The sequence below is a fragment of the Vibrio aquaticus genome, from assembly GCF_003970385.1.
GTDB classification, from domain to species: Bacteria; Pseudomonadota; Gammaproteobacteria; order Enterobacterales; family Vibrionaceae; genus Vibrio; species Vibrio aquaticus.
This window is the reverse complement of the sequence record NZ_RXZH01000006.1, coordinates 57,672-173,014: the sequence shown is the minus strand read 5'-3', so window position 1 is coordinate 173,014 and position 115,343 is coordinate 57,672. Positions and strand designations below refer to the sequence as shown.

Sequence of the window (115,343 nt, the reverse complement as noted above, 5' to 3'; positions counted from 1 at the left end):
GCTATTTACCAGGCAAAGAAATAGTCACTTTAGCCACTTCCCACGGCAGATTGACCAATCTCTAAGCGCAATTAAATAAAATTGCGCTTTTCTCCACGCTTTCCCTTCGACTTACTTGTCAAAGTAAAAAAACTCGTTAATTTTGTCATCTTAGGATAATAACGTTTTTGCCTCACTTGCCGTCACGCACTGTGGACTGCAAGCTGAATTTTCACGGAAAGTCTAATTCGATCATGTTTAAGCTGTATAGAAAGCAAAAATTCAAACGCTTACAGAGTACCCTGATGCTCGCATTCCTTGCCTTGAGCATTACTCCTCTTACTGTTATTGCGATCTTTTTCTTACAATCTCACACCCAAGATCTACAAGAACAGAGCACCTCTCACCTTGTTTCTGTTCGAGACAGTAAACAGCAGCAAGTCATTGATTACTTATATGCTAAAGAGTCAGAAGTGATGGGCTTTGTTCGTTCTGAGCTTGCGTATGCCAGTGGCGGGCGCTTCTACGGACTCGTCAACGCATTCCAAAATTTGGGCGTCGATCTAGAGCAAGCTCGTCAATATGCTCAAAAGCGCTACATTGAAGGCTCGGGCAATCAAATTAAGACTTCAATCTTGCCGCAGTCATCGAATTATAACGGGACTGAGCGCTACCGCTTACTCCACAAACGTTACCACTGGGCATACCAAGAGCTACTAAAGCGTTCCGATTTTGATGATATTTTACTGGTTGATAGAGATGGTAATGTCACCTACTCCATCTACAAACATGATAACTACGGCACTAATCTACTGAGCGGGAAATATAAAGACGCTAACTTAGGCCAAACCTTCACTAAACTGCGCAATTTAGTCACCGAAAAACGTAAAACGAATGAAGACTTTACCCCTGTCATCATCTCTGATTTTTCTCAAGAACAGGGCAAGAGTGTGGCGTGGCTAGGCGCGCCTATTATTCAGCAGGGGTATTTACACAGCTACGCCATGTTTAGACTGCCAAACAACGGCATCACTAAGCTGATTGCAGACACCAATAACATTGCTTCGATGAAGACGCTGCTCGTGGGCAGTGATCATCAATCTCGAACCCTTGCTTACGAACAAGAGGACATCGATAAAAGTCGTCAAGTCGTGGAACTCGCTCTATCCGGTTTAACCAGCGTTGGTACCTACTCGAACACCGAAGACGAGGCGATCATTGCCGCTTACAGCCCGATTTCGGTAAAAGGGATAGATTGGGCCATCGTCGTCGAAGTCCCAGAAAGTGTCGCTTTTGCACGAGTTCACCAACTGGAAACCCTCTTCATTTTTGCCATGCTCACTGCCATTCTATTAGTGGTGATGGCTTCACATTACTTATCGAACTTCATTACCGCCCCACTGCTCAAACTCACATGGGTTGCAGAAAAAGTATCCGCCGGCGATCTTGATACCGACATCAATAACACTCAGCGAAAAGATGAAATCGGGCGATTAGCGGTCAGTTTCGAACGCATGCAGCGATCAATTCGCGAGAAAATCCTACTGATAAAACAGCAAAACGAAGAACTGGAGAGCAACCTAAAGCTCATTCAGAAACAAAATGAAGAGTTACAACTGGCAAACAAACTCAAAGATGAGTTCTTAGCGACAACCTCTCATGAACTGAGAACGCCTTTACATGGCATGGTCGGTATCGCTGAGGCCTTAGCGTCTGGTTCCAACGGCCCAATTACCGCAGAACATAAATACCAACTCGATATCATCATCAGTAGCGGCCAGCGTTTGGCAACCTTGGTGGATGATTTGTTGGATTACCACAAAATGCGTTACGGCAACCTAGATATTGAAACCTCCGCTGTGGATCTCTCTGGTGCAACCCGACTGGTTCTTGAGCTTTCGTCACACCTGCTCGGCAATAAACCCATTCGTATTATTAACCAAGTCCCTAATGAGCCGGTTTGGGTAAGTGCCGATCCACAACGATTGGAGCAAGTGCTATATAACTTGGTTGGTAATGCGATCAAATATACCAGTGAAGGAAAAATCGTTATCTCCGCTAGTGTGGTTGATGACAATATCCGCGTTCAAGTGGTCGACACCGGTCAAGGTATTCCAGCAGAGCAGCTTGAGCATATTTTCGAACCACTCATTCAAGCAGGTAGCGACTCTAGCCGTTATCGCCAAGGGGCGGGCTTAGGCTTATCCATTAGTCGTCAATTAATCGAATTGATGCAAGGCTCGCTCTATGTAAGTAGCCAACCAATGGTCGGCACGACCTTTAGCTTCACACTGCCTATTGCTTCTTTAGAGCAGATCGAAGTCGCTAGCCAGTATGAGATGCCACACTTTAAAGCACCTGAGACGGGTAATATCGAGCTAGCAGAACCTGCAAGCCTGCCAGAGAACCCAGACGGCCCGCTTCTTTTGGTCGTAGATGATGAACCCGTCAACCTAAGAGTATTGGACAGTTTCTTACGCTTAGAAGGATACCGGGTACGCACCGCAAAAGACGGCATTGAAGCACTAGCCGCAATAGAAAGTGAAAAGCCAGAATTACTTCTGCTAGATATCATGATGCCTGGCATGAGTGGCTATCAAGTATGTGAAACTCTACGCGAAACATACGATCACGCCGCATTACCCATCATTATGCTCACGGCTCTAAACCAAACCGATGATCGAGTACGTGGTTTTAGCGTTGGCGCTAATGACTACTTATCGAAACCATTTAATAAGCAAGAATTGGCCGCCCGTATTGTTGCTCACTTAACGGCGAGCAAAGCTGAGCAAAGACGTCTTGAGAACCAAGCGTTGCAGCTAGAGTTAAAACATCGCGCCATGGTTGAAGCAAGCTTACTTGAGACTCAAGGACGACTACTCGAACAACTAGAGACCGCACCTGAAGCCATTATCTGTGTCCGTGAAGACAATAAGGTACGTTTTGCCAACGAAGCTGCCTCACGCTTGTTCAAGCGCTCTACTGAACAATTAAAGCGCTCTAATGCTGATGAGCTGATTGCGCCAAAGTTCCTAAGTGTTGTCCAAGAGCACTACTGTGGTGTGATTGATATCTACGTCGAAGATGTTCGTCAGCACCTATCTGCCGACATCCTGAAACTTCCAGATGGCGCTGGCTTGAAGTCGATGTACATATTTAACGTAGGCGGTAGCATCAATGCGACGAGAATTAATAACTTAGAGACAGCGATTGAAGCGCTCTCAAGCTTTGCTTTTGAAGGAGATAAAGCCAAACTACAGGAGCTGAAAGAACTGGGTGGAGAATTCACTCGATTAGCAGATCGCGTTGGTAGCGACAGCAAATCAAAACAAGAGGTCATGCGTGAAGTCTTAGTGGATGCCATGACAAGTGCCTTGTTCTATTGGGAGTCAGTGACTGGACAGACTAAGTTTGCTTTCGCGGAACAAAGTGGCTTGTGGCGAGTTTACTTAGACCGAAGTACATTGCAGACACGAACTCTCGACAAGTACCTAAGGCCAGAGACTCTGCCTAAGACACCACGCTGGAGAACCGTTCTCAGCTCTCTTGACTACATCCTTGAGCACTGCAATGAGAAGAGCCCTGAGCGCACCCACATAGAAGCGCTGAGAGATAAGCTACAACACCTTCTCACCAGCTAATCCCCTTTCAATACCTCTTAATAAAGCCTGCATAGCGCAGGCTTTTTTGATCTATCAGCCACGTATTCTGGATAGCATTGGAGTTATTACGTAGAGTAAAACAACCCCAATACACGACAAAATCGCCACCTCCACACAGAGCTAAAATGGCAATCGCAAACGTTTTTAGCCAGGTAGTCAGACAAAAAGAACTCATATTGCGAAGGCAATCACAACAAGACGGCAGTTTTTAATTAAGTACGTAAATTAACAAGAAAGCAGGCTAGTGACACAAGTCTCACGAATCAGATACGAGCAACAACCCCAAAAACAACAAAAAAGGAGAGGTAAGTAAACACTAACAAACTACGAGCAAGGTAGAGCATAATGCGACAGACTTCAAACCAACAAAGCTGTTCAAAAAGCCATCGAAAAATTACTTTTTAACGTTATTGACGGCGTTTTGTGGTCTTTTGACGATTTTAACGGGAATAGCAATTGCGAAAATTAACGTTAAGGTGTTTTCTTACTGTGCCTAAGGCCTACAGGCCACTCTCGAACTTTCACCTCCTCCGGAAAAAGTTCACCTGAAGAGGTAGGCCTTAGTGAGTGTTTATCAATTGATGACATTCCATCCATATAAGTGAAATGAAAGCAAATAGTAAGGAACAGCTATGCTTGCCAACATTAAAAAAACAGCACTAGCAACAGCGATTATTGCAACAGCAACAACAGGATTCACGTCTGTTGCAGCAGCAGCTGAGCGCAGTGAACTAACAGTACACCCTAAAGAGTTTACAACTTTCGTTCGTAACTTTAACCCGTATCTAGGTGCAACTAACCTTCATACAACAACGGACTTCATCTACGAGCCACTTGTTGTTTTCAACGAAATGCACGGCAACACACCTGTATTCCGTTTGGCTGAAAACTACAAGATGTCTGATGACCTAATGAGCGTGACTTTCGATATTCGTAAAGGCGTGAAATGGTCTGACGGCGAAACGTTCGATGCAAATGACGTTATTTTCTCTTTCAACCTAGTTAAAGAAAAGCCAGAGCTTGACCAAAGCGGTATCAACTCTTGGGTAACTTCTGTTGAGAAACTAAACGATTACCAAGTTAAGTTCCGTCTAACAGAAGCGAACTCTAACGTTCCTTACGAAATTGCACGAGTACCAGTTGTACCTGAGCACGTATGGAAAGATGTAAAAGATCCTGCAACTTTCACTAACGAAAACCCTGTAGGTTCAGGTCCATTTACTGAGATCGATACGTTTACAGCTCAGCTTTACATCCAGTGTGCTAACCCTAACTACTGGGATGCAGACAACCTAGACGTTGACTGTCTACGTGTTCCTCAGATTGCGAACAACGACCAATTCCTAGGTAAAGTTGTAAATGGCGAGATGGACTGGACTTCTTCATTCATTCCAGACATCGACCGTACATACGCTGCAGCAAGCCCTAATCACCAGTACTGGTACCCGCCAGCAGGTACTCAAGCGTTTGTTGTTAACTTCAAGCACCCAGAAGCAGTGAAGAACGAAGCGCTAACTAACGTAGACTTCCGTCGCGCATTCTCTATGGCGCTTGATCGTCAAACGATTATCGACATCGCATTCTACGGTGGCGGGACAGTGAACGACTTCGCATCTGGTCTAGGCTACGCATTTGAAGCTTGGTCTGATGAAAAGACTCACGACAAGTACAAAGGCTACAACACGTACAACGTTGAAGGTGCAAAAGCGCTACTTGAGAAAGCTGGCTTTAAAGATGTAAACAAAGATGGTTTCGTTGACACACCATCTGGTAAGTCATTCGAGCTTCTAATCCAATCTCCAAACGGTTGGACTGACTTCAACAACACAGTTCAACTAGCCGTTGAGCAACTTGCAGAAGTAGGCATCAAAGCGAAAGCTCGTACTCCAGATTTCTCTGTGTACAACCAAGCAATGCTTGAAGGTACGTACGACGTAGCTTACACAAACTACTTCCACGGTGCGGATCCATACACTTACTGGAACAGTGCTTATAACTCAGCACTACAGTCTGGTGAAGGTATGCCTCGCTTCGCAATGCACTACTACAAGAACGACAAGCTAGATGGTCTTCTAAACAGCTTCTACAAGACTGCTGATAAGAACGAGCAACTAGAAATCGCTCACGGCATCCAGCAAATCATCGCTGCTGACCAGGTAACTGTTCCTGTGATGTCTGGTGCTTACATGTTCCAATACAACACAACTCGCTTTACTGGTTGGTGGAACGAAGAAAATCCAAAAGGCCGTCCAAACATTTGGGCTGGTATCCCAGAGCGTCTACTACACGTACTGGACCTAAAACCAGTTAAATAAGTAGTTGTTCTATCTTGTGGCGCACTTCCTGTGCGCCACTCAATCCCCCACTCTATGAGTTATTTAAAATATGGCGCCAGTCGTCAGGGGATTATTCGCTCTAATTTTAAGTTTTCGCTAGGAGCGACCTGAAACCAGAAACAGGGAAAATCTGGGTGAGTAAGGTGTGAGTTATGGGTTATTTTTTAAGACGTTTGTCGTTCTATTTTGTCGCTTTGTTAGTTGCTGCGACACTAAACTTTATTATTCCTCGTGCAATGCCGGGTGATCCGGTGACCATGATGTTTGCGAACGCTTCGGTTCAGGTAACACCGGAACGTATTGCTGCTATGAAAGAGCTACTTGGCTTCGTTGATGGCGGTCTATTTACACAATATGTTGCCTACATGAAAAACATTCTTAGCTGGGAGCTAGGTACGTCAATCCAATTCTACCCATTGTCAGTGAATAAACTACTCGGTGGCGCATTTGGTTGGTCTCTATTCCTAGCAGGTTCTGCGGTTATCCTTTCTTTCTCTCTAGGTTCAATTTTAGGTATCTTCGCAGCATGGAAACGCGGCAGTAAGTACGATGCATTCGTGACGCCGGGCATGCTGATTATCCAAGCAGTACCTCAGGTTGTAATCGCAATGATGGCACTCTTTATCTTCGCTATCGGCTTAAAATGGTTCCCAACAGGCTACGCATACACTGCGGGCGTGACACCTGATTGGTTAAGCTGGGAATTCTACAAAGATGTGGCCTACCACGCTGTACTTCCTCTTTTCTGTGCCTCTATCATCCAAATCGGTGGCTTCTTGGTAAACATGCGTAACAACATGATCAACCTGCTAGCAGAAGATTACATCACGATGGCAAAAGGTAAGGGCCTAAGCGAAAACCGAGTGGTATTCAACTATGCGGCTCGTAACGCACTACTTCCAAGTGTGACTGCACTGTCAATGTCATTAGGTATGGCGATTGGTGGTCAGCTTATTATCGAAATCATCTTCAACTACCCAGGTCTTGGTACTGTACTACTGAATGCTATTCACGCTCGCGACTACCAGGTTCTTCAGGGCCAATTGATCATCATGACGCTATTCATGCTGTCGTTTAACCTTATTGCCGACATGCTTTACGTTGTTCTCGATCCTCGCCTTCGTAAGGGAGGGAAATAATTATGAAAGACCTATTTAAACTTATTCTTGGCAACGCTTACGCGTGTGTAGGATTAGTGATTGTTTCAATGTTCATTTTCATGGCAATTGCAGCTCCGCTTCTAACGAAACACGCACCAGACAAACGCACGGGTAACCCACATGAGTACCCAAGCTACATTGTTAAATCAGCACAAGCTAACCCTGATGGCTGGGTCGCAGAAAACTTAGCGACTGACCGCCGTACCATGATCATGTCTAAGAAAGCCGATCACGTACTAGGTACAAGTCGCATGGGGCGTGATATCTGGTCTCAGCTACTACATGGCGCACGTATTTCTCTAGGTGTGGGCTTTGGTGCAGGTTTGACAGTATGTTTCTTAGCAACCGTTATTGGTATCTCAGCAGGTTACTTCGGAGGCAGAGTTGATGACGTACTCACTGCTGCGATGAACATCATGCTGGTTATTCCTCAATATCCACTGCTTTTCGTACTAGCAGCCTTCATCGGTGAGGCAGGGCCACTCACCATTGCCATCATCATCGGCTGTACATCCTGGGCTTGGGGCGCAAGGGTAATACGCTCTCAAACACTTGCTCTACGTGAGAAAGAGTTTGTGAAAGCGGCAGAAGTTCTAGGCGAATCTTCATTCCGTATCATCTTTGTTGAGATTCTACCAAACCTAATCCCTATCGTTGGTGCGAGCTTCATCGGTTCGGTTATGTACGCAATTGGTATGGAATCTATCATCTCGTTCTTAGGTCTAGGCGACCCAAGCACAATCAGTTGGGGCATCATGCTTTACAACGTTCAAACTTCATCTGCGATGCTTATCGGCGCATGGTGGGAAGTGGTTGCACCTTGTTTAGCGTTAACCATCCTCGTTACTGGTCTTGCTCTACTTAACTTTGCTGTTGATGAAATTGCTAACCCGCAACTTCGTTCACACAAAGGTATGAAACGCTGGAAGAAACTGGCTGAAGAAGACAAGAAAGAACGTACCCCAGAAATGCCACCACAAAATGCACTTTGGAGCGGAGATAAATAATCATGACAGCACCACTCATTTCTATCCGCAACTTATGCGTTGACTATATTACAGAAGCGGGCGATGTCCGCGCCTGTAACAATGTAAGCTTTGATATTGCACCAGGTGAGGTCTTTGGCCTTGCCGGTGAGTCAGGGTGTGGTAAATCAACCGTCGCCTTCTCACTAATGCGCCTTCATAAGCCGCCAGCGTTTATCACCGGTGGTGAAGTAATCTTCAACGGTGAAGACATTCTAAAATACAGCGATGATCGCATGCAGGCGTTCCGCTGGAGCGAAATGTCGATGGTTTTCCAGAGTGCGATGAACGCCCTCAACCCAGTATTAACGATGGAAGATCAGTTCTGTGACGTAATCATGCGTCACACCAACATGACACGTGAACAGGCACGAAAGCGTGCTGAAGGTCTATTGGAAATCGTTGATATTCACCCAAGCCGTTTGCACGATTACCCTCACCAATTCTCTGGTGGTATGCGTCAGCGTCTGGTTATTGCTATTGCGTTAGCGCTTAACCCTAAAATGATCATCATGGATGAGCCAACAACGGCACTAGATGTGGTCGTGCAGCGTGAAATCCTACAAAAGATTTATGCGCTAAAAGAAGAGTTTGGCTTTTCTATCCTATTCATTACTCACGACCTTTCATTGATGGTCGAGTTCTCAGACCGCATCGGCATCATGTACTCTGGTGAATTGATTGAAGTAGCTCCATCAAAAGAGATCTTGGAAAGTCCTTTCCACCCATACACGAAAGGTTTGGGTAGTTCTTTCCCTCCATTAACAGGCCCTAAAACTAAGCTAACGGGTATTCCTGGTAACCCTCTAAACCTGTTAGAGGTACCTCAAGGCTGTCGTTTCCAAGCTCGCTGTGACCGCGTTCATGAAGCTTGTACTCGTATCCCAACCCAGCTAAGACAGATTGAGCCAAATCGTTTCTCAAACTGCCACCTATATGGTGAGCCAATCGCTCAAGCGAAGCTCTAGAAAGCGATTGAGAAATAATAAAAAAGATTACTGGAGACAATTATGAGCAAAGAATTTGGTGAGCTACTAGTCGAGGGAAAGAACCTAATTAAGGATTTCCCGATCAATAGTAATTCCTTACAACAACCTATGATGCGTGCAATCAATGACGTGTCTTTCAAAATGTATAAAAGTCGCGGCCTTGCTGTTGTGGGTGAGTCGGGTTCAGGCAAATCAACCACAGCAAAAATGATCGCAAAGATGTATGCACCTTCTGCAGGTACGATCGAGTATAAAGGTCGCGATATCCAAACGATCAACTCTCGTTCAGATCTAATGCACTACCGTGAAGGTGTTCAGATGGTATGGCAAGACCCATTCGGTTCGCTTAACCCAACTCATAACATCTTCCACCATATTTTGCGTCCGTTGCTGATCCACAAAAAAGTCGATCCTCGCAATAAGAAAGAGCAGGAAGAGCGCGTTTACGATCTACTAGAACAAGTAGGTTTGATCCCGCCAAAAGAGACAGCGCAGAAGTTCCCTCACCAACTTTCAGGTGGTCAACGTCAGCGTGTAAACCTTGCTCGTAACATCGCTGTTGGTGCTGAGGTTGTTCTAGCCGATGAGCCAACATCAATGCTAGACGTTTCAATCCGTGCAGGCGTATTAAACCTGATGGAAGAGATGAAGTTCGAGAAACAGATGTCTCTCCTTTACATCACGCACGATATCGCAACGGCTCGTTACATTGCTGAAGATCTTTCGGTTATGTATGTGGGGCATATGGTGGAATGGGGTGACACTGATGAGATTATTCATAACCCTCAGCACCCATATACACAATTGTTGGTATCTGCGGTACCGGATCCAAGTAAATCCATTCACGAGAAGCTAAAGGGTAACAAAGGGGAAATCCCTCTGTGGACTCCAGCCTCTGCGGGTTGTCCATTTGCAGGTCGCTGTCAGCATGCAACAGATAAGTGTCGTGAACAGTTGCCTGAAGTCACCCAGCTGTCTGACAACCACTTTGTTCGCTGTTACTTATACGAAAATTAATCTCGTCGCCAAGAGCTTCGGCTCTTGGCGATGTTACTAAAAACGATAATACCTAATTTTTCGGAGATTTTAATGCTGCTACTTACTAACCATATTGGTTATGAAGCCCTTGGGCCTAAGCAGGCTGTTTTGATGACTCGTAAGCCACGACTTTCGTCTACCACTGCGCTGTTAGTCTGTGCTGACAGTCATCAAACTGTAGCGTCTTTTGCTATCAATAAAGGTACAAAGGTCGCCAACTGGCACCAAGGGAATTTTTTTCGCATTGAATTCTCTCACTTTGAACAACTCGGTCGTTACTATCTAAAAGTTGATAACTTGCGCTCTGAAGTGTTCCAAATCGATCAAGGTTTACTGGTAAAACAGACCTTCTCTGATCTTCTTCACTACTTTAAATCTCAGCGTTGTGGTGGGAAATTTGATCAACAGGATCGTCAAGCTCCACTGTTGGGTTCAGAAAGAAAAGTGGATGTTCACGGCGGTTGGTACGATGCGTCCGGTGACGTCAGCAAATATTTAAGCCACCTCTCATACGGCAACTATCTTAACCCTCAGCAAATTCCAATGGTCGTTTGGAATATGCTTAAAGGCGCTGAGCTCATCGCTAATGATGAAAGTATTCCCCTCTTTTCAAAAGTCCGCTTAACAGAAGAAGCATTGTTTGGCGCTGATTTCTTAGTTCGCATGCAAGACGACGCTGGCTTTTTCTATATGACCGTTTTTGATAAATGGTCGAAAGACGTCAATCAGCGTGAGATTTGTGCTTACGCGACTCAAGAGGGATTAAAATCGGAAGACTACCAGGCTGGCTTTAGACAAGGCGGTGGTATTGCTATCGCCTCACTCGCGGCAGCGGCACGACAAGCAGAGCATGGCGAGTATCCGCAGTCCGACTACCTTGCAGCCGCAACCAAAGGTTACTGGCACCTTAAAGAGCACAATCATACTTATCTAAACGATGGTGAAGAGAACATTATTGATGAATATTGTGCTCTGCTCGCGGCCATCGAATTATACAAAAGCACCAACAACGAAGAATTCCTAACTGAGTGCCGCCTATGGAGTGACAAGCTCCAACAACGCCAGCGCTCGGACGACCACTTTAGTCATTTCTGGTCAGCAAACAGTGATGGTAGTCGTCCTTATTTTCACGCAGCTGAAGCGGGGCTTCCTGTGATTGCGTTGTGCGAATACCTTGCTATTGAGTCAGACAACACACTCTATGAACAAGCACGAACAACGGTTGCCCAAGCGGTTGAATTTGAGCTCAACATTACCGCAAAAGTCGCCAATCCATTTGGTTACCCTCGTCAATACGTAAAAGCGGTTGATAGCGATAAGCGAGATGCCTTCTTTGTCGCGCACAACAATGAGACAGGCTACTGGTGGCAGGGCGAAAATGCACGTCTAGGCTCTTTGAGCAGCATGGCTTTCTTTGCCCTACCATATCTTCAAGATACGCAATTAAAGCAACGTTTACTGAACTTCTCTCAAGACTGTCTCAACTGGGTCTTAGGTCTTAACCCTTATCATATGTGCATGCTTGATGGGCATGGTCACAATAACCCTGATTATCTTCCAGACCTTGGCTTCTTCAATGCTAAAGGCGGGATTTGTAACGGCATCACCGCGGGCTTTGAAGATGAAGATGACATTGCCTTTAATCCACCAGCACAAAAAGATGACATGTTGCAGAACTGGCGTTGGGGTGAGCAATGGATCCCACATGGCGCTTGGTACTTATTGGCCGTGCTCAATCACTCAACCCATTTTGCCTCACAAGGAGATAGATAATGTCTCACTATTTCGTTGGCATTGATGGCGGTGGTACTTCGTGTCGCGCACGCATCCGAACAGAAAACGGTCAATTGGTTGGGGAAGCGAAAAGTGGAAGTGCCAATATCTTACTCGGTATTGAAGTCGCGATGAGCTCTATCGTAGATGCTATTACGCAAGCCGCAAAACAAGGCAACTTAAGTGACGCCGACTTTTCAACCATGCATGTCGGCTTAGCGCTTGCAGGTGCAGAGCAGAAATCTGCATGGCAACAGTTTATGGCCCTCCCTCACCCTTTTGCTTCACTAGTGCTTAATACTGACGCGTACGGTGCGTGTGTAGGCGCTCACAATGGCGATGATGGCGCAATCATGATCGCAGGCACCGGGTCTTGTGGCATTTACTTAGCCAGCGGTACTCAACATGTAGTTGGAGGACGAGAGTTCCCGATTTCAGATCAAGGTGGTGGCGCAGTGATGGGGCTTAACCTCATTCAACAAGTTCTGCTCGCTCAAGATGAGATCATCGAAAAAACGCCTCTTTCAGAGCATGTGATGAGCCACTTTAACAACGATATCGACCGAATAGTTGAATGGTCTAAAACAGCCTTGCCTCGTGACTATGGTCAGTTCTCTCCCGCTATTTTCCAACATGCCGCTCAAGGAGATGCATTAGCGATCAAAATGCTGAAACAAACCGCTGCTGATATAGAGATGTTCTTAGTTGCATTAAACCGCAAAGGCGCATCACGAATCTGTCTCATGGGTAGCATTGCCGAACGCATCAAAGCTTGGCTATCACCACCGGTACAAACGTGGATCGTCGAACCACAATTTGATGCCATTGAAGGCGCTCTGATGTTTGCAGGCAAACCTGAGCACAATTTGTATTAAGGATAAAGCTATGAGCTACCGTGTTGAACTTGCTGTACTTTCTGAGCAAAAACAGTTTTGTCGTTTTGGTTTAACTCTGCATAACCTAAGTGATAAAGATCTCACCGACTGGCGTCTGCAGTTCATTGTTGACCGCTTTATTCAACCTGACAGCTTTACTCATGGTGACATCAAGCAAGTTGGTAGCTTTTGTACCCTATCTCCAGATATCGACTCTTTGCCAGCAAACCAGCACTATTACTGCGAATTTAGTATCAATACCGCCCCGCTTCGTTTCTATACCGATGGGCTAAAAGACGCGTTGCTAATAAGCAATAATGGCGCAGAACAACATCCTGTGACGCTGACTCCAATTGTGCTCGCTTCACCTTACCGAGAGCACAGTCAACTGCCAGAGGTAGAAGCTAACTCACTCGCATTGATTCCAAAACCGAATCGCATTGAACAATTTGAAGGGCACTTCAAACTGACGGCTTCCAGTCAAATCACGTTACAAGCCTCTCTTGCTGAAAAAGCAGCGACTTGGCTGCAGTTAGAGCTCCACCACCTCTATGACTTTACTGCTCAAACGATTGGTCAAAGCGACATTATTTACCGCAATAACCCGACATTAGATGAAGGTGAGTACCAACTGACAATCGGCGCTTCCGGTATTCGTCTTGAAGCTGGTTCTCGATCAGGTTTTGTTCACGCGACCGCAAGTCTCATTCAACTGATTCAATCAGACGATGAGAACAACCTGACCGCTCCTTATGTGAAGATTGTTGACCAGCCACGCTTTAAGTATCGAGGCATGATGCTCGATTGTGCTCGTCACTTTCATTCGGTTGATATGGTTAAGCGCCTCATCAATCAACTCGCTTATTACAAGTTCAACACGTTCCATTGGCACCTAACCGATGATGAAGGGTGGCGACTTGAGATCAAAGCGTTCCCAGAGCTCACCGCTATTGGCGGTTACCGTGGTACAGGCCATGCGATTGAACCCCAGTACAGTCATCTGGCGGCGACTTATGGTGGCTATTACAGCCAGGATGAAATCAAAGAAGTCATCGCATACGCTCAAGACCGTGGTATCAACGTCATTCCTGAAATTGATATTCCCGGTCATTGCCGCGCTGCTATCAAATCTTTGCCTGAGCTGCTTTGCGAGCCAGAGGATAAATCTCAATACCGCAGTATTCAGCACTACAACGACAACGTTCTTTCTCCTGCACTGCCTGGCACCTACCACTTCTTAGACAAAGTTTTAGAAGAAGTCGCAGAGCTATTCCCATCAGATTGGGTCCATATTGGCGCCGATGAAGTGCCTGATGGTGTCTGGCTAGAAAGCCCGGCCTGCCAAGCATTGATGAAAAAAGAGGGCTACCAAAGCACGAAAGAACTGCAAGGTCATCTACTGCGCTATGCAGAAAAGAAACTGCGTTCCTTGGGTAAGCGCATGGTCGGTTGGGAAGAAGCTCAACACGGTAATAAAGTCAGTAAGGACACCATTATCTATTCCTGGTTAAGCGAAGAAGCGGCTTTAAACTGTGCGAAGCAAGGGTTTGATGTGATTCTCCAACCCGGTCAATCAACCTATCTCGATATGACTCAAGATTACGCCCCAGAAGAGCCGGGCGTGGATTGGGCAGCCGTTATCCCTCTGGAAAGTGCTTACCGTTATGAGCCTTTGGCCGAAGTGCCAGATGCAGACCCTATTCGTAAACGAATTTTAGGCATTCAGTGTGCCTTATGGAGTGAGATTATCACGCACCAATCTCGCATGGATTACATGGTTTTCCCAAGATTAACCGCCATGGCAGAAGCCTGTTGGACAGAGAAATCTGAACGAGATTGGGAAGACTACCTCTCACGGTTAAAAAGTCATTTAGATCTACTCGACAGACAGCAGATTGAATATCGACAACCGTGGAAATAACAACAGCGCGAATGATGGTCATTCGCAGTTTTCACTAGCTTAAAGTTTTGGCTACCCCGCTGGTAGCTTGGTAAAAAGGAAATTAACATGAAATACGGCTATTTCGATAACGACAATCGCGAATACGTCATCACTCGCCCAGACGTACCTGCGCCATGGACTAACTACTTAGGCACAGAGAAATTCTGTACTGTTATCTCTCACAATGCTGGGGGCTACTCTTTCTATAATTCGCCAGAATATAACCGTGTTACTAAATTCCGTCCGAATGCGACATTCGACCGCCCTGGACATTACGTCTACCTGCGTGATGATGAAACGGGTGACTACTGGTCAATCTCATGGCAGCCAGTGGCAAAAAGCCTAGATGAAGCGAACTACGAAGTTCGTCATGGTCTTTCTTACTCGAAGTTCAAATGTGAATACAGCGGTATCACAGCAACCAAGACGCTATTCGTGCCAAAAGGCGAAGACGCAGAAGTGTGGGATGTTGTGATTAAGAATACGTCCGACAAACCACGTACTATTAGTGCATTCTCGTTTGTGGAGTTCTCATTCAGCCACATTCAATCAGATAACCAAAACCATCAGATGTCTCTTTACTCAGCAGGCACTGAGTACCGTGAAGGTGTGATCGAATACGATCTTTACTACAACACCAACGACTTCGAAGGCTTCTACTACCTTGCCTCGACATTCAGCCCAGATTCTTATGACGGTCAGCGCGACAGCTTCTTAGGCCTATACCGTGATGAAGCGAACCCAATCGCTGTAGAGCAAGGTAAGTGTTCAAACACTGCGCAAACTTGTTATAACCATTGTGGTTCACTACACAAGCAATTCACTATCCAGCCAGGTGAAGAAGTTCGCTTTGCTTACATTCTAGGTATCGGTAAAGGCAATGGTGAACGCCTGCGTGAGAAGTACCAAGATCTTGCTAATGTAGACGCAGCTTTTGCTGGTATCAAAGAACACTGGAACGAGCGCTGTGAAAAATTCCAAGTGAAGTCTCCAAATGAAGGTCTAGACACAATGATCAACGCTTGGACACTTTACCAAGCAGAAACCTGTGTCGTTTGGTCTCGTTTTGCATCGTTCATCGAAGTAGGCGGTCGTACTGGTCTTGGCTATCGTGATACGGCGCAAGATGCCATCTCAGTACCTCATGCGAACCCAGCAATGACTCGTAAGCGTATCGTTGACCTACTCCGTGGTCAGGTGAAAGCGGGTTACGGTCTTCACCTATTTGATCCAGATTGGTTCGATCCAGAGAAAGCGGATGTCGAGCCATCAAAATCTCCAACCGTTGTTCCTACACCATCAGACGATGACAAGATCCACGGCATTGAAGACACCTGTTCTGATGACCACCTATGGCTAGTACCGACTATCTGTAAGTACGTTATGGAAACAGGCGAGCACAGCTTCTTTGATGAAGTCATTCCATACGCAGACGGTGGTGATGCCTCTGTTTATGAACATATGAAAGCAGCGCTAGATTTCTCAGCTGAGTACGTAGGCCAAACAGGTATCTGTAAAGGCCTTCGCGCAGACTGGAACGACTGTCTAAATCTAGGTGGTGGTGAATCATCAATGGTTTCATTCCTCCATTTCTGGGCTCTACAAGAATTTATCGACCTCGCTAAGTTCCTTGGTAAAGACCAAGATGTCGCTAAGTACACTGAAATGGCAGCGAACGTTCGTGAAGCGTGTGAAAGTCACCTTTGGGATGATGAAGGTGGCTGGTACATCCGTGGTCTAACTAAAGATGGCGATAAAATCGGTACGGCGCAGCAAGCTGAAGGTCGAGTACACCTAGAGTCAAACACTCTAGCCGTTCTTTCTGGTGCGGTTTCTCAAGAGCGTGGCGAGAAAGCGATGGATGCAGTAGATGAGAACCTATTCTCTGAATACGGCCTGCACCTAAACTCTCCATCATTCGCAACGCCAAACGATGATATCGGTTTCGTGACTCGCGTATATCAAGGCGTGAAAGAGAACGGCGCTATCTTCTCACACCCTAATCCGTGGGCATGGGTAGCGGAAGCGAAGCTTGGCCGTGGTGATCGTGCAATGAAGTTCTACGATGCACTTAACCCATATAATCAAAATGACATCATCGAAAAACGTATTGCAGAACCATACTCATACGTTCAGTTCATCATGGGGCGCGATCACCAAGATCACGGCCGTGCAAATCACCCTTGGCTAACGGGAACATCTGGCTGGGCATACTTTGCGGTAACGAACTTTATCCTTGGTGTACGTACAGGTTTTGATGGTCTAACGATTGATCCATGTATCCCAACGGATTGGCCTAGTTTCGAAGTAACTCGTCAATGGCTAGGCGCGACTTACAACATCAAAGTTGAAAACCCAAGCTCAGTGAGCAAAGGCGTTAAATCAATCACTGTTAACGGTGAGCTAATCACTGGTAACGCAGTTCCAGTTCAAGCTGATGGCAGCGTCAACGACGTAGTTGTTGTACTCGGTTAATGGTCAGCAGAGCCTCTTCACGGAGGCTCTTTGTTTAATTAAAGGATTAAACCATGATTAAGTTCGGAACAGGCGGCTGGCGCGCATTCATCGGCGAAGAGTTCACTAAAGACAATGTCCAACTCGTCGCCCAAGCACTGGCCAACATTATTAGCAACGAAAACGTGGCAGATAAAGGCTTCGTTGTCGGCTACGACCGTCGTTTTTTATCCGATAAAGCGGGCCGTTGGTTTACAGAAGTTCTCGCGGCAAATGCCATCAAAGTCAGCTTTATTGATAAGTTTGTCCCAACCCCTATCGTAATGTTCAAAGCCAAAGAGATGGGCTGCGCCTACTCAGCCTGTATCACCGCTTCGCACAACCCTGCCGACTACAATGGCATCAAGGTGTTTATTGAGGGTGGCCGTGACGCAGATGAGATCATCACTGAAAAAATTGAAACCCAAATCGCCCAACTCACACTTGAGAAAGTGCAAGCCGTAGACTTTGATCAAGCAGTTGAAGATAAGTTAGTCGATGTCATTAACCCAATGAACGAGTTTGTTGATTCGATCATTGACTTCATTGATATCGAGTCGATTAAAAAAGCTAACCTTCGTGTGCTTATCGACCCAATGTTTGGTGTGGCAAAAAATGCGCTACAAACCGTGTTGATCAATGGACGCTGTGATGTTGACGTGATCAATGATGGTAAGAACCCTGACTTTGGTGGTTTGATGCCATCACCAAGTGCCGCAACATTATATCGCCTGAAGCATCTTGTGGCAGCAGAAGGCTACGACATTGGTATTGGTACTGATGGCGACGCTGACCGTCTAGGGATCATCGATGAAAAAGGTAACTTCATTCACCCTAATGAAGTGCTAATGCTACTTTACTACTACCTACTTGAGTACAAAGGCTGGCAAGGTTCTGTGGTACGTAATATTGCCACTACACATATTCTCGACAAGATCGCTGAAGATCATGGCGAGAAATCTTTCGAGGTGCCGGTTGGCTTTAAGCACATCAGCTCGCAAATGGAAGCCGATGATTCACTGATTGGTGGTGAGAGTTCGGGTGGTTTAACCATTCGTGGTCACATCAAAGGTAAAGATGGCGTATTTGCCTCAAGCCTATTAATCGAGATGTTGTCTGTAACAGGTAAAAAACTGTCTGAACTGCTTGATGAAATCTACGGAAAGTACGGATACGCTTACACGGCAGAGGGCGATTGCACCTTCAAACCTGCGCAAAAGGAAGTGTTATACAATCGTATCTACGTTGAAAAACAGCTACCCGAATTTGCGTATGACATCGATAAAGTCAGCTATGAAGATGGAGCGAAAGTCTACTTCAAGAATGGCGGTTGGGTGATTGCTCGCTTCTCAGGCACGGAGCCACTGTTACGTATCTTTGCGGAAATGGCAGACAAAGAAACCGCAGAAACCGTGGTTCAGCAAGTCAAAGATTTTCTGCAGCTTTAACCACGTTCTATCACATAAAACAAAGCCCGACATCTCTGTCGGGCTTTTTGTTCGATTAGAAGGCGAGTACACCTTGGGTCTCAACCTTGACTGACACTTGCTGGCCAATCGAGAGAGGCTCAGAGGAGCTGGCTAATAGCTTACTGCCACTTGCTTCTATCACGTAACGGCAGTGATCACCCATGAACTGTTGCTCAAGCACCGTCACCGCACTCTCTTCCGCCGCCGCAATCTGAACATGCTGTGGACGCAGTAGTAACTCACATTGCTCACCAATCTGAATGTGCTGCTGAGCGGTCGCTTCGACTAAACCAAGCTCCGTTGCAAACTCAGATTCTGATGAGCGAGTCGCAGTGATGTAACTGCCTCCACCAAGGAAATCAGCCACGAACTTGCTGGATGGTTGATAATAGAGTTCACTTGCCGTGCCATATTGCTCAATAACACCATGATTCATCACCGCCATCTTATCAGCGAACGCAAATGCTTCTTCACGGCTGTGAGTCACGAAAATTGCCGTCACCCCTTGCTTCTTAAAGATCTTACGAATCTCGCCAATCAGCTCGTGGCGCACTTGAGTATCAATATTTGAGAACGGCTCATCAAGTAGCAATAAGTCCGGCTTATAAGCTAATGATCGAGCAATCGCAACACGTTGCTGCTGGCCGCCTGAAAGTTGATGAGGATAACGCTGCTCGTAACCCGATAGGTGAACAAGCTCGAGCATCTCGGCGACTTTCGCCTTCTTGTCTGAATCAGATAAATCACGCAGGCCAAAAGCGACGTTCTCTGCAACCGTCAAATGAGGGAATAGTGCATAATCCTGAAAGATCATTCCGATGTTACGCTGCTCTGGCGGTAACCAATTTGCCCCATCATCGATCAACATGCAGTTAAGGCTCATCGTGCCTGAACTTAGCGGTAATAGACCAGCTATCGCTTTCAATAATGTTGTCTTACCACAGCCACTCGCACCTAAAAGACAGACAATTTCACCTTGATCAACTTCAAGCGATAATGACTCTAGAACGGTCGTTTGTTCATCGTATTTACAAGTCAGGTTTTTAATCGATAATGCGCAACTCATTAGTGGGAATGCTCCAGTGAACGGTTAACGATAACTAATGGGACTAAGCCGACAAGAACCAATAATACCGCTGGCATAGCGGCCAGTTCTAAATGCTCGTCAGAGGCAAAGTTATAGACATACGTTGCTAAGGTTTCAAAGTTAAACGGGCGCAATAGCAGCGCCGCGTTCAGCTCTTTCATTGACTCAATAAAGACCAACAGACCCGCAATTAAGGCACCACGGCGAACGAGAGGAAAGTGCACACGCCAAAGCATGGTGTTTGCGTTACAACCCATAGTGCGAGAAGCCATATCAAGCGATGGGGAAACTTTACTCAAGCTGCTTTCAATGCTGCCAATGGCAACAGCTGAGAATCGCACAACCATCGCAAAAATAAGGGCAAACATAGAACCAGAGAAGATTAGACCCGGTCTGCCCCACTCCATGTACTTGGCGATGTCATTGACTAAATGATCCATAAACAACACAGGAACCATCACACCAATCGCTAACACGGTACCTGGAACTGCATACCCCATAGAGGATAAACGCATAAAGGCCAAGCTATTGCGCCCAGGGTTTACACGTTGGCAAAAGTTGACAATAAGCGCAACGCCGACACCAATCACTGCAGCGGTAAAGGAAACGTACAAGCTGTTTAAGGCGTACTCTCTAAACTCGGCCGTCCAACTTTGGGCAAAGTATTTGTATGCGTAAATAATGAGCTGGCCAAGCGGGAAGATAAAGGCAATACACACCAAGCCCCAACACCAAGTTAACGCTAGCCACTTCTTCCAACCTTTCAGCTGATAACGGAAATCTTCTCGGCTACTAAACTGGTTTTGAAATAACTTCTGTTTACGGCGACTGAATCGCTCAGCACTTAGTAGCAATATCACTACAACCAGCATAATCGCAGAAATTTTAGCGGCAGCGGTTAAGCTGGAATAACCTAGCCACGTATCGTAAACCGCAGTCGTGAGAGTATTCACCGCAAAGTAACTCACCGTACCAAAGTCCCCGATCGTTTCCATGGCAACCAGAGAGAGGCCAACAGCAATCGAAGGGCGCACCAAAGGCAGAGAAATTCGGCGGAAGCTCTCCCAAGGAGAACACTTTAACAGTCGGGCTGATTGCAGTAATGAAACGTTCTGTTCCATAAACGCCGCACGACATAAGAGATAAACGTAAGGATAGAGCACTAAGGAAAGAACGATGATCGCTCCTGACAGAGTACGAATATCGGGGAACCAATACTCTCCAGGGCCCCAACCGGTTAGATCACGTAATAGAATTTGAATTGGGCCTGCAAAATCAAACCAGTCCGTAAAAATGTAACCCACAATATAGCCTGGCATCGCGAGTGGTAACACTAAAGCCCACTGCAATATCCGTTCACTTGGCAGTCGGCACATCGCCATGAACCAAGCAGAAGGAATGCCTAATATAAGAGAGAGCACCATAGTACCTGCAACCAGCACCACGGTATTGAAGGCATAGGTAGGCATGACCGTAGACATCAAATGAGAAAAGAGCTCATTTGTTTCACCCACAGCCGTTGTGAATATTGCCAAGATCGGCAAAACCAGTAACAGAGCTAACGCTCCACTACTGGCCTTCCATACGTGATTTTTTTCTTTCATCGCCTAATTACAACGAGGCAGTATGAAACTTAAATGCGTTTGCAAATAAATATCATATCCCTTTAATAGTCTGAGGGTATTTATACCCATATACTCCTGCGACTGCAAGAAAGAGGCTTAATAAGCGTGCATCATGCGCACTAGAGTACAAATAACAAACAGCCCTGAGTAACGAAATGTTACTCAGGGCTGTTAATCTTAGGCTAACTAGCCACTACTAAACCATTATAGGTCGAATTTAACTTCATCTAGTAGTTTGATAGCTGCTTCGTGGTGGTCAGCGATCTCATCTAGAGAAATAGTGTCCGCTTTGAACTCACCCCAAGAAGCCACTAGCTCAGAAGGTTTAACGTCAGCTTTCACTGGGTATTCGTAGTTCACTTCAGCGTACATGCTTTGCGCTGTGCTGCCCGCTAGGAATTCCATTAGCTTAACCGCGTTCTCTTTGTTTGGAGAATGCTTAGCCATCGCCATACCAGAGATGTTTACGTGAGTACCCGTTGTCTCTTGGTTAGGGAAGTTGATGTAAACAGCGTCAGCCCAAGCTTTCTGCTCTTTATCGTTAACCATCTTACCTAGGTAGTAGCTGTTACCAAGAGAAACGTCACATAGACCTTCTTTGATCGCTTTAACTTGTGCACGGTCGTTACCTTGAGGCTTACGAGCCAAGTTAGCTTTAACGCCTTCTAGCCATTCTTTAGTCTCAGCTTCGCCTTTATGAGCGATCATAGAAGAGACTAGAGAAACGTTGTATGGGTGCTTACCGCTACGAGTACAAATTTTGCCTTTGAATTCTGGCTTAGCAAGATCTGCGTAAGTGAAGTCTTCACCTAGACGACCAACACGGTCACGTGAAGAGTAAACGCTACGAGTACGAGTTGTTAGAGCAAACCACTCATTGTCAGTGTCTTGGTACTGAGCAGGGATGTTCTTCTCAAGAACGTCACTTTCTACTGCTTGAACTAGATCTTGCTTAGTTAGTTCAGATAGACGGCTGATATCGACAGTTAGAATAACGTCTGCAGGGCTGTACTCACCTTCTTGAGCTAGCTTTTCTGCTAGACCTTTTTTTGCAAACTTAACGTTTACTTTAATGCCCGTTTCTTTAGTGAACTCGTTGAACATTGGCTCAACTAGGAAAGGTTGACGGTAAGAGTATACGTTCACTTCTTCTGCAGCGATTGCCGCTGTTGGTGCAATAGTTGCACACGCTAGTGCAGAAAGAGTTAGCAATTTTTTCATTGGTTCAGTCCTTTAACATCGTAATGATAACGTTTATCAGTTGCGTTATTATATTCATCATGATTTAGAAAACAATGACCAGAAACAAAAAAACCTGCTTCAATAAGCAGGTTTTTTCTTAATGATATGTAACTAGTTGTAACTTATTTTACCGTCACAAATTCAGGATAGGCACCAACACCACAGTCATGCATATCCATACCTTCTAGCTCTTCGTCTTCTGTTACTCGAATACCTACTGTTGCTTTTAAGATAGCCCAAACCACTAGACTTGCACCAAACACCCAACCAAAGATTACTGCTGCACCTAGAAGCTGTGCGCCAAATGTTGCGTCACCATTGCTTAGCGGCACAACCATCAGACCAAAGAAACCACACACACCGTGAACTGAGATAGCACCTACTGGATCGTCAATCTTAAGCTTGTCTAGACCGATGATGCTGAACACAACAATTGCACCAGACACGGCACCAATTGCTACTGCATAAAGCGGTGATGGTGATAGTGGATCCGCTGTAATAGCAACAAGACCAGCTAACGCACCATTTAGAATCATCGTTAGGTCAGCTTTGCCCCAAGTCGTCTTACAGACTAGAAGCGCTGCAATTGCGCCTGCTGCTGCGGCTGCATTTGTGTTTAAGAAGATTTGACCTACTGCTGTTGCATTCTCAAAGTCTGAAACCATCAGCTGAGAACCACCGTTGAAACCAAACCAACCAAACCAAAGGATAAATGTACCTAATGTTGCAAGTGGCATGTTTGAACCAGGAATTGGGTAAATTTCACCGTTCTTACCGTATTTACCTTTACGAGCACCCAGTAGAAGAACACCGGCTAACGCTGCTGCTGCACCCGCCATGTGAACGATACCTGAGCCAGCGAAATCACTGAAACCTGCTTGTGATAGGAAACCGCCGCCCCACGTCCAGTAACCTTCCATTGGGTAAATAAAGGCGGTTAGTACTACTGAGAAGATTAGGAATGACCAAAGTTTCATACGCTCAGCCACCGCACCAGATACAACAGACATTGCTGTTGCAACGAATACTACCTGGAAGAAGAAGTCTGATTCTAAAGAGTGATCCGCACCTTCACCTTGAGTACCAATCAAAGTACCGAATGATGGCAACCAACCGCCTTCGCCGTTGTCGACATACATAATGTTGTAACCAACCACTAAGAACGCTGTACAAGCAATCGCGTACAAGCAGATATTCTTAGTTAAAATTTCCGTTGTGTTCTTTGAACGAACAAGGCCGGCTTCTAACATGGCAAAGCCGGCTGCCATCCACATAACTAACGCACCTGAAATGAGAAAGAAAAAGGTGTCTAGGGCGTAGCGTAACTCGGTTACTGTTGTTGTTAATTCCATCTTATTGTCTCCAGTCCTTTGAATTCTTATAGCGCTTCAGCGTCCATTTCGTTAGTACGAATACGAACTGCTTGGGTCAGGTCATAAACGAAGATTTTTCCATCACCAATTTTTCCGGTGTGGGCTGCTTTCGTCACTGCCTCAATCACTCGGTCCACGTTGTCTTCTTGTGTTGCTATTTCTAGTTTTACTTTTGGCAAGAAATCAACTTGGTACTCTGCACCACGGTATAGCTCTGTGTGGCCCTTTTGGCGCCCAAAGCCTTTCACCTCTGATACCGTCATCCCTTCGATACCTACATCCGCTAAAGCTTCTCTTACATCATCCAATTTAAATGGTTTGATAATCGCATTAATCAGTTTCATCGCATCCTCTCTATAAACTGTCGTCCTTTTGTTTTCTATAATCCAAGGTGCGTGCCAACTTATTAAGTCACTGTTTTTATTGTAACTTTTTATCATTCACCCACTAAAACGCAAAAAGGGCGCACCATTTCGGTGCGCCCTTTTCCCAATCATAAAGCAAGGCACTAAAACCTCACCAATGCCGTGCATCTATCTAGTCGTTAGAAACTCTTTCCATTGTTCTAACATAATTTCGAAGTCTTCAAGACCACAACTTGCGGTACTTTCGCTGTCATAAAAATCGAATTCACTGTCCGCATCCATCTCATCACCATGGGCCAGAACGTTCTCTTGGACAATCACTTCATCGCCCTGAATATTTACGCTGATCTCTGTACCAAGCAGCAGATGTTCTTTTTGCGGTTCCAGTCGGGCTTGATCCGTTAACTGTTCAACTTGAGCAATCTTGTCCCAATCTTTGCCGATCTCTTCTTGCAGCCAGCGACCGACAATCTCATGGCCCATGCTCGATTTAACATAGTATTCGCCCATTAAAGTGTTTCTAATAAATTCGAATTCCATAAGACACCTCTAAACTTTATGGGCGGGAGTATACAAGGACTATAAGTGTGAGGCGAGGTATAGACGACAAAGTCCATTCTTATGATTGATAGCAACTCACTCTTGTAATCCTCAAGAATGAGAAACGAATGAGTTGGGGATCTTTTAAAACAACGACATACTTGAGGAGATTCCCTACACCTTCCTTCGTCAGTCTATGGAATGACAGGTTCAATCAATTTGGAAATTGGTAGCTTTATAAACAAAAAAAGCGCCTACCGAAGTAGACGCTCTATATCTCAATCAAATTTGACGAGGATTTATGCTGGCTCTTGGAAAATAACCGTATCTGCCTTCTCCGTGTACTGACCCATCTTATGGAAGTTCAGGTAACGGTAAGTATCAGCAGCTGTTGCATCAATCTTCTGAGCGTACTCTAGGTACTCTTCTTTCGTCGGAATACGACCTAGAATCGCACCTACTGCAGAAAGTTCTGCAGATGCTAAATAAACGTTGGCACCTGTACCTAAACGGTTCGGGAAGTTACGCGTTGATGTAGACATTACGGTTGCTTTGTCTGCTACGCGAGCCTGGTTACCCATACATAGAGAACAACCCGGTGTTTCAATACGAACCCCTGCACGGCCGAAGATACCGTAGTAACCTTCTTCCGTTAGCTGGTCTTTATCCATCTTCGTTGGTGGTGCTACCCATAGGCGAGTGCTTAGTGAGCCATTAAACTCTTCTAACATCTTACCAGCCGCACGGAAGTGACCAATGTTCGTCATACAAGAACCGATGAACACTTCTTGAATCTCTGTACCTTGAACTTCAGACAGTAGACGCGCATCATCTGGATCGTTTGGTGCACATAGAACTGGCTCTGTAATATCCGCTAGATCGATTTCAATGACATGTGCGTATTCTGCATCTGAGTCAGCAGAAAGCAGTTCAGGGTTAGCTAACCACTCTTCCATTGCCGTGATGCGACGCTCGATAGTACGAACATCACCGTAACCTTCTGCGATCATCCACTTAAGCATAGTGATGTTCGAGTTTAGGTACTCTTCGATCGACTCTTGAGAAAGTTTCACAGTACAACCTGCCGCTGAACGCTCAGCAGACGCATCAGAAAGCTCAAATGCTTGCTCTACAGATAGGTGCTCAACACCTTCAATTTCTAGTACGCGACCAGAGAATTCGTTGATCTTACCCGCTTTTTCAACAGTCAGCAGACCTTGCTTGATACCGTATAATGGAATCGCATGCACTAAGTCACGTAGCGTGATGCCTGGCTGCATTTCGCCTTTGAAGCGCACTAAGATCGACTCAGGCATATCAAGTGGCATAACACCTGTCGCTGCCGCGAATGCGACAAGACCAGAGCCCGCTGGGAACGAAATACCGAGAGGGAAACGAGTATGCGAGTCACCACCTGTACCGACAGTATCAGGAAGAAGCATACGGTTTAACCATGAGTGGATAACACCATCGCCTGGGCGTAGTGAAACGCCAGCACGGTTCATGATGAAATCAGGTAGCGTGTGGTGTGTGTTTACGTCAACTGGTTTCGGGTAAGCCGATGTGTGACAGAAAGACTGCATCACTAAGTCTGCTGAGAAGCCAAGACAGGCAAGGTCTTTTAGCTCATCACGCGTCATAGGGCCAGTAGTATCTTGAGAGCCTACTGTTGTCATCTTAGGCTCACAGTATTGACCAGCGCGAACGCCTTCTACGCCACATGCTTTACCAACCATCTTCTGAGCCAATGTGTAGCCTTTATCAGAAGCCGATGGATCAACCGGTTTCGCGAACAGGTCTGTTTCTTCAAGACCAAGAGCAGCACGAGCACGGCCTGTTAGACCACGACCGATGATCAGTGGAATACGACCACCAGCACGAACTTCATCCAGTAGAACTTTACTTAGCTCGAAGCTTGAGATATCTGCGCCATCTTTACGCACAACACCTTCATACGGGAAGATATCAATCACATCACCCATGTTCATGTCTTGAACGTTTAGCTCGATAGGTAGTGCACCTGAATCTTCCATTGTGTTGTAGAAGATTGGCGCAATTTTACCACCGAGACAGATACCGCCTGTGCGCTTGTTTGGTACGTATGGGATGTCTTCACCCATAAACCAAAGCACAGAGTTGGTTGCAGATTTACGAGAAGAACCAGTACCTACAACATCACCTACGTAAGCCAGTGGGATGCCGTCTTTTTGCAGTTCTTCAATTTGCTTGATAGGACCAACGTTACCTTGATCGTCTGGATTAATACCATCACGTTCCATTTTCAGCATTGCTTTTGCGTGTACTGGAATATCTGGACGAGACCAAGCGTCAGGTGCTGGTGATAAGTCATCGGTGTTGGTTTCACCGGTCACTTTGAATACTTTAACCGTGATTTTTTCGGCAACTTTGTCTTTCGAGGTAAACCACTCTGCATCAGCCCAAGATTGTAGAACTTGCTGCGCGTATGAGTTACCTGCTTTGGCTTTCTCTTCTACATCGTAGAAAGCGTCAAACATCAGTAGCGTATGAGACAGGGCTTTAACAGCGATCGGGGCTAGTGATGCGTCATCAAGTAGAGATATTAGCGATTCAATGTTGTAACCACCCTGCATAGTGCCAAGCAGCTCTGCCGCTTTCTCTTTGCTTACTAGCGGAGACTCTACTTCACCTTTAGTAATAGCCGTTAGGAAGCCAGCCTTAACATAAGCCGCTTCATCTACACCTGGTGGGATTCGGTTCTCTAGCAGGTCAAGAATAAACGCTTCTTCACCTTGAGGGGGATTTTTAAGAAGTTCAACTAGGCCAGCAACTTGCTCAGCATCTAGTGGTTTAGGAACAACTCCTTCAGCAGCACGCTCTTCGACGTGTTTACGGTAGGCTTCAAGCACGACTTTTTTCCTCTCATTGCGGTTCCTCCCTCTTATTGCTATTTATTCAAAGAATAAGGGAGTGAACATCCTTGGAAACTTGGCTCTCCTTGCCATATTTTTCATTCAATGCTGACTGAGAAACAGTGCCAGAGAGGCCAAACTGTGGGCGGTAGAATAGCAAATTTAACCTTAAATTAAAATCTCATCATTTTGACCAACATAGCAACTTAAGACTAAAGTTTTATGATTTTCGTTACTAAGTCAGGTCAATATCCCATTCGATGAGAATAGGATATAGGCGCTTTGTATCGCTTACAGGCTATTTAAACGTGGTGCCTATGATCAGATAGATAGAGTCATAGTTCTGCTCCGTCCGGCCATAGCCCAACATAATTGGACCAATGGGTGAGTCAACACCAGCAAAGAGTGAACCTGCTGTATAAAGTGGTGCGCTGTTAATGTCTAGGTCTTGGTCAGACCAAACCCCACCATATTCTAATGATGCCCCTACATAGAATGGTGAAGTGAACAATCCGAAGTCATTATCAAACCAGCGATAGCGGTAAACCAAACTACCAAAGACCTTATTTTCCCCAATCAAACTGTTTCTAGGGATACCGGATAAGTTAAGGAAACCACCGATTTCTTTGGGATCAATTGGCACTGATGAATTTTTGCTGGTCACAAAACCGAGCTCAGCATTTGCGACCAAAGTATGGCGAGAAAATGTATGGGCAGCGATCAACTTGGCACCAAATTCATAAGATGTATCTTCATCTCTTTGATCGTCGACAAACTGAGTATCCCCGACACTCTCATCGTGAGAGATCATATAATCTAAGTCGAGATAAATGCCTTTGGTGGGCAAACTGTAGTTATCCAAGGTATCAATACGATAGCTAGCAAAGGCTCCTAAACGCGTAAACGCGACATCACCATAGATAGGTAATGTCGATAGCTCACCGTCGCCGTCCACATAACGGGCGCCAACCATAAAACGGCGCCACAACGTATCTTGATAACCAATCGCCCATTCTGCAGCCCACTCAGTATAAGAAACCGGCAAATAGTTTTCCGTTGCGGCTAAAGAGGTATCATCAAATCCGGTTGCTGGTGCATTTCGTTTCTCATTGCTGTATGAAATGCCAAACGTAGTAAAGGTTTTTTGGCTGGACAAGAATGGCGAGTAGAACTCAGCTTCAATCAGCTTATCGGTACCAATTTCAAAGTTCGTTCTAAGTTCAGCACCGTGAGAGTTCAAGTTGGTAAAGTTAGCCGATGTGCCAATCGAATACTGACTGTCTGTAGAGAAATCATCTTCCAAGAAGAAACGGAAGTTAACGTAGTTCGGCCCCCAAGATTTCTCGTTCACATCAACAATCAGCTGATCTTTCCCATCGACTTCATCATAACGATACGTCACTAATTCGAAGCGATCCAAAGCATATAAATTCTGGATGCTCTGTTCCACTTCGGCCAATTTGTACTGCTCACCTTCATGAAGATCAAGACGTCTTTCAAGTAACTTTTCAGAATAGTGGGTGTGGTTATTAATCACGATTTCATCGACCGTGATGTTATCGCCATAGTGGAGCTGTCTGCGAGCATTCTGCTTGTCTTCAACGTAACGTTGATAGTCTGCCGAAGAGAGTGCGATTTTTGACAGTGCCTCTTTTTCGGCCATGGCCGACTCATAACCTTTTTCAAATGCTTCAGGCATTTTGTCGAACTCAGTGGTTTCCATTTCCCCAACTTCAGGCTTTAGGAAATAGTCATGTTCTGTCAGCGTTTCAGCTTGGCGATTGGTAGTACTGCGGACTAAGTAGTTTGAGAGTTGATCAGCCACAGAAAAAAGGTTGGTGAAGTCTTCTTCATCCTTGTAATCAGTACTGATGTCTACAGCAATAACGATATCTGCACCTAACTCACGCGCCACATCGACTGGCATGTTATTGGTCACGCCGCCATCAACCAGTAACTGACCATTTAGCTTGTAGGGTGGTAACGCCCCAGGAACTGACATACTGGCCATCATGGCATCCACGAGATAGCCATCACCGATAATCACTGGTTCAAGGTTTACGATGTCTGTCGCTACCGAACGGTAAGGAATCGCGAGATGATCAAAAGACTCAAAAGGGGGTAAGTTACCGGCCGTTTCTCGCAGTAATTTGAGCATGCCCTGACCTTGAACGATCCCTTTCGTTCCGCGAATTTCGCCCCAGCGCAAACCAAGATCCGTGGTTAGCTGATAGCGATCCTCATACTCTTTGTCTTGCACTTTTCGCTGACTGCGATCAACACGATCTCGGTAACCGCTATTCCAATCTACCGTATCAATATAGGCTTCAATCTCATCAGCACTCATACCGGTCGCATATAAGCCGCCGACAAAAGAGCCCATACTTGTGCCCGTAACGTAATCAACTGGAACTCGCATCTCTTCTAACGCTTTCAACACACCAATGTGAGCTGCACCTTTCGCCCCACCACCTGCAAGTACCAGGGCAATTTTAGGGCGTGGAGGTTGCTCTTCATTCACTGTCGTTGCGTTCACAGCAAATGATGCCATGGTGAAGAGGCCTAAAATGAGATAAGTCAGCTTTCTCACGGTGCGAGTTCCTTTCTAAAGTGATGACTACGTTTATACTGGGTGGTGAAATAACCGTAAAGCGTTAATTTCTCTTACCATTCCTAGCTTGTCGCTTCTACCAACTGAATAATTTCTTAATCCATTGCTTTGGTTGATTGTCACAATGACTCTTAAAGGTGCCTTGTGCATCCCAGACGGGCAACTTAAACCCGTTCTGACAATCAAGCTCCAAGCTCCCCTGCGCCGTTTTACTGAAGCCATAAGTGCCAATTTCTTGTGGCCAGGGTAAGGTTAGCTTCTGTGGAATTCGGTGATTCAGGTATTCAGCATAAACACGCAGAGCGCCACTTGAACCAGTTAACTTAGTCGGTTTGTTGTCATCTCGACCTAACCAAATCGTCGTCACTTCTCGGCCATCAACGCCGACAAACCAACTGTCACGTGTATCGTTACTGGTTCCGGTTTTACCAGCCAATGCCGCCCATGAAAACTGACTATTTAAGTAACGACCCGTACCTTCCAAGACACCACGCTTCATAGCATAAGTCGTGAGCCAAGCCGCCTGTTGGTCAACCGTTTGAGACGCGCTTGGTAAAGACTGAAACAGAATATTCCCCTCTAAATCAATCACTGAACGCAGCGCTGAGAGCTTGGCTTGTCGGCCTGAGTTGGTCAGCGTTTGGTACATTTGCGCTACCTGAAATGGCGTTAAGGTAAACGAACCTAAGAACATCGACGGCACAGGACGAATCTCATTTTCATCCACCCCCAGCTTCTCAAGCGTCTCAACCACTCTAGGAATCCCAACTTGCATGCCCAGTTCGACGGTCGGCACATTTAACGACTTGGCTAAAGCTGTATACAGTGGCACATCACCGCGGAACTTACGATCGTAGTTACGAGGCGACCACACATTGCCTTTGCTGCCTTTTAAGCTGATTGGCTTATCGTGCAGTGTCGTTGCTAGGTTATACTTTTCAGGCTGCTCAAGCGCTGCCAAATACACCGCAGGTTTCGCCAATGAACCGATTTGTCGGCTGGCATTCAGAGCACGGTTAAAACCGTCATAACCCGTTCGCTTACCGCCCACCATGGCGCGTATCTCACCGGTGTGGCGATCCACCGCCACCGCAGCACCCTCTAATGATTTACCAGCCACACTGGCGAGTTGAGGGATCTTTTTCGCTATCGCTTGCTCTAGCTTTTGTTGAGAAACCGGGTCGAGAGAAGTAAACACTCGTAAACCCACATCAGATTGGAAAGCGTCGCCCACTTTCTCTTTCAGTTCGATTTTCAACTGCTGAAAATAAGCCGGCTGACGACTGGCAATTCTAGGATTATCTTGAATATCTAATGGTCTGCTAGCGGCCATATCAAACTGAGCAGCCGTCAGTATGTCTTGCTGCATCATCAATCGCAGCACTAAGTCTCGACGTTTTTTAGCACGTTCTGGAAAACGCACCGGGTTGTAATAGGACGGGCCTTTCACCATACCCACTAACAGTGCCAACTGATCAATTCGCAGCTCTTGGATTGGCTGGCCAAAATAAAGACGTGAAGCCAAACCAAAACCATGAATCGCCTCACCGCCACTTTGACCAAGGTAAACCTCATTCAAGTAAGCTTCTAAAATACGGTCTTTGCTGTAACGATAATCCAATATCAAGGCAATATACGCCTCTCGCACCTTTCGCCATAAGGTTCGGTCACTCGACAAGAAGATGTTTTTAGCCAACTGCTGCGTTAAGGTACTGCCCCCTTGAACGGTTCGACCTGCTTTGACGTTCGCCACCATAGCACGAGCGATCGCTAGCGGAGAAACGCCGTCATGTTGATAGAAGTTTCTATCTTCAGTCACCAACAAGGCATCCACCATCACTTCTGGGAACTGATCACGACGCAGGAACAAACGTTGCTCATCATGATTCTTTTCAAGCATGCCGAGCATCTTTGGCTCAATGCGCAAGTAACCCATATCGCCTTTTCTTTCTAAAGATTGAATACGCGTCAGGCTATTAGAGTCAAAGTGAAGCATCACATGACGATCCGGTTCAGGCCCATCACTGAATTCGAAAGGACGACGGATCACTTCGATCTTGGTTGAAGACGAGGAATACTCCCCTGGGTAGCGCGGCTGACGAACTTTGCGGTAGTTCAAGACATCTAATTCATTACGCACTTCTTGAATGGTAATGTTATCGCTCGGCGCTAAATTGAGGATGCGCGCATAAACCACGGTAGGTAAATCAAACAGCTGCCCTTCAAAGCGCTGCTTCACCACTGTATCTAAGTAGATTCCAACAAACAGCAGCACTGCAAATACAGCCACACCGAGCTTCCAGCCAATACCCCATAGCATTTTAAGCCAACTCTTCTGCCCATCTTTTTTGTTGGCCGGTTTTCTGGGTTTTGATGCACGTTTGCGAGCCGGCTTCTTGGTTGTTGTCGACTTTGGTTTTGTCGTGGTGGTTTTCTTGGTCATGAGTTTAACTGTCGTTTTGTTTTTGTCGTAGCTACGTGGTTTGCAGGGTCATCTGGCCATACATGCTTAGGGTAGCGCCCTTTCATCTCTTTCTGGACTTCTTTGTAAGAACCTGACCAAAAACTGGCGAGATCACGCGTCACTTGCAATGGGCGTTGAGCAGGAGAAAGCAGCTCTAAAACGAGCGTCTTTCGTCCTTGTGCAATTTGAGGAGAGGATTGCTCGCCAAACACCTCTTGCATACGTACTGAAAGCACAGGGTCTTGTCCTTGTTGATAACGTATCGCTTTCTTGCTGCCGGTCGGAACCTGATAATGGGTCGGTAACCACTGATCAATTTCTTGATTGAGTGGCCAGCCTAGGTAAGCTAATAGTGCCGCATGCAAATCGACTTTAGCCAACGCTTTGACTGAGTTAACACCATTTAAGTAAGGCTCTAACCACTTATCCAAATGTGCAACTAACCCCGCTTCGCTTAAATCTGGCCACGACTGATCTGGTAACCACTCTTGCCCGCAACGCAAACGCTCTAGCAGCGCCTTACTCGCCTCTGACCAATTTAATACTGAAAGCCCTTTTCGTTGGATGAAATTAAGTAAAGCTTGCGTCATTTTTTCGCTAGAAGGCTCGGGCAACGCAACACGCTCGATGATTAAGCGCCCTAGCTTGAGCTGTTTTTCAGCCACTAGCTTGCCTCGTTTTTCATCCCAATCGACGCTTTCGATGCTTTCGAATAAAGCTGAATTGGTCTGCTGAAGCGAATAAATATCAAGCTCTACTGCGGAGAAGATCCTTGAGGAATCAGAGTGACTACGCATGAGATCCAGCACCACAATATAATCACTGCTGGCGAGGCGTTCGGTTTCTTGAACATCAGCGCCATGTCCATTTGCTAACACAAAGCGGCCAAGTTGATTCAGACGAGATTGACCAATTCGATCAGGAAACGCGATCGCTAATAAAGTGGCGACCTGAGATTCCTCAATATCACCCAAATCAAATCGGATACCTAGTCGAGCAGCTAACGCTTTAGCACGCTGCATCACAATGCGCTGTTTGGAATGTTTGCCAGATTTAAACCGATGGACACTATGGAGAAAATCGAGTGTATTGCGTTCAGGATCTTCCAGTAATGCCACAATGGCAACGGCTGTTTTGGTGTGATGCTGCGCTCCCGCTAACATGGCACTTGAGCGGGGATCTAATCCTAACTCCCCGGCCTTTTTGCCAGACTCCGTCAGCTGCCCTTTGTCATCAATCAGTCCAAGCTGCTGTAATAAGCTTTTTGCTTGACTAATGGCCGCAGAAGGAGGCACATCTAGCCAACTTAACTCGTTCGGATCCTGTGCGCCCCATTGGGCCAGTTCTAACACTAGATTAGATAAATCAGTGTGCACAATTTCAGGCTGCGGCACATAAGGTTGCTGAGCTAACTGGCTTTCACTGTACAGCCTGACACAAATACCAGATTCAATGCGCCCTGCGCGCCCTGCTCGCTGCTCTGCAGAAGATTGAGCTATACGAGTTTGTTCCAGTTTGGTCACGCCACTTTTCAGATCGAATTTAGCAACACGCTCTAAACCTGAATCGACCACTAAACGAATACCTTCAATGGTTAAGGAAGTTTCGGCAATATTGGTCGCTAACACGATTTTGCGTTTGCCATCACTAGCTGGTTGGATCGCAGCTTGTTGCTGAGCGAACTCAAGCTGGCCATACAATGGACAAATTTGCACATCGGAAGGTAAGGTTTGTAATCGCTCTTCAACACGCTTAATCGCCGCCACACCGGGAAGAAAGGCCAATAGCGAGCCTGATTCACTGTTGATCAAACTGACGATCTGTTTTGCCATCACATCTTCTAAACGATCATTTGCCTTCATAGGCGCATAACGATACTCGACAGGGTGACTTCGACCTTGAGACTCCACAAACTGAGCCTCTGGCAGCAGTTTGCCCAACGCGTTGTGATCCAACGTTGCTGACATGACCACCAGCTTAAGATCATCTCGCAACGCTTCTTGAATTTCTAAACAAAAAGCGAGAGCGGTATCGGCATGAATACTGCGTTCATGAAACTCGTCAAAGATGATCAAATCCACTCCTGACAATTCAGGATCAGACTGAATCATTCGAGTCAGAACTCCTTCCGTGACCACTTCGAGTTGAGTCTGTGGGCTGGTTTTATTTTCCCCACGTACTCGATAGCCAACTCGCTCACCGACGCTTTCCCCCAATTGACTTGCGAGATAACGAGCGATATTCCTCGCCGCTAAACGCCTTGGTTCAAGCATAATGATTTTGCCACTAACGACCTCCTCCAACAGCAATTGCAACGGGAAATAGGTCGACTTACCCGCACCGGGTGCCGCTTTAAGAATGAGCTGAGAATTGTCGCGAACACCAGAGAGCAGCTCTGGCATCACGCCTTGAATAGGCAATTGTGACAATGGGGAAACCTTGTGGTGTAATGAGTGCAACTATTGTACATAAAAACAGTGCCAAATGAAGTTTGAACCGCCATTAGAATCGGCAACCTTAATTAAACGCTACAAACGCTTCCTGACCGACATTACGTTACCCGATGGCAGCGAACGCACAATTCACTGTGCCAATACGGGCGCAATGACGGGCTGTGCTACACCAGGCAATAAGGTGTGGTATTCAACCTCAGACAATCCGAAACGAAAATACCCGAACAGCTGGGAATTAACCGAAACCGCGCAAGGGCATCAGATCTGTATCAATACCGCACGAGCCAACCAATTGGCCGTTGAGGCTATCGAGTCTGGGGTTATTAAAGAGCTGCAAGATTACGATCAACTTCAAACCGAAGTGAAATATGGTAAAGAAAATAGTCGGATTGATATCTTGCTCAACTCAGAAACTGAACCAAAATGCTATATAGAGGTAAAAAGCGTCACCTTATTGGATGAGGATAATCAGGGGCAAGGTTACTTCCCTGATGCAGTGACTACCCGAGGTCAAAAGCACCTCAGAGAGCTGACTGAAATGGCGCAAAATGGAAGCAGAGCGGTACTTTTATTCACTGTTTTACATTCAGGGATTGAAAAAGTTTCTCCGGCACTCCATATAGACGCCAAATATTCACAATTACTTAAATACGCTCAAGAGCAAGGAGTGGAAGTTCTGTGCTACAAAGCCGAGCTTTCAAATAATGAGATAAAGTTAACGGAAGCGATAGGTTTCAGTCATTAACGACTAAAAATGATGGCACCTTCACATTGACAATAACTTTACTCATCAGTATTTGCCTCCGATGACTCTTTTTGCTATAGATACCCGCCTTAAATTGACTGCGAGCGCAGTTGACTAGGTGTTAGTAGGAGATGCTGCATGCCAGAATCAAAGAAAAAAGCGCTAGGCATCCTAGCCATTGCAGGGGTTGAGCCATACCAAGAGAAAGCAGGTGAAGAGTACATGTCACCTGAGCAAATGGCTCATTTTACAAAAATTTTATCAGCTTGGCGCAACCAGCTCATGGAAGAAGTTGATCGCACTGTACACCATATGCAGGACGAAGCAGCAAACTTTCCTGATCCCGTTGACCGCGCTTCTCAAGAAGAAGAGTTCAGCTTAGAGCTACGTAACCGTGATCGCGAACGTCGCCTAATCAAGAAGATCGAGAAGACACTAAACAAAATCGAAGAAGACGATTTTGGCTTCTGTGAATCTTGTGGCGTTGAGATCGGTATTCGTCGTCTTGAAGCTCGCCCAACAGCAGACCTTTGTATTGACTGTAAAACACTTGCAGAAATCAAAGAAAAGCAGATGCAAGGCTAATTGACGCTTTGACTGACTATTGAAGGGAGCCTTGGCTCCCTTTTTGGTTTATTAGATTCAGAGTTCCACTATGAGTTATATTGGTCGTTTTGCTCCCTCGCCTTCTGGCCCTTTGCATTTTGGCTCTTTAATCGCTGCGTTAGGCAGTTACTTTCAAGCCAAATCTCAACGAGGTCAGTGGCTCGTTCGCATTGAGGATCTCGATCCGCCAAGAGAGATGCCCGGCGCAAGTAAACTTATCTTAGAGACCTTAGAAGCTTATCAACTTCATTGGGACGGTGAGGTTGTTTACCAAAGCGAGCGTCACGATCTCTATCAAGACCAAATCAATACGTGGCTACAATCGGGGCAAGCGTATTACTGCCAGTGTACCCGTAAGCAAATTAAAGCTGCTGGTGGTTTTTATATGGCGACATGTCGGGATTTAGCCCTGACGAATCATGATCAATGCTCGATTCGCTTACGTATGAACCATCCGATCTACCAATTTGAAGACAAGCGCCACCACGTATTAACGATTCCGACTCAATTGGCCGATGAGGACTTCATCATTAAGCGCCGAGACGGACTTTTTGCCTATAACCTTGCTGTCGTGTTAGATGATATCGACCAAGGGATTACAGAAGTCGTTCGAGGGGCCGATTTGATTGAACCAACAGGCCGACAAATCAGCCTGTATAAAATGCTTAATCAATCACCGGTAAGCTATCTTCATTTACCGTTAGCTTTGGACAAGAATGGCCAAAAGCTCTCGAAACAGAATCACGCAAAAGCCATTGATAATCGCAACCCTAAGCCCGCGCTTCTTGATGCAATGTCTTTCTTAGGGTTTGATATTAATGAAGAAATTAGAGCAGCAGCGATCGGTGAAATCATTCAGTGGGGAGTAGAAAAATGGCACTTAAGTCAACTTCCAGAATCGACTGAGATCACACCCATGTTCTCAAACCGCTCGGTGTAGGCTATTATTAGCCGCAAATTCGCCCCTATTGGGCCTAAATCTTTAACTCAAGCAAGGTTGGCTTGACCAATTATTGCCAGATGCACATGAACAAAAACGACAATACACCAAGCAAAACAGAAACATTCTCTGATATTGCTTTAAATATTATTACTCGCCAAGAACATAACATCTCGCGCAAACAGATCAGTGATAATGCATTGAAGGTGCTTTATCGCCTAAATGGTGCAGGCTTTGATGCGTACCTAGTCGGTGGTGGAGTCCGTGATTTATTACTAGGACAGCAACCTAAAGATTTTGATATTGCGACTAACGCAACGCCAGAGCAGATTAAAAACCTGTTCAGAAACTGTCGCCTGATTGGCCGCCGTTTCCGCCTTGCCCATATTATGTTTGGCCGCGATATTATTGAAGTCGCCACCTTCCGTGGACACCATCAAGAACCGAGTAAGAACGTTTCACAGCAATCCAAAGAAGGGATGCTACTGCGTGACAACGTTTACGGCACCATTGATGAAGATGCCGAGCGTCGAGATTTCACCATTAACGCGATGTACTACAACATCAGCGACTATTCGATTCACGACTACGCTGGCGGTAACGAAGATTTAAATGACAAACTGGTTCGCCTATTGGGTGATCCAGAAACACGTTACCGTGAAGATCCAGTTCGTATGCTTCGTGCCATTCGATTTGCAGTTAAACTCGATTTTGATATTGAAGAAGAAACCGCTGCGCCTATCGAAGAGATGGCCACGTTACTTCAAGATATTCCTGCCGCTCGTCTATATGAAGAATCTCTTAAGATGCTTCAATCTGGGTATGGTCTAGAAACGTACCACTTAATGCGTGAGTACAACCTATTCCAGCAGTTATTCCCGACTATTGCGGAATTCTTTACCGAAGATTACTCTTCGCCAACCGAGCAGATGTTGGACTTGGTGCTTGATTCAACCGATCAACGCATCGAAGAAGGTAAGCGTATCAACCCAGCCTTTATGTTTGCAGCAATGCTTTGGTACCCGCTGCAAGAGAAAGCTAAGCAGCTGATGGAAACACGTAAGCTTTCCTCTTATGACGCGATCATGGAAGCGAGCAACTACATCCTTGATGACCAAGTTCGCACCATTGCGATTCCTCGCCGTCATACTGCGACGATCCGTGAAATTTGGCAGTTGCAAACACGCCTGCCTCGCCGTAACGGTAAACGCGCCTTCCGCTTAATGGAACTGAACAAATTCCGTGCGGGTTTTGATTTCCTCGAAATGCGTGGCGAGATTGAACAAGGTGATGTTCAGCACCTAGCAAAATGGTGGGACACCTTCCAAAACGCCGGCCGTAATATGCGTCAAGCCATGGTCGCAGACCTAGATGACGCAGGCGAAGGACATCCTAAACAGCGCCGCCGTAAAAACTACCGTAAGAAAAAAACCAAGGCTTCATCATGATCACGGTATTTATCGCGGTTGGAAGTAATCTTGGCGATCCCGTAGCACAAGCAAAAGTCGCGATTGAAGCGGTAAAGCAGCTACCAAAAAGTCACATGGTGAACTGCTCTTCCCTATACAGCAGCACACCAATGGGACCACAGGATCAACCGGACTACATCAACGCGGTTGTCGAAGTAAACACAGAATTAACGCCGCTTGAACTGCTTGATTGCACTCAAACTATCGAGCTAGAGCAAGGGCGCGTCCGTAAAGAAGAACGTTGGGGCCCTCGAACTCTTGACCTCGACATTCTCCTTTATGGCAATGAGGTGATGGATTCCGAGCGTTTGACGGTTCCTCATTATGGAATGAAAGAGCGCGAGTTTGTGCTCTATCCGCTTGCAGAAATCGCACCAAATTTAACCCTCCCGTGTGGGACCAGACTGAACGACCTACTGAGTGTTGTTGATAAAAACGGTCTGCGCATTTGGCAATCATAGCCAACTCCTGTAAGGAACAATCATGAAGAAAATTTCCATCAATGATCTGATGAAATGGAAGCAAGAAGGCCGTAAGTTTGCGACTTCAACTGCTTATGACGCAAGCTTTGCTCAGCTTTTTGAAAGCCAAGAGATCCCCGTGCTTCTTGTGGGTGACTCTTTAGGTATGGTGCTGCAGGGTGAATCTTCAACTTTACCTGTCTCTGTTGAAGATATTGCCTATCATACGCGCTGTGTGCGCGCTGGTAGCCCGAATTGCCTATTAATGGCGGATATGCCCTTTATGAGCTTTGCAACGCCAGAGCAGGCTTGTGAGAGCGCCGCAACGCTTATGCGTGCTGGTGCGAACATGGTTAAAATTGAAGGTGGCGACTGGTTAGTTGATACCGTTAAAGTTCTTACAGAACGTGCAGTGCCAGTTTGTGCTCACTTAGGCTTAACGCCTCAGTCAGTAAACATCTTTGGTGGCTTTAAAGTTCAAGGCCGTGAACAAGACAAAGCCGATCGCATGGTTCGTGATGCACTCGCTTTGCAAGAAGCGGGCGCACAAATCATTCTCCTTGAATGTGTTCCTAAGGAATTAGCGGCTCGTATTACTGAAGTGTGTGACGTGCCTGTGATTGGTATTGGTGCAGGCAATGTGACTGATGGCCAAATTCTTGTAATGCACGATATGTTTGGAATTGCGGCGAACTACATGCCAAAATTCTCGAAAAACTTCCTTGCTGAGACTGGCGATATGCGTAAAGCGGTTGCAAAATACAAGCAAGACGTAGAAAGTGCAGCCTTCCCAGGTGAAGCACATACCATCGCGTAAGGATTCAATTATGCAAACTTTTGCTGACATTGCCGCTCTAAGAGAGCAGATCAAGCAGTACAAACGTGATGGCCGCAAAGTCGCCTTTGTTCCAACAATGGGCAACCTACACGAAGGCCATTTGACGCTCGTTCGTAAAGCTCGTAAGCACGCTGATATTGTTGTCGTTAGCATCTTTGTTAACCCAATGCAGTTCGACCGTGCTGATGACTTAAACAACTACCCTCGAACGCTGGAAGATGATCTCGCAAAGCTGACGACTGAAAACGTAGAACTTGTATTTACTCCGACACCAGAAATCATCTACCCAGACGGTGTCGAAGCGCAAAGCTCTGTTGACGTTCCTGGCTTATCGACCATTTTAGAAGGCGCATCTCGTCCAGGTCACTTCCGTGGTGTATCGACGGTGGTCACTAAACTTTTCAATATAGTTCAGCCTGACGTGGCGTGCTTTGGCGAAAAAGACTTCCAGCAACTGGCTGTCATTCGTAAGATGAGTGAAGACTTGGCGATGGATATCGAAATCATCGGCGTAGCAACAGTACGTGAGATGGATGGCCTAGCAATGAGCTCTCGCAATGGCTTGCTGACGATTGATGAGCGTCAACGTGCACCAGTATTAGCTCGTACCATGCGTTGGATCAGCAGCGCAATGCGCGGTGGCCGTAATGATTATGACTCTGTGATTGAAGATGCAAGCGATCAACTTCGTGCCGCAGGCCTTCAGCCGGACGAAATTTTTATTCGTGATGCTCGAACGCTACAAACAATCACAGAAGAGACCACTCAAGCGGTGATCTTGATGTCTGCGTTCTTAGGCAAAGCGCGCCTCATCGATAACCAAGTGGTTGAGATGGTGGTTGAGTCTAAGGAAGAAGAAGCTTCTGAACCTACACCGGAAAGTGCAGAATAATCAAATGGTGTAAAAAAGGTCGACTTCTGTGTCGACCTTTTCTTTATCAATTAAGCGTATAGCTCTGGCATGCCCTCAGGCCTAGTTTTAAAACGTTTATGTAGCCACATCCAAGCAGGTACATCGCGTTGAATCATACCCTCTAACTCTCGATTTAAGATCGTTGCCGCGTTGACTGGGTTCCGCCTTTCGATTTGAGCACTAAGATCATTGCCTATATGTAAGGTGTAGTGACCATTTTCCACTACCGTCACTCCAGATATCACAGCACACTTAGTCGCATCAATTAATACACTTGAACCAGCGGTTGATGCTGTAAGATCAACATTAAAAAACGGTGCAAATACCGAGTTCTGCTCACCATAGTCATGGTCAGGTAAGTACCACAATCGCTCGCCTTTCTTTAATACCTTAAGCATCGACTTCACATCTTTTCGGTCAATCATTTGATGGCCAAATCGAGTGCGGCCGCGATGCTGAACAAACTCATACACTGGGTTCGAATGAGGGCGATAAACCCCATACCCTTTGGCAAACTGGCTAAAAATCCGGGCTGTCATTTCTAAGTTCAAATGGTGACTGCACAGTACCAACACACCACGTCCCTCTTGTTGTGCCTCCAGTAAGGTGTCTTTTCCAACGACAGAAGAAAGCTGATGTACGCGCCATTTGGGCCAAAACCAAGCCATTCCTGTCTCAATCAGTGCCATTCCTGTGTATTGGAAATTTTTTCGAACCAATTCATCATTTTGCTCAGAACTGTTGCCTGGAAAGCAAAGATCTAAATTGCGTTTCGCTATCTTGTGACGATTTTTTAACACCTTCATTGCCAATACTCCCACCCCATAGCCAAGACGACGCAAAATCGCATAGGGCAATATATTGACGATCAATGCGAGCAATCCGAAAGCAAACCAAAGCAGCCAATACTTAGGAGCAAGCAAGGCAAAAGAAAATCGAGGGGAAGGTATGGTGTTCACAAGCAGCCAGTTATCTGAAGTATTTCGGCTACTATAAACAGGCGGGTGTATAAAAGATGTCGATAGACATAAGGGGCCGTTGACCCCTTATGATGATATCGCTATTAGCTTCTTAGACCAATCCCTTTGGTCACTAGGTAGTGCGCGACGGCATAAAGCGCGACAACAAACACACTAAGCACACCAAAAGACGTGACAATATCAACATCCGACACACCTAAGAATCCGTAGCGGAAAGCATTGACCATGTAGACGATTGGGTTTATCTGCGACACGCCTTGCCAAAACTCAGGTAGCAGACTGATCGAATAAAACACCCCGCCAAGATACGTCAGCGGCGTCAAAACGAAAGTTGGGATAATTGAAATATCATCAAATGTTTTTGCGTACACGGCGTTAATCAAACCACCTAGCGCAAACACAACAGATGTCATAAACACCGTAGCGATGATAATGCCCCAATGTTCCACTTGCAGGTCAACAAACAGCAGTGACACAAAGGTCACGATCGTTCCGACTAACAAACCACGTGTGACGCCACCCATCACATAGCCGGCGATAATCACGTAGTTTGGTACCGGTGCGACAAGCAACTCTTCAATGTTCTTTTGTAACTTAGCACTAAAGAAAGATGACGCGACATTAGAATAAGAGTTAGTGATCACTGACATCATGATCAAGCCAGGCACAATGTATTCCATGTAGCTAAAGCCGTTCATTTCACCAATTCGAGAACCAATCAAGTTACCGAAAATAATAAAATACAGCGTCATCGTGATCGCTGGTGGCACTAAGGTTTGAACCCAAATACGAGTGAATCGCGTCACTTCTTTGGTCAGTAAGCTACAAAAAGCTGTCCAATATAAACGGAACATATTACTGCCCTCCTTGACGAACAATACTAACGAACAACTCTTCAAGGCGGTTGGCTTTATTACGCATAGACAGCACTTTCACACCTTGATCAGAAAGCTGGGCAAAAATGTCATTCAAGCCTTGGCTCTTATCAATCTCAATTTCCAGAGAGCCATTAACGAAGGTTTGATTGTTTACCCCTGCAAGCTTCGGCTCACTGCTTCCTTCCTCTAGATCCAGAATGAAAGTTTCAACGTGAAGTTTATTGAGCAGCGCCTTCATCGTCGTATTCTCAATCAGCTCACCTTTATTGATGATGCCGATATTACGACACAGCATTTCTGCCTCTTCTAGATAGTGTGTGGTCAAAATAATCGTAATACCTAACTCGGTATTGATCTCTTTAAGGAATTCCCACATAGAGCGGCGTAGCTCGATATCCACCCCTGCTGTTGGCTCGTCAAGAATCAGCAATTGAGGCTCATGCATCAAGGCTCGTGCAATCATCAGTCGGCGCTTCATACCGCCCGACAGATTACGAGCACGTTCGCTGCGTTTTTCCCACAAATCGAGCTTGGTTAAATACTTTTGAGCACGCTCTTTCGCCACAGCTTTAGGGACGCCGTAATAACCCGCTTGCTGCAATACGATCTGCTCGACCGTTTCAAACTGGTTAAAGTTAAATTCTTGTGGCACTAGTCCAAGGTTTTGCTTGGCGAGCTCCAGATCCGTATCAATATCAAAACCGAATACTTTAACGCTGCCGGAGGTTTTGTTGACTAAGGATGAAATGATACCGATGGTGGTCGACTTGCCCGCGCCATTTGGTCCTAACAGAGCGTAGAAGTCGCCCTTTTTTACATTTAGGCTGATGCCTTTTAGAGCCTCGAAACCACCTGCATAGGTTTTTCGAAGCTGCTCAATTTCGAGTGCATACATAGAATACGATTGCCATTGCTTATCTAAACGTAGATTAGTTTATCGTTGAAAAGCGATGATTACAATTAGACCATTCGAATAATTTGGAAATATAGATGCTCCCAATGTCTATAAACAGAAAAACGCCGCAGGTTTTACCTACGGCGCTTACACAATATAAAATTCATTCTAGCTACACGACAGCAGTCTGATGCTCGTCACTTTCCACATGCTTAATCGCCGCTTTCAATGCCTCGTAGCGGAACTTAAAGGTGTTGTCATCGGGAACCAAATCGATCACATGGAACTTTTCTAATTGCTGACGTGTCTTGTCATTCGGGCAAAGCAGATACACCTGACAGTTAGCATCCAAAGCATCTTTAATCGCATTCTCAAGAGCTAAGCCGACCGTTACGTCAATCATAGGCACATCGGTCAAATCTAGGATCATCACCTCATAGTCCGAGATACTGGTGTGCTGGCGAGAGATCGCTTTCGATACGCTAAAGATCATTGGCCCTGATAAGTAAAAGAACAGCACCTTACCATTGGCCATATCGAGCAAACCACGTTCACTGTCGGATAGTGGCACATCATCTTCGTCAGCATCACTGATTGCTTTAACTTGGCGTGCTTGCTCGCGACTCAAACGTTCAATGATGATCACATTTGAGATAAAGACGCCCAGACCAACCGCAACGATCAAATCAACAAACACAGTAAGCAGCATGACACCGTACATGATCGCCATACCGGCAAAGCTGACTTTGTGGGCACGTTGAATAAAACTCCAATCAAGGATATTGAAGCCAACATACACGGCAATACCCGCCAAAACAGCCATCGGGATTGGCTCTGTTAGGCCACCAGCAACCAAAACAACCAGTGCAAGCATCAAAGCACGAATCACCCCAGACAGTGGCGAGCGAGCGCCCACTTGGATGTTGGTTACCGTGCCCATAGTTGCACCTGCACCAGGCAGCGCTCCAAATAGACCAGAGATCATATTAGCCAAGCCTTGGCCTCGCAGCTCTTTATCTGAGTCATGCTCTTTACGCGTCAGCGAGTCACCAATAACTGCCGTTAACAGTGTATCGATACAGCCCAACGTGCCGAGCACCAACGCATCAATCACCATCTCAGTAAACATTGAAGCGTCAATATGCGGCACAACAAGGGAAGGTAGACCTGCTGGGATTTCACCAATTCGACGAATGGCTTCTGTATCAAACAGAATGACGGAAAGTAACGTAACAGCAACTAAAGCAACAAGCTGAGCGGGCACATACTTACGGTAACGCTTCGGGAAGAAGAACAGAATGCCCAATGTCAGTAGACCAAGGAATAGCTCACTGAACTTCATGTTCGCCAAGGTATCTGGCAAGGCGGATAAGGTCCCCATCACCCCACCAGCCGGAGCCGCATGACCAAGTAAAGGTGACAATTGCAGAATAATAAGGATCACGCCAATTCCCGACATAAAGCCGGAGATCACGCTATATGGCATCAAAGTAACGTATTTACCTAACTTTAATGTCCCGAGTAGAATCTGGAAAGCACCGGCCATCATGACGACCGTAAACGTCATTGCCATGCCGGTTTCTGGATACTTCGCCATCATACTGGTCAATACGGCGGTCATGATCACCGTCATTGGACCGGTTGGCTCTGAGATAAGGGTATTGGAACCGCCAAACAGTGAAGCAAATAACCCCACCATGATTGCGCCCCAAAGGCCGGCTTCCGCCCCTGCTCCTGATGCTACGCCAAACGCGAGGGCTAACGGTAGAGAAATGATAGCGGTGGTGACACCACCAAATAAATCTCCCTTGAGATTCATGTCTTCAAAACGACTAGCGAACACAACTTTGCTCCCTGCTAAAAATATAACACCCAATACGCTGAATTTTGCGTTGTGTTATCGAGTGACAACACTCAGTTGGGTGCAATAACGACATCTTATTTTTGGCTTACGTTGGTATACACTAAATAACAGCCAGAATAACCCTATAATTTGTAGCCAAATATCAGCCAATATGTAATCAAATTGCTGTGAAATGTGGCTAATTTCATCATATTACCAAATGTTACTTGTGAGAGATAAGTGTTAATCACATCTCATAACTCATACGTTATAACTGTTAGTTAGGATGAGAGCTAAGTTTATGATTTTTAGCGCTCAAACACGTCAGATGAGTGCCTGTTCTGACAATATTCGTAGGAACGAAATTGTAACATTGTGTATAGTGATGCAAGAATTTTTTAAGGATTGCGAACAAGATGCCGGAAATTAAACAGCTATTTGAAAACAATTCAAAATGGTCCGAAGAGATCAAAGCTGAGCGACCAGAATATTTTACAAAATTGGAAGATGGCCAAAGCCCCGGCTTTCTTTGGATCGGTTGTTCTGACAGCCGAGTACCTGCCGAACGACTCACTGGACTCTACTCCGGTGAGCTTTTTGTCCATCGAAATGTCGCAAACCAAGTCATTCATACCGACTTAAACTGCTTGTCCGTTGTGCAATATGCCGTTGATGTTCTCAAGGTTAAGCACATCATTGTTTGTGGTCACTATGGCTGTGGTGGCGTGAATGCTGCGATTGATAACCCGCAACTCGGCCTGATCAACAACTGGCTGTTACATATCCGCGATCTCTACTTCAAACATCGCAAGTACCTTGATGGCATGCCTGTCGCTGATAGAGCCGATAAGTTAGGGGAAATTAACGTTGCAGAACAAGTTTACAACTTAGGTAACTCGACCATTATGCAAAACGCTTGGGAGCGCGGCCAAGATGTCGAGATTCACGGCGTTGTCTACGGTATCGGAGATGGTAAATTAGAGTATTTAGGTGTGCGTTCTAGTTCTCGTGAATCTGTCGACACTTCCTACCAAAAAGCGATGGAGTCGATCCTCAATCCAACTCATAAGTTGCTGTGTCGCTAATGACACCATAAAAAAGTAAAACGCCCGCTAGAGATAGCGGGCGTTTGTTCATTTACACAGAGTAGGCATTATTCTTGAGGTACAACCTTACCGATGTATGGTAGGTGACGATATTTCTGAGCATAGTCGATGCCTACACCCACGACAAACTCGTCAGGGATTTCAAAACCAATCCACTTCACATCAACATCCACTTCACGGCGAGATGGCTTATCAAGTAGCGTACAGATCTCAATAGACTTTGGCTCACGCAGAGAAAGAATCTCTTTCACTTTGTTTAGTGTATTACCCGTATCGATAATGTCTTCTACTAGAAGAATATCTTTGCCTTTAATGTCATCGTCTAGGTCTTTTAGAATACGCACATCGCGCGAGCTTTCCATTGTATTGCCATAGCTCGATGCCGTCATGAAATCAACACAGTGAGTAATGTCGATTGCACGTGCTAAATCAGCCATAAATACAAATGAACCACGTAGCAAACCAACCATCACTAGATCTTCGCTGCCTTTGTAATGCTCAGTAATTTGTTTACCTAGCTCTTGTACTCGCTTGCTGACTTCTTGCTCAGAAATCATCACTTCTACTGTATGTTTCATACCAATCTCGTTTTTCACGTTAGTCATATTGAGCGTAATTATAGTCGCTCAAAATTCATCTGATTATGCTAGGCGTTAGTTTAACACCAGCCAAGTAAGAGGAAAAACGTTTGCCAGAAATATTGGCATTCATTTGTCGTACATCATATTGATCAGATGCACGATATTGACAAAAATGCTCATAAAGTAGCCTAAGATCGTTGACCTTGATTATATGCACCATTACACTCATAAAGCGTCATAGTTACACTAATAAAATACTAAATAGGGCAAAGCCCAACATTATAAACAACTCATTTGGCAAGGATTTTAATTATGGACTCTATAGAAAAAAGACCGCGCACGCGTTTGTCTCCTCAAAAGCGAAAGCAACAATTGATGGAAATCTCGCTTGAAGTGTTTGCTCGCCGAGGCATTGGCCGTGGAGGTCACGCTGACATTGCAGAGATCGCACAAGTCTCTGTAGCCACGGTGTTTAACTACTTCCCAACTCGTGAAGATTTAGTCGATGACGTTTTAAACTACGTTGTTCGTCAATTCTCAAACTTCCTTTCGGACAATATCGATCTAGACCTTCACGCAAAAGAAAACTTAACCAACCTGACCGCTGCAATGACTGAGCTTGTTATCTCAGACTGCCACTGGTTAAAAGTGTGGTTTGAGTGGAGTGCTTCAACGCGTGATGAAGTATGGCCTCTGTTCGTAACGACCAACCGCACTAACCAATTGCTTGTACAGAACATGTTTATCAAAGCGATTGAACGTGGTGAAGTGTGTGACCGTCATGATCCATCTGATCTAGCAACCTTGTTCCACGGCATTTGCTACTCACTGTTTATTCAAGCGAACCGTATTCAAGATGAAGGTGCGATTCGACGCCTGACTCTAAGTCACTTAGACATGCTTTGTATCTACAAAAATGAAAGCTAACCTCTAGGTTTCAGAAAACGAAAAGCCGATGTTCATGCATCGGCTTTTTTGTTCCTGTTTATCAGCACATTCATCACTAAATCACAGACATAAAAAAACCGCTGATTACTCAGCGGTTTTCAAATACATTAGCTAGTGGTTAAAAAAGAATTACTTCTTCTTTTTCACAGCTTTCTTGTTCGGAAGGTCAGTGATTGAACCTTCGAATACTTCCGCAGCTAGACCCACAGACTCGTGTAGAGTTGGGTGAGCGTGGATAGTAAGAGCGATGTCTTCTGCGTCACAACCCATTTCGATTGCTAGGCCGATTTCACCAAGAAGCTCACCACCGTTAGTACCAACGATAGCACCACCAATTACACGGTGAGTATCTTTGTCGAAGATCATCTTCGTCATACCGTCTGCACAGTCAGATGCGATTGCACGACCAGAAGCAGCCCAAGGGAAAGTCGCAACTTCGTAGTTGATGCCTTCTGCTTTAGCTTCTTTCTCAGTCTTACCAACCCATGCTACTTCTGGCTCAGTGTACGCGATTGATGGGATTACTTTAGGGTCGAAGTAGTGCTTCTTACCAGAGATAACTTCCGCCGCTACGTGACCTTCATGCACACCTTTGTGAGCCAGCATTGGTTGACCAACAACGTCACCGATCGCGTGAATGTGAGGAACGTTTGTACGCATTTGCTTATCAACGTTGATGAAACCACGCTCGTCAACTTCGATACCCGCTTTTTCAGCGTCGATAAGTGCACCGTTTGGTACACGACCGATAGCAACAAGAACGGCATCGTAACGCTCAGCTTCAGCTGGTGCTTTCTTGCCTTCCATTGAAACGTAGATACCATCTTCTTTCGCTTCAACTGCCGTCACTTTCGTCTCAAGCATTAGCTTGAACTTATCTTTAATGCGCTTAGTGAAGACTTTAACGATGTCTTTATCCGCCGCTGGGATAACTTGGTCAAACATCTCTACTACGTCTACTTTAGAACCTAGAGAGTGGTATACCGTACCCATTTCTAGACCGATGATACCACCACCCATGATAAGCAGTTTTTCTGGTACTTCTTTTAGCTCTAGCGCATCTGTTGAATCCCAAATGCGTGGGTCTTCATGTGGGATGAACGGCAGTTTGATTGGGCGTGAACCCGCAGCAATGATAGCGTTGTCGAAGTTAACTGTTGTTGACTCGCCTTCGCCTTCCACAAGGATAGAGTTAGGGCCAGTAAATTTACCGAAACCGTTAACAACAGTCACGTTACGCATCTTAGCCATACCGCCAAGACCGCCAGTCAGTTGGTTTACAACTTTTTCTTTCCAGATGCGGATCTTGCTGATGTCAGTTTGTGGTTCGCCAAACACAACGCCGTGCTCAGCCATTGCTTTCGCTTCTTCGATTACTTTAGAAACGTGAAGAAGTGCTTTAGATGGAATACAACCAACGTTTAGACATACACCACCAAGAGTGCTGTAACGTTCAACTAGTACTGTTTCTAGACCTAAGTCTGCACAACGGAATGCAGCTGAGTAACCAGCAGGACCAGAACCAAGTACAACAACTTGGGCTTTAATTTCTTTGCTCATTGTGACCTCTTGTAGTCATTATCCCTAACAGGCTGAGTAGATGTTCTTAAATGTGGGCTTTCAAACGGTCAACATTTTACAGAGTTGTTAACAGTGTGAAAGTAGCTTTAAGTTAGCCTGTGAGCTAGACAACAATTCACCTTTCAGTTTCTGAAAGAGGATTGAAAATGCTGTCTAAAATAATTCTTGTATAAAGAATTAAGGTGACTCGAAAGCCACCTTAATTATTACTTTCTAAATTACAGTACTAGGCGACGAATGTCTGATAGTGCGCCGTTTAGGAAAGTAATGAAACGTGCACCTTCTGCACCGTCAATCACACGGTGGTCGTATGATAGAGACAGTGGAAGCTGTAGGCGTGGTTCGAATTCTTTACCGTTCCACACTGGCTTCATTTCAGACTTAGATACACCTAGGATACCTACTTCTGGCGCATTTACGATTGGCGTAAATGCAGTACCACCGATGCCACCAAGGCTAGAGATTGTGAAACAACCGCCTTGCATGTCAGCTGCAGTTAGCTTGCCAGCACGTGCTTTCTTAGACACTGCCATTAGCTCTTCAGATAGCTCGTAAATACCTTTCTTGTTCACGTCTTTAAATACAGGAACAACTAGGCCGTTTGGCGTATCTACTGCGATACCTACGTTCACGTACTTCTTAAGAATGATGCTTTCGCCATCTTCAGATAGAGAAGAGTTGAACGCTGGGAACGCTTCTAGTGCTTTAGCAACAGCTTTCATGATGAACACAAGTGGAGTGATCTTCATGCCAGTGTCTTTCTTAGCTTCGATAGCGTTCTGCTCTTTACGGAATGCTTCTAGCTCAGTGATATCAGCGTTGTCCCACTGTGTAACGTGAGGGATCATTACCCAGTTACGGTGTAGGTTAGCACCAGAGATCTTCTTGATCTTAGAAAGCTTCTGAACTTCAGTTTCGCCGAACTTGCTGAAGTCAACTTTTGGCCATGGTAGTAGACCAAGAGCAGAGCCGTCACCGCCTTTGCCAGATGCAGCTGCACCAGACTCTAGACGCTTAAGTGCATCTTTAACGTAAGCTTGAACGTCTTCTTTCAATACGCGGCTCTTACGACCAGTACCTTTAACTTTCGCTAGGTTTACACCAAATTCGCGAGCTAGACGACGAACTACTGGAGACGCGTGTGCGTACTCGTTGTTTTCTTGGAAATCACCCGTCGCTGCTGGAGCTGCTGCCGCTGGAGCTTCAGCTTTAGGTGCAGGTGCCGCAGCTGGAGCTACTGCTTGTGCAGGAGCTGCAACAGGTGCTGGAGCTGCGCCTTCAACAACGAATACCATGATTAGAGAGCCAGTCGTTACTTTGTCGCCTTCAGCAATCTTGATCTCTTTCACTGTGCCAGCAAATGGAGCCGGTACTTCCATTGAAGCTTTGTCGCCTTCAACAGTAATTAGAGATTGCTCTTCTTCTACTGTGTCGCCAACTTTAACCATGATCTCAGTAACTTCTACTTCGTCACCGCCGATATCTGGAACGTTTACTTCTTTCTCAGCTGCGGCCGCTGGAGCCGCCGCAGGTGCTGCTGGAGCTTCTACTGCTGCAGGAGCCGCTGCTGCGCCTGAACCTGCTACTTCGAATACCATAACTAGAGAACCAGTTGTTACTGAATCGCCTTCTGCAATCTTGATCTCTTTAACTGTACCAGCGAATGGTGCAGGTACTTCCATCGAAGCTTTGTCGCCTTCTACCGTAAGAAGAGACTGTTCTTCTTCGATTGCATCACCAACTTTAACCATGATTTCAGTGACTTCAACTTCATCACCGCCGATATCTGGTACGTGAACTTCTTTAAGCTCAGCTGCCGCTGCAGGAGCTGCTACTGGTGCTGCTTCAACTGCTGGAGCTGCCGCAGGAGCCGCTTCTGCAGCGGCACCTTCAGCTTCGAAAATCATGATTAGAGAACCAGTAGAAACAGAATCACCTTCCGCTACTTTGATTTCTTTAACAATACCTGCTTGAGACGCTGGAACTTCCATAGAAGCTTTGTCGCCTTCAACAGTGATCAGAGACTGTTCTTCTTCAACCTTGTCGCCAACGCTTACAAGAATCTCAGTAACTTCAACCTCATCCGCACCGATATCAGGTACATTAATTTCGATTGCCATTGCTTATTTACCTTCTATTAAAGCGCTGTATTAAGCGTATTGTGGGTTTGTTTTTTCAGTATCGATATCGAATTTAGCAATTGCTTCAACAACTACAGACTTCTCAATATCGCCACGTTTAGCCAGTTCAGTTAGAGCGGCAACTACGATGTAGCCAGCGTTAACTTCGAAGTGACGACGTAGGTTTGCACGGCTGTCAGAACGGCCGAAACCATCTGTACCAAGTACTTTGTATGACTCTGAAGGCATGTAAGCACGTACTTGCTCAGCGTAGTTCTTCATGTAGTCAGTTACTGCGATTGCAGGTTCTTTACCAAGTACAGTTGTGATGTAAGGTACTTTCTCTTCCGCTTCTGGGTGAAGCATGTTGTCACGCTCTACCGCTTGGCCGTCACGAGTTAGCTCGTTGAACGATGTTACAGAGAACACGTCAGATGCTACGCCGTACTCTTCGCTTAGGATTACCGCTGCTTTACGCGCTTCATTCATGATAGTACCAGAGCTCATTAGTTGAACTTTGCCCTTAGCACCAGCGTGAGTTTCAAGCTTGTAGATACCCTTACGAATGCCTTCTTCAGCGCCTTCAGGCATTGCTGGCATTGCGTAGTTCTCGTTCATTACTGTTAGGTAGTAGTAAACGTTCTCTTGCTCAGGACCGTACATACGACGGATACCGTCTTGCATGATTACCGCTAGCTCGTAAGCAAACGTTGGGTCGTAAGAGATACAGTTAGGGATAGTGTTCGCTTGAATGTGCGAGTGACCATCTTCGTGCTGTAGACCTTCACCGTTCAGTGTTGTACGACCAGCAGTAGCACCTAGTAGGAAGCCACGAGCTTGTTGGTCACCTGCTAGCCATGCCATGTCACCAATACGTTGGAAACCGAACATAGAGTAGTAGATGTAGAACGGGATCATTGGCAGGTCGTTCGTGCTGTATGAAGTTGCCGCTGCAACCCATGAAGCCATAGAACCTAGTTCGTTGATACCTTCTTGAAGAACTTGGCCAGAGGTTGCTTCTTTGTAGTAAGAAACGATGCCTTTATCTTCAGGTGTGTATTCTTGACCGTGTGGGTTGTAGATACCAACCTGACGGAATAGACCTTCCATACCGAACGTACGAGCTTCATCACAGATGATAGGAACGATGTTCTTACCGATGTTCTTGTCTTTCAGTAGGATGTTCAGTGTACGAACGTAAGCCATAGTTGTAGAGATATCACGCTTCTGTTCACCTAGTAGAGGTGCAAATGCGTCTAGCTCAGGAACTTTGAATTCTTGAGTGAATTTAGGCAGACGAGCAGGCGTGTAACCGTGTAGAGCATTACGGCGTGCGTGCAGGTATTCGTACTCTGCAGAACCTTCTTCCAGTTTTAGGTACGGAAGCTCAGCCACTTTCTCATCAGAAAGAATGTCTTGTAGGCCTAGACGATCACGTAGGTATTGAACGTGAGTCATGTCCATCTTCTTAACACCGTGTGCGATGTTCTTACCTTCAGCTGCTTCACCCATGCCGTAACCTTTAACTGTCTTAGCTAGGATTACTGTTGGCTTACCGCCTGTCTCTTTTGCATTGTTAAATGCAGCGTACAGCTTAGAAGAATCGTGACCACCACGCTTCAGTTCGAAGATTTGGTCGTCAGTCATGTCTGCAACTAATGCAGCTGTTTCAGGGTACTTACCAAAGAAGTGCTCACGTACGTACGCGCCATCTTTAGATTTGAATGTTTGGTAGTCGCCATCGATCGTTTCGTTCATAAGCTGTAGTAGCTTACCAGTCGTATCTTTAGCTAGTAGTGCATCCCAGTTGTTACCCCAGATAACTTTAACAACGTTCCAACCTGCGCCTTTAAATAGACCTTCAAGTTCTTGGATGATGCTACCGTTACCCATTACAGGGCCGTCTAGACGCTGTAGGTTACAGTTGATTAGGAAACATAGGTTGTCTAGCTTCTCACGCGCAGCGAAAGAGATAGCACCACGTGATTCTGGCTCATCCATCTCGCCGTCACCTAGGAACGCGTATACACGTTGCGCTGAAGTATCTTTAAGACCGCGGCCTTCTAGGTACTTAAGGAAACGCGCTTGGTAGATTGCAGAGATTGGACCAAGACCCATAGAAACTGTCGGGAACTGCCAGAACTCAGGCATCAGTTTAGGGTGCGGGTATGATGGGATACCTTTACCGTCTACTTCTTGACGGAAGTTGTCTAGCTGTTCTTCAGTTAGACGACCTTCAACGAATGCGCGAGAGTAAATACCTGGTGAGATGTGACCTTGGTAGTAAACTAGATCGCCACCGTCCGTCTCATTTGGAGCACGGAAGAAGTGGTTGAAACATACTTCGTAGAATGCAGCCGCTGACTGGTAAGAAGCCATGTGACCACCTAGGTCTAGGTCTTTCTTAGATGCACGCAATACGATCATGATTGCGTTCCAGCGAATGATTGAGCGAATACGACGTTCAAGAGTTACATCACCAGGGTATGCTGGCTCTTGTGCTGCCGGAATCGTGTTGATGTAGTTAGTGTTGATACCAGTTGGCATATCAACGCCGTCTAGACGTGCTTTCTCTAGAACTGTTTCTAGTAGGTATTGTGCACGTTCTACACCTTCTTCACGTACTACTGACTCTAGGGCTTCTAGCCAATCTTGAGTTTCCAGTGCGTCTACGTCATGCTTCATGTCAGACATGGCGATCTATCCTTCTGTTGGTTGGATCTAGTTATTTACGCAACGACTTTAAGAGTCGTTACCTTGTTGAATTCGACGCAAAGAGCGCTCTCTGCGCGACTCTTCACGAGTCAAATCCAACAATGTTTCTTCGATATAAGCTAAGTGTGAATGACACATTTCACGCGCCTGTTCAGGCTGACCAGAAACGATCGCATCCACGATGTTAGCTCGGTGTTTACTTACTTTTTCGACCACTTCATCGCGGCGATGTAAGAGCTTTAAATTCTGTAAGACGTTTTGCTCTAACAAAGGAGCCAAGCTACGAACAATGTGAAGAAGCACAACATTGTGTGCCGCTTCAGTCAACGCAATCAAAAACTGCATAACTGCCGCAGCTTCCGCTTCTACGTTCTTGTTCGCTTGTTCTTCACTAATGCTAGTCAGGCAAGCCTGAATACGAGCAAAGTCTTCGTCAGTACCACGAACCGCTGCAAAGTACGCTGCAATACCTTCCATCGCATGACGCGTTTCCAGTAAGTCCAGCTGAGTCTCAGAGTGACTAGACAATAAATTTAGCAGAGGATCTGAAAAACTGGTCCAGATGTTCTCGCTAACAAATGTGCCACCACCCTGACGACGAGTAAGAAGACGCTTAGCTTCAAGGCGTTGAATTGCCTCACGGATTGACGGACGGGATACATCGAACTGCTTTGCCAGCTCACGCTCTGGTGGCAACTGCTGCCCCGGAGACAATGTTCCTTCCACTATCAGCCTTTCTAATTCTTGTTCAATGACATCAGAAAGTTTTGGCTGACGAATCCTTTGATAAGCCATAGTTGTTGTTCTTCTACTCTTTGCAGTCAATTGGTAATACCAATTTTAAGTTGGCGGGAAAATTAACATAATTAAAACGCAAGTTCCAGTCAAAAATTGACCTAAATCATAGAACAAGCAACGCATCAACACTTTGATAACAATAGTCGATTAAAACATCAATCAAATTGGTCTGACCAATTACAAAATATAAACAGATGGGAATAAAGCGTGCTAGCTCTCACAGTTTGATTGGTCAGTTTTAAAGGGATATGACAGTTTGTTAGGGAATGAGAAGAAAAGTGTAGTGTATGAGGAAAGTTTTCGGGAGTGAGAAACGAACTAACTGAGGAGTACTTAAAGCGAGTAAAAAATCTTTAGAGATTCCCTACTCACTCCTTCGTCGCTCTATGGAATGACTCGAGTTTAGTGACTATCTAGCCTCAAGGTGATCGATCATCAATTGCAGTGACTGATTGCCACGAAACTCATTGATATCAAGCTTATAAGCTAGACGAACGGTTTTCGCTGAGGCATCAGGCCAACGGCGCAAGTCCACATTAAAGGCAATCCCATCAATCATGATGTTAGTTGGATGACCTTTATACAGAGGTTCAAGCATGAGCTTAAGGTGCTTTTCTCCCACTAGCTTTTGGTGAAGTACTTTAAATTCACCGTCAAACATAGGTTCAGGGAAAGCTTGTCCCCACGGACCACCAGCACGAAGCATTTCTGCCGTATGCATTGAGAACTCTTCTGGCTTCAACTCACCATCGGATAAGAAAACCCCTTTCAGTGCCGCCTCATCGAGATCTTCTTTCACCGCGCTATCAAACAATGTCGCAAAGCGTTCGAAATCTTTTTCCATGATGGTCAAACCCGCCGCCATTGCGTGACCACCAAATTTGGCGATTAACCCTGGATTTTGAGTATCAATACGATCAAGAACATCACGCATGTGCAGGCCTGGAATCGAACGACAAGATCCTTTAATTGTCCCTTCCCCACCATCAGCAAACGCAATAACAGGGCGATGAAATTTCTCTTTAAGACGAGACGCGAGAATACCGATCACGCCTTGGTGCCAATCTCGTTGGAACAAGACTAAACCATGAGGCATATCGCTATCACCAAACTGCAGCCGTTCGCAGATGGCCATCGCTTCTTGCTTCATGCCCTCTTCAATTTCTTTACGAGTTTGGTTAAGGCCATCCAGCTCACTTGCCATACGTCGAGCGGCATGAATGTTATTGCTCAGCAGAAGCTCAACACCAAACGACATATCATCCAACCGACCTGCGGCATTAATACGAGGGCCAAGCGCAAAACCAAAATCAGAAGCGACCAGACGCTTTGCGTCACGTTTAGCGACCTCAATCAAAGCTTGGATACCCGGACGCGCTTTCCCCGCTCGAATACGCTGTAGCCCTTGATGCACCAAAATTCGGTTATTTTCATCAAGCGGTACCACATCGGCCACCGTACCTAGAGCCACCAAGTCAATCAGCTCCATCAGCTTCGGCTCAGCGACACCTTGCTGGGCAAACCAACCAGTTTTACGCATATGAACACACAGAGCCATCATCAAATAGAAAGCCACGCCAACGCCCGCTAGCGCTTTAGACGGAAAAGCACACTCTTGTAGGTTCGGGTTGACCATCGCATCAACATTAGGTAACTCATGCCCTGGTAAGTGGTGGTCGGTCACTAACACTTGGAGACCTTTCTCCTTAGCGTAACGAACCCCATCTATCGAAGAAACGCCATTATCGACGGTCATAATAACTTCAGCGCCGAGCTCTATCGCTTGGTCAACCACCTCTGGGCTAAGGCCATAGCCATCTTCAAAACGGTTTGGCACAAGGTAATCAACATTGCTTGAGCCGAGCATGCGCAGAGCCAATACCGACAGCGCCGAACTGGTAGCGCCATCAGCATCAAAATCACCGACGATAATAATGCGTTTATTGCCCTTAATCGCTGCAAACAGAAGATCAACCGCTAGTTCAATACCATGCAGTTTTTGATAAGAGTGCAACGCTCTGGCTGTGGTTTCTAATTGTTCGGTACTGGTGATTCCACGAGCAATATAGATTCGTTTGAGCAGCTCTGGCATGCTGTCTGGTAGCTGACTTAGGTCAACTTCGGGTCTACGTTGGATTTCTATCATAAAAATATTGAGAGCCTCACTGGGAGGCTCTTTTCATTACTTTTGAGTTTGTTGGAGGCGTTGAAGTAGCTGTTCAGGAGGGAGGTACCCGCCAACCATTTCACCATTTGGCAAGAAAATAGCTGGCGTACCGCTGATGCCTAGCTCACGACCGAGTGCAAAGTGCTCTTTAATGATTTGCTGATACTTAGCAAACTCTTTGCTCTTCTCAGGGAATTCACGCTTTACTTTACCGTTGTGCATCGCCGTATTCGGGTCTTCCGCTCCCCAAATCGTTGCCATTTGGTCGGCAACACTGCCAGTCGCACCTTGACGAGGGTAGGCCAAGTAACGAATCGTAATGCCTAGGTCATTGTAATCTTTCATCTGACTATGAAGACGAACACAGTAGCCACAAGTGATGTCAGTAAAGACGGAAATCACGTACTTTTCATCTTTAGCCTTAAACTCAATCATGCTGTCTTTGAACGCTTCAATTTTTGCCGCATTGATCGGCGCTTGACGCTTAGCAAGCACATCTTCGTACTGGCCATTTTCGTCCAACTTGTAGAGTGTACCTGCCAAGAAGTAATCACCATTTGGCGAAGCAAACAGGATCCCACCACTGGTTTGAACCTCAACAAGGCCATCGATATCTGACGGCACCACTTTGCTCACTTGCAAACCAAGTTTCGCAAAGCGCTCTTCAAGCTGAGCTTTATCAAATTGCACGTCATTTGCCGCTAGTGTTTGAGTCGCAAATAGCAACGGCAGTGTCAGTAGAGTCATTCGGCGTAATACGCTCATTCATTTCACCTTAATGTAAGTTCTCACCTAAGCCATTAGGCTCTTGGGTGATGTTCACTGTGTAGCTGCTTCAATCGTTCAGTCGCTACATGTGTGTAGATTTGTGTGGTCGACAAGTCACTGTGCCCAAGCAGCATCTGTACCACTCGTAGGTCCGCACCATAGTTAAGCAAGTGTGTCGCAAAAGCATGTCTCAATACATGGGGAGACAACAACTCAGTATCAATCCCTGCGATCACCGCATAATGCTTTATACGATGCCAAAATGTCTGTCGGGTCATCTGACGCGCCCGTTTACTCGGAAACACCACATCAGAGGTATTTTCCCCAAGTAACTCAGACCGTCCTTGTTCAATAAAAGTTTCAATCCAATCGACCGCATTTTCGCCCATAGGCACCAGACGCTCTTTACCGCCTTTACCCGTCACGCGCACCACGCCCTGACGAAGGCTGATATTTTCCATGGTCAAGCTGACAAGTTCAGTCACACGTAATCCAGTCGCGTAGAGTAACTCTAACATCGCTTTATCACGCAATTCCATTGCATCATTGGGATCGGGGGCATCGAGTAATGCGTCCACTTGTTCTTCGGTCAAATCTTTCGGTAAGCGTTTAGGTAACTTAGGACTCACCAAGAGCGCACTGGGATCATCTGCTCGAACTTTTTCACGATGCAGATATTGAAACAATCGACGTATAGCCGAGAGCATTCTCGCCCTGGATGTTTGCTTATAGCCTTCATCAACCAACCAAGACTGATATTCTTGCAAGCCCGTTAAGCTAATGAAATCGAGCCTATAATTATTAGACGCCATCCATTTAAGCAGCTTCACCAAATCGGTTCGATACGATGCCAAGGTATTTTCTGAGAGCCCTCTCTCCATCCACATTGCATCGAGAAACTGCTCAACAACGCCTTGATCCGGTGACATTTGTTCTGACACATCACACCCCATAATTTTTGTTATGCGCTCAAATGTAAGTGCCAACCAACAATAAAGCTATAAAAATTCCCTGCCCATATAGATATTCGCTGCAAAGCTCGCCATTTTGTGGTTAGAATTCACCATCTATTTTCAACGATGCAGAAGAATACTATGAAAATCGGTCTATTTTACGGCTCAACAACTTGCTACACCGAAATGGCAGCAGAAAAGATGCGTGCCATTATCGGCGAAGAGCTGGTTGATATTCACAATGTTAAAGAGTCGCCTCTTTCTTTGATGGAAGATTACGATTTTCTCATTCTTGGCATTTCGACCTGGGACTTTGGTGAAATCCAAGAAGATTGGAATGAACTTTGGGATCAGGTGAGCACCATCAAGCTCGAAGGAAAAACAGTGGCACTGTTTGGCCTCGGTGATCAAGAAGGCTATGGCGAATGGTATTTAGATGCTATGGGGCTACTTCATGACGAGCTGAAAAAGACGGGTGCGAACATCATCGGTTACTGGCCTAATGATGAAAACTACGAGTTTGAAGCCTCAAAAGCGTTAACAGAAGATGAGAGCCAGTTTGTTGGTTTAGCACTCGATGAAGACTCACAATATGAGCTAAGTGATGAACGCATTACTAACTGGGTTGAGCAAATTCTGGTTGAGTATCAAGAGTCGCTTTAGAAGCAAAAATATTTATAGTAAACATCGTCTTTCCCGAGAGGGAGGAACGACCGAGTTGGGAATCTCTTAAAGCAGCAGAAAAACTCAAGAGATTCCTTACTCACTCATTCTTCGTTCTAAGGAATGACAACTCCACAGCCTAAACGGCCCTAGCGACACAACCCACTCCGAAACCTTACCCAATCAAACACTAAGCCCGGATCGGTTTTACGCAATGGCGCAATATATTGATGCCCCGTAATTCTCGGCACAGTGATCTGCGGATATTGATGTTGAATGTGCTGAGTCAGCTTGGTAAGCGATATGTATTGTTCATCGGTGTACGCAACGAAATCACTGCCTTCAAGCTCAATACCTATCGAGTAATCATTACACTTTTCTCGCCCAGCGAAACTCGACGCTCCTGCATGCCAGGCTCGAGCAATAAAAGGAACAAACTGTACGATTTCTCCATCTCGTCGAATTAAGCAATGTGCGGAAACGCCCATGTTATGAATCACGTTAAAAAATGGATGCTCATTGGGGTCAAGTTTGCCGGTAAAAAACTGCTCAATGTAAGGGCCACCGAACTGACCCGGTGGCAGGCTAATGTTATGTACCACTAACAACGAAATATCCGACTCGTCACTTCTTGGATCGTAAAATGGGGAAGGGACATGCCTTGCATCACTGTACCAACCTTGGCTATCTATCATTTCTTACTCTTTATTCAATTGTGCCGTTTGATTTTATCCCTTTGGCAATGAAATGCGAGATTAATGGCTGAATTTCATCCTGAGTCATCGTATCATGCCCACCTCTTATTCCACTGCTTATTAGATTTGCGATGAAAAACACACACAATAGCCAAGAACGCCTCGAATATTTGAAACAGCAACTGCCTTTAGAAATTGCGCGCACCGTTGCCGACACAATCAAAGAAGATTTAGGTGGTACTCTTGATCCTGCTGCTGATATCACCGCAAACCTAATCCCTGCTGACGCTCACAATGAAGCGACGCTGATCACCCGTGAACGCGGTGTATTCTGTGGTAAAGCGTGGGCAGATGAAGTGTTCAAGCAGCTCGGCGGTGAAGTGTCTATCAACTGGAATGTTGAAGATGGCGATCGCGTTGAACCGAATCAAGTGCTGTGTACGCTTTCAGGCCCAGCTCGTGCTCTGCTTACGGGTGAACGCAATGCAATGAACTTTATCCAGACACTGTCAGGTTGTGCAACGATTACCGCTCAGTATGCAAAAGAGCTAGAAGGGACTGATTGTCGCCTGCTTGATACACGTAAAACCATTCCTGGTCTACGCAGCGCATTAAAGTATGCAGTAGCATGTGGTGGTGGTTTTAATCATCGTATTGGTGTGTTCGATGCTTACTTGATCAAAGAGAACCACATCATTGCCAATGGTGGTATTGCTCAAACCATCAAAACCGCCAAAGAGTTGAACCCTGGCAAGCCAGTTGAAGTTGAAACAGAAAGCCTTGCAGAGCTGCAAGAAGCGATCGAAGCGGGTGCAGATATCATCATGCTGGATAACTTCACCACCGATATGATGCGTGAAGCAGTGAAGATCAATGCAGGCCGAGCAGCACTTGAAAACTCTGGTAACGTCACTCTAGAGACACTTCGCGAGTACGCGGAAACAGGTGTTGACTACATTTCAGTGGGTGCGCTAACCAAGCATTTAAAAGCTATGGATCTCTCAATGCGTTTTAAGTAAGTTAAAACGTCAGTATTTGAGATAAAAATCATACTTTTCAATCACTAAACAGAGACCTAAGTGTCTCTGTTTTTGTTTCATTCTTACGACAAGGCTCGCTAAAACTTGCAGTCACTCGAATCTATTTGCCATATCAATGAAAACAAGCAGTAAATAATCTTCGATAGATCGGAAAGCCTCAAGCAACAGTTCACGTCTTCACTTATCAACCTCTATCCTCTCTCCTACTTTTCGCATTTCATCCATGGAGAGAAATAATGCAAACAAAACAACGTCGTAAGCAAGGTGGCTTTACCTTAATTGAATTGATGATTGTGGTGGCAATTATAGGTGTACTGGCAGCAATTGCCGTCCCGGCATACCAAAACTACGTAGCGAGGAGTGAAGCTGCGTCAGCTTTGGCTACTCTCAAGTCATTGATGACACCATCAGAGCTATATATACAAGAGAATGGTAACTTTGGAACAAGTGACCAAGCAGCGGTTTTCTCTGCGATTGGTATCTCTGCTAGCTCAAACACTCTAGGTACACTGCGTGTTTCAGGCCAGAATGCTATTGAATTTAAGTTTACACAGGGCTCCATGAGTGTTAGTGGCTCTGAAGGTACGATCACCTACTCTAAAGGTAATGGTACAGGAACGTGGGGTTGTGCTACCTCCAACGTTCCCACTGCTGCTAAGCCATCTAGCTGCTCATAACCTAAATGCTAACCAACCTCCCTTCTATCCTGCGCCAAGCTCATATTATTGATAGTGTGCAAGAGATGACTTTAGTGGAGCATATAAACGCTTCGGGACAAAGTGCGCCCGAAGCGTTACTGACATTAAATCTAATTCACCATCACGACCTAACCGAACAACTGTGTCATATTTTCGGCTTACACGAAGTCAACCTAGCCCAATTTGACTATGCGGAACTCTGCCAAACTCTTGGCCTTCGAGAACTGATAACCCGCTTTCATGCCTTGCCCATTCAGCAATCTTCCCAATTACTTACCATTGCGGTCTCAGACCCAACTAACCTTGAAATTGAAGACGAATTCCGCTTTGCGACCGGTCTACAAGTTGAGCTTGTTCTGGCGGACTTTAAACAGCTGCAAGGGGCGATTCGACGGCTGTATGGTATCGCACTGGCGGGCGAAGAGCAGCGCAGCGGCAAAGACCTCAATGAACAAGAACTGGCGAATTTAGTTCAAGTCTCAGATGATGAAATCGCTAATATCGAAGACCTAAGCCAAGATGATGCACCTGTCAGTCGTTTTATTAATCAGATCTTACTTGATGCGGTGCGCAAAGGCGCTTCGGATATCCACTTCGAGCCTTATGAAGAATCGTATCGAGTGCGTCTTCGCTGTGACGGCATATTAATTGAAACCCAGCAACCCTCACATCATTTAAGTCGCCGCCTTTCTGCGCGACTCAAGATTCTCGCTAAGCTCGATATCGCTGAGCGACGCCTTCCTCAAGATGGACGAATAAAACTCAAGCTCAATCAAGAGCTCGCCATCGATATGCGTGTTTCAACCCTGCCGACATTGTGGGGAGAAAAAGTCGTCTTACGTATCTTAGACAGCAACAGCGCGAGCCTAAATATTGAGGTGCTTGGCTACAGTGATCAACAGCAAGCTCTTTACCTGGAAGCGTTAAAAAAGCCGCAAGGTATGATCTTAATGACGGGGCCTACCGGGAGCGGAAAAACCGTTTCGCTTTACACTGGACTAAAGATCTTAAATACCTCCGAGATCAACATCGCCACTGCCGAGGATCCCGTCGAAATCAACTTGCCCGGCATTAACCAAGTACAGGTTCAGCCACAGATTGGCTTTGGTTTTGCCGAAGCTCTGCGTGCCTTCTTACGCCAAGATCCAGATGTGGTGATGGTCGGTGAGATCCGTGACTTAGAAACCGCTGAAATCGCAGTCAAAGCAGCTCAAACGGGTCACCTTGTCCTTTCAACCCTACACACAAACTCAGCGGCAGAAAGCGTCGTCAGACTCAGTAATATGGGCATTGCAGCTTTTAATGTTGCCTCTTCTCTTTCACTGATCATCGCGCAACGTTTGGCACGTAAGCTATGCCAACAATGTAAGAGCCAAGTATCCGTATCAGAACATATCTCTCAAGCGTTAGATCTACCTATTGATACCGAGATCTATCAAGCCAACGAGCAAGGGTGTAGCGACTGCAATAGAGGTTACTCAGGCCGGACGGGCATTTATGAAGTGATGAGGTTTGATCATCAGTTAGCACAAGCCGTCAATGACGGGGCCAGTGCCCAAACCATTGAGCACATAGCAAAACAAAATGGCATGTTAACGCTCAAACAATCAGGCATCGATAAACTCATCAAAGGGGTAACCAGTTACCAAGAACTTCAACGAGTTCTCTATATCTAACCGGGAAATAGAATGAAAAGACCTCACCAAGCTCAACTAAAGAATTATCGTTGGAAAGGAGTCAACAGCTCGGGAAAATTCGTCTCAGGACAGACGCTCGCTTTGAGTGAGACTGAAGTTAGAGATAAACTCAAAGATCAACACATTCAAATTAAGAAGCTTAAGAAGCGTAATGTTTCCGCACTCACTCGAATCACTCAACGAGTAAAAACCAAAGACATCACGATTCTTACACGCCAACTAGCGACGATGCTGGCCACCGGCGTTCCTATTATTCAGGCACTCAAACTGGTGGCCGATAACCACCGTAAAGCAGAGATGAAGTCGATTCTGGCACAAATATCAAAAGGCGTTGAATCCGGCACTCCGATTTCAAAAGCCATGCGCACCGCCAGTAGCCATTTCGATACGCTCTATGTGGATCTTGTGGCCACCGGTGAACAAGCGGGTAACCTCGCCGAAGTCTTCGAGCGTATTGCCACTTACCGAGAAAAATCCGAACAGCTCAGAGCAAAAGTTATTAAGGCGTTGATCTACCCAAGCATGGTGGTACTGACCGCATTAGCGGTTTCCTACTTAATGTTAACCATGGTTATTCCCCAATTTGAAACCATGTTTAGTGGCTTTGGTGCTGATTTACCTTGGTTTACTCAACAAGTACTCAAATTATCGAGTTTTACCCAAACCTACAGTGGAATAACGTTTCTTCTCGTCACTGCATTGGTGATTGCGGTTAAAGTTGCCCGTAAGAAATCATTCCGTGCTCGCCTATTTTCAAGTCGTCTTGGTTTGAAAATTCCTGTTATTGGCACGGTCATCAGCAAGGCATCCATTGCTAAATTCAGTCGTACACTCGCGACCAGTTTTAGCGCTGGCATACCAATTTTATCGAGCTTAAAAACTTCAGCAAAGACGGCGAATAATGTTCACTACCAGCAAGCGATTGATAGTGTTTACAGCGATACCGCAGCAGGTATGCCGATCTACATTGCAATGCGCAACAGTGATTGTTTTCCCGAGATGGTTCTGCAGATGGTGATGATCGGTGAAGAATCTGGCCGTTTAGACGACATGCTCAATAAAATTGCCACCATCTATGAATTTGAGATTGATAACACCGTTGATAACTTAGGCAAAATTCTAGAACCTTTAATCATCATCTTTCTTGGTGTGGTCGTCGGCGGTTTAGTCGTCGCAATGTACCTACCGATCTTTAATTTAATGAGCGTCTTAGGATAGTATAGACTCATCTCTATTCTCACTCTCAAGCTGTACCTACTTATGGAACTTTTTTATTACTACCCTTGGCTCTTCCCCGTTTTAGCCGCCATTTTCGGTTTAATTGTGGGCAGCTTTCTCAATGTCGTGATCCATCGCCTACCAATCATGATGGAACGAGAGTGGCGCCAAGAGTGCGCAGAGAGTTTTCCTGAATACAAGATCACCCCACCTAAAGGCACCTTTAACTTAAGTGTTCCCGCCTCCACCTGCCCTAAGTGTGAGACTAAGATTCGAGTTATCGACAACATTCCGGTAATCAGTTGGTTGTTCCTAAAAGGCAAATGCCATCAATGCAGCAATAAGATCAGCGCTCGCTACCCACTGGTTGAGATGCTTACCTCGGCTTTATCTTTTATGGTCGCCGCTCAGTTTGGTTTTAGTTACTTTACGATTGCCTTGATATTCTTCACTTTTATTCTCATCGCAGCCACCTTCATCGATCTCGATACCATGCTACTGCCAGATCAACTGACACTTCCCCTCACTTGGGCTGGTATTGCACTCGCACTGTTCCAAATTAGTCCCGTCTCGCTTCAAGACGCGGTCATTGGAGCCATGGCTGGCTATCTATCGCTTTGGAGTGTTTACTGGCTGTTTAAGCTCGCAACTGGCAAAGAAGGAATGGGTTACGGCGACTTTAAGCTCTTGGCTGCACTAGGGGCTTGGTTGGGTTGGCAATATCTGCCAATGATCATTCTGCTTTCCTCATTGGTTGGTCTTGTTTTTGGTTTGATTCAGCTAAGACTTAAACAACAAGGTATTGATAAAGCGTTTCCATTTGGCCCTTATTTGGCGATTGCTGGTTGGATAAGCTTGATGTGGGGAGACGCGATTCTTGATTACTACTTTCAATACGTTTTAGGAGTATAACGTTATGGCTCTGGTCATTGGTCTAACTGGTGGAATCGCGAGTGGTAAAACGACGGTCGCAAACTTATTCCACCAAGAATTTGGTATTGAAATTGTTGATGCCGATATTGTGGCAAGAGAGGTCGTCGAACCCGGCAGCCCTGGACTCAAAGCGATCGAAAAACATTTTGGTCAACAAGTGATTCAACAAGACGGCACATTAAATCGTGCTCAGCTGAGAAAAATCATCTTCAGTCAGCCAGAACAGAAAGAGTGGATAAACCAACTGCTGCACCCAATGATTCGTGCCCAGATGCTAGAACAGCTATCCAAGGTTGAATCCGATTACGCACTGTTGGTTATTCCACTGATGGTTGAAAACAACCTGCAAACTTTAGCTGACCAAGTATTGGTGGTCGACGTAGAAGAAGAAATCCAACTGCAAAGAACCGTTGAGCGAGATAATGTCGAGTTCACTCAAGCTCAAGCCATCTTAAGTTCTCAAGCTAGCCGCGAGCAAAGATTAGCAATCGCTGACTATGTGATTAAAAATAACGCAGAAAACCAGAAACTTTTGCCTCAAATCACAGAATTACACCAAAAGTTCCTAGAAATTTGTAGGCCAAATCTGTGAGAATAAGAGTAATCGAACACAGAGCTGCGTATTAATGACAACCCACTACTTCGAACACCCACTCAATGAAAAAACTCGTATCTATTTGCGAGTTGAAGCACTTCTGAATCAACTCAATAGTGCTGGTCAGTTCAGTGATGATATGCAGCATCTCACCTTTTTCCGCTCTCTTTTCGATCTCATTGAGATCTTCGAACAGATCCAGCTTAAAAGTGAGCTGGCAAAAGATATTGAAAAGCAGCGCCTCGCTTATCGCTCTTGGCTTAACGTTGAAGGCGTCAATCAAGATATGCTGCGCAACGTGTTGTCTGAAATTGATGATGTTCATCGTAACCTGATGAGTGCCGAACGCTTTGGTCAAAGCCTGAAAGAAGACCGCTTCTTAAGCGCTATCCGACAGCGGTTCAATCTTCCGGGAGGATCATGCTGCTTCGACCTTCCTGCTTTGCACCACTGGTTGCACCTTCCTATCGAGAAGAAACGAGCGGATGCCTCTCAGTGGCTAAACACGTTGAAGCCACTCTCAATCGCACTCAAACAGTGGCTTAAACTGACGCGTGAAACCGGCCATTTCCGCCCGATTGATGCGAAGAATGGCTTTTACCAAAGTGATGCCGATGAAGCGAATATCCTTCGTTTAGAGCTGCCTGTGCATTATGGTGTCTATCCAATGATTTCTGGTCACAAGAATCGATTTGCCATTAAGTTTATTGATTTTGAATCAGGGCAAGCCTCTGTTGATGATATCCAGTTCAAATTGGCGGTTTGTAGCTAATCCCCTTCAAGATTGGCTTCCGTTAGCGGTATACTAGCGCAAGAGTAGAATTGACTTTAGAGAAACATCATGTCCAAACCGACTATCGTGCCATGTCCACAATGTGGCCAAGACGTTCCTTGGGGAGAGCAAAGCCCTTTTCGCCCATTCTGTAGTAAGCAGTGCCAAATGATCGATTTCGGCGAGTGGGCCGATGAAGAGAACACCATTCCAGGCGCGCCTGATATGTCTGATTCAGATGGATGGTCAGAAGACCAGTACTAGATCGCCACTAGCGAAGAGATGAAACCTTAAAGAAGAGCTGATGTGAAAACATCGGCTTTTTTGTTTTGGGAGCGGGAGAAGTTTCGGAGGGCTGACGATTAGTATCCACCCTTTAATTTCAGTAAGTTACTATGTCATCCTCAAGAACGAGGGACGAGTGAGTTGGGGATCTCTCCAAGTTAGTCGATGGCTTCTAGAGATTCCCTACTCCTTCCTACGTCAGTCTAGGGAATGACAGGATGTTTAAGCGCAACTTTCAAATTTTTCGCATAAAAAAGCGGAGGCCTAAGGGCCTCCGCTAATACTATGAGAACGCTAGTTATAGCATTACTTCTTAGCAAGTTTCTCTTTGATACGAGCTGACTTACCAGAACGCTCACGTAGGTAGTACAACTTGGCACGACGTACTGCACCACGGCGTTTAACTTCGATGCTATCAACCATTGGAGAGTGAGTTTGGAACGTACGCTCTACGCCTTCACCGTTAGAAATCTTACGTACAGTGAATGCAGAGTGTAGACCACGGTTACGGATTGCGATTACAACGCCTTCGAAAGCCTGTAGACGCTCACGGTCACCTTCTTTTACCTTAACTTGAACAACAACTGTGTCACCAGGTGCGTAGTTAGGTAGGTCTTTTTTCATTTGCTCTTCTTCAAGAGCCTTGATGATGTTACTCATTTTTAATATTCCTAGAATAAACTGATACTAAATTTAATAGGTTACTGCTTACTTCTTATCAGAGCGGTGCTCTTTGATAAATTCGGCCAGTAATTGTTCCTGTTCGTCAGTCAGAGCTAGGTTTTCCAGGAGTTCTGGTCTTCTAAGCCAAGTACGGCCTAACGACTGCTTGAGTCGCCAGTGACGAATGTCCTTGTGGTTGCCAGACTTGAGTACCGCAGGCACTTCTTTACCGTCTAACACTTCAGGACGCGTATAGTGTGGACAATCTAACAAGCCATTCGCAAAAGAGTCTTCTTCTGCTGACGCAAAATCTCCTAGTACACCCGGTATAAACCGAGACACTGAGTCAATTAACGTCATGGCTGGAATTTCCCCACCCGTCATCACAAAATCTCCAATTGACCATTCTTCGTCAACTTCAGATTGAATGATACGCTCATCTACCCCTTCATAGCGGCCACAAATGAGAAGTAAATTCTCGTTTGTTGCCAACTCTTCCACTCCTTGCTGGTCGAGCTTGCGACCTTGAGGAGAAAGGTAAATGACTTTCGTCTTACCTGGTGAGGCTTGCTTAGCTGTCTGAATAGCATCGCGCAAAGGCTGTACCATCATCAGCATACCTGGGCCACCACCATAAGGTCTGTCATCTACAGTGCGATGTTTGTCGTGCGTGAAATCACGAGGATTCCAAGTCTCAATCGACAAAAGACCTTTTTTAACCGCTTGACCTGTTACTCCAAAGTCAGTAACAGAACGGAACATTTCAGGAAATAGGCTAATAACGCCAACCCACATGTTTATCTCGCTCTGAATATTTGGAGTTTAGAATCCAGGATCCCAGTCAACTTCGATCCGTTGAGCTTCGCGATCAATATTTTTGATCACTTGCTCTTCAAGGAACGGAATTAATCGTTCCTTTTGCCCGAAAGCATCTTTAAGATTTGCTTTAATGACCAAAACATCGTTGGAGCCAGTCTCTAGCATGTCAGAAACAATACCGAGGTCATAACCTTTATCAGTTACTACTTGCATTCCAATCAGATCACGCCAATAGAACTCGTCTGATGGCAATTCTGGTAATACCGCAGGGTTAATTGAAATTTCAAAGTTTGTCAGTAATTGCGCATCTTCGCGCACATCCAGACCTTCAAGCTTTACCACCAAACCTTTGTTATGGCGCTTCCAGCTCTCAGCTTTGTATTCAACCCACTGACCACCTTGATTAATGTACCAAGGTGCGTAATCAAATATGCTTTCAGCATTGTCTGTGTAGGATAAAACTTTAAGCCAGCCACGAATGCCATAAGAAGCACCAAACTTACCTACAACAATCTTGTCTTCACTCATCGTTTCATTGCCTTTCATCGACATAAGCTAATCTTCTATTAAGTAAGAATTAAGCCGCTTTTTGAGCGTCTTTAACTAGCTTAGCTACGCGGTCAGATAGAGATGCGCCTTGACCAACCCAGTGGTTAACGCGATCTAGGTCTAGACGTAGACCTTCTTCTTGACCTTGAGCAGTTGGGTTAAAGAAACCAACTTTCTCGATGAAACGGCCAGTTGCAGCGTTGCGGCTGTCCGCTACTACGATTTGATAAAATGGACGCTTTTTAGCGCCGTGACGTGCCAAACGAATGGTTACCATGTCGTCCTCTTTGCTTTCTCAAAAATAAAATTAACCCCAAGGACTACTTAATCAATAAATAGTTTGGGGTCCGTGCCAAAATAAAGCTCCGGAATTTTACTCTTATTCCGGAGCAATGCAAGGCATTTAGCTACTTTTTCACCAACATAAAACTGAATCTAAGTTTGTGACCTAGCTAACACCTTGAAATTTTTATCGCAGAGCGAAATTAACGACCAAATGGATTGAAACCACCGCCGCCCATTCCACCCATGCCGCCGCCCATCATGCCTTGCATGTTGCGCATCATGCCTTTCATGCCACCTTTCTGCATTTTCTTCATCATCTTCTGCATTTGGGTGAACTGCTTAAGCAGACGGTTTACATCTTGCACTTGGGTACCAGAGCCTGCTGCGATACGCTTCTTACGAGAACCTTTGATAAGCTCAGGGCGCTGACGCTCTTTCATCGTCATTGAATTGATGATCGCTTCCATCTGCTTGAACATCTTGTCGTCAACTTTGTCTTTCACGTTGTCCGGTAAGTTACTCATGCCTGGCAGCTTATCCATCATGCCCATCATGCCGCCCATGTTTTGCATTTGACCTAGCTGTTCACGGAAGTCTTCAAGGTCAAAACCTTTCTTCTCTTTGAACTTCTTAGCCAGTTTCTCTGCTTTTTCGGTATCGACATTACGCTGAAGGTCTTCGATCAGTGACAGTACGTCACCCATACCAAGAATACGTGAAGCGACACGATCTGGGTGGAACGGTTCTAGTGCATCCGTTTTTTCACCAACACCTAAGAACTTAATCGGTTTGCCGGTGATATGGCGAACAGACAGTGCAGCACCACCACGCGCATCACCATCAACCTTGGTTAAAACCACACCCGTTAATGGCAGTGTGTCACCAAACGCTTTTGCCGTATTCGCTGCATCTTGACCTGTCATTGCATCAACAACGAACAGGGTCTCAACAGGATTGATAGCACTATGAAGCTGTTGGATTTCCGCCATCATCTGCTCATCAACCGCTAGGCGACCCGCAGTATCGACAATAAGCACGTCGTAGAATTTCTTCTTCGCGTGGTCAATCGCTGCGTTAGCAATATCGATAGGCTTCTGATCAGCTGTCGATGGGAAGAAATCGACACCAACATCAGCAGCTAGCGTTTCTAGCTGTTTAATCGCCGCTGGGCGGTAAACGTCGGCAGAAACGACAAGGACTTTCTTTTTATCACGCTCTGTTAATAGTTTAGATAGCTTACCTACCGAAGTGGTTTTACCCGCACCTTGTAGGCCTGCCATCAAAATCACAGCTGGCGGTTGAGCGGCTAGGTCTAGGGCTTCATTTGACTCACCCATAACCGCTTCAAGTTCCGCTTGAACGATCTTAATGAACTCTTGTCCTGGAGTAAGAGATTTAGACACCTCTACACCCACTGCACTCTCTTTAATACGCTTAATAAAATCACGTACAACTGGTAGCGCTACGTCAGCTTCAAGAAGTGCCATGCGCACTTCGCGCAACGTCTCTTTAATATTATCTTCGGTCAGGCGACCTTTACCGCTGATGTTTTTCAGCGTTTTGGATAATCGATCCGTTAAATTCTCAAACATCTTTGTCTCTTTACCTAGACGGTTTGCAAGTAGGCTCGCCCATCACTTTTGGCGAAATATTACTATGAGTATACCTTAGCCAACCCCCGCTTGACACTGCCTAGATAACTTTTGATATCTCATGCTGACGAATTGAAAGTGATAAGTCATAGCTCAAGCCGTTGATGCAGGGTATAATTTGTTAAAAATCCACCAGCTCATCGAGAATAATGGACAATTTAATCGCCGTTGCTGCTGCAATACTCTATTCGTTAGCAATTGCAACCATCATTCCGGGACTTGTTCATCAAACAGGGATCCGCGTTAAAACTGTTTTAGTCAGTGCCGTTGTTGCTCTGGCCTTTCATGCATGGTTGCTCAGCGACCTCATTTTAGGCTCTTCTGGGCAGAACTTAAGCATTTTAAATGTCGCCTCTCTAATCAGCTTTATTATCTCGATGGTGATGAGTGGAGCGATGCTAAAGACTCGCCTTTGGTTCTTGTTGCCGGTGGTGTACAGCTTCTCTGCGATTAATTTACTCGCTGCGGCTTTTCTTCCAAGCACCTTCATTACACACTTAGAGCAAGACCCCAAGCTACTGATTCATATTTCTTTAGCCCTTTTCTCGTATTCGACTCTGACGATCGGCGCTTTGTATGCACTGCAACTGGCTTGGCTTGATCACAAACTCAAAACAAAGAAAGCCTTAGCGATCAACCCTAATCTGCCACCTCTTCTAATGGTAGAGCGTCAGCTGTTCAATATTATTCTCATCGGTACATTACTGCTGACCGGCACATTGCTTACCGGCTTCTTCTTTGTTCAAGATATGTTTGCCCAAGGTAAGGCGCATAAAGGACTACTCTCTTTTATTGCTTGGCTTGTCTACTCTGTCTTACTTTGGGGGCACTACCAAAAAGGTTGGCGCGGCCGAAAAGTCACTTGGTTTGCAGTCGCAGGGGCAACACTGCTTACCTTGGCCTATTTTGGCAGTCGCTTTGTACGCGAAATCATTCTGAACTAATTCATAGAGAAAGGTGCATCAAGTGCACCTTTTCTTTACAATATCTCATTCCATTTTTGAAATTGACTTGAACCGCCTTTTAGGTCATAAATTAACCAAACCATCACAAGGAAAAGATAAGCTTTGGACGACATATCTACGGGTATCTTATTTGCGCTACTCGCGTGTCTTATCATCATTTCAGGATATTTTTCGGGCTCAGAGACAGGGATGATGTCTTTGAACCGCTACCGCTTAAAACACCTTGCTAATAATGGCCACAAAGGTGCTAAGCGTGTTGAAAAGCTACTCGATCGCCCAGACCGCTTAATTGGGCTTATTCTTATCGGCAACAACCTTGTTAACATTCTCGCCTCCGCTATTGCGACCATTCTTGGCATGCGTCTTTATGGCGATCTCGGAGTGGCCATTGCCACTGGTGCTCTGACCATGGTGGTGCTTGTCTTTGCTGAAGTGACACCTAAAACCCTTGCCTCGCTTTATCCAGAGCGTGTCTCTTATGCGAGTAGCATCGTGTTGAGCATCTTAATGAAGTTGCTCTCGCCGCTAGTGGTGTTAGTGAATTTCATTACCAATGGCTTTATTCGTTTATTGGGTATTCGTGCCGACCATGGCGGTGATGACCACTTAAGTTCAGAAGAGCTAAGAACGGTAGTAAATGAAGCCGGTAGTCTGATTCCAAGACGCCACCAAGACATGTTGATTTCGATCCTAGACTTAGAGCACGTCACCGTGAATGACATCATGGTGCCACGTAATGAAATTACGGGTATTGATATCAATGACGATTGGAAGTCGATTGTTAGACAGCTTACTCACTCACCACATGGCCGTGTCGTGCTCTATCGTGACCAAATCGATGAAGTTGTCGGTATGCTGCGCCTTCGTGAATCCTACCGTTTGATGCTAGAGAAGAATGAGTTCACTAAAGAGACCTTGCTGCGCGCCGCTGATGAAGTCTACTTTATTCCGGAAAGCACACCACTTAATGTTCAGCTTTTAAAATTCCAACGCAATAAACAGCGTATTGGCCTCATCGTGGATGAATATGGGGACATTATTGGCCTCGTGACACTTGAGGATATTTTGGAAGAGATCGTCGGTGAATTCACTACATCTATTGCACCTAGCCTGTCTGAAGAAATTACCCCTCAGGGTGATGGCAGTTTCCTCATTGAAGGCAGTGCCAACATACGTGATATTAATAAAGGCCTGAAGTGGATGTTGCCAACCGATGGGCCTCGTACACTCAACGGTTTGATCCTCGAACATTTAGAAGATATTCCAGAAAGTCACCTGAGCGTCCAAGTCTCTGGTCACCCTATGGAGATTGTCGAGCTGGAAGAGAACCGAATTAAGCTCGTCAAAGTCTTCCCTGCTTTAAGTAAAAGTGAATAGAGCAGCTCAAAAGATAGCACGATCAAAAAAGCCTCGTTTAACGAGGCTTTTTTATTGAGTATTGAATTACTCTTCTGTCACGCTGAACAGGTTTTCCATATTGAGACCTTGTTTAATCAAGATCTCTCTTAGACGGCGTAGACCTTCAACTTGAATCTGGCGAACACGTTCACGAGTCAGGTTGATCTCTCGGCCTACCTCTTCAAGCGTTGATGGTTCGTAACCCAGTAAACCAAATCGGCGAGCTAACACCTCTTTCTGTTTCGGGTTCAGCTCGTCTAACCAATGGATAAGCGAGTTCTTAATATCATCATCCTGAGTAGAGACTTCCGGATCAGAGTTGTTGATATCAGGAATAATATCCAGAAGTGCTTTTTCTCCATCACCGCCAATTGGCGTATCTACCGAGCTAATACGCTCATTCAGACGCAGCATTTTGCTGACATCATCAACGGGCTTATCAAGCTGAGTGGCAATCTCTTCCGCTGTCGGCTCATGGTCAAGCTTTTGCGAAAGTTCACGAGCCGTACGCAGATAGATATTCAGTTCTTTCACTACATGAATCGGTAAGCGAATCGTACGAGTCTGGTTCATCAAAGCACGTTCAATGGTTTGACGAATCCACCATGTTGCGTAGGTTGAGAATCGGAAGCCACGCTCTGGGTCGAACTTTTCAACTGCGCGGATTAACCCTAAATTCCCTTCTTCGATGAGATCAAGTAGCGCTAAACCACGATTGCTATAACGGCGTGAAATCTTCACCACTAAGCGCAGGTTACTTTCAATCATACGCTTACGTGCCGCTTCATCACCACGTAGGGCGCGGCGAGCGTACAGGACTTCTTCTTCTGCGGTGAGTAATGGAGAGAAACCAATTTCACCCAAATAAAGTTGGGTTGCATCAAGACTTTTCGTTGATGCATCAAATTCTTCTTTGGTTTCTTGTACGGGTTTTGACTTGGCTTTACTTTCGCGTTGGAAAGATTGAACCACCTCTTGATCGATTTCGAATTCTTCGACTTTCGTTGCTGTATTGCTGATACTCATAGCGCCTCCCCCTGGCGAGCTAGCAAGACATTACTACGTCTAATGTCGCTATATTACCTAACAGTAAATTTTACGGTAAGTAGCGCTTTGGATTCACTGACTTACCTTGATAGCGAATTTCAAAGTGAAGGCGAACACTGCTCGCTCCTGAGCTGCCCATTGTTGCGATCTTCTGACCAGCTTTCACACTCTGTCCTTCCCTGACGAGCAACCGGTCGTTATGAGCATATGCACTGAGATAATTGTCGTTATGTTTTATTATCACGAGATTACCGTAACCACGTAGCGCATTGCCTGAGTATACGACGGTGCCTGTTGCTGTAGAGACGATGGATTGGCCTCGCTGCCCTGCGATATCAATGCCTTTGTTCCCTTGGTCTCCAGCAGAAAAGTTTTTAATTACTCTCCCTTTTGTTGGCCATAACCATTTGGAAATTTTATTGTTATTTGACGGTGTCTTATTAACAGGTTTGTTAACATTTTGTTTACCTGTAGAACCAACATACTCCTTTGATTTCGATTGATCAACCTTCTTTGGCGGTTGTTTTTTCGCCACTTGTTGATTGCTTTTTGAACTCGAAGAGTTAACCGCCTGAGTAGAGTTTTTGCTCGATACCGAACTTTGTTTAGGAGAGGAAGGGGTTGTAACGGCAGCGACAGCAACGCCGGCTCCAGTGCCGCCATAAGCTGGCGCATTATAAGCGGGTTGCCAGAGTTTAAGTTTTTGACCTGGGTAAATGGTGTAAGGTGTTGTTAAGCCATTGTAACTAATGATCTCACTTACATCTTTGTCTGTGACATAGGCGATAAAATAGAGGGTATCGCCCTTTTCCACTTGGTAATAGCTACCTCGATAACTGCCCCGTGATACTGAGCTGTAATCTTTCTTCAACCCTGAAACTGGCGCAGGAGAATGAGCAGCGCATCCAACAAGAGCACAGCAAACACCAAAAACAAGTAGAGAAGAAAGCCTAAACTTCATTATTACGCAAGATCACCAGCAACAAGAGGAACGAATCTTACCATTTCAATCACTTGAGAGTGAAACTCTTCGCCATGACGAACAATTTTAAGTAATTGCTGATCTTCAACGCCAACAGGGATGATCATGATCCCTCCTTCTTTGAGTTGTTCCAATAATGCAGATGGAACAGATTCGGCCGCTGCAGTCACGATGATCGCGTCGAATGGTCCTTTAGCTGCCCAGCCTTGCCAACCATCACCATGCTTGGTTGACACATTGTATATATCTAACTGTTTAAGGCGACGCTTCGCTTCCCATTGCAGCGCTTTAATGCGCTCAATTGAATAGACATGATCAACTAACTGAGCGAGCACTGCCGTTTGATACCCAGAACCTGTCCCAACTTCTAGCACACAGCTACTACGTTGAAGTTCGAGCATTTCGGTCATCTTAGCCACAATGTAGGGCTGAGAGATGGTTTGTCCTTGGCCAATAGGTAGAGCATTGTTGTCGTACGCTTGGTGAATCATGGCTTGTGAGACAAACTGCTCGCGAGGTAAACGATAAATCGCGTTCAAGACCTGTTGATCGTGAATACCATTTTGGACTAAGAAATCGATTAATCTGTCGGCATGTGGATTGACCATGCTAGCTACCCTTTAACCAGTTACTCATACTTTGCATCGACTCATGTGCCGTCAAATCAACCTGAAGTGGTGTGATGGAAACGAATCCATGTTCAATCGCATAAAAATCGGTTCCCTCTCCGGCATCCTGTTCTTTTCCCGGAGGACCAAGCCAATAGATATCATGCCCACGAGGATCTTTCTGCTTAATCATCGCTTCAGCGTGATGACGAGCACCCAATCGTGTCACTTGAGTCCCTTTCAGCTCATCTTCACAAAGATCTGGAATATTCACATTAAGCAGTCGATTGGTCGGGATCGCAGAATGAGCATGCTGCTGCACCAATTGACGGGCAATGTTCGCAGCAACATCGAAGTTATGTTTTCCGACTAAAGAGAAAGCAATGGACTGAACACCTAGGAAATGTCCTTCCATTGCCGCCGCAACGGTACCGGAATATAAAACATCGTCACCCAAGTTAGCGCCATGGTTAATGCCGGTTAATACCAAATCTGGAAGCGAATCTTTCATCAGTTCATTCAATGCAAAATGAACACAATCAGTCGGTGTACCTTGCACAGAATATATCTGTGGAGCAATCTGATTGACACGAAGAGGCTGCTCAAGCGTTAATGAATTGGATGCGCCAGAACGGTTGCGGTCCGGAGCAACAATCGTCACGTCTGCAATATCTCGCAAGGCATCCGCCAAAGTATGAATCCCTTGCGCATGCACGCCATCATCATTGCTGATTAATATCTTAAGGCGCATATCACTCATTAATATTGGCGCTCCACTTCGATTTCTTCAATTAGCTCACGGATAATTGCCGTAGCGAAACAGCCTGCATCTAACGAGAAGTTCAGCGTAATACTGTCAGACTCAACACTCCAAGAAAGATCTTGCGGCATCAGAGAGATACTGCGGCGATCGTGGCGCATGCGGTTACCTCGAATCAGTGCCATAAGATCTGGTTCCGCATCTAAATGAGGCTGCTCAAGTGCTAAAGCATCCGCTTGAGTGGGCAACGCATTATCACCCGCCATCGCTGCCGTCAGTTGCATACGTTTTTCTACTAGAGCGGTATTCACTTCTTCCAATGCATCTTGGCTGACAAGCTCGGTTTGGCCTTCAAGTTCGACTAAGTCACCAACCATCGCCTGACTGAATAAGCCTTTCTCGATACGCTCAGACAAAATGGTATTAAAGATCCAAGAGCGTGCAGCTGAAAGGTACAAGCTACGTTTATTCTGATTGCGAGTACGTACATTCTCTCGTCCCCAACATCGAGCCTCATCAAGGTTGTTGCCTTGATTGCCAAATCGCTGGCTACCAAAGTAGTTCGGTACACCAGATTGGGTCACAGATTCAAGTCGTGTCAACACATCATCCACATCCGTCACTTCTGACAGTGTAATCTCAAACTGGTTGCCAATAAGATCGCCCGGACGCAGTTTTTTGTTGTGTCTGTCTGTCGCCAAAATTTCAATACTTGGGTATTGAGCTAAAAACTGGCTAAAGTCTGGCGTCTCACCTTTTGGTAAATGCACGCTGAGCCATTGCTCCGTCACCGCATGACGATCTTTCAAACCAGCCCAACTGACATCCTTAGATTTCACACCACACGTTTTTGCTAATTCGTTGGCCACAAAGCTGGTGTTTTCCCCCGATTTACGGATGCGAACCATTAAGTGTTCACCTGTACCAGTAAAGTCGAAACCTAGGTTCTCGTTCACTTTGAAGTGTTCAGCTCTCGCTTTTAGTTTGCCTTTGGCACTTGGCTTACCATTTAGATAAGCCAATGAAGATAAAATGTCAGACATATTCTTTCCAATGCTGTGGCCGTCACCCGAATAAGCTCGGCCTGCAACTGATTATTCTTTTACAAGTAAGACAACAGCTTCTGTTGCAATACCTTCTTTACGACCAGTAAAACCCAGTCGTTCTGTTGTAGTCGCTTTGACGTTTACATTACCTAAATCCGTTTGAAGATCTTCAGCAATGGTTTGGCACATCGCCTCAATATGAGGGGCCATTTTAGGGGCCTGTGCAATGAGAGTGATATCGGCATTACCCAACACATAGCCTTGCTCTCGCACTCGGCGGTATACGTCTCGCAATAAGTCGCGGCTGTTCGCCCCCTTCCATTTATCATCGGTATCTGGAAAGTGACGACCAATATCACCCGCAGCGATAGCACCAAGCAGCGCATCACAAAGGGCATGCAAAGCAACATCGCCATCAGAATGAGCAATCAAACCTTGCTCATACGGGACAGAAACACCGCCAATGATTACCGGGCCTTCACCGCCAAACTTGTGGACATCAAAGCCGTGGCCAATTCGAATCATGAGTTATCCTTTATTTCTATTTAGATAAAACTCTGCCAACGCCAGATCTTCTGGTTGAGTTATTTTTATATTATCTGCTCTGCCCTTAACTAAAGCAGGCTTTCGCCCAATCCACTCAAGAGCGGATGCTTCATCGGTGATCGCTACACCTTGCTTTAGTGCCCTAGACAGAGCTTGCGTTAGCATCTGAGCTTTAAACATCTGTGGGGTTAGTGCGTGCCACAATGCTTCCCTATCAACGGTATGATCAATCGCTTGATCTAGATTTGCTCGTTTCATCGTATCTCGTACCGGTGCCGCCAAAATACCGCCAAGCTGATTCTCTAACGAGCGTTGAATCAACGCATCAATATCAGCCAGTTCGACACATGGCCTAGCTGCATCATGCACAAGAACCCATTCAGCCAAATTGTGCTTTTCTACATAGTGTAATGCAGAAAGCACAGAGTCTGCGCGTTCTTTACCACCAGAGACACGCACAACGCTTTCATGATTGGCTAAGGACAATTGAGGAAAGTATGGGTCACCGTCAGTGACAGCAATAATCACACACTCGATAGCAGGGTGACTCAGCAACTTGTCTACCGTATGTTCTAAAACCGTACTCTGGTTAATTTCTAAGTACTGCTTAGGCCTATCAGCCTGCATACGACTGCCGACACCTGCGGCAGGGACAATCGCGACGATCGACCCAGAAGATAGTGGCGACATTTAGTTATCATCCCCAATAATACGATAAAAAGTTTCGCCCTCTTTGATCATGCCGAGCTCATGCCGAGCACGTTCTTCGATCGCATCAAGACCTTGTCTAAGGTCATCAATTTCCGCAAACATTTCATTGTTTCGAACTTGGAGATTACCGTTTACTTGATGCTGAACTTGGGTTTCTGCACTCACCGCCTGAAAGTCACTAATTCCATTTTTTCCAAACCACAATTCAAATTGTAGCCAGCCTAAAATTAAGGTTAAGGTCAGTGCAAAAATTCGCATAGCATTAATCAATGAGGAGATAAAAAGAAAGACCACATATATATCACAATGTCGCTAATGGCGCGAGATTGGACTCTGTGGTCTTCAATAAGATTTTGCTGATTCTTAACTGTTTAATTGAAACTTAAGAAGGCAATAAGGCCTAGACCAAGCAACAATCGATAAATCACAAATGGGGTCATACCCATGCGTGAAATCATCTTTAGAAAGAAATGAATACAAATGTAAGCACTAATGAATGAGGTAACGATACCGGTCATCAAAAAGCCAAAGTGCACTGGCTCGCCGCTTGTCACTAACTTTAAGCCAAGATAACTACCAGCCAATAAAATGATAGGAATCGACATCAAGAACGAGAAACGTGCGGCTGCTTCACGAGTAAAACCTAAATACAGCGCAGCGGTAATGGTCGCGCCTGAACGAGATGTCCCTGGAATCATCGCCAACGCTTGGCTAACACCAATAAACAGTGCTTTCTTCCAATCCGCTTGATATTCGTCATCAGCCAGCTTTGAATTTTTGTCGACGTACCATAACAACAAACCAAACACGATAGTGGTCGTAGCAATCACCCACGCACTGCGTAAATACAGCTCGATAAAGTCTTTCATTAACAAGCCGAAGATACACGCTGGAATCGTGGCAATAATGATCATCCAAGCCAGTTTCGCTTCTTTGCTGCGATCGCCCTTAAATATCGATGCAAAGAACGCTGTCAATAAAGAGACGACTTCTTTGCGGAAGTAGATCATGACCGCAGCCAACGTGCCGACATGCACAGCAACATCAAACGCTAACCCTTGATCTTCCCAGCCGAGGATGGCGGAAGGCAAAATAAGGTGTGCGGAACTCGAAATTGGTAAAAACTCGGTAAGCCCTTGAATTAAAGCAAGGATAAACGCTTCAAAATATCCCATTATTTTCTCTTACTCGTTATTGAAACCACAGGGGAACTGGGGTGAGTGGTGTGGTTAATTGGCTTTGCTGAGCGATTTGCTCGATGGTTCGGCCATCATTAGGCACTGTCAACTGTGGACTGAGTTCCAAGAGCGGCTGCAGAACAAACGCATATTTTACGATGTCGCTACGAGGCACTTCTGGTTGACAGGGAGACACCACCGACCCATAAAGAATGATGTCGAGGTCTACCGTTCGCGGCTCAAACTTTCCAGCATCGACAGCGCGGCCCCATTTGAACTCAATATCACGCAGTTGTCGTGAAAAATCTGCCAAATCTAAAGAGGTTTTCATTTCTACGACAAGGTTGTAAAACGGTTGGCTATCAAAGCCAACCGCTTCGCATTCATAGATGGTCGAGAGACGTAACTCAGGATCGAGGTTTCTCAGCTCACGAATGGCCGCTTCAATATGCTTATGCCGGCCAATGTTTGAACCAATCCCGACATAAGTAGTAATCATGCGTGACCTCGTTCGATAATCACGCCTACCCCTTTCGCTTGAGCAACAGCCCCTGGCTTGGTTAAACGGATCTTAATCCATGGGACATTAAACTTAGCCATGATCAGTTCAGCGATCTCTTCAGCTACACGCTCAACCAGTAGAAAGCAACCACCCTCGATATGTTGAAGCACCGCCTGACTCACTTGAGCATAATCCAACGCATCAACCACATCATCGCTTTTGCCAGCAGGTCGGTTGTCGTGCGCCATTTCAATATCCAGCACAAGCTTTTGCTTAATTTCTTGTTCCCAATCGTAAACGCCAATTGTGGTGATTACTTCCAGTTGCTCGATAAATACTTTATCCATGTGTTACTTCCTTAGAGGTCGGATACCCAAGCGAGGTAAAAAGTCGTACTATTTCCATCTCAAACTCTATCGTGATAGTTTGAGCGTATCAGGCGCAGTATCATATCAATTACTTGCTTGACTAACACCTGTTTCAGACGAGTTCTCTACTATGACCCCATTAGCACTGGTTATGATCATTATCGCCTACCTTCTAGGCTCGATCTCGAGTGCTGTTTTGATCTGCCGTATTCTGCGCTTGCCTGATCCACGTGGTGTGGGCTCCAATAATCCAGGCGCAACGAATGTCTTGCGTATTGGTGGAAAAAAAGCCGCAGTCTCCGTTTTATTGTGCGATATGTTGAAAGGGACGATTCCCGTTTGGGGGGGATACTTTCTGGGAATTGAGCCAGTCATTTTAGGCGTGATTGCTATCGCAGCCTGTTTAGGCCATATGTACCCGTTGTTCTTTCATTTTAAAGGCGGTAAAGGGGTTGCAACTGCGCTCGGTGCAATTGCTCCGATCGGCTTAGATTTAACAGGAATGATCATTGCGACCTGGCTGACGGTGGCGGTTCTGTTTCGCTACTCTTCACTTGCTGCGATTGTAACGGTGCTATTGGCCCCTTTCTACACTTGGATGGTCAAGCCGCAATACACTCTCCCTGTTGCGATGTTGTGTTGCTTAATCGTATTTCGTCATCACCAAAATATTAAGCGGCTGTTTGAAGGCACAGAACCCAAAGTGGGTGAAAAGAAGAATGGATTAAACAAAGCCTCTTGATATAGAGGCTTTGTTTTTAATGGTTACGCGTAAACAGAGTTCAGGAAATTTTGCAGCAGCTCAGTGACAAATTCTGGCTGCTCAAGATTCGATATATGACCGGCTTTCGGGATCTGAACAAGTTGAGAGCCAGTAATCGAATCAACCATCAAGTACGACTCCAATACTGGGCGAGGCTTGTCTTCTTGTCCGACGGCAATTAATACCGGCAAAGCAAACTTTTCAATATCTTCGATTTGATCGCGTCGGCCGAAAACCATACGGCCAATACGGGCGATTTCTTCCGCTTGCTCACCTTGAAGATTTGCTAAATACTTAGAGAAGTTTGTCACAAGCTCTGGGGAATCCTCTTTGGCGTTGTTAGCGAAAAACAGCGGTGTCACCGCTTCAACAATCTCATTAGGGACTGCTTTGGCTTGCGCTATGGCATCAAGCATCGCGAAATATTTGTTGTGAGCAACTTCAGGCTCTAAACCAACAAAGGTATCCATCAACACTAAGGATTTTACTCGCTGTGGCGCCAAGGTCACCAATTCACAGCCCCACATACCTCCGACCGATAAGCCAACAATCGAAAACTCGTCGATCTTAAGTTGGTCCATAAGCACCAATATTTGCTTGGCGTAGTCTTGTAGCGAACGAGTGGTTTGAGGTGCAAAATCCGATTCTCCATGCGCCCAAAAATCAGGCACAATACAGCGATAGTACTTACTCAGCGCTTCAATTTGCGGAGCCCACATTTTGTTATCCCACAGATAACTGTGGCCAAAGATCACAACGGGACCACTACCCACATCTAAATAGGCCATCTCGCGGCCATCAACTGAAAACTTTTCCATGGTTCTTTCCATTGATTATTTTTATTGCATAGAAGCGTAATACCACGCTTTCATTTCAACATAAAAGAAAGGCCGCTCTATTAGCGACCTTGTGTATTCTTTTGGTTTTATTCAATTGGTTCTAATTGGTCAATTGGCCAACGAGGCGTTGCTTGAACAGCAAGGTCAGCAACTTCACCATTTTTTAGACGCTGCATACCTGCGTAAGCAATCATTGCACCGTTATCAGTGCAGAACTCAGTGCGCGGGTAGTACACCTCACCACCAATTTTCTTCGCAAGTTGTTCTAAATCCGCACGTAAACGGCGGTTTGCACTCACGCCACCAGCAATAACAATACGTTTGAAACCGGTTTGTTCTAGTGCACGCTTACATTTAATACTCAGTGTTGCACAGACTGCCTCTTCAAATGCCAGAGCGATATCTGCGCGAGTCTGCTCATCATCGCCATTGGCCGCAATCGTATTTGCCGTAAACGTTTTAAGGCCTGAGAAGCTCATATCAAGCCCTGGACGATCCGTCATTGGACGAGGGAACTTAAATCGACCAGGAGTTCCCTTTTCTGCTAATTTAGACAGAAGTGGGCCGCCTGGGTAGTCTAGCCCCATCAATTTAGCCGTCTTATCGAACGCTTCACCAGCAGCGTCATCAATAGACTCACCAAGAATTTTATACTCACCGATACCTTTCACTTCAACCATCATGGTGTGACCACCTGAAACCAATACGGCCACAAATGGAAACGGTGGTGGGTTATCTTCTAGCATCGGAGCAAGTAGGTGGCCTTCCATATGATGGACTGGCACCGCAGGCACTCCCCATGCGTAAGCCATGCTACGACCAATGGTTGCACCAACAAGCAACGCACCTACCAAGCCAGGACCAGCCGTATAAGCCACACCATCGATATCTTTTGGCGTTAGGTTTGCTTCTTTTAATGCAGCCTTAATAAGAGGGATGGTTTTCTTTACGTGATCTCGGGATGCAAGCTCAGGGACTACTCCGCCGTAATCGGCATGCAGTTTTACCTGGCTGTACAGCTGATGAGAAAGTAACCCTTTCTCGTCATCGTAAATAGCAATTCCTGTTTCATCACAAGAGGTTTCGATACCAATAATGCGCATGGTTTACCTTGGAGATGTCTGTCTCGAATTCAAAATTGGCGCAATCTTACCTCGGCTTGGCTGATCAAACAAATTTTGTGCAAACTCTACCCAACAAAATACTTTACAAAGGTAGTGTGATCGGATTAAAATTCCGCACCATTTTTGATCAAGCTGGTTTGAGACCGAACATCAGTGTTTGGCTCACTAACGTTCCAGCATTAACGAATTAACCCCTGAGGTGAAAGGCATATGCCAGTAGTTAAAGTACGTGAAAACGAACCGTTCGACGTTGCTCTACGTCGTTTCAAACGCTCTTGCGAAAAAGCAGGTATCCTTTCTGAAGTGCGTCGTCGTGAGCACTACGAAAAACCAACTACAGTTCGCAAACGCGCTAAAGCAGCAGCTCAAAAGCGTCACGCTAAGAAGCTAGCTCGCGAAAACGCACGTCGCGTTCGCCTGTACTAATAACTAAGTCCTAAAGGATTATAGTTATGGCTCTTATTGATACGCTCAAAGAAGAGCAAAAATTAGCGATGAAAGCCAAGGACAAACCGCGCCTTGGCACTATCCGTTTAGCTTTGTCAGCCATTAAGCAACGTGAAGTCGACGAACAGATTACTCTGGGCGATGACGACATTCTTGCTGTGCTAACTAAAATGGTTAAACAACGTCGCGATTCTGTCGCTCAATTTGAAGCTGCAGGTCGTCAAGATCTTGCAGACGCTGAGAAACTTGAAATTACTGTACTTGAGGATTTTATGCCTCAACCACTCACTGAAGAAGAAGTGACTGCACTTGTTGAAAGCGCAATTACGGAATCTGGTGCGGCGGGCATGCAAGACATGGGTAAAGTGATGGGCGTTCTTAAGCCTCAAATCCAAGGGCGCGCAGATATGGGTAAAGTAAGTGGTTTAGTTCGCGCTAAACTGGCTTAATTACCCAGACCAAATTGCAACAAGCCGTGCTATCCTCTGGAATGCGCGGCTTGTTTGTATCTACTCTCTAGTTTTCTTTTTTGTTAGGTTTTATGGCAGGACACATCCCTCGCAGTTTCATTGATGATCTCCTCGCTCGGCTAGATATTGTCGACATTGTTGACGCTCGAGTAAAACTTAAGAAAAAAGGCAAAAACTACGGCGCTTGCTGCCCATTCCATAACGAGAAAACCCCTTCTTTCAGTGTTTCACAAGAAAAACAGTTCTATCACTGTTTTGGTTGTGGTGCGCACGGCAATGCCATCGACTTTATGATGGAATACGAACGACTTGAGTTCGTTGAAGCCATTGAAGAGCTTGCTTCATTTTTAGGTCTTGATGTTCCAAGAGAACAGCGACAAGGTGGCGGCTTTCAATCTAACCAACCTAAAGCAAGCACTGAACAGAAACGCAACCTGTATGACATAATGGGCAGTATTGCTCAGTTCTACCGTGATCAACTCAAGCAACCTAAAAGCAAAGTTGCCATCGAATACCTCAAAGAACGTGGACTCTCTGGTCAAATCGTTCAGAAGTTTGGTATTGGCTATGTTGCTGATGAGTGGGATTTAGTCCGTAAGAACTTTGGTCAAACACCACAAACTCAAGAGGCGCTAGTCTCTGGCGGTATGCTGATCGAAAACGACAAAGGCAACCGCTACGACCGCTTCCGTGGTCGGGTGATGTTCCCTATTCGTGACCGTCGTGGTCGAGTTATCGGCTTTGGTGGTCGTGTGATTGGCGATGGTACACCAAAATACTTAAACTCTCCTGAAACACCGATCTTCCACAAAGGCAAAGAGCTTTACGGCCTTTATGAAGTCATGCAAGCCTATCGCGAACCACCGAAAGTATTGGTGGTAGAAGGCTATATGGATGTGGTTGCGCTAGCACAGTACGATGTTGATTACTCCGTCGCATCACTGGGCACTTCCACCACAGGCGATCACATTCAGCTTCTATTTCGTCAAACCAATACGGTGGTATGTTGCTACGATGGTGACCGCGCCGGTAAAGAGGCTGCGTGGCGCGCACTAGAAAATGCGCTGCAATACCTAAAAACAGGCAACACGCTTAAGTTCTTGTTCTTACCGGATGGTGAAGACCCAGACAGCTATGTGCGCAAGCACGGCAAAGAAGCTCTAGAGCAACAAATTGAGCAAGCAACCCCGCTTTCTAGCTATTTATTCGATAACCTGATTGAGCTTCATCAACTCAACTTGGGGAGCAATGAAGGTAAATCAGCCCTTCGTGCTCACGCTAGCGCATTGATCGATAAAATTCCTGATCCGTATTTCCAAGAGTTACTGGAAAAACTGCTTGATGAACGCACTGGCTTTGACAACCAAAAACGCCAGCCACGCAAGAAGCTAAATGAAACTCGACCTCAGCCGCATAAAGAGATCAAACGAACGCCAATGCGCGACTTGATCGCTTTGCTTATCCAAAATCCGAGCTATGCTGAAATGGTACCGGATCTCTCAAGTGTGAGAGAGTTAACAGTCCCGGGACTTAGTTTATTTATAGAGGTGCTTGAATATTGCAATTCACACCCCAATATAACTACGGGCCAGTTACTTGAACAGTGGCGAAATAACAGCCAAGAGGCACTATTGTCACGTCTTGCAGGGTGGGAAATCCCCCTCGATGAAGATAATGAACAAGATATATTTTATGACGCATTGGATAATATTCTTGCTCAATGTGTTGAAAAGCAAATTGAAAATCTACTGGCGAAATCTAGAAGCGTCGGCTTATCAGTCGAAGAAAGGTTGGAGTTGCAAGAGCTAATTCTTCAGCGTCCATAACATAGCCAGTTATGATAAAATTTGTTAGCATGTATGGTTTGCAACTCGCATACTAATTCCTTCACCAGATACTAAGTTGGATACCGTCTATGGATCAAAATCCGCAGTCACAGCTAAAACAACTTGTCATTAAAGGCAAGGAACAAGGCTATCTGACGTACGCAGAAGTAAACGACCACCTACCGGCAGAAATTGTCGATTCAGAGCAGGTCGAAGATATTATTCAAATGATCAACGACATGGGCATCCGAGTAGTAGAAACTGCTCCAGATGCTGATGATCTTGCTCTGAATGATGACGATACAATCACCGATGAAGACGCAGCAGAAGCCGCGGCGGCTGCACTTTCAAGTGTAGAAAATGAAATCGGCCGAACCACAGACCCTGTTCGCATGTACATGCGTGAAATGGGTACTGTTGAACTATTGACTCGTGAAGGCGAGATCGATATCGCTAAGCGTATTGAAGATGGTATTAACCAGGTTCAAAACTCTGTTGCGGAATATCCAGGGACAATCCCTTACATTCTAGAGCAGTTTGATAAAGTTCAAGCTGAAGAGCTACGTCTTACCGACCTAATCACCGGGTTTGTTGACCCAGACGCTGACGAAACTGCCGCGCCAACTGCGACTCACATCGGTTCTGAACTTGCTGAGTCAGATCTAAAAGCAGAAGACGCAGAAGAAGAAGCAGAAGAATCAGATGATGACGAGGAAGAAGAGGAAGATACAGGTATCGATCCTGAGCTTGCTCTAGAGAAGTTCACTGCACTACGCAACACTTTCCAAAACTTCCAGCTAGCGTGTAACGAGTACGGCGATGACAGCCCGAAAGCAACGCTTGCTCGTGAAATGGTTATCGATGTCTTTAAAGAGTTCCGCCTAACGCCAAAGCAGTTTGACTACCTTGTTAATGAACTGCGCACTTCTATGGAGCGCGTACGTACTCAAGAGCGTCTAATCATGAAGGCGACGGTTGAATACGGCAAAATGCCTAAGAAGTCGTTCATTACTCTGTTTACGGGTAATGAATCAACGGAAGCTTGGTTAGATGAGATCCTAGCATCGGATAAGCCGTATGCTGAGAAGATTCGTCGCAATGAAGATGACATCCGTCGCTCAATTGTTAAGCTAAAGATCATCGAAGAAGAGACGTCTTTAACGGTACAAAGCATTAAAGACATCAGCCGTCGTATGTCTATCGGTGAAGCGAAAGCCCGCCGTGCGAAGAAAGAGATGGTTGAAGCGAACTTACGTCTTGTTATCTCTATTGCTAAGAAATACACAAACCGTGGTCTACAGTTCTTGGATCTAATCCAAGAAGGTAACATCGGTCTGATGAAAGCTGTCGATAAGTTCGAATACCGCCGTGGTTACAAGTTCTCGACTTACGCAACTTGGTGGATTCGTCAGGCGATCACTCGCTCTATCGCCGACCAAGCACGTACGATTCGTATTCCGGTACACATGATCGAAACGATCAACAAGCTAAACCGTATCTCTCGCCAAATGCTGCAAGAGATGGGTCGTGAGCCGTTACCGGAAGAACTGGCAGAGCGTATGCAAATGCCAGAAGACAAGATTCGTAAAGTTCTAAAGATCGCGAAAGAGCCAATCTCAATGGAAACACCAATCGGTGACGACGAAGATTCGCACCTAGGTGATTTCATTGAAGATACGACGCTAGAGCTACCACTGGATTCTGCAACGGCAGGCAGCCTAAAAGTAGCAACGAAAGACGTTCTTGCTGGTCTAACGCCACGTGAAGCGAAAGTACTTCGTATGCGTTTTGGTATCGATATGAACACTGACCATACTCTTGAAGAAGTAGGTAAGCAGTTCGACGTTACTCGTGAACGTATTCGTCAGATCGAAGCAAAAGCACTACGTAAGCTTCGTCACCCTAGCCGCTCAGAAACTCTGCGCAGCTTCCTAGACGAATAATCGATTTCTGCTAGATTGAATAAAAGGTGAGCACAAGCTCACCTTTTTTGTCTCTAATGGATTTAAGTGGATAAAAACTAAACGCATTTGACCAGCCTGACGTCTAGACAGCCTGATCTGCATCCCCTATAATCATTGCCCTATACGGCCCCTTAGCTCAGTGGTTAGAGCAGTCGACTCATAATCGATTGGTCCGCAGTTCAAGTCTGCGAGGGGCCACCAAATTAGAAAAGGCGCATAGAGAAATCTATGCGCCTTCTTCGTACCCATCACATTATCTGCTGTATGTTTAGAAGCCTTTCGCCTTCTTAATCAAATCATACGCATTTTGGATCTCTTGCGACTTTTCTTTCGCCACATTCATCATTTCAGGTGGCAAACCTTTCGCCATTAATTTATCTGGGTGATGCTCATTCATCAACTTACGATAAGCACGTTTGACTGTTTTCGCATCCGCGTTGCTATCGACACCAATCAGTTTATACGCATCACTAAGCTGGTCTGCCGTCGAGGCTTGTTGCCACTGACCGCCAGACGAATGAGAGCGTCCGCCTCCCGTTTGGCCACCAAAACCACCTTGTTGGAAACGGAATGCCGCCTCTTGCATACGCAGGCGTTGTTCAAGTTGATCGGCAGAGAAATTAAGCCCCTGTGCAATTTTGTGTAGAACGCTGCGCTCACTCGGATGAATATCCCCATCTGCAAAGGCTGCTGAGATTTGCAACTCTAAGAAGAACTGCATCAAGTCAAAACGACCACCAGCCGAAATTCTCACTCGCTCAAGCACAGTCTCAAGTGGAAAATCACTCTCTTTACCTTCACGAAAGGCATTTTGCGCCGATTTACGCTGCTCTCCATGCAGATTCATACGATCCATCATGGTAGAAGCCAGCTGAATCTCTTCTCGAGTCACCTGCCCTTTTGCTTTAGCAACGTGCCCCATGACGGCAAACGCCGCTTTAAAGAACTCTTCTTGACGCTGAGCTTGACTAGGCCCACTGCCAAAACCGGTATTAAAGCCAGCCTGGCGTAGACGGCGTGCTTTATCGAATTGATGACCGATAAATAAGCCAAAGGCCGCACCAAAAGGGCCTCCAAATAAGAAACCAAAAAACGTGCCCAGAATTTTGCCGAAAATATGCATTATGTGCTCTCAATCTCTGAATTTTTTCTTCATGAAGCGGTCTGATAGTGCCGTAAGCTTCAAATTACTTTATTATAAGGGCCGTTTTATTTACATTCGGTCGCCTATTCACCGGATATATCAAGTTCAACAGGATAGTAAAACTCGATGTTACGTTTTCCACGCACCTTGTTAGCCGCTTCAATCAGTGCTGCGTTTGTAGTGCCTCAGACTCAAGCAGAAACTATAACAGACAATAGTGTGCAGGAACTGCCCGCTATAGATCAATGTTTGATCAACGAACCGGAGCCAGAAAATCCTAATCAGCTACCTGTAAACGTTGAAGCAGACAGCTTAGAAGCCATCAATGGTGATAAAGCCACGTACCGCGGTAACGTTGTTGTTGTCCAAGGCAAAAAGCGCATGCTTGCCGACAATGTGACTCTTCACCAACAAGATAATGTCGTTGTGGCCGAAGGCAATGTGACCTTCAGTGACGGTGAAGTAAAAACCATTTCTGAAAAGGCGACGAACAACCTTAATACTGATTTCGTGACGCTTGAAAATACCAATTATCAGTTCCTTTGTGAACCGGGACGTGGTGAAGCGGTGTATGTCGCGAAAACAGGCAAAGCCGTCTATGAAATTGAAGATGGTTCGATCACCTCATGTCCTGAAGGGGATAACTCCTGGCGCATGGTCGCTTCAAGTATTGATATTGACCAGAACGAGGAAGAAGCGACCTTCTACAATCCGCGCTTTGAAGTCGTTAGTGTTCCTGTCTTCTACTTGCCATATCTCACCGTACCTATTGGTGATACGCGTAAAACCGGTTTCTTGTACCCAACCGTTTCGTACGGTTCCAGTGATGGTTTCGAAATGGAGGTTCCTATCTATTGGAACCTTGCTCCTAACTATGACTTAGAAACAACGCTCAAGTATATGCAAAACCGCGGAACTCAACTTAACAGTGAATTCCGCCACCTGTCTGACTTTGGTACCACCAACCTAAAATCTGAATACCTACCAGACGACAAAAAATACCCAGAGTATGGCGATCGTTGGGGCTTCCAATGGGAACACTCCGGTATTTACGATTCGAATTGGAAATTTGAAGCTGACTACTCAAAAGTCAGTGATATTCGTTACTTCAACGATGTCGATTCCAATATTGGTAACAAAGAGGATGGTCAGTTAATTCAAGAAGGCAGAGCGACCTATCGTTCTGAATCATGGGATGCGTCACTGTTAGCTCGAGATTTCCAAGTTCTGACTGAAAGCAATAACTTGCCATATCGCTTGCTGCCACAGCTAGAATTTAACTATTACGCCCCTGAGTTAATGCGTTATCTAGACTTCGATATGGTCAGCCATGTCTCTCGATTTGATACCGATGCAGAAGGCAAACCGTCAGCTACTCGTGTCCATATTGAGCCTGGCTTGACGATTCCAATTGGTACCACTTGGGGTAGTTGGACAACGGAAGCCCGCTTACTGGGCACGTACTATCAACAAGATCTTGATGGTGTAGATACAACATCTCAGAGAGTGACCAATGACAGCGGAGAGCTAGTCGACAATCCTTACTACGGTTTGGAAGAAAATGTCTCTCGTGTTATTCCAGAGTTTCGCACCCATGCAGGTGTTGTTCTTGAACGAGATACGACCATTTTCAATGGCTACACTCAAACACTAGAACCACAGCTGCAATACGTCTACGTACCGAAAGAAGACCAAAGCAATATTGGCAACTATGACACCACTCTGCTGCAAACCGACTATTACGGTCTGTTCCGCAGCCGTAAGTACAGCGGTGTCGACAAAATTGCTGAAGCAAACCAGTTTAGCTATGGTGCATCGACTCGTTTCTTTGACGATGGCTACAAAGAGAGATTAAACATCTCGTTTGGTCAGATCTTCTACATTGATAAAGACACCAAAAATGATGCCTTTAACAATGATGAACAGAATAAGTCGAACTATTCAGCATGGGCCGTCGAAGTTGACTTCAACTACGATGATTACCTCTTCTATCACGGTGGTATTCAATACGATATTGATACCAGTGAAGTTCAGCTAGGTAACAGCACCTTAGAATACCGCTTCAATGGCGGCTATATTCAAGGTAACTACCGTTATGTTACTGAGCAATATTTGCAAGACACCGTCGATTTTGACGTTTCGGATATTACCGTAGATGGCATATCTCAAGCTGGCTTACTCACGGGGTACCAATTCAACCGCAGTTGGAATGCCAGTGCTCAGTATTTTTACGACTTGACCACCGATGAGTCTTTAGAGTGGCTAGCGCGTCTAAATTACACTTCGGACTGCTGGTACATTGGCTTTACTTACAGTAAACAACTACAAAGTTGGGACCCAAGCTTTAGCAATTACCCAGATGCTGACCCAATCTACGAGAACAACTTCAGCCTCAATTTCGGTATCATCGGCTTCGGTACTAAGCTTGGTGCCGGTTCAGGGTTAGCGGGATTAGACAGTGCGGGTAACTCATTAGGTTACGGCCGCCCATTCTTCTTAAACAACTAATGACAAAGCCTGGTGTCTAAGACATCAGGCTGATTATTTTTATAGGACTTTCAATGAAGTTTTGGACACAAACACTCTTAGCACTGTTGGTTGCAAGCCCATTAAGCTTGGCGCAAGCCGAGCCCGTTGCACTGGATAAAGTGGCGGTTATCGTTAACACCGGAGTAGTACTGCAGAGCGATATCGACTCATCAATTAAGACACTCAAAGCCAATGCCAAGAAAAAAGGCCAATCCCTTCCTTCAGAAGAGATTTTGACTGAGCAAGTCACAGAGAAACTGATCGTTGATACCATTCAACAGCAAGAAGCCGAACGTTTAGGTGTTCGTATCGATGACAACCGTCTGAATGAAGCCATCGCTGAAATTGCCAAGAACAATCAGCAAACCGTAGAACAACTTCGCGTATCTATTGCAAGTGAAGGCCTTAGCTATCCAGAGTTTCGCGAGCAAATTCGCAAAGAGATTGCCGCTAGCGAAGCCCGTAATGCCTTGGTTCGCCGTCGCATTAATATCCTACCTGCAGAAGTCGATAACTTAAGTGAGTTATTAGCTCAAGAGACTAACGCCACCGTTCAATACAAAATTGGCCACATTCAGCTTCGTGTTAATGACGGCGATGACAAAGCGGCCATTGAAGCGCAAGCAAAAGAGTTGGTAGAAGAACTGAACAACGGTGCCGACTTCAGCACCATGGCTTACACCTACTCGAAAGGTCCTAAAGCGCTACAAGGTGGTGACTGGGGTTGGATGCGCAAAGAAGAAATGCCAACCATCTTCGCCGACCAAATCAAGCTGCAAAACAAAGGCAGTATTATCGGTCCATTTCGCAGCGGCGTGGGTTTCCACATCCTAAAACTTGAAGATGTTAAAGGTCTTGAAACGGTTGCAGTAACCGAGGTCAATGCTCGCCACATTCTTATCAAGCCGACCGTGATTCTAAGTGATGAGGGTGTCCAAAATCAGCTTAACGACATCATCCGTCAAATTAACGCTGGTGAAGCAACCTTTGGTGAACTTGCCCAGCAATACAGCCAAGACCCAGGTTCTGCTGCGCAAGATGGCGAATTAGGCTACCAAACTTCAGATCTGTACGTTCCTGAGTTTAAGCACCAAGTTGATACTCTACCGGTTGGCAAAATCAGCGAGCCATTTAAGACCGTTCATGGCTGGCACATTGTCGAAATCCTAGAACGACGCGAAGTAGACCGCACGGACTCAGCACTGAAGAACAAAGCTTATCGTATTTTGTTTAACCGTAAATTCAATGAAGAAGCGAGCGCATGGCTACAAGAAATCCGTGCGAGCGCTTACGTTGAAGTGGTACAGGACAACGACCAAGATGAGCTGTAAGAGAATCATAGTAACTGCCGGCGAGCCTGCGGGTATTGGCCCTGATTTAGTTCTGGCTCTCTCTAAAGAAGATTGGAGTCACCAGATTGTTGTCAGTGCCGATAAAACAATGCTTGCCGAGCGAGCTGAACAACTGGGGATTGATGTTGAGCTGATTGATTATGATCCGTCTGCTCCAATTACTGCACAGCAAGCGGGCACCTTAGTCGTTGACCATATTCCACTTACAAGCCAAGCCATCGCTGGACAGCTAGACGAAACCAACGGTCATTACGTATTAAATACACTAGAAAGAGCGGCTTTAGGCTGTATGAATAGTGAATTTGATGCTATTGTCACCGGCCCTGTGCACAAGGGTGTGATCAATCGAGCGGGTGTGGCTTTCAGTGGCCATACTGAGTTCTTCGCCGAAAAGTCGAACACACCGTTGGTTGTTATGATGTTGGCAACAGAAGGGCTGCGAGTCGCATTGGTGACCACGCACATTCCGCTCGCCTACGTGTCACAGGCAGTAACTGAAGAGAGATTAGAGAAAATCATCGCCATCCTACACAAGGATCTGGTTGAGAAGTTTGCTATCCCTTCACCTAACATCTATGTCTGTGGGCTTAACCCACATGCAGGAGAAGATGGCGTGCTCGGCATGGAAGAGATTGAAACCATCACTCCAACACTAGATAAACTGCGTCAGCGTGATGGGCTCAACTTAATTGGACCACTCCCTGCTGACACCATCTTCAATGAAAAATACCTTGAAGATGCCGACGCAGTGCTCGGGATGTACCACGATCAGGTACTTCCTGTACTAAAATACAAAGGCTTTGGTCGCTCGGTGAATATCACCCTGGGACTGCCATTTATTAGGACCTCCGTTGATCACGGCACTGCGCTTGACCTAGCAGGATCAGGTAAGGCAGATACAGGAAGCTTCCGAACGGCTTTGGCTCACGCTATCGAGCTAGTCGATAAGAAATCGAATTAATTTGAGAATACTATGAGAAACGATGTCCACTTAGGGCACAAAGCGAGAAAACGCTTTGGTCAAAACTTCCTTAACGACCCATACATCATTGATGGGATCGTCTCTTCGATCAATCCAAGACCAGGTCAAAACCTCGTAGAGATCGGTCCGGGCCTTGGGGCGATTACAGAGCCTGTGGGTAAAGAAGTCGACAAGTTTACCGTTATTGAGCTTGACCGCGACCTAGCAGAACGCCTACGTAATCACCCAGAGCTTGGTGAGAAGCTAACGATCCATGAAGGCGACGCAATGCGTTTTGACTTCACCCAGCTCGTACAGCCAAACAACAAACTGCGTATTTTCGGTAACCTGCCATACAACATCTCAACACCGTTGATGTTCCACCTTTTTGAGTTCCATAAAGACATTCAAGATATGCACTTTATGCTGCAAAAAGAAGTGGTTAACCGCCTAGCAGCAGGTCCTGGCACAAAAGCTTACGGTCGTCTTACGGTAATGGCGCAATACTTCTGTAAAGTAGTGCCTGTACTTGAAGTACCACCAACTGCGTTCGTTCCGCCACCTAAAGTGGATTCAGCGGTGGTTCGCCTGGTTCCTTACGAAGAGATCCCGCACCCGGTGAGCGATCTTAAGTATCTAGACCGAGTCTGTCGCGAAGGCTTCAACCAACGACGTAAGACCGTGAGAAACTGCTACAAGGGTTTACTCAGTGCAGAAGTTCTCGAAGAGTTAGGCATTAATCCAAGTATGCGACCAGAGAACCTAACCTTGGTTCAATTCGTTGATATGGCGAACTGGTTAGCTGCCAACAGCAAATAGTTTAAGCTAGAATAAGAAGGTGATAGACCGTTGGTTTGTCACCTTTTTTGACTTTATAAAGGAGTTTATATGGAAGCTACCCCTTGTATCAAAGTCCAAGTTCATACCAAGTACATTCCTGAACAATCTCAACCTGATGCAAAGCGATACGTCTTTGCGTATATCATCACCATCAAGAACCTTAGCCAACAAAATGTTCAACTGGTTAGCCGACGCTGGTTAATCACGGATTCTAACGGCCGTCAGATGACTGTTGAAGGCGAAGGGGTCGTTGGTCAACAGCCTTTCATCTCTCCCAATGATGAATACACCTACAACAGCGGTACAGTAATAGAAACACCGGTGGGTGTAATGCAAGGCCAGTACATCATGCACGATGAGGCGGGTAAAGAGTTCATCACCGAAGTTGACCCATTTAGGCTCGCGATTCCCAATATTCTTAACTAGGACAACACATTGGCCAATTACATTGTCGGTGATCTTCAAGGTTGCTATGACGAACTGCAACTGCTGCTAGAGCAGGTCAATTTTAACCCTATAAACGATACGTTATGGGTTGCGGGAGACTTAGTCGCTCGAGGCCCTAAATCATTAGAAGTGCTTCGCTTTCTTCGCTCTCTTGGTGACAGTGCAAAAGTCATTCTAGGTAATCACGATCTCCACCTTCTTGCGGTCTCGCTCGGACTGTTTAAAATAAAGAAGAAAGATCAAACAGCGCCGATTTTTTCAGCCTCTGACAAAAACGAACTACTGGATTGGCTCCGTCATCAACCCTTAATGGCAGAACATGATGAGTTTGTTATGTGCCATGCTGGCATTTCTCCCGAGTGGACACTCATTGATGCTCGTCGTGCGACGAAAGAAATTGAAAATATCCTGCAAAGTGATCAGTGGCCTTGGCTGATTGAAAATATGTACGCCAACCAACCGGATACTTGGAGTGAAAAGCTCGAAGGAATTGAGCGTTACCGCTACATCATTAATGCCTTCACACGCATGCGTTTTTGCTTTCCCGATGGTCGTTTAGATATGGAGTGTAAATTACCACCGAAACAAATAAACGATGGCTCAATGATTCCTTGGTTCCAACTGGATAGCCGAATCACCTTAGAAAAGACCGTATTATTTGGCCACTGGGCAGCGTTAGAGGGCTATGAAGGTGAAGAGGTTATCGGTTTAGACACAGGCTGTGTTTGGGGCGGATGTTTAACTATGCTGAGATGGGAAGATAAACAGTTTTTTACTCAACAAGCACTATCATGACTCAATCTGTCATTCCCTAGCGGGAGGGACGACCAAGTAGGGAATCTCCAACAATAAACTCCCTTTAGATTCCCTACTCCCTCATTCTTCGGTCTATGGAATGACATTCGTTTGTCCATCATTTCACACGGTAAAGTCTGAGCGAGTTAGGAATCTCACGCTGATTAGGCTTATTTTTCAAGCACCACAAAACGCATATTGTGAGCGTTCTTTTCATCCGCGGAATAAGCTTCAGAGTAAGTCTCTTTAAACTCATCTCCCCAAGCTGGGAACTGTGTATCTCCGTCAATATCTGCTTCAATGTACGTCACATAGAGCTTATCGGCTTTCGGCAAACACGCTTGATAAATCGTCCCGCCACCAATGATCATCACTTCTTCAACATCACCTGCTGCTTGGAGTGCCTCATCGATAGAGGTCACCGTAGTTACTCCGTCAATAACAAGTGAACCATCACGGCTGATCACAATGTTCTGACGACCTGGTAATGGGCGACCGATGGATTCATAAGTTTTACGCCCCATCACGACAGGTTTACCCATCGTACTGCGCTTAAACCAAGCAAAGTCAGCAGGAAGATGCCATGGCATTTGATTGTCTTTGCCGATAATTCGATCGTTTGCCATTGCGGCGATCATACTAATGATCATTACTGAGTTCCTCTGAGCTATACAATTGATTTCCGGCGATAGAATAACAAGCCTGGCATGGCTAAGCCAACCGCTAAACCAGCAATAATGAACATCGCTTTGAGGAAGTTCTCCATCAACATCGCCACTAGCTCTGGAGAGTAGCCTTGATTATTGAGTTCCACTAAAGCAATCATGGCCTTAAACGCAAAGACTCCAGGGACCATAGGGATCAAGGCTGCAACGGTAAACACTTTTGGGTGAGCAAGAAAGCGTGCTGACCAATGAATGCCTACCATACTGACAATGATTGCAGCAAAGAAGGTCGCCCATTCAATGGGAATACCAAAGTGCATCATGACATACCGAGAACCATGGCCAATGGCACCGCCCAAAGCACAATAGATCAGGGCTTTTTGAGGAACATTAAACACCAAGGCAAAGCCAACAGCGGGTATCGCTGCAAAAACCATATCATTGAGAAGACCAAATAAAAGATCCCAACTGATCATACTACCCACCCCGATACACCAACTAAACTCATCGCCGCCACAATGCCTAAACTTGTCGCCAACGTCAGCAAGCTCGCCATCACGAAGCGAGCAATCCCCATATTGATGTAACCTTTGAGCATATCTGCGACGGAATTGATCAACGGGAACCCAGGAACCAGCATCAGAACCGAAGAAGCCATCACTAACGAAGGTGAGTTACCCAGTTGATAGATCACGGCTTGCGCTGAGACAACCGTAGTAACGAATGCCGTGGCAGCAAAGTTCATCAGTGGGTTAAAGTGACGATGACCAATCTCTTGCCTCACAATCATTCCCACAGCCGACGAAATGAAAGTCATCGCAAAGGCCACCCAGTCACCACCCGCTAAACGACTAAATGCCGCACAAGACAGACCAATCATGAAAACCACTAGCCAGCGGTTATAACGCTCAGGACTGATACCATCGAGTTTTTCCTGGGCGAGTGAATAATCGATGATGCCACGTTCGAGCATGATGCAGATACGTTGAACTTGGGTGATGGCCCACATATTAATGCCCCGGTCGGGACAACGACGAGCGGTAGTAATGCAGTGCTCTTGGTAAACCGTCGTCACGACCAATGAACTTGCTGACAACGACACTTCAACTTCATCCATACCGGCCGCTAAACCAAAGCGGCGCATAAGGTCGCCAACCAGAGTGCTTTCTGCTCCGTGAGCCAAAAGCATTTGCCCAGCTTGAGCGATTAAACGAGACACAGCCCGTTGCTTTGACGCCATAATTCAATCCTACTCCTTTAGAATGCCTCTATTTTGCAGAGAAACGGTTAAGCATGATTTGATATAGACACAAAAAAGCCGCAATAAATATTGCGGCTTAATCAATTCAGGGCTGTTAGTCTCGAACGTAGACAACGTGGCCGTCATCTTCTTCATCGTCCCAGTCATCCCAGTCGTCGTCATCATCTTCGGTGATCACGTCTTTACCAGAGATCGCATCTTTGTGGTAATCATCCCACATGAAGTCCACTTTCTCTTCTTCAGAAATCTCTTCTTGATCACGAGGTAGACTTTCCATGAAGTCTGCTAGCTTGTAGCACAGCTCTTTAGTACCATCGCGGTTTACAGCAGAGATCTTGTAGTAGTCTTCTTCCCAGCCTAGCGCATCAATGATGTTTTGAATGATCTCATTCGCTTCATCTTCTGGCATCAGATCGACTTTATTGAAGATCAACCAACGTGGTTTATCGGCTAGCTTCTCGCTGTATTGCTCAAGCTCATCAATGATCGTCAAAGCATTCTGTACAGGATCCGATTGATCAACAGGCATGATGTCGATCATGTGCAGAAGCACACGACAACGCTCTAAGTGTTTCAGGAATCGAATACCTAAACCAGCGCCATCCGCCGCACCTTCAATTAGGCCCGGGATGTCTGCAACAACAAAACTTTTCTCAGGGACAACACTGACGACACCAAGGCTTGGAATCAGCGTTGTAAATGGGTAGTCCGCCACTTTAGGTTTAGCCGCAGATACCGCTCGGATAAAGGTTGATTTACCTGCATTTGGCAGGCCTAGCATACCGACATCAGCAAGCAGGAGAAGCTCTAATCGAATCTCACGGATCTCGCCTTTTGTACCTAGCGTCTTTTGACGAGGAGCGCGGTTTACTGACGACTTAAAGCGCGTGTTGCCCAGACCGTGCCAACCGCCTTTTGCTACCATGACTTTTTTGCCATGTTCAGCGACTTCAGCAACAATCTCATTAGTGTGGATATCAACAGCGCGAGTACCGACAGGCACACGCATCACTTTGTCTTTACCACGCTTACCCGTACAGTTACCACCGCGGCCATTTTCACCACGCTCCGCTTCATAGAAGCGTTGGAAACGGTAATCAATCAGAGTGTTTAGGTTTTCATCAGCTTGGATATAGATATCACCACCGTCACCACCATCACCACCATCAGGGCCGCCTTTTGCAACGAATTTCTCACGCCAGAAACTCACCACACCGTTACCGCCGTCACCGGCTTGAACTTTTACTACCGCTTCATCAACGAATTTCATCTCTTACTCCGCCCTTGTGCTATGCATCATAGCTGCGTTGCAAATATCATCTCAGCATTCCCTATTTATAAGGAAAGTGAATGATATAAATTCTAGCAGATTCCAGTTTCAGACTGATCACCTGAGATCTTCACTGCTCTGCCACTGGAACAAATATGAAGGGACTCTTTACAGAGTGCCTTAGTATTTATTCCGCCGTAATGGTCAACTCAAAGTCACCATAAATAAAAAACCCCGCCGAATCGGCAGGGCTTTTGAATTCAGCTTGAAAGCTAATTAAATAATTAAACGAGGTTTAATTACTCAGCTTCGATGCTAACGAATTTACGGTTTTTAGGACCTTTCACTTCGAACTTCACTTTACCTTCAGTAAGAGCGAATAGAGTGTGGTCTTTACCGATACCTACGTTAGTACCAGCGTGGAACTTAGTACCACGTTGACGAACAATGATGTTACCTGCAAGAACAGACTCACCACCGAAACGCTTAACACCTAGACGTTTGCTTTCTGAATCGCGGCCGTTACGAGTAGAACCACCAGCTTTTTTGTGTGCCATTGTTAAACTCTCCTAATCGATTAAGCGTTGATACCAGTGATTTTCACTTCTGTGAACCACTGACGGTGACCAGCTTGTTTGCGAGAATGCTTACGACGACGGAATTTAACGATTTTAACTTTATCGCCACGACCGTGTTGTACAACTTCTGCTACAATTTTGCCGCCCTCTACAAGAGGAGCACCAACTTTAATGTCTTCACCGTTAGCAACAAGAAGAACTTTATCAAATTCAACAGTTGCACCAGTTTCAACGTCTAATTTCTCTAAACGAAGAGTTTGACCTTCGCTTACACGGTGTTGTTTACCACCAGATTGGAAAACAGCGTACATATCTTACTCCGCTTTTTCCGCACAGCCGTATGCTTGTATTGAGCATCAAGGGTGTGCGCTAAACTAATCATCAATAGGGCGCAGATTCTACAGAAAGGTCGCACCTATGACAAGCCATATTTTGAAAAAATTGGCGAAAAGCTAATCGCCAATTGAAAGTGCCGAGATCATGCCCGTTAACCATGTATTAATCAACGTTTTTTAGTGTATTATTCACCAAATAAACTCGATAAGAATACCTTACAAGTTCTAACTTCAGCCGGATTTACAATGGATTTTAAAGCTATCCAAGCACTCACCGCCGATGACATGGCAAAAGTGAACGAAACAATTCACGCACAACTCAACTCTGATGTCTCTTTAATCAATCAACTGGGTTTCTACATTGTTAGTGGTGGTGGTAAACGTATCCGCCCTCTTCTAGCGGTTTTATCTGCACGAGCACTTGGCTATCAGGGCGAAGCTCATACAACGTCTGCAGCCTTTATTGAATTTATTCATACTGCAACGCTGCTTCACGATGACGTCGTTGATGAGTCTGATATGCGTCGTGGTAAAGCAACTGCCAATGCCGCTTTTGGTAATGCGGCTAGCGTTTTGGTCGGCGACTTCATCTACACACGCTCATTTCAGATGATGACCGAGCTAGGATCTTTAAAGATCCTTAAGCTTATGAGTGATGCAGTAAACGTGATCGCTGAAGGGGAAGTATTACAGCTAATGAACTGTAACGATCCTGACACGACAGAAGAAAGCTACATGCAAGTGATCTACTCGAAAACTGCTCGCTTGTTCGAAGCCGCAACTCAAATTGGTGCGATTCTGAATGAGGCCCCTGAAGAAATCGAAGTGGCACTGCAGAACTACGGCAAATACTTGGGTACGGCTTTCCAGCTTATTGATGATGTGATGGACTACACTTCTGATGGTGATGACATGGGCAAGAATGTGGGAGATGACCTTGCTGAAGGTAAACCAACGTTGCCTCTTTTATACGCAATGAAACACGGCACACCAGAACAGACGGCAATGATTCGTGAAGCGATCGAGAAAGCGAATGGCATGGAGCGTCTGAATGACATCCTTGAGGCCATGGAGCAAACCGGTTCATTGGAATACACGCGCCAGAAAGCGTATGAAGAAGCCGATAAAGCGATTGCACAACTTAGCGTATTAGAAGAGTCAGACTATAAGCAAGCGCTGATTACGCTCGCACACATGTCAGTACATCGCTCTAGCTAAGCGAATTTAAAAGCAAATAGCAGTAACTCTCTATTAAAGCCTGAGCTTCATCACTCAGGCTTTTTCGTCTCCATTAGACAGATACAACAACGGGAACCTCAGGTTCCCGTTTTACCTCTTAAGGTGAGGCATTCCAGATCAGCAAATGCGAAGGTAAGTTGACTGGCTATTCTCCTGAGAGTCTTTTGCTCCGTTAGGATCAATAGCGCTACCCGCATTGATCAAGTTAGCAATGAAACTTTAGTTTAGATACAAAATTAGTATATTTTGTGAGCGATATATTTTTTAGGTTAATTAAATAATCATTCTTGCACTCATTTCACCTTGTCGCCGCGAAACTCACGCCACCTTAACGAGATCGTCATCTTAACTTCAACGTTCTCTCATCATATTGACGCTTCACTGCAACATCCCACTCTTACCCTCATACAAGCTTAATTATTGCTGTGAGGAACTATGGACATCTCTAGCCCGTTTCGTCTGCCTAAGAAAACGCCTTTTCGTCTTGGTGAGCATTTTACAGAGTGGGCAACTGGCCTCTCGAAGCTCGATAAGTTTTATACTCAGCGCCCAGCTGGCTGTGATACCAAGCAGTTTCTACGTTTTACTCTTGAAGTTCTTGGTATCGACTATCGAATCAACCAAGGGAGCTTAAGTCATATTCCAACCACTGGCCCTACGGTCGTTGTTGCTAACCATCCACTCGGCTGTGTCGAAGGCGTCATCCTGGCCGAGATGCTTTTACAAGTCAGAAGTGATGTTAAGATCCTAGCGAACCAATATCTAAAAACCGTGCCTGAACTGGATCAACTGTTTATTGGTGTCGATGTCTTTGACACTCAAGAAGCACATCACGCTAACCTCAAAGCAATGCGTCAAGCACATCAACATCTACAAGAAGACGGATTACTCTTGCTCTTTCCCGCTGGAGAGGTTTCTCAGTTAATTGATAACAAAACAAAAAGACTAGAGGATAAAACGTGGAGTCGTTCCGTTAGCCGCTTAATTCGAAAATCACGTTCAGTTACTGTTCCTATCTTTATTGATGGACAAAACTCCAAACGTTTTTATTTTGCTGAGAAGGTTCACCCTTTATTACGAACTTTAATGCTTGGCCGTGAACTGCTTAATAAATCTCAACAGCAGATTGCGATTTCGATTGGTGCAACGATCAAATTCAAAGAGTTGAGCAGCCTGTGTGATGATCAGATGACGAATTACTTGAGGCTCAATACCTACCTGCTACAACAGCCGAGCCCAAGCTCTTCCCCAGAATGCAATAGTCAAAACAATCAATTCCCCGTCGCCGAAGCACTAGCAAAAGAAGATCTCCTCAATGATCTTTCTCATCTAAAGGAGGATGAGTTACTGCTTTCAAACGGAGAATTTGATGTCTACTGTACCTCTTCCGAACGAATCCCCGCCCTAATGCATGAAATTGGTCGGTTACGAGAAAGTAACTTTCGTGCCGTCGGCGAGGGGACGGGAAACAGCCTCGACCTTGATCCATTTGATCGTGATTACCTACAGCTGTTTATTTGGGATAACGAAAACCAAACTCTTGTCGGTGCTTATCGACTTGGACTCGTGGATCAGCTGATTGAAAAACATGGCATGCTTGGTCTTTATTCCAGAACCTTATTCCACTTCGATCGACCGTTTATTGCCAGTATGGGTAAAGCGATCGAAATGGGCCGTTCAGTCATTGACGCAAAGTATCAAAAAAGCATGGCCCCTCTTCTTCTACTTTGGAAAGGAATCGCGGCGTATGTTGCACGACATCCTGAATATACTCACCTATTTGGCCCAGTTAGTATCAGCAATGATTATAGTGAACAAGCGCGACACTTACTTGCAGATACCATGACCCTTCACCACTCTCACTCCAAGGCAGCAGAGCACGTTAGTCCGTCAAACCCTCTGCCTAATCACGAACGCAGTTGGAACCCAACAATGTTGACGGCTTTAGGCGATGTGCAGCTGCTATCGAGAGTACTTTCTCGAATTGAGCAAGGAAAGGGTGTCCCGGTTTTACTTCGCCAATACTTAGGTCTAAATGGGAAGTTGATTGCTTTTAATATTGACCCTAAATTTAACAACGCCCTTGATGGCTTAATTATGGTGGACCTAAGGCAGGTTCCTTTCAAAACACTGGCCAAATATATGGGCAGTGAAAAGACCGAGCGCTACCTAGACAAACACGATGACCGTTCATAGCGCTAAACGACCGATAATCGACCTTTACCTCGTTCTTTTGGGCTTACCAAGTCTGGGTATGCCCTTTTCTCATGAAAGAAAAAAAGCGTGATTTTCATTTGATTCGACAAAATTATATGCACATTATTTGATCTAAAATAAGAGAAAAAGCTCACCTCTCTCGCAAAAATACTAGCTTAAAACCCACTCTTATTTTACAATGCAAATTAAGCATTACATCTGACAATTTTCTATAGGAAAGACAAATGAGACTGATTCCTCTAAATAACGCTGCGCAAGTTGGTAAATGGGCAGCTCGTCACATTGCAAACAAGATCAACGCGTTCAACCCAACGGCAGATCGTCCATTTGTTCTTGGTCTACCAACTGGTGGTACACCTCTAACAACTTACAAAGCACTTATTGAGCTATACAAAGCTGGCGAAGTGAGCTTTAAGCACGTAGTAACATTCAACATGGATGAGTACGTAGGTATCGACCCGAACCACCCAGAGTCATACCGTTCTTTCATGTACAACAACTTCTTCAACCACGTTGATATCCAAGACGAGAACGTTAACCTTCTTGACGGCCTTGCAGATGATATCGATGCTCACTGTGCAGCATACGAAGAAAAGATCCGCTCTTTCGGTAAGATCAACCTATTCATGGGCGGTATCGGCATCGACGGTCACATCGCATTCAACGAACCAGGTTCTTCACTAGCATCTCGTACTCGTATCAAGACGCTAACTGAAGAGACTCGTATTGCTAACTCTCGCTTCTTCGATAACGACATCAACCAAGTGCCTAAATATGCACTAACTATCGGTGTTGCAACTCTACTAGACGCAGAAGAAGTAATGATCCTGACTACAGGTCACAACAAAGCTCAAGCACTACAAGTAGCCATCGAAGGTAGCATCAACCATATGTGGACAGTTACTGCGCTGCAAATGCACCCGAAAGCAATCATCGTTGCTGACGAGCCAGCACAGCAAGAGCTAAAAGTGAAAACGCTTCGTTACTTCCAAGAGCTAGAAGCAGAAAACATTCAAGATCTATAATCTTTGATTGTTTACGATTGATAAAAACCACTTCTTTTAAGGAGTGGTTTTTTTATACACCATCTATTTTTTGCTTAAACATTTCTATCGCGACACAATTTCGTCACGTACTCTCGATCCACTTAAGCAAAAAGTAGTAAGATTTGCCTCTCACCATACAACGAGCACGGAAATAATATGTTGTTGAACGAAATCGCGGAAATCATTGAATTCACTGATACTGACCATCTATCCGACGCGATGGAGACCTATAACGCTGAAGGCTTGGTTCATTCGAATCAATTACCATTTCTTAGTGTGGTCTATGAACAAGCGGATAAGCTATTGTTGGAGAAATTGGCAAGAATTGGCTTTAAAGGCAATCTCCAATGCCTAAAAACGACAAACGGTGATTACATCCTTTTTGATGCATCAAAAGTTACAGCCGAAGACGTGCTTACCCAGTTTGCGTAACACTCTCTACTTTATCTGATGGATAGACCTTGAGGTTCAACAAATGACACTATCAACCGATACTCAAAACCATGAGCTACTTCCTTTACTGGGTGCGACGTTAATCGCTTCGCAGAAAGTCAACTTCTTACTTTATCAACTAATGCAACCTATCTGCAAAGCGCACTCGTCTAGCCAAGTTCAGCATTTAGCAAGCAAAACCAGCGACCAGTTTCTTCAAGGAACCACAGCAGAGCTAAAGCCAATTCTGCTTTTACTGGAAGAATCGCACCTACCCCTGACAATCAATGAGCTATTGGATTTCATTTACAAACGAAACATAGTGAGTCAGCAATTTTGGCATGTGACTGATGCTGAGATTAAAGGTGGAGAGAAAATAGCGAATCCAGTGGCATTTTTACGCAACTTGCTTAGTGAATACGAAGCATGGCAAGTAAAGCTCGAAACGACATTGAGCTGAGAGAAAAGCTGCGTTTATGATGTTAACGCGTTGTCACGAGACAGCTGCTGGTGAATATCATTAACGGCGAGAACGATAGTGGAGCGCACCTTTTGAAAGTGGCGTTCCAAAAACATCTTTTGCATATCTGCTGACATACCCTCAATCAACTCTGGTGAGTAATCAACAGGCATATTTTTTTGTATCGCATTGACTTTATTCAACTCAAAGACAATGTCTTTATCCCAAAAGTCGATTTTCCCTTCTTGAACTTTTACCCACTCTTTTAGGGTTACAAAGATTTCAATATCGTCGTAGACCTCTTTGCTGATCACCCCTAAGCCCAACAACAGCTTAGTACGGACGAGAATCTCGCCTAAAGGGCCATCATTGGTCAGTAGCGGATCAACAACAAATTTCACCGCGTAATCGTCTTTATGAAAGATACTCTTTAATAATGCATCGAGCATATCTTCCAACACATCAAAAGCACATAGCAAACATTCCGCAGCATTGGCGGATTCAGCAAGTTCTTCTAATAATTCCGATTCTTGGTTTGAATGTATTGGCATGACTCTAACAAAAGGAAAAAGTGCCGCTAGAACGGCACTTTGATGGTTTATCATTTCAATGCTTTATAAGCTTCTTCTGCTAGTTTAACAACTTCTGAGTTTTTGTTCAGCTCTGAATAGTGCGCCAATGTCTCAGCAAATCCTTTTTCTTCAAACATTGCTTGAAGTTCAACCGCTTGAGGGTCATCTTCATTCTTGTAATGGAATGCAGCAGCAATACCTTCCACTAGGTGTTTATTAGGTAAACCGTATTCAAGAGTCCCATTTAATGGTTTAACAAGACGATCTTGTGGACTTAGTTTACGAATTGGCTGACGTCCAACACGATCCACTTCGTCACGTAAATAAGGGTTGGCGAATCGATCTAAGATTTTCTGGATGTATGCTGCGTGAGCTTGTGGATCAAAACCGTAGCGTTTGACAAGAACGGCACCACTCTCTTCCATGGTCGCTTTTACTTGTGCGTGAATCTTTTCATCTTCGATTGCATCTTTCACCGTCTCATGACCTGCTAGTACACCGAAGTAGGCCGTAACTAGGTGGCCAGTATTGAGTGTAAATAGCTTACGCTCAACGAACGCCATTAGGTTATCCGTACACTCCATACCCGGAATGTTAGGGATCTCACCTTTAAATTGAGTTTGATCTACGATCCACTCACTGAATGTTTCTACCGTAACGGCTAGAGGATCCGTTTCACCTGCTTCTGCCGGTGGAACGATACGATCGACGGCTGAATCAACGAAGCCTACGTTCTTTTCAACAAAGGCTTTCATCTTATCAGAAAGGTGTTCAAGTACCGCTGCTTTCAGCTGACTTGTACCGCGAACCATGTTTTCAGCCGCAATGATATTCATTGGTGTTGCATTGCCTGCTTTTGCACGCTTCTCAATCCCTTGAGCGATAGACTTAGAAATGATTTTTAAAACTGTTGGGCCAACCGCTGTGGTAATCAAATCGGATTCAGCAATACTGTCGATTACCGCGTCTGTGGCTGAGTTTACCGCTGTTACATTCTTAACGATTTCAACAACACACTCTTCACCAACAATTTTAACAGGGTATTCTTTACGCTCAATTAAGGCGTTAACAACCGTCTCGTTTACGTCTGCGAACGTCACTTCAAGACCCGCATCTGCTAGTAACTTACCAATGAAACCACGACCGATATTACCCGCACCGAAATGTAACGCTTTCATAATCTGTAGACCTTTTAACTATGTAATCTATATAGGTAACGATTTAGAGCTGTCTTCCAAACCGTAAACTATCTAGACTGGAAAATGAGGCCAGAGGGGGCCTGGCCTCGTTCACTCAGGAGCTTGACTAGAGCTTCTTGTTATCCGTTTAGAATTTTCAAAACATCTTCTGGATTGGTGGTGTTTTGTAAGCGCTCCACGGCTTCTTCGTCATCAAGGGAATTGGTAATAGCCATCAGTACCATGTTGTGCTCATCACCTTGAGCGGCGATACCAATAACCATCTTGGCGATATCATCTTCGTCTTCACCCCATTGGATACCTTCTGGGTACTGGCAGAACACGATGCCTGTTTTTTGTACGTGCTGCTTAGCTTCAATCGTGCCGTGTGGTACTGCGATTGATTCACCTAAGTAGGTAGACACTAGTTCTTCACGAGCAAACATACCTTCAATATATTCAGGCGCTACGTTGCCAAGCTTAACCAGTTGCTCACCCGCAAATTTAATCGCGTCTTTCTTGTTGTCCGATTTTAGACCTAGGAATACAGCGTCAGCAGTTAGAGTGAGACCTTCTTCTTTCTCTTCCTCTACAACAGCTACTGGCGCTTCAGACTTTTTTACATCACCTGTCTGAGCTTCAACTAGCTCCGTAACCAGCTTGTCGTACACCGCACCATCTAAGAAATTGTTTAGAGACATGTGCAATGCACCTGGAATGGTATTACGTGCACGATCCGTTAGATCTTTGTGCGTGATAACAATTTTTGAGTCCGCAGGAAGATTGTTGATTGCGTAGTTCGTTACCGTGATGTCTAGGCCAGCGGCGTCGACTTTCTTACGTAGCAAACCCGCACCCATTGCACTTGAACCCATACCTGCATCACAAGCTACGTATACTGCTTTCACATCTGCTAGGTTGATATCTGTACCTGTTGTTGCACCTTTAGAAGAAGCTTTCATGCCTTTCATTTGTGCAGAAGCTTTTTCTAGCGAGTCTTCTTCATCTTCTTGAGATGTCGTTTTAAGTAGGATTGATGCTACTACGAACGATACGGCTGTTGCCGCAAGCACTGAAAGCACAACACCAACGTAAGCACCTTTTGGCGTCATCAGTAGAATCGCAAAGATTGAACCTGGAGACGCTGGAGAAATTAGACCAGAGCTGAACATTACGTTAGTGAATACACCAGCCATACCACCAGCAATGACCGCTAGGATTAGACGTGGGTTCATTAGTACGTAAGGGAAGTAAATCTCGTGGATACCACCTAAGAAGTGGATGATTGATGCACCCGCCGCCGATTGCTTCGCGCTGCCTTTACCAAACACCATGTAAGCAAGCAGTAGACCTAGACCAGGACCAGGGTTCGCTTCGATTAGGAAGAAGATTGAGCGACCAAGTTCTTCAGACTGCTGGATACCAAGAGGTGAGAAAATACCGTGGTTGATAGCGTTATTAAGGAAAAGAATTTTCGCAGGTTCTACGAAGATTGATGCTAATGGAAGAAGACCAGCTTCAACCATAGTGTTAACACCTGCCGCTAAACCACTAGACAAAACTTTGACTGCTGGACCAATTGCTAAGAAAGCGATAATCGCACAGATCATACCGATGATACCGGCAGAGAAGTTGTTCACAAGCATCTCGAATCCGCTCTTCACTTTGCCGTGAATAGCTTCATCAAACTTCTTGATTGCGATACCACCAAGAGGTCCAACAATCATCGCGCCCATAAACATTGGAATGTCAGTGCCTACAATAACACCCATTGTCGTAATGGCACCTACCACCGCACCGCGGTCGCCACCAACCATTTTACCACCGGTGTAACCGATAAGTAGTGGTAGCAGGTAAGTAATCATAGGTCCAACCATTGACGCTAACGTTTCGTTAGGTAGCCAACCAGTTGGAATGAAAAGTGCGGTAATGAAACCCCACGCAATGAATGCGCCGATGTTTGGCATTACCATATTGGATAAGAAACGACCAAAGTTTTGAACCTTAATCTTTGCTTCTGGAGATAACATAAGGGTGACCTCAGTAATGTATTGGATGACCAAATGGTCGAAAATGTGCTCTAAAAAGTTGAGAGAAACTTAACACAAGAATCCAAAAACTCATCACCAGAGCATTTTTAGTGACAAAAATCACATCAACAAAACATCACCAACAAAAAAATGAAGATTAAAATCACATTTTTACACAGTTCTAAAATTACATGGCCAAATTAAAGCTAATGAGTATCATTACACCGAGACATTGATCACAATAACCACCAAGCCGCCCGCCAAATAATTAGTGACAAAAGTCACACTTATGAAAAATCCAAAATTTTCGTGGCAATTTCCCGCTCAAATATCACCCAAAAAACGCTAATAACAGGTTGCATATCAGCCAAAAAATTGCATTTTGTAATTAAATTACACAAATACATATCACTGTGGAAGCTATGCGCTAGACAAGCACTTGGAATAGAAAGAAGTGTTTTAATACCACTTAAGGGCGGGTAAAAGCCGTAGGGAAGACGTTACTGATCTCGAAAACAGATACCAGTAGTAACGATAAATATTGAGAGCAGAGAGTTGGAGCAAGAGAGTATTTCGAACGAGAATTAGCTCTCTACTTAAACGACTAGGGGGAGCAATAGCAACTCTTAGACTCTTGAGGCCCCATGACGAAGTACAGCGACTAATTCAGTGATCGCGAGCACTATTGTCGAAGTCACTTTCTGATTATGACGATCTATAAACATTCTCATCATTGTATCTGAAAGCCCCGAAATCATACTCGGATCGTATTCTATCGGCATTGTTCGCTTGATAATGTCGACACTACGCAGCTCTGTCAGTACATAAAGATCCGTGAACGGTATCGCTTTACTGGCCTCCTCAAAATACTCTTTTAACCGCAAGAACACTTCAAGATCCTCGTATACATCTCGATGGATAACCCCGAGCCCTAACAACAAACCTGCCCGAACCTTGATATCACCAAGTGGCCCTTTATTTGTCATAAGTGGCGCGACGATGTAGCTAACCCCTTTCTCATTTTGTGAGAGAAGGGTCTGCATTACCGAACCAACCGCATCATCGAGTGCATGGTACGCTGCACTGATCACTGCGCTAGGCGTGTCAGCTTGTGAGATCACCTCAAGTAAATCTGACTCATTAGGTATATAGATAGCTTCACTATAATGAGCTTCTGCCGCTAACATTGAAGGCATTAGCTTACCCTTCCATTGAGTAACGTCACCACTTCTTCAACATTAGTGGTCATGTATAAACGTTCAAGCGTTTCTTTGCTGTCTAGCGTTGAGCTAATTGACGATAATATTTGAATATGACGCTCTCCTTTCGCAGCAATTGCAATAACAACCTTAGCAACATCATCTGGCTCGCTCCCCCATTTAATGCCTGAGGGAATCTGACCAAAAACAATGCCCTCTTTTTTAACATATTGTTTGCCACCAATCATTCCGTGAGGCAATGCAATAGCGTTCCCTAGATAGGTTGACAGTAAGGCTTCTCGTTTATGCATTTCTTCTATGTACTCAGGTTCAACATGCCCTAGTTCAACTAACTTGTTGCCCAACTGAGCAATAACCTCTTTGCTGTTCGAAGCAGAGACATCTAAACAAACATGCTGCGGGGTTATTTGCACCTGTTCTAACTGAGTCGTTTGCTTGAGGCCGGCAGCACGAGAAGCCGTGCTCGTCGCTGAATCCTCTATCGATTGATTGCTTTGCTTTTGTCTTAGTAACAAGGTAGCGATAGAAAAAGAGACCAAAGTAGAAACGGAAACAGATAACACGACTCCAACGAGTGAGCTTTTAGGCGTCATCAATAGAATCGCAATGATTGAACCCGGTGAAGCTGGCGAAAATAATCCTGCTTCGAATAATCCGAGTATGTAGATCCCCGACATTCCCCCTGCGATCAGTGCAATGATCAAACGTGGGTTCATTAATACATAAGGAAAGTAAACCTCTTGGATCCCACCAAATAAATGGATAATGGTCGCTCCGGCAGATGTCTGTTGGACTCGCCCACGACTCGTCAAAATGTACGCAAGTAACACTCCTAAACCCGGTCCTGGATTTGATTCAATTAAGAAGAAAACGGATTGACCAACCTCTTGAACCTGCTGAATACCAAGTGGTGAGAAGATACCGTGATTGATCGCGTTGTTCAAAAACAAGATTTTGGCTGGCTCGACAAGCACTGACAACAAGATCAGCGTATCTGACTCAATCAGTATTTCAATACCACTTGCGATCGCCGCAGATGCCATTGAAACGGCAGGCCCTACAAAATATAGACAAAGAATGGCGCCCAACATGCCAACAATGCCGGCAGAGAAGTTATTCACCAACATCTCAAAACCACTTTTGATTCGACCCGCAATAAGCGCATCAAACTTTTTGATGATGAGGCCGCTCATTGGTCCGGCAATCATCGCTCCCATCAGCATTGGAATTTCAGAACCGGCAACCAGCCCCATAGTGGTCACCGCACCGACCACAGCCCCTCGCTCTCCAGCAACTAAGCGTCCACCACTGTAGCCAATGAGGATTGGAATCAAATACGTGATCATCGGAGCGCTTAACGACGCTAATTGCTCATTGGGCATCCACCCCGTTGGAATGAACAGTGCAGATATCAGCCCCCAAGCGATAAAAGCCCCGATGTTTGGCATGACCATATTGGATAGGAATCGTCCCGCACCTTGGACTTTTACTTTTGATTGTGGGGATAGCATGGGGACCTCATAAACAAATTCGTTAGCCTATACGTAAGAAATGTACCATACGTCAATATACAGAGTCAGTTTACTTCATTAAGGCTTGGAAAGTGGAAACAAAAAAGGCCCCAACAGATGACTCTGAAGGGGCCTTAAAATTACTGAATAAAACCTTACTCTACTGTCACAGCCTTCGCTAGGTTACGTGGCTGATCCACATCGGTGCCTTTAATCAACGCAACGTAGTAAGAAAGTAACTGCATTGGAATGGTGTAGTAGATTGGCGCGGTAATATCACTCACTTGCGGCATGGTGATAATTTTCATCGTTTCGTCTGCTTCAAAGCCTGCTTCTGCATCAGCGAAGACATATAGCAAGCCTCCGCGAGCACGAACTTCTTCAACGTTAGACTTCAGCTTTTCCAGTAAATCATTGCTTGGAGCAACAACCACAACAGGCATGTCGGCATCAATAAGCGCCAACGGACCGTGCTTAAGCTCACCCGCTGCATAGGCTTCTGCGTGAATGTAGGAGATCTCTTTAAGTTTTAGAGACGCTTCCATCGCGATTGGGTAAAACTCACCACGACCTAAGAAAAGCGTGTGGTGCTTATCAGCAAAGTCTGGGGCTAACTCTTCAATCTCTTTTTCAAAAGAGAGCGCCGCATTAATCTGCTTCGGCAATGCATGAAGGGCTTCAACGATCTCTTTCTCTTTTTCTTTACTGATACGATCTTGCTGCTTACCCAATGCGGTTACCAACATGAGCAACGCTGAGAGCTGAGTGGTAAATGCTTTGGTTGATGCCACACCAATCTCTACACCCGCACGAGTCATGAAAGCAAAATCAGATTCACGAACAAGAGAAGATCCTGCCACGTTACAGATCGTCATTGCCGCCATGTAGCCTTTCTCTTTTGCTAAGCGAAGCGCTGCCAGAGTATCGGCTGTTTCTCCTGATTGAGAGAGCGTAATCAATAAACTATTAGGGCGAGTCACAAACTTGCGGTAACGGAACTCAGAAGCGATTTCGACATCACAGCTTACGCCGGCAATGTCTTCAAACCAGTAACGTGCCGTCATACCTGCGTTGTAAGAAGTACCACATGCGACAATCTGTACGTGCTCCACTTTACTCAGAATATCTGCCGCATTGACGCCAATCGCTTCGGTGACCACGGAATCAGCCGTAATACGACCTTCCATTGTGTTAATCAAAGCCGTTGGCTGCTCGTAGATTTCTTTCTGCATAAAGTGACGATATTTGCCTTTATCACCGGCATCATGCTCAGCATTAGACTCAATGATCTCACGCTCTACTCGCTCACCAGTCACATCAAACACCGAAACTTCTCGGCGAGTGATTTCAGCCACGTCTCCCTCTTCTAGGTACATAAAGCGGCGTGTCACATTCAAAAGAGCAAGCTGGTCGGACGCTAAGAAGTTTTCGCCAACACCAAAGCCAATCACAATAG

102 protein-coding genes and 1 tRNA gene (2 of these 103 cut by a window edge) are annotated in these 115,343 nt (G+C 45.5%); 49 read left to right on the top strand and 54 right to left on the bottom strand.

Features of this window, described 5'->3' with window-relative positions; translation table 11 throughout:
* The 12 genes from rsmC to EJ063_RS14305 all read left to right on the top strand — a co-directional run.
* Positions 1-24: the final stretch of a 16S rRNA (guanine(1207)-N(2))-methyltransferase RsmC gene (gene rsmC, locus EJ063_RS14360; RefSeq protein ID WP_126575047.1), read on the top strand. Its footprint begins 999 nt before the window's first position; only the last 24 of its 1,023 coding nucleotides appear in the window; the start codon falls outside the window, past its left edge; it ends in the stop codon at positions 22-24.
* A gap of 209 nt (positions 25-233) precedes the next feature.
* Entirely contained in the window at positions 234-3,620 is a 3,387-nt protein-coding gene (locus EJ063_RS14355) for a response regulator (RefSeq protein WP_126575046.1), read from the top strand.
* Between the two features lie 653 nt (positions 3,621-4,273).
* Positions 4,274-5,956, top strand: a complete 1,683-nt coding sequence (locus tag EJ063_RS14350; RefSeq protein ID WP_126575045.1) for an ABC transporter substrate-binding protein — start codon at positions 4,274-4,276, stop codon at positions 5,954-5,956.
* Between the two features lie 173 nt (positions 5,957-6,129).
* Complete coding sequence (locus tag EJ063_RS14345) at positions 6,130-7,116, top strand: ABC transporter permease (RefSeq protein WP_126575044.1); 987 nt, start codon at positions 6,130-6,132, stop codon at positions 7,114-7,116.
* 2 nt (positions 7,117-7,118) lie between these two features.
* Positions 7,119-8,144, top strand: coding sequence for an ABC transporter permease (locus EJ063_RS14340; protein WP_126575043.1), 1,026 nt, complete (start codon positions 7,119-7,121; stop codon positions 8,142-8,144).
* A gap of 2 nt (positions 8,145-8,146) precedes the next feature.
* Complete coding sequence (locus EJ063_RS14335; protein ID WP_126575042.1) at positions 8,147-9,130, top strand: ABC transporter ATP-binding protein; 984 nt, start codon at positions 8,147-8,149, stop codon at positions 9,128-9,130.
* A 42-nt stretch (positions 9,131-9,172) separates the two neighbouring features.
* Positions 9,173-10,168, top strand: coding sequence for an ABC transporter ATP-binding protein (locus tag EJ063_RS14330; protein WP_126575041.1), 996 nt, complete (start codon positions 9,173-9,175; stop codon positions 10,166-10,168).
* Between the two features lie 72 nt (positions 10,169-10,240).
* Positions 10,241-11,962: a glycoside hydrolase family 9 protein gene (locus EJ063_RS14325; RefSeq protein WP_126575040.1), complete on the top strand. Its 1,722-nt coding sequence runs from the start codon at positions 10,241-10,243 to the stop codon at positions 11,960-11,962.
* Positions 11,962-12,837 carry a glucosamine kinase nucleotide-binding domain-containing protein gene (locus tag EJ063_RS14320; RefSeq protein ID WP_126575039.1) on the top strand — a complete coding sequence of 292 codons (876 nt, stop codon included), beginning with the start codon at positions 11,962-11,964 and terminating at the stop codon, positions 12,835-12,837. Before EJ063_RS14325 ends, EJ063_RS14320 begins: the two co-directional genes overlap by 1 nt.
* Before the next feature lie 10 nt (positions 12,838-12,847).
* The gene (locus EJ063_RS14315) at positions 12,848-14,758 is read left to right on the top strand and encodes a beta-N-acetylhexosaminidase (RefSeq protein WP_126575038.1); all 1,911 of its coding nucleotides are present in this window, start codon (positions 12,848-12,850) and stop codon (positions 14,756-14,758) included.
* Positions 14,759-14,845: 87 nt separating this feature from the next.
* Complete coding sequence (locus EJ063_RS14310; protein ID WP_126575037.1) at positions 14,846-17,254, top strand: glycoside hydrolase family 94 protein; 2,409 nt, start codon at positions 14,846-14,848, stop codon at positions 17,252-17,254.
* A gap of 53 nt (positions 17,255-17,307) precedes the next feature.
* Positions 17,308-18,720, top strand: coding sequence for a phosphoglucomutase/phosphomannomutase family protein (locus EJ063_RS14305; RefSeq protein WP_126575036.1), 1,413 nt, complete (start codon positions 17,308-17,310; stop codon positions 18,718-18,720).
* Positions 18,721-18,775: 55 nt separating this feature from the next.
* Here the strand turns inward: EJ063_RS14305 and EJ063_RS14300 are convergent, their stop codons facing one another.
* The 10 genes from EJ063_RS14300 to hrpB form a co-directional block, all read right to left on the bottom strand.
* On the bottom strand, positions 18,776-19,807 hold the full coding sequence (locus tag EJ063_RS14300) for an ABC transporter ATP-binding protein (protein WP_126575035.1): 1,032 nt from the start codon (positions 19,805-19,807) through the stop codon (positions 18,776-18,778).
* Positions 19,807-21,432: an ABC transporter permease gene (locus tag EJ063_RS14295; protein ID WP_126575034.1), complete on the bottom strand. Its 1,626-nt coding sequence runs from the start codon at positions 21,430-21,432 to the stop codon at positions 19,807-19,809. Before EJ063_RS14295 ends, EJ063_RS14300 begins: the two co-directional genes overlap by 1 nt.
* 225 nt (positions 21,433-21,657) lie before the next feature.
* Complete coding sequence (locus EJ063_RS14290; protein ID WP_126575033.1) at positions 21,658-22,674, bottom strand: Fe(3+) ABC transporter substrate-binding protein; 1,017 nt, start codon at positions 22,672-22,674, stop codon at positions 21,658-21,660.
* A 143-nt stretch (positions 22,675-22,817) separates the two neighbouring features.
* Positions 22,818-24,047 (bottom strand): ammonium transporter, encoded by a 1,230-nt coding sequence (locus EJ063_RS14285; RefSeq protein ID WP_126575032.1) that lies wholly within the window; start codon positions 24,045-24,047, stop codon positions 22,818-22,820.
* Positions 24,048-24,073: 26 nt separating this feature from the next.
* On the bottom strand, positions 24,074-24,412 hold the full coding sequence (locus EJ063_RS14280; protein ID WP_126575031.1) for a P-II family nitrogen regulator: 339 nt from the start codon (positions 24,410-24,412) through the stop codon (positions 24,074-24,076).
* A 189-nt stretch (positions 24,413-24,601) separates the two neighbouring features.
* Positions 24,602-24,973: a YacL family protein gene (locus tag EJ063_RS14275; protein WP_126575030.1), complete on the bottom strand. Its 372-nt coding sequence runs from the start codon at positions 24,971-24,973 to the stop codon at positions 24,602-24,604.
* A 299-nt stretch (positions 24,974-25,272) separates the two neighbouring features.
* Complete coding sequence (gene acnB / locus EJ063_RS14270; protein WP_126575029.1) at positions 25,273-27,861, bottom strand: bifunctional aconitate hydratase 2/2-methylisocitrate dehydratase; 2,589 nt, start codon at positions 27,859-27,861, stop codon at positions 25,273-25,275.
* A gap of 301 nt (positions 27,862-28,162) precedes the next feature.
* A complete protein-coding gene (locus EJ063_RS14265; RefSeq protein WP_126575117.1) occupies positions 28,163-30,415 on the bottom strand; it encodes a patatin-like phospholipase family protein in 2,253 nt (750 codons plus the stop codon).
* A gap of 136 nt (positions 30,416-30,551) precedes the next feature.
* Entirely contained in the window at positions 30,552-32,918 is a 2,367-nt protein-coding gene (gene mrcB / locus EJ063_RS14260; protein ID WP_126575028.1) for a penicillin-binding protein 1B, read from the bottom strand.
* Positions 32,915-35,368, bottom strand: a complete 2,454-nt coding sequence (gene hrpB, locus EJ063_RS14255; protein ID WP_126575027.1) for an ATP-dependent helicase HrpB — start codon at positions 35,366-35,368, stop codon at positions 32,915-32,917. Before hrpB ends, mrcB begins: the two co-directional genes overlap by 4 nt.
* A gap of 55 nt (positions 35,369-35,423) precedes the next feature.
* On the opposite strand from hrpB, the gene sfsA reads away from it, so the two are divergent.
* From sfsA to panC, 7 genes are all read left to right on the top strand, one after another.
* Positions 35,424-36,137, top strand: a complete 714-nt coding sequence (gene sfsA / locus EJ063_RS14250; RefSeq protein ID WP_126575026.1) for a DNA/RNA nuclease SfsA — start codon at positions 35,424-35,426, stop codon at positions 36,135-36,137.
* 138 nt (positions 36,138-36,275) lie between these two features.
* A complete protein-coding gene (dksA, locus tag EJ063_RS14245; RefSeq protein WP_004410083.1) occupies positions 36,276-36,722 on the top strand; it encodes an RNA polymerase-binding protein DksA in 447 nt (148 codons plus the stop codon).
* A 70-nt stretch (positions 36,723-36,792) separates the two neighbouring features.
* On the top strand, positions 36,793-37,683 hold the full coding sequence (gluQRS, locus tag EJ063_RS14240; RefSeq protein ID WP_126575025.1) for a tRNA glutamyl-Q(34) synthetase GluQRS: 891 nt from the start codon (positions 36,793-36,795) through the stop codon (positions 37,681-37,683).
* A gap of 80 nt (positions 37,684-37,763) precedes the next feature.
* Positions 37,764-39,131, top strand: a complete 1,368-nt coding sequence (gene pcnB / locus EJ063_RS14235; protein ID WP_126575024.1) for a polynucleotide adenylyltransferase PcnB — start codon at positions 37,764-37,766, stop codon at positions 39,129-39,131.
* Positions 39,128-39,613, top strand: a complete 486-nt coding sequence (folK, locus tag EJ063_RS14230; RefSeq protein WP_126575023.1) for a 2-amino-4-hydroxy-6-hydroxymethyldihydropteridine diphosphokinase — start codon at positions 39,128-39,130, stop codon at positions 39,611-39,613. The genes pcnB and folK (EJ063_RS14230) overlap by 4 nt, the downstream gene beginning before the upstream one ends.
* Positions 39,614-39,635: 22 nt before the next feature.
* Positions 39,636-40,430, top strand: a complete 795-nt coding sequence (gene panB, locus EJ063_RS14225; RefSeq protein ID WP_126575022.1) for a 3-methyl-2-oxobutanoate hydroxymethyltransferase — start codon at positions 39,636-39,638, stop codon at positions 40,428-40,430.
* Positions 40,431-40,440: 10 nt separating this feature from the next.
* Positions 40,441-41,343, top strand: a complete 903-nt coding sequence (gene panC / locus EJ063_RS14220) for a pantoate--beta-alanine ligase (protein WP_126575021.1) — start codon at positions 40,441-40,443, stop codon at positions 41,341-41,343.
* Positions 41,344-41,393: 50 nt separating this feature from the next.
* On the opposite strand, the gene lpxL is transcribed toward panC, so the two are convergent.
* The 4 genes from lpxL to EJ063_RS14200 all read right to left on the bottom strand — a co-directional run bounded on the left by lpxL (position 41,394) and on the right by EJ063_RS14200 (position 45,960).
* Positions 41,394-42,323, bottom strand: a complete 930-nt coding sequence (gene lpxL / locus EJ063_RS14215) for an LpxL/LpxP family Kdo(2)-lipid IV(A) lauroyl/palmitoleoyl acyltransferase (RefSeq protein WP_126575020.1) — start codon at positions 42,321-42,323, stop codon at positions 41,394-41,396.
* Between the two features lie 104 nt (positions 42,324-42,427).
* Positions 42,428-43,198, bottom strand: coding sequence for an ABC transporter permease (locus EJ063_RS14210; RefSeq protein WP_126575019.1), 771 nt, complete (start codon positions 43,196-43,198; stop codon positions 42,428-42,430).
* 1 nt (position 43,199) lies between these two features.
* On the bottom strand, positions 43,200-44,117 hold the full coding sequence (locus EJ063_RS14205) for an ABC transporter ATP-binding protein (RefSeq protein WP_126575018.1): 918 nt from the start codon (positions 44,115-44,117) through the stop codon (positions 43,200-43,202).
* Between the two features lie 172 nt (positions 44,118-44,289).
* Positions 44,290-45,960 (bottom strand): SulP family inorganic anion transporter, encoded by a 1,671-nt coding sequence (locus tag EJ063_RS14200; RefSeq protein WP_126575017.1) that lies wholly within the window; start codon positions 45,958-45,960, stop codon positions 44,290-44,292.
* A gap of 416 nt (positions 45,961-46,376) precedes the next feature.
* On the opposite strand from EJ063_RS14200, the gene can reads away from it, so the two are divergent.
* Positions 46,377-47,045, top strand: a complete 669-nt coding sequence (gene can / locus EJ063_RS14195; RefSeq protein WP_126575016.1) for a carbonate dehydratase — start codon at positions 46,377-46,379, stop codon at positions 47,043-47,045.
* 68 nt (positions 47,046-47,113) lie between these two features.
* On the opposite strand, the gene hpt is transcribed toward can, so the two are convergent.
* Positions 47,114-47,644, bottom strand: coding sequence for a hypoxanthine phosphoribosyltransferase (gene hpt / locus EJ063_RS14190; protein ID WP_126575015.1), 531 nt, complete (start codon positions 47,642-47,644; stop codon positions 47,114-47,116).
* A gap of 315 nt (positions 47,645-47,959) precedes the next feature.
* On the opposite strand from hpt, the gene EJ063_RS14185 reads away from it, so the two are divergent.
* Entirely contained in the window at positions 47,960-48,574 is a 615-nt protein-coding gene (locus tag EJ063_RS14185) for a LuxR/HapR/OpaR family quorum-sensing transcriptional regulator (protein WP_126575014.1), read from the top strand.
* 150 nt (positions 48,575-48,724) lie between these two features.
* Here EJ063_RS14185 and lpdA read toward each other — a convergent pair whose 3' ends face one another.
* The 7 genes from lpdA to xerD all read right to left on the bottom strand — a co-directional run bounded on the left by lpdA (position 48,725) and on the right by xerD (position 59,673).
* The gene (gene lpdA, locus EJ063_RS14180; RefSeq protein WP_126575013.1) at positions 48,725-50,155 is read right to left on the bottom strand and encodes a dihydrolipoyl dehydrogenase; all 1,431 of its coding nucleotides are present in this window, start codon (positions 50,153-50,155) and stop codon (positions 48,725-48,727) included.
* A gap of 239 nt (positions 50,156-50,394) precedes the next feature.
* On the bottom strand, positions 50,395-52,296 hold the full coding sequence (gene aceF / locus EJ063_RS14175; RefSeq protein ID WP_126575012.1) for a pyruvate dehydrogenase complex dihydrolipoyllysine-residue acetyltransferase: 1,902 nt from the start codon (positions 52,294-52,296) through the stop codon (positions 50,395-50,397).
* Between the two features lie 30 nt (positions 52,297-52,326).
* On the bottom strand, positions 52,327-54,990 hold the full coding sequence (gene aceE, locus EJ063_RS14170; RefSeq protein WP_126575011.1) for a pyruvate dehydrogenase (acetyl-transferring), homodimeric type: 2,664 nt from the start codon (positions 54,988-54,990) through the stop codon (positions 52,327-52,329).
* 48 nt (positions 54,991-55,038) lie between these two features.
* Positions 55,039-55,806, bottom strand: a complete 768-nt coding sequence (pdhR, locus tag EJ063_RS14165) for a pyruvate dehydrogenase complex transcriptional repressor PdhR (RefSeq protein ID WP_126575010.1) — start codon at positions 55,804-55,806, stop codon at positions 55,039-55,041.
* 412 nt (positions 55,807-56,218) lie between these two features.
* Entirely contained in the window at positions 56,219-57,955 is a 1,737-nt protein-coding gene (recJ, locus tag EJ063_RS14160) for a single-stranded-DNA-specific exonuclease RecJ (protein ID WP_126575009.1), read from the bottom strand.
* A 36-nt stretch (positions 57,956-57,991) separates the two neighbouring features.
* Positions 57,992-58,741, bottom strand: coding sequence for a thioredoxin fold domain-containing protein (locus EJ063_RS14155; protein WP_126575008.1), 750 nt, complete (start codon positions 58,739-58,741; stop codon positions 57,992-57,994).
* Between the two features lie 35 nt (positions 58,742-58,776).
* The gene (xerD, locus tag EJ063_RS14150; protein ID WP_126575116.1) at positions 58,777-59,673 is read right to left on the bottom strand and encodes a site-specific tyrosine recombinase XerD; all 897 of its coding nucleotides are present in this window, start codon (positions 59,671-59,673) and stop codon (positions 58,777-58,779) included.
* Between the two features lie 165 nt (positions 59,674-59,838).
* On the opposite strand from xerD, the gene fldB reads away from it, so the two are divergent.
* Positions 59,839-60,360: a flavodoxin FldB gene (gene fldB, locus EJ063_RS14145; RefSeq protein WP_126575007.1), complete on the top strand. Its 522-nt coding sequence runs from the start codon at positions 59,839-59,841 to the stop codon at positions 60,358-60,360.
* Positions 60,361-60,509: 149 nt separating this feature from the next.
* Here the strand turns inward: fldB and ampD are convergent, their stop codons facing one another.
* The gene (gene ampD / locus EJ063_RS14140) at positions 60,510-61,055 is read right to left on the bottom strand and encodes a 1,6-anhydro-N-acetylmuramyl-L-alanine amidase AmpD (RefSeq protein WP_126575006.1); all 546 of its coding nucleotides are present in this window, start codon (positions 61,053-61,055) and stop codon (positions 60,510-60,512) included.
* Positions 61,056-61,186: 131 nt separating this feature from the next.
* On the opposite strand from ampD, the gene nadC reads away from it, so the two are divergent.
* The 8 genes from nadC (at position 61,187) to yacG (ending at position 68,272) form a co-directional block, all read left to right on the top strand.
* Complete coding sequence (gene nadC, locus EJ063_RS14135; protein WP_126575005.1) at positions 61,187-62,074, top strand: carboxylating nicotinate-nucleotide diphosphorylase; 888 nt, start codon at positions 61,187-61,189, stop codon at positions 62,072-62,074.
* 257 nt (positions 62,075-62,331) lie between these two features.
* Entirely contained in the window at positions 62,332-62,772 is a 441-nt protein-coding gene (locus tag EJ063_RS14130; protein WP_126575004.1) for a pilin, read from the top strand.
* A gap of 5 nt (positions 62,773-62,777) precedes the next feature.
* Entirely contained in the window at positions 62,778-64,469 is a 1,692-nt protein-coding gene (gene pilB, locus EJ063_RS14125; protein WP_126575003.1) for a type IV-A pilus assembly ATPase PilB, read from the top strand.
* Positions 64,470-64,481: 12 nt separating this feature from the next.
* Positions 64,482-65,708, top strand: a complete 1,227-nt coding sequence (locus tag EJ063_RS14120) for a type II secretion system F family protein (protein ID WP_126575002.1) — start codon at positions 64,482-64,484, stop codon at positions 65,706-65,708.
* A gap of 42 nt (positions 65,709-65,750) precedes the next feature.
* Positions 65,751-66,620, top strand: coding sequence for a prepilin peptidase (locus tag EJ063_RS14115; protein ID WP_126575001.1), 870 nt, complete (start codon positions 65,751-65,753; stop codon positions 66,618-66,620).
* A 4-nt stretch (positions 66,621-66,624) separates the two neighbouring features.
* A complete protein-coding gene (gene coaE / locus EJ063_RS14110; RefSeq protein ID WP_126575000.1) occupies positions 66,625-67,233 on the top strand; it encodes a dephospho-CoA kinase in 609 nt (202 codons plus the stop codon).
* Positions 67,234-67,267: 34 nt separating this feature from the next.
* Positions 67,268-68,008, top strand: a complete 741-nt coding sequence (zapD, locus tag EJ063_RS14105; RefSeq protein WP_126574999.1) for a cell division protein ZapD — start codon at positions 67,268-67,270, stop codon at positions 68,006-68,008.
* Between the two features lie 69 nt (positions 68,009-68,077).
* Positions 68,078-68,272: a DNA gyrase inhibitor YacG gene (yacG, locus tag EJ063_RS14100; RefSeq protein ID WP_126574998.1), complete on the top strand. Its 195-nt coding sequence runs from the start codon at positions 68,078-68,080 to the stop codon at positions 68,270-68,272.
* Between the two features lie 327 nt (positions 68,273-68,599).
* On the opposite strand, the gene rplS is transcribed toward yacG, so the two are convergent.
* The 5 genes from rplS to ffh all read right to left on the bottom strand — a co-directional run bounded on the left by rplS (position 68,600) and on the right by ffh (position 72,201).
* Complete coding sequence (gene rplS / locus EJ063_RS14095; RefSeq protein ID WP_004410033.1) at positions 68,600-68,953, bottom strand: 50S ribosomal protein L19; 354 nt, start codon at positions 68,951-68,953, stop codon at positions 68,600-68,602.
* Between the two features lie 48 nt (positions 68,954-69,001).
* The gene (trmD, locus tag EJ063_RS14090; protein WP_126574997.1) at positions 69,002-69,751 is read right to left on the bottom strand and encodes a tRNA (guanosine(37)-N1)-methyltransferase TrmD; all 750 of its coding nucleotides are present in this window, start codon (positions 69,749-69,751) and stop codon (positions 69,002-69,004) included.
* 27 nt (positions 69,752-69,778) lie between these two features.
* Positions 69,779-70,327, bottom strand: coding sequence for a ribosome maturation factor RimM (rimM, locus tag EJ063_RS14085; protein WP_126574996.1), 549 nt, complete (start codon positions 70,325-70,327; stop codon positions 69,779-69,781).
* 25 nt (positions 70,328-70,352) lie between these two features.
* Entirely contained in the window at positions 70,353-70,601 is a 249-nt protein-coding gene (gene rpsP / locus EJ063_RS14080; RefSeq protein WP_004410028.1) for a 30S ribosomal protein S16, read from the bottom strand.
* Between the two features lie 208 nt (positions 70,602-70,809).
* The gene (gene ffh, locus EJ063_RS14075) at positions 70,810-72,201 is read right to left on the bottom strand and encodes a signal recognition particle protein (RefSeq protein WP_126574995.1); all 1,392 of its coding nucleotides are present in this window, start codon (positions 72,199-72,201) and stop codon (positions 70,810-70,812) included.
* 209 nt (positions 72,202-72,410) lie between these two features.
* Between ffh and EJ063_RS14070 the strand changes: the two genes are divergently transcribed.
* Both EJ063_RS14070 and EJ063_RS14065 read left to right on the top strand, forming a co-directional pair.
* Positions 72,411-73,205, top strand: a complete 795-nt coding sequence (locus EJ063_RS14070; protein WP_126574994.1) for a cytochrome C assembly family protein — start codon at positions 72,411-72,413, stop codon at positions 73,203-73,205.
* A gap of 123 nt (positions 73,206-73,328) precedes the next feature.
* Entirely contained in the window at positions 73,329-74,603 is a 1,275-nt protein-coding gene (locus EJ063_RS14065; protein ID WP_126574992.1) for an HlyC/CorC family transporter, read from the top strand.
* Between the two features lie 66 nt (positions 74,604-74,669).
* On the opposite strand, the gene rpoS is transcribed toward EJ063_RS14065, so the two are convergent.
* The 11 genes from rpoS to folB all read right to left on the bottom strand — a co-directional run bounded on the left by rpoS (position 74,670) and on the right by folB (position 82,351).
* Positions 74,670-75,650: an RNA polymerase sigma factor RpoS gene (rpoS, locus tag EJ063_RS14060; protein ID WP_126574990.1), complete on the bottom strand. Its 981-nt coding sequence runs from the start codon at positions 75,648-75,650 to the stop codon at positions 74,670-74,672.
* 70 nt (positions 75,651-75,720) lie between these two features.
* Positions 75,721-76,632: a murein hydrolase activator NlpD gene (nlpD, locus tag EJ063_RS14055; protein ID WP_126574988.1), complete on the bottom strand. Its 912-nt coding sequence runs from the start codon at positions 76,630-76,632 to the stop codon at positions 75,721-75,723.
* Positions 76,633-76,634: 2 nt separating this feature from the next.
* Complete coding sequence (locus EJ063_RS14050; protein WP_126574986.1) at positions 76,635-77,261, bottom strand: protein-L-isoaspartate(D-aspartate) O-methyltransferase; 627 nt, start codon at positions 77,259-77,261, stop codon at positions 76,635-76,637.
* 1 nt (position 77,262) lies between these two features.
* Positions 77,263-78,021: a 5'/3'-nucleotidase SurE gene (gene surE / locus EJ063_RS14045; RefSeq protein WP_126574984.1), complete on the bottom strand. Its 759-nt coding sequence runs from the start codon at positions 78,019-78,021 to the stop codon at positions 77,263-77,265.
* Entirely contained in the window at positions 78,021-79,064 is a 1,044-nt protein-coding gene (gene truD, locus EJ063_RS14040; RefSeq protein ID WP_126574981.1) for a tRNA pseudouridine(13) synthase TruD, read from the bottom strand. The genes surE and truD overlap by 1 nt, the downstream gene beginning before the upstream one ends.
* Before the next feature lie 51 nt (positions 79,065-79,115).
* The gene (gene ispF, locus EJ063_RS14035; RefSeq protein WP_126574979.1) at positions 79,116-79,592 is read right to left on the bottom strand and encodes a 2-C-methyl-D-erythritol 2,4-cyclodiphosphate synthase; all 477 of its coding nucleotides are present in this window, start codon (positions 79,590-79,592) and stop codon (positions 79,116-79,118) included.
* A 3-nt stretch (positions 79,593-79,595) separates the two neighbouring features.
* Positions 79,596-80,303 (bottom strand): 2-C-methyl-D-erythritol 4-phosphate cytidylyltransferase, encoded by a 708-nt coding sequence (ispD, locus tag EJ063_RS14030; RefSeq protein ID WP_126574977.1) that lies wholly within the window; start codon positions 80,301-80,303, stop codon positions 79,596-79,598.
* Entirely contained in the window at positions 80,304-80,582 is a 279-nt protein-coding gene (gene ftsB, locus EJ063_RS14025) for a cell division protein FtsB (RefSeq protein WP_126574975.1), read from the bottom strand. It abuts the gene before it with no gap.
* 113 nt (positions 80,583-80,695) lie between these two features.
* Entirely contained in the window at positions 80,696-81,499 is an 804-nt protein-coding gene (locus tag EJ063_RS14020) for an undecaprenyl-diphosphate phosphatase (protein ID WP_126574973.1), read from the bottom strand.
* A gap of 16 nt (positions 81,500-81,515) precedes the next feature.
* The gene (folK, locus tag EJ063_RS14015) at positions 81,516-82,001 is read right to left on the bottom strand and encodes a 2-amino-4-hydroxy-6-hydroxymethyldihydropteridine diphosphokinase (RefSeq protein ID WP_126574971.1); all 486 of its coding nucleotides are present in this window, start codon (positions 81,999-82,001) and stop codon (positions 81,516-81,518) included.
* Entirely contained in the window at positions 81,998-82,351 is a 354-nt protein-coding gene (gene folB / locus EJ063_RS14010; RefSeq protein ID WP_126574968.1) for a bifunctional dihydroneopterin aldolase/7,8-dihydroneopterin epimerase, read from the bottom strand. The genes folK (EJ063_RS14015) and folB overlap by 4 nt, the downstream gene beginning before the upstream one ends.
* Positions 82,352-82,502: 151 nt before the next feature.
* Between folB and plsY the strand changes: the two genes are divergently transcribed.
* Positions 82,503-83,114 (top strand): glycerol-3-phosphate 1-O-acyltransferase PlsY, encoded by a 612-nt coding sequence (gene plsY, locus EJ063_RS14005; protein WP_126574966.1) that lies wholly within the window; start codon positions 82,503-82,505, stop codon positions 83,112-83,114.
* Between the two features lie 23 nt (positions 83,115-83,137).
* On the opposite strand, the gene EJ063_RS14000 is transcribed toward plsY, so the two are convergent.
* Positions 83,138-83,953, bottom strand: coding sequence for an alpha/beta fold hydrolase (locus EJ063_RS14000; RefSeq protein WP_126574964.1), 816 nt, complete (start codon positions 83,951-83,953; stop codon positions 83,138-83,140).
* 107 nt (positions 83,954-84,060) lie between these two features.
* Positions 84,061-85,077, bottom strand: coding sequence for a tRNA (adenosine(37)-N6)-threonylcarbamoyltransferase complex transferase subunit TsaD (tsaD, locus tag EJ063_RS13995; RefSeq protein ID WP_126574962.1), 1,017 nt, complete (start codon positions 85,075-85,077; stop codon positions 84,061-84,063).
* A gap of 231 nt (positions 85,078-85,308) precedes the next feature.
* Between tsaD and rpsU the strand changes: the two genes are divergently transcribed.
* The 5 genes from rpsU to EJ063_RS13965 all read left to right on the top strand — a co-directional run bounded on the left by rpsU (position 85,309) and on the right by EJ063_RS13965 (position 90,006).
* Positions 85,309-85,524, top strand: coding sequence for a 30S ribosomal protein S21 (gene rpsU, locus EJ063_RS13985; protein ID WP_001145625.1), 216 nt, complete (start codon positions 85,309-85,311; stop codon positions 85,522-85,524).
* A gap of 26 nt (positions 85,525-85,550) precedes the next feature.
* Positions 85,551-85,994 carry a GatB/YqeY domain-containing protein gene (locus EJ063_RS13980; RefSeq protein ID WP_126574958.1) on the top strand — a complete coding sequence of 148 codons (444 nt, stop codon included), beginning with the start codon at positions 85,551-85,553 and terminating at the stop codon, positions 85,992-85,994.
* Between the two features lie 92 nt (positions 85,995-86,086).
* Complete coding sequence (gene dnaG, locus EJ063_RS13975; protein WP_126574956.1) at positions 86,087-87,841, top strand: DNA primase; 1,755 nt, start codon at positions 86,087-86,089, stop codon at positions 87,839-87,841.
* A gap of 89 nt (positions 87,842-87,930) precedes the next feature.
* The gene (gene rpoD, locus EJ063_RS13970) at positions 87,931-89,784 is read left to right on the top strand and encodes an RNA polymerase sigma factor RpoD (RefSeq protein ID WP_126574954.1); all 1,854 of its coding nucleotides are present in this window, start codon (positions 87,931-87,933) and stop codon (positions 89,782-89,784) included.
* A gap of 146 nt (positions 89,785-89,930) precedes the next feature.
* A tRNA-Ile gene (locus EJ063_RS13965) sits at positions 89,931-90,006 on the top strand.
* A 67-nt stretch (positions 90,007-90,073) separates the two neighbouring features.
* Here the strand turns inward: EJ063_RS13965 and djlA are convergent.
* A complete protein-coding gene (gene djlA, locus EJ063_RS13960; protein WP_126574952.1) occupies positions 90,074-90,928 on the bottom strand; it encodes a co-chaperone DjlA in 855 nt (284 codons plus the stop codon).
* A 147-nt stretch (positions 90,929-91,075) separates the two neighbouring features.
* Here djlA and lptD point away from each other — a divergent pair, with 147 nt between their 5' ends.
* From lptD to apaH, 6 genes are all read left to right on the top strand, one after another.
* Positions 91,076-93,457 (top strand): LPS assembly protein LptD, encoded by a 2,382-nt coding sequence (gene lptD, locus EJ063_RS13955; protein ID WP_126574950.1) that lies wholly within the window; start codon positions 91,076-91,078, stop codon positions 93,455-93,457.
* A 53-nt stretch (positions 93,458-93,510) separates the two neighbouring features.
* Positions 93,511-94,809: a peptidylprolyl isomerase SurA gene (surA, locus tag EJ063_RS13950; protein ID WP_126574948.1), complete on the top strand. Its 1,299-nt coding sequence runs from the start codon at positions 93,511-93,513 to the stop codon at positions 94,807-94,809.
* Positions 94,799-95,791, top strand: a complete 993-nt coding sequence (pdxA, locus tag EJ063_RS13945; protein ID WP_126574945.1) for a 4-hydroxythreonine-4-phosphate dehydrogenase PdxA — start codon at positions 94,799-94,801, stop codon at positions 95,789-95,791. Before surA ends, pdxA begins: the two co-directional genes overlap by 11 nt.
* A gap of 12 nt (positions 95,792-95,803) precedes the next feature.
* Positions 95,804-96,610: a 16S rRNA (adenine(1518)-N(6)/adenine(1519)-N(6))-dimethyltransferase RsmA gene (gene rsmA, locus EJ063_RS13940; protein WP_126574937.1), complete on the top strand. Its 807-nt coding sequence runs from the start codon at positions 95,804-95,806 to the stop codon at positions 96,608-96,610.
* Between the two features lie 69 nt (positions 96,611-96,679).
* Complete coding sequence (apaG, locus tag EJ063_RS13935; RefSeq protein ID WP_126574935.1) at positions 96,680-97,057, top strand: Co2+/Mg2+ efflux facilitator ApaG/CorD; 378 nt, start codon at positions 96,680-96,682, stop codon at positions 97,055-97,057.
* A 9-nt stretch (positions 97,058-97,066) separates the two neighbouring features.
* Positions 97,067-97,873 (top strand): bis(5'-nucleosyl)-tetraphosphatase (symmetrical) ApaH, encoded by an 807-nt coding sequence (apaH, locus tag EJ063_RS13930; protein ID WP_126574932.1) that lies wholly within the window; start codon positions 97,067-97,069, stop codon positions 97,871-97,873.
* A gap of 170 nt (positions 97,874-98,043) precedes the next feature.
* Here apaH and folA read toward each other — a convergent pair whose 3' ends face one another.
* The 6 genes from folA to rplU all read right to left on the bottom strand — a co-directional run bounded on the left by folA (position 98,044) and on the right by rplU (position 101,958).
* A complete protein-coding gene (gene folA, locus EJ063_RS13925; RefSeq protein WP_126574930.1) occupies positions 98,044-98,523 on the bottom strand; it encodes a type 3 dihydrofolate reductase in 480 nt (159 codons plus the stop codon).
* Between the two features lie 17 nt (positions 98,524-98,540).
* On the bottom strand, positions 98,541-99,014 hold the full coding sequence (locus EJ063_RS13920) for a threonine/serine exporter family protein (RefSeq protein WP_126574927.1): 474 nt from the start codon (positions 99,012-99,014) through the stop codon (positions 98,541-98,543).
* Positions 99,011-99,778 carry a threonine/serine exporter family protein gene (locus EJ063_RS13915; RefSeq protein ID WP_126574925.1) on the bottom strand — a complete coding sequence of 256 codons (768 nt, stop codon included), beginning with the start codon at positions 99,776-99,778 and terminating at the stop codon, positions 99,011-99,013. The genes EJ063_RS13920 and EJ063_RS13915 overlap by 4 nt, the downstream gene beginning before the upstream one ends.
* A gap of 115 nt (positions 99,779-99,893) precedes the next feature.
* Positions 99,894-101,069, bottom strand: a complete 1,176-nt coding sequence (gene cgtA / locus EJ063_RS13910; protein WP_126574923.1) for an Obg family GTPase CgtA — start codon at positions 101,067-101,069, stop codon at positions 99,894-99,896.
* A 299-nt stretch (positions 101,070-101,368) separates the two neighbouring features.
* Positions 101,369-101,626: a 50S ribosomal protein L27 gene (rpmA, locus tag EJ063_RS13905; protein ID WP_004409945.1), complete on the bottom strand. Its 258-nt coding sequence runs from the start codon at positions 101,624-101,626 to the stop codon at positions 101,369-101,371.
* A 20-nt stretch (positions 101,627-101,646) separates the two neighbouring features.
* Positions 101,647-101,958 (bottom strand): 50S ribosomal protein L21, encoded by a 312-nt coding sequence (gene rplU, locus EJ063_RS13900; protein WP_126574920.1) that lies wholly within the window; start codon positions 101,956-101,958, stop codon positions 101,647-101,649.
* Positions 101,959-102,228: 270 nt separating this feature from the next.
* Here rplU and ispB point away from each other — a divergent pair, with 270 nt between their 5' ends.
* From ispB to EJ063_RS13875, 5 genes are all read left to right on the top strand, one after another.
* On the top strand, positions 102,229-103,200 hold the full coding sequence (ispB, locus tag EJ063_RS13895) for an octaprenyl diphosphate synthase (protein ID WP_126574919.1): 972 nt from the start codon (positions 102,229-102,231) through the stop codon (positions 103,198-103,200).
* Between the two features lie 456 nt (positions 103,201-103,656).
* Positions 103,657-105,417, top strand: coding sequence for a bifunctional lysophospholipid acyltransferase family protein/GNAT family N-acetyltransferase (locus EJ063_RS13890; protein WP_126574917.1), 1,761 nt, complete (start codon positions 103,657-103,659; stop codon positions 105,415-105,417).
* Positions 105,418-105,662: 245 nt separating this feature from the next.
* Positions 105,663-106,463, top strand: a complete 801-nt coding sequence (gene nagB / locus EJ063_RS13885; protein ID WP_126574914.1) for a glucosamine-6-phosphate deaminase — start codon at positions 105,663-105,665, stop codon at positions 106,461-106,463.
* 177 nt (positions 106,464-106,640) lie between these two features.
* The gene (locus EJ063_RS13880; protein ID WP_126574912.1) at positions 106,641-106,916 is read left to right on the top strand and encodes a hypothetical protein; all 276 of its coding nucleotides are present in this window, start codon (positions 106,641-106,643) and stop codon (positions 106,914-106,916) included.
* 43 nt (positions 106,917-106,959) lie between these two features.
* On the top strand, positions 106,960-107,376 hold the full coding sequence (locus tag EJ063_RS13875; RefSeq protein ID WP_126574911.1) for a glucosamine-6-phosphate deaminase: 417 nt from the start codon (positions 106,960-106,962) through the stop codon (positions 107,374-107,376).
* Positions 107,377-107,390: 14 nt separating this feature from the next.
* Here the strand turns inward: EJ063_RS13875 and EJ063_RS13870 are convergent, their stop codons facing one another.
* The 6 genes from EJ063_RS13870 to glmS form a co-directional block, all read right to left on the bottom strand.
* On the bottom strand, positions 107,391-107,927 hold the full coding sequence (locus tag EJ063_RS13870) for an MltR family transcriptional regulator (RefSeq protein ID WP_126575115.1): 537 nt from the start codon (positions 107,925-107,927) through the stop codon (positions 107,391-107,393).
* Between the two features lie 50 nt (positions 107,928-107,977).
* A complete protein-coding gene (locus tag EJ063_RS13865; protein ID WP_126574909.1) occupies positions 107,978-109,126 on the bottom strand; it encodes a mannitol-1-phosphate 5-dehydrogenase in 1,149 nt (382 codons plus the stop codon).
* Positions 109,127-109,266: 140 nt separating this feature from the next.
* The gene (locus EJ063_RS13860) at positions 109,267-111,156 is read right to left on the bottom strand and encodes a PTS mannitol transporter subunit IICBA (RefSeq protein WP_126574907.1); all 1,890 of its coding nucleotides are present in this window, start codon (positions 111,154-111,156) and stop codon (positions 109,267-109,269) included.
* Between the two features lie 626 nt (positions 111,157-111,782).
* A complete protein-coding gene (locus EJ063_RS13855) occupies positions 111,783-112,352 on the bottom strand; it encodes an MltR family transcriptional regulator (protein ID WP_126574905.1) in 570 nt (189 codons plus the stop codon).
* Positions 112,352-113,887: a mannitol-specific PTS transporter subunit IIC gene (gene mtlA / locus EJ063_RS13850; RefSeq protein ID WP_126574903.1), complete on the bottom strand. Its 1,536-nt coding sequence runs from the start codon at positions 113,885-113,887 to the stop codon at positions 112,352-112,354. The genes EJ063_RS13855 and mtlA overlap by 1 nt, the downstream gene beginning before the upstream one ends.
* Positions 113,888-114,042: 155 nt before the next feature.
* Positions 114,043-115,343: the 3' portion of a glutamine--fructose-6-phosphate transaminase (isomerizing) gene (glmS, locus tag EJ063_RS13845; protein ID WP_126574901.1), read on the bottom strand. 532 nt of this gene lie beyond the right edge of the window; 1,301 of the gene's 1,833 nt are visible here — the last part of the coding sequence; the start codon falls outside the window, past its right edge; the stop codon is at positions 114,043-114,045.

Excerpts from the sequence above, each read along its gene's own strand:
- EJ063_RS14355 (WP_126575046.1), top strand. The coding sequence starts at position 234 with ATGTTTAAGCTGTATAGAAAGCAAAAATTCAAACGCTTACAGAGTACC.
- EJ063_RS14350 (WP_126575045.1), top strand. The coding sequence starts at position 4,274 with ATGCTTGCCAACATTAAAAAAACAGCACTAGCAACAGCGATTATTGCA.
- EJ063_RS14345 (WP_126575044.1), top strand. The coding sequence starts at position 6,130 with ATGGGTTATTTTTTAAGACGTTTGTCGTTCTATTTTGTCGCTTTGTTA.
- EJ063_RS14340 (WP_126575043.1), top strand. The coding sequence starts at position 7,119 with ATGAAAGACCTATTTAAACTTATTCTTGGCAACGCTTACGCGTGTGTA.
- EJ063_RS14335 (WP_126575042.1), top strand. The coding sequence starts at position 8,147 with ATGACAGCACCACTCATTTCTATCCGCAACTTATGCGTTGACTATATT.
- EJ063_RS14330 (WP_126575041.1), top strand. The coding sequence starts at position 9,173 with ATGAGCAAAGAATTTGGTGAGCTACTAGTCGAGGGAAAGAACCTAATT.
- EJ063_RS14325 (WP_126575040.1), top strand. The coding sequence starts at position 10,241 with ATGCTGCTACTTACTAACCATATTGGTTATGAAGCCCTTGGGCCTAAG.
- EJ063_RS14320 (WP_126575039.1), top strand. The coding sequence starts at position 11,962 with ATGTCTCACTATTTCGTTGGCATTGATGGCGGTGGTACTTCGTGTCGC.
- EJ063_RS14315 (WP_126575038.1), top strand. The coding sequence starts at position 12,848 with ATGAGCTACCGTGTTGAACTTGCTGTACTTTCTGAGCAAAAACAGTTT.
- EJ063_RS14310 (WP_126575037.1), top strand. The coding sequence starts at position 14,846 with ATGAAATACGGCTATTTCGATAACGACAATCGCGAATACGTCATCACT.
- EJ063_RS14305 (WP_126575036.1), top strand. The coding sequence starts at position 17,308 with ATGATTAAGTTCGGAACAGGCGGCTGGCGCGCATTCATCGGCGAAGAG.
- EJ063_RS14300 (WP_126575035.1), bottom strand. The coding sequence starts at position 19,807 with ATGAGTTGCGCATTATCGATTAAAAACCTGACTTGTAAATACGATGAA.
- EJ063_RS14295 (WP_126575034.1), bottom strand. The coding sequence starts at position 21,432 with ATGAAAGAAAAAAATCACGTATGGAAGGCCAGTAGTGGAGCGTTAGCT.
- EJ063_RS14290 (WP_126575033.1), bottom strand. The coding sequence starts at position 22,674 with ATGAAAAAATTGCTAACTCTTTCTGCACTAGCGTGTGCAACTATTGCA.
- EJ063_RS14285 (WP_126575032.1), bottom strand. The coding sequence starts at position 24,047 with ATGGAATTAACAACAACAGTAACCGAGTTACGCTACGCCCTAGACACC.
- EJ063_RS14280 (WP_126575031.1), bottom strand. The coding sequence starts at position 24,412 with ATGAAACTGATTAATGCGATTATCAAACCATTTAAATTGGATGATGTA.
- EJ063_RS14275 (WP_126575030.1), bottom strand. The coding sequence starts at position 24,973 with ATGGAATTCGAATTTATTAGAAACACTTTAATGGGCGAATACTATGTT.
- EJ063_RS14265 (WP_126575117.1), bottom strand. The coding sequence starts at position 30,415 with ATGGCATCATTTGCTGTGAACGCAACGACAGTGAATGAAGAGCAACCT.
- mrcB (WP_126575028.1), bottom strand. The coding sequence starts at position 32,918 with ATGACCAAGAAAACCACCACGACAAAACCAAAGTCGACAACAACCAAG.
- sfsA (WP_126575026.1), top strand. The coding sequence starts at position 35,424 with ATGAAGTTTGAACCGCCATTAGAATCGGCAACCTTAATTAAACGCTAC.
- dksA (WP_004410083.1), top strand. The coding sequence starts at position 36,276 with ATGCCAGAATCAAAGAAAAAAGCGCTAGGCATCCTAGCCATTGCAGGG.
- gluQRS (WP_126575025.1), top strand. The coding sequence starts at position 36,793 with ATGAGTTATATTGGTCGTTTTGCTCCCTCGCCTTCTGGCCCTTTGCAT.
- pcnB (WP_126575024.1), top strand. The coding sequence starts at position 37,764 with ATGCACATGAACAAAAACGACAATACACCAAGCAAAACAGAAACATTC.
- folK (WP_126575023.1), top strand. The coding sequence starts at position 39,128 with ATGATCACGGTATTTATCGCGGTTGGAAGTAATCTTGGCGATCCCGTA.
- panB (WP_126575022.1), top strand. The coding sequence starts at position 39,636 with ATGAAGAAAATTTCCATCAATGATCTGATGAAATGGAAGCAAGAAGGC.
- panC (WP_126575021.1), top strand. The coding sequence starts at position 40,441 with ATGCAAACTTTTGCTGACATTGCCGCTCTAAGAGAGCAGATCAAGCAG.
- EJ063_RS14210 (WP_126575019.1), bottom strand. The coding sequence starts at position 43,198 with ATGTTCCGTTTATATTGGACAGCTTTTTGTAGCTTACTGACCAAAGAA.
- EJ063_RS14205 (WP_126575018.1), bottom strand. The coding sequence starts at position 44,117 with ATGTATGCACTCGAAATTGAGCAGCTTCGAAAAACCTATGCAGGTGGT.
- can (WP_126575016.1), top strand. The coding sequence starts at position 46,377 with ATGCCGGAAATTAAACAGCTATTTGAAAACAATTCAAAATGGTCCGAA.
- hpt (WP_126575015.1), bottom strand. The coding sequence starts at position 47,644 with ATGAAACATACAGTAGAAGTGATGATTTCTGAGCAAGAAGTCAGCAAG.
- EJ063_RS14185 (WP_126575014.1), top strand. The coding sequence starts at position 47,960 with ATGGACTCTATAGAAAAAAGACCGCGCACGCGTTTGTCTCCTCAAAAG.
- lpdA (WP_126575013.1), bottom strand. The coding sequence starts at position 50,155 with ATGAGCAAAGAAATTAAAGCCCAAGTTGTTGTACTTGGTTCTGGTCCT.
- aceF (WP_126575012.1), bottom strand. The coding sequence starts at position 52,296 with ATGGCAATCGAAATTAATGTACCTGATATCGGTGCGGATGAGGTTGAA.
- aceE (WP_126575011.1), bottom strand. The coding sequence starts at position 54,990 with ATGTCTGACATGAAGCATGACGTAGACGCACTGGAAACTCAAGATTGG.
- pdhR (WP_126575010.1), bottom strand. The coding sequence starts at position 55,806 with ATGGCTTATCAAAGGATTCGTCAGCCAAAACTTTCTGATGTCATTGAA.
- recJ (WP_126575009.1), bottom strand. The coding sequence starts at position 57,955 with ATGATAGAAATCCAACGTAGACCCGAAGTTGACCTAAGTCAGCTACCA.
- EJ063_RS14155 (WP_126575008.1), bottom strand. The coding sequence starts at position 58,741 with ATGAGCGTATTACGCCGAATGACTCTACTGACACTGCCGTTGCTATTT.
- xerD (WP_126575116.1), bottom strand. The coding sequence starts at position 59,673 with ATGTCACCGGATCAAGGCGTTGTTGAGCAGTTTCTCGATGCAATGTGG.
- fldB (WP_126575007.1), top strand. The coding sequence starts at position 59,839 with ATGAAAATCGGTCTATTTTACGGCTCAACAACTTGCTACACCGAAATG.
- ampD (WP_126575006.1), bottom strand. The coding sequence starts at position 61,055 with ATGATAGATAGCCAAGGTTGGTACAGTGATGCAAGGCATGTCCCTTCC.
- nadC (WP_126575005.1), top strand. The coding sequence starts at position 61,187 with ATGAAAAACACACACAATAGCCAAGAACGCCTCGAATATTTGAAACAG.
- EJ063_RS14130 (WP_126575004.1), top strand. The coding sequence starts at position 62,332 with ATGCAAACAAAACAACGTCGTAAGCAAGGTGGCTTTACCTTAATTGAA.
- pilB (WP_126575003.1), top strand. The coding sequence starts at position 62,778 with ATGCTAACCAACCTCCCTTCTATCCTGCGCCAAGCTCATATTATTGAT.
- EJ063_RS14120 (WP_126575002.1), top strand. The coding sequence starts at position 64,482 with ATGAAAAGACCTCACCAAGCTCAACTAAAGAATTATCGTTGGAAAGGA.
- EJ063_RS14115 (WP_126575001.1), top strand. The coding sequence starts at position 65,751 with ATGGAACTTTTTTATTACTACCCTTGGCTCTTCCCCGTTTTAGCCGCC.
- coaE (WP_126575000.1), top strand. The coding sequence starts at position 66,625 with ATGGCTCTGGTCATTGGTCTAACTGGTGGAATCGCGAGTGGTAAAACG.
- zapD (WP_126574999.1), top strand. The coding sequence starts at position 67,268 with ATGACAACCCACTACTTCGAACACCCACTCAATGAAAAAACTCGTATC.
- yacG (WP_126574998.1), top strand. The coding sequence starts at position 68,078 with ATGTCCAAACCGACTATCGTGCCATGTCCACAATGTGGCCAAGACGTT.
- rplS (WP_004410033.1), bottom strand. The coding sequence starts at position 68,953 with ATGAGTAACATCATCAAGGCTCTTGAAGAAGAGCAAATGAAAAAAGAC.
- trmD (WP_126574997.1), bottom strand. The coding sequence starts at position 69,751 with ATGTGGGTTGGCGTTATTAGCCTATTTCCTGAAATGTTCCGTTCTGTT.
- rimM (WP_126574996.1), bottom strand. The coding sequence starts at position 70,327 with ATGTCGATGAAAGGCAATGAAACGATGAGTGAAGACAAGATTGTTGTA.
- rpsP (WP_004410028.1), bottom strand. The coding sequence starts at position 70,601 with ATGGTAACCATTCGTTTGGCACGTCACGGCGCTAAAAAGCGTCCATTT.
- ffh (WP_126574995.1), bottom strand. The coding sequence starts at position 72,201 with ATGTTTGAGAATTTAACGGATCGATTATCCAAAACGCTGAAAAACATC.
- EJ063_RS14070 (WP_126574994.1), top strand. The coding sequence starts at position 72,411 with ATGGACAATTTAATCGCCGTTGCTGCTGCAATACTCTATTCGTTAGCA.
- rpoS (WP_126574990.1), bottom strand. The coding sequence starts at position 75,650 with ATGAGTATCAGCAATACAGCAACGAAAGTCGAAGAATTCGAAATCGAT.
- nlpD (WP_126574988.1), bottom strand. The coding sequence starts at position 76,632 with ATGAAGTTTAGGCTTTCTTCTCTACTTGTTTTTGGTGTTTGCTGTGCT.
- EJ063_RS14050 (WP_126574986.1), bottom strand. The coding sequence starts at position 77,261 with ATGGTCAATCCACATGCCGACAGATTAATCGATTTCTTAGTCCAAAAT.
- surE (WP_126574984.1), bottom strand. The coding sequence starts at position 78,021 with ATGAGTGATATGCGCCTTAAGATATTAATCAGCAATGATGATGGCGTG.
- truD (WP_126574981.1), bottom strand. The coding sequence starts at position 79,064 with ATGTCTGACATTTTATCTTCATTGGCTTATCTAAATGGTAAGCCAAGT.
- ispF (WP_126574979.1), bottom strand. The coding sequence starts at position 79,592 with ATGATTCGAATTGGCCACGGCTTTGATGTCCACAAGTTTGGCGGTGAA.
- ispD (WP_126574977.1), bottom strand. The coding sequence starts at position 80,303 with ATGTCGCCACTATCTTCTGGGTCGATCGTCGCGATTGTCCCTGCCGCA.
- ftsB (WP_126574975.1), bottom strand. The coding sequence starts at position 80,582 with ATGCGAATTTTTGCACTGACCTTAACCTTAATTTTAGGCTGGCTACAA.
- EJ063_RS14020 (WP_126574973.1), bottom strand. The coding sequence starts at position 81,499 with ATGGGATATTTTGAAGCGTTTATCCTTGCTTTAATTCAAGGGCTTACC.
- folK (WP_126574971.1), bottom strand. The coding sequence starts at position 82,001 with ATGATTACTACTTATGTCGGGATTGGTTCAAACATTGGCCGGCATAAG.
- folB (WP_126574968.1), bottom strand. The coding sequence starts at position 82,351 with ATGGATAAAGTATTTATCGAGCAACTGGAAGTAATCACCACAATTGGC.
- plsY (WP_126574966.1), top strand. The coding sequence starts at position 82,503 with ATGACCCCATTAGCACTGGTTATGATCATTATCGCCTACCTTCTAGGC.
- EJ063_RS14000 (WP_126574964.1), bottom strand. The coding sequence starts at position 83,953 with ATGGAAAAGTTTTCAGTTGATGGCCGCGAGATGGCCTATTTAGATGTG.
- tsaD (WP_126574962.1), bottom strand. The coding sequence starts at position 85,077 with ATGCGCATTATTGGTATCGAAACCTCTTGTGATGAAACAGGAATTGCT.
- rpsU (WP_001145625.1), top strand. The coding sequence starts at position 85,309 with ATGCCAGTAGTTAAAGTACGTGAAAACGAACCGTTCGACGTTGCTCTA.
- EJ063_RS13980 (WP_126574958.1), top strand. The coding sequence starts at position 85,551 with ATGGCTCTTATTGATACGCTCAAAGAAGAGCAAAAATTAGCGATGAAA.
- dnaG (WP_126574956.1), top strand. The coding sequence starts at position 86,087 with ATGGCAGGACACATCCCTCGCAGTTTCATTGATGATCTCCTCGCTCGG.
- rpoD (WP_126574954.1), top strand. The coding sequence starts at position 87,931 with ATGGATCAAAATCCGCAGTCACAGCTAAAACAACTTGTCATTAAAGGC.
- djlA (WP_126574952.1), bottom strand. The coding sequence starts at position 90,928 with ATGCATATTTTCGGCAAAATTCTGGGCACGTTTTTTGGTTTCTTATTT.
- lptD (WP_126574950.1), top strand. The coding sequence starts at position 91,076 with ATGTTACGTTTTCCACGCACCTTGTTAGCCGCTTCAATCAGTGCTGCG.
- surA (WP_126574948.1), top strand. The coding sequence starts at position 93,511 with ATGAAGTTTTGGACACAAACACTCTTAGCACTGTTGGTTGCAAGCCCA.
- pdxA (WP_126574945.1), top strand. The coding sequence starts at position 94,799 with ATGAGCTGTAAGAGAATCATAGTAACTGCCGGCGAGCCTGCGGGTATT.
- rsmA (WP_126574937.1), top strand. The coding sequence starts at position 95,804 with ATGAGAAACGATGTCCACTTAGGGCACAAAGCGAGAAAACGCTTTGGT.
- apaG (WP_126574935.1), top strand. The coding sequence starts at position 96,680 with ATGGAAGCTACCCCTTGTATCAAAGTCCAAGTTCATACCAAGTACATT.
- folA (WP_126574930.1), bottom strand. The coding sequence starts at position 98,523 with ATGATCATTAGTATGATCGCCGCAATGGCAAACGATCGAATTATCGGC.
- EJ063_RS13920 (WP_126574927.1), bottom strand. The coding sequence starts at position 99,014 with ATGATCAGTTGGGATCTTTTATTTGGTCTTCTCAATGATATGGTTTTT.
- EJ063_RS13915 (WP_126574925.1), bottom strand. The coding sequence starts at position 99,778 with ATGGCGTCAAAGCAACGGGCTGTGTCTCGTTTAATCGCTCAAGCTGGG.
- cgtA (WP_126574923.1), bottom strand. The coding sequence starts at position 101,069 with ATGAAATTCGTTGATGAAGCGGTAGTAAAAGTTCAAGCCGGTGACGGC.
- rpmA (WP_004409945.1), bottom strand. The coding sequence starts at position 101,626 with ATGGCACACAAAAAAGCTGGTGGTTCTACTCGTAACGGCCGCGATTCA.
- rplU (WP_126574920.1), bottom strand. The coding sequence starts at position 101,958 with ATGTACGCTGTTTTCCAATCTGGTGGTAAACAACACCGTGTAAGCGAA.
- ispB (WP_126574919.1), top strand. The coding sequence starts at position 102,229 with ATGGATTTTAAAGCTATCCAAGCACTCACCGCCGATGACATGGCAAAA.
- EJ063_RS13890 (WP_126574917.1), top strand. The coding sequence starts at position 103,657 with ATGGACATCTCTAGCCCGTTTCGTCTGCCTAAGAAAACGCCTTTTCGT.
- nagB (WP_126574914.1), top strand. The coding sequence starts at position 105,663 with ATGAGACTGATTCCTCTAAATAACGCTGCGCAAGTTGGTAAATGGGCA.
- EJ063_RS13880 (WP_126574912.1), top strand. The coding sequence starts at position 106,641 with ATGTTGTTGAACGAAATCGCGGAAATCATTGAATTCACTGATACTGAC.
- EJ063_RS13875 (WP_126574911.1), top strand. The coding sequence starts at position 106,960 with ATGACACTATCAACCGATACTCAAAACCATGAGCTACTTCCTTTACTG.
- EJ063_RS13870 (WP_126575115.1), bottom strand. The coding sequence starts at position 107,927 with ATGCCAATACATTCAAACCAAGAATCGGAATTATTAGAAGAACTTGCT.
- EJ063_RS13865 (WP_126574909.1), bottom strand. The coding sequence starts at position 109,126 with ATGAAAGCGTTACATTTCGGTGCGGGTAATATCGGTCGTGGTTTCATT.
- EJ063_RS13860 (WP_126574907.1), bottom strand. The coding sequence starts at position 111,156 with ATGTTATCTCCAGAAGCAAAGATTAAGGTTCAAAACTTTGGTCGTTTC.
- EJ063_RS13855 (WP_126574905.1), bottom strand. The coding sequence starts at position 112,352 with ATGCCTTCAATGTTAGCGGCAGAAGCTCATTATAGTGAAGCTATCTAT.
- mtlA (WP_126574903.1), bottom strand. The coding sequence starts at position 113,887 with ATGCTATCCCCACAATCAAAAGTAAAAGTCCAAGGTGCGGGACGATTC.